The 113,420-nt window shown below is 67.2% G+C and carries 100 protein-coding genes and 6 pseudogenes (2 of these 106 only partly in view); 51 read left to right on the top strand and 55 right to left on the bottom strand.

Annotation, left to right across the window (positions count from 1 at the left end; translation table 11 throughout):
* Positions 1–403: the 5' end (the start) of a glucose-1-phosphate adenylyltransferase gene (gene glgC / locus ACNQVK_RS12935; RefSeq protein ID WP_044519796.1), read on the bottom strand. It extends 812 nt beyond the left edge of the window; only the first 403 of its 1,215 coding nucleotides appear in the window; its start codon is at positions 401–403; the stop codon falls past the left edge of the window.
* 100 nt (positions 404–503) lie between these two features.
* On the opposite strand from glgC, the gene glgA reads away from it, so the two are divergent.
* Positions 504–1,667 carry a glycogen synthase gene (gene glgA, locus ACNQVK_RS12930; RefSeq protein WP_418029829.1) on the top strand — a complete coding sequence of 388 codons (1,164 nt, stop codon included), beginning with the start codon at positions 504–506 and terminating at the stop codon, positions 1,665–1,667.
* A 20-nt stretch (positions 1,668–1,687) separates the two neighbouring features.
* Here the strand turns inward: glgA and ACNQVK_RS12925 are convergent, their stop codons facing one another.
* From ACNQVK_RS12925 to ACNQVK_RS12915, 3 genes are all read right to left on the bottom strand, one after another.
* Entirely contained in the window at positions 1,688–1,855 is a 168-nt protein-coding gene (locus ACNQVK_RS12925) for a DUF3117 domain-containing protein (protein ID WP_011211259.1), read from the bottom strand.
* Positions 1,856–2,039: 184 nt separating this feature from the next.
* Entirely contained in the window at positions 2,040–2,606 is a 567-nt protein-coding gene (locus tag ACNQVK_RS12920; RefSeq protein ID WP_418029828.1) for a DNA-3-methyladenine glycosylase I, read from the bottom strand.
* Complete coding sequence (locus ACNQVK_RS12915) at positions 2,603–2,983, bottom strand: DivIVA domain-containing protein (protein WP_276127570.1); 381 nt, start codon at positions 2,981–2,983, stop codon at positions 2,603–2,605. The genes ACNQVK_RS12920 and ACNQVK_RS12915 overlap by 4 nt, the downstream gene beginning before the upstream one ends.
* Positions 2,984–3,142: 159 nt before the next feature.
* Between ACNQVK_RS12915 and ACNQVK_RS12910 the strand changes: the two genes are divergently transcribed.
* Positions 3,143–3,715 (top strand): PepSY domain-containing protein, encoded by a 573-nt coding sequence (locus ACNQVK_RS12910; RefSeq protein ID WP_418029827.1) that lies wholly within the window; start codon positions 3,143–3,145, stop codon positions 3,713–3,715.
* Positions 3,716–3,718: 3 nt separating this feature from the next.
* Here the strand turns inward: ACNQVK_RS12910 and ACNQVK_RS12905 are convergent, their stop codons facing one another.
* The 4 genes from ACNQVK_RS12905 to ACNQVK_RS12890 all read right to left on the bottom strand — a co-directional run bounded on the left by ACNQVK_RS12905 (position 3,719) and on the right by ACNQVK_RS12890 (position 8,016).
* Positions 3,719–4,669, bottom strand: a complete 951-nt coding sequence (locus tag ACNQVK_RS12905; RefSeq protein WP_044519800.1) for a glucosyl-3-phosphoglycerate synthase — start codon at positions 4,667–4,669, stop codon at positions 3,719–3,721.
* Entirely contained in the window at positions 4,666–5,490 is an 825-nt protein-coding gene (gene folP / locus ACNQVK_RS12900; protein WP_418034149.1) for a dihydropteroate synthase, read from the bottom strand. Before folP ends, ACNQVK_RS12905 begins: the two co-directional genes overlap by 4 nt.
* 94 nt (positions 5,491–5,584) lie before the next feature.
* Complete coding sequence (fadD6, locus tag ACNQVK_RS12895) at positions 5,585–7,363, bottom strand: long-chain-acyl-CoA synthetase FadD6 (protein WP_418029826.1); 1,779 nt, start codon at positions 7,361–7,363, stop codon at positions 5,585–5,587.
* 92 nt (positions 7,364–7,455) lie between these two features.
* Positions 7,456–8,016, bottom strand: a complete 561-nt coding sequence (locus ACNQVK_RS12890; protein ID WP_090428988.1) for a TIGR00730 family Rossman fold protein — start codon at positions 8,014–8,016, stop codon at positions 7,456–7,458.
* A 116-nt stretch (positions 8,017–8,132) separates the two neighbouring features.
* On the opposite strand from ACNQVK_RS12890, the gene ACNQVK_RS12885 reads away from it, so the two are divergent.
* The 5 genes from ACNQVK_RS12885 to ACNQVK_RS12865 all read left to right on the top strand — a co-directional run bounded on the left by ACNQVK_RS12885 (position 8,133) and on the right by ACNQVK_RS12865 (position 13,801).
* Entirely contained in the window at positions 8,133–8,822 is a 690-nt protein-coding gene (locus ACNQVK_RS12885) for a TetR/AcrR family transcriptional regulator (protein WP_418029825.1), read from the top strand.
* A gap of 45 nt (positions 8,823–8,867) precedes the next feature.
* Positions 8,868–9,257 carry an STAS domain-containing protein gene (locus ACNQVK_RS12880; RefSeq protein WP_418029824.1) on the top strand — a complete coding sequence of 130 codons (390 nt, stop codon included), beginning with the start codon at positions 8,868–8,870 and terminating at the stop codon, positions 9,255–9,257.
* Between the two features lie 10 nt (positions 9,258–9,267).
* Positions 9,268–11,367, top strand: coding sequence for an AAA family ATPase (locus tag ACNQVK_RS12875; RefSeq protein ID WP_418029823.1), 2,100 nt, complete (start codon positions 9,268–9,270; stop codon positions 11,365–11,367).
* A 73-nt stretch (positions 11,368–11,440) separates the two neighbouring features.
* The gene (locus tag ACNQVK_RS12870; RefSeq protein WP_418029822.1) at positions 11,441–11,767 is read left to right on the top strand and encodes an EspA/EspE family type VII secretion system effector; all 327 of its coding nucleotides are present in this window, start codon (positions 11,441–11,443) and stop codon (positions 11,765–11,767) included.
* A gap of 1,161 nt (positions 11,768–12,928) precedes the next feature.
* Positions 12,929–13,801 carry a type VII secretion target gene (locus ACNQVK_RS12865; protein WP_418029821.1) on the top strand — a complete coding sequence of 291 codons (873 nt, stop codon included), beginning with the start codon at positions 12,929–12,931 and terminating at the stop codon, positions 13,799–13,801.
* Here ACNQVK_RS12865 and ACNQVK_RS12860 read toward each other — a convergent pair.
* From ACNQVK_RS12860 to dapE, 3 genes are all read right to left on the bottom strand, one after another.
* A complete protein-coding gene (locus ACNQVK_RS12860) occupies positions 13,782–15,404 on the bottom strand; it encodes an ABC-F family ATP-binding cassette domain-containing protein (RefSeq protein WP_418029820.1) in 1,623 nt (540 codons plus the stop codon). The two genes, ACNQVK_RS12865 and ACNQVK_RS12860, sit on opposite strands and share 20 nt — an antisense overlap.
* 169 nt (positions 15,405–15,573) lie before the next feature.
* A complete protein-coding gene (locus ACNQVK_RS12855) occupies positions 15,574–15,939 on the bottom strand; it encodes an RNA-binding S4 domain-containing protein (protein WP_418029819.1) in 366 nt (121 codons plus the stop codon).
* Complete coding sequence (gene dapE / locus ACNQVK_RS12850) at positions 15,936–17,000, bottom strand: succinyl-diaminopimelate desuccinylase (protein ID WP_418029818.1); 1,065 nt, start codon at positions 16,998–17,000, stop codon at positions 15,936–15,938. Before dapE ends, ACNQVK_RS12855 begins: the two co-directional genes overlap by 4 nt.
* A 25-nt stretch (positions 17,001–17,025) precedes the next feature.
* Here dapE and dapD point away from each other — a divergent pair, with 25 nt between their 5' ends.
* Positions 17,026–17,979: a 2,3,4,5-tetrahydropyridine-2,6-dicarboxylate N-succinyltransferase gene (gene dapD, locus ACNQVK_RS12845; RefSeq protein WP_418029817.1), complete on the top strand. Its 954-nt coding sequence runs from the start codon at positions 17,026–17,028 to the stop codon at positions 17,977–17,979.
* Between the two features lie 10 nt (positions 17,980–17,989).
* On the opposite strand, the gene ACNQVK_RS12840 is transcribed toward dapD, so the two are convergent.
* From ACNQVK_RS12840 to ACNQVK_RS12830, 3 genes are all read right to left on the bottom strand, one after another.
* Positions 17,990–19,246, bottom strand: coding sequence for a glycoside hydrolase family 27 protein (locus ACNQVK_RS12840; RefSeq protein WP_418029816.1), 1,257 nt, complete (start codon positions 19,244–19,246; stop codon positions 17,990–17,992).
* Positions 19,247–19,620: 374 nt separating this feature from the next.
* A complete protein-coding gene (locus tag ACNQVK_RS12835) occupies positions 19,621–19,968 on the bottom strand; it encodes a VOC family protein (protein WP_418029815.1) in 348 nt (115 codons plus the stop codon).
* On the bottom strand, positions 19,959–21,365 hold the full coding sequence (locus tag ACNQVK_RS12830) for an acyl-CoA synthetase (RefSeq protein ID WP_418029814.1): 1,407 nt from the start codon (positions 21,363–21,365) through the stop codon (positions 19,959–19,961). Before ACNQVK_RS12830 ends, ACNQVK_RS12835 begins: the two co-directional genes overlap by 10 nt.
* Before the next feature lie 78 nt (positions 21,366–21,443).
* On the opposite strand from ACNQVK_RS12830, the pseudogene ACNQVK_RS12825 reads away from it, so the two are divergent.
* The 3 genes and pseudogenes from ACNQVK_RS12825 to ACNQVK_RS12815 all read left to right on the top strand — a co-directional run.
* Positions 21,444–21,911 (top strand): annotated as a pseudogene (locus ACNQVK_RS12825) (DUF309 domain-containing protein); the annotation flags it as partial.
* Between the two features lie 3 nt (positions 21,912–21,914).
* On the top strand, positions 21,915–22,469 hold the full coding sequence (locus ACNQVK_RS12820) for an NUDIX domain-containing protein (RefSeq protein WP_418034147.1): 555 nt from the start codon (positions 21,915–21,917) through the stop codon (positions 22,467–22,469).
* Positions 22,470–22,503: 34 nt separating this feature from the next.
* Complete coding sequence (locus tag ACNQVK_RS12815; RefSeq protein ID WP_418029813.1) at positions 22,504–23,535, top strand: isopenicillin N synthase family dioxygenase; 1,032 nt, start codon at positions 22,504–22,506, stop codon at positions 23,533–23,535.
* A 9-nt stretch (positions 23,536–23,544) separates the two neighbouring features.
* Here the strand turns inward: ACNQVK_RS12815 and ACNQVK_RS12810 are convergent, their stop codons facing one another.
* Together ACNQVK_RS12810 and pruA are read right to left on the bottom strand one after the other, a co-directional pair.
* Entirely contained in the window at positions 23,545–24,504 is a 960-nt protein-coding gene (locus ACNQVK_RS12810; protein WP_418029811.1) for a proline dehydrogenase family protein, read from the bottom strand.
* A 1-nt stretch (position 24,505) separates the two neighbouring features.
* Positions 24,506–26,133: pseudogene (gene pruA / locus ACNQVK_RS12805) on the bottom strand (L-glutamate gamma-semialdehyde dehydrogenase).
* Between the two features lie 83 nt (positions 26,134–26,216).
* Between pruA and ACNQVK_RS12800 the strand changes: the two are divergent.
* From ACNQVK_RS12800 to ACNQVK_RS12785, 4 genes are all read left to right on the top strand, one after another.
* Entirely contained in the window at positions 26,217–27,815 is a 1,599-nt protein-coding gene (locus tag ACNQVK_RS12800; RefSeq protein WP_418029810.1) for a PucR family transcriptional regulator, read from the top strand.
* Positions 27,816–27,902: 87 nt separating this feature from the next.
* Entirely contained in the window at positions 27,903–29,387 is a 1,485-nt protein-coding gene (locus ACNQVK_RS12795) for a carotenoid oxygenase family protein (protein ID WP_418029808.1), read from the top strand.
* Positions 29,388–29,396: 9 nt separating this feature from the next.
* Positions 29,397–30,593: a sensor histidine kinase gene (locus ACNQVK_RS12790; RefSeq protein ID WP_418029807.1), complete on the top strand. Its 1,197-nt coding sequence runs from the start codon at positions 29,397–29,399 to the stop codon at positions 30,591–30,593.
* Positions 30,590–31,207: a response regulator gene (locus ACNQVK_RS12785; RefSeq protein WP_090428171.1), complete on the top strand. Its 618-nt coding sequence runs from the start codon at positions 30,590–30,592 to the stop codon at positions 31,205–31,207. The genes ACNQVK_RS12790 and ACNQVK_RS12785 overlap by 4 nt, the downstream gene beginning before the upstream one ends.
* A gap of 6 nt (positions 31,208–31,213) precedes the next feature.
* Here the strand turns inward: ACNQVK_RS12785 and dapC are convergent, their stop codons facing one another.
* Together dapC and fdxA are read right to left on the bottom strand one after the other, a co-directional pair.
* Positions 31,214–32,314, bottom strand: coding sequence for a succinyldiaminopimelate transaminase (gene dapC / locus ACNQVK_RS12780; protein ID WP_418029806.1), 1,101 nt, complete (start codon positions 32,312–32,314; stop codon positions 31,214–31,216).
* A 29-nt stretch (positions 32,315–32,343) separates the two neighbouring features.
* Positions 32,344–32,667, bottom strand: coding sequence for a ferredoxin (fdxA, locus tag ACNQVK_RS12775; RefSeq protein WP_044519824.1), 324 nt, complete (start codon positions 32,665–32,667; stop codon positions 32,344–32,346).
* Between the two features lie 263 nt (positions 32,668–32,930).
* Here fdxA and ACNQVK_RS12770 point away from each other — a divergent pair, with 263 nt between their 5' ends.
* From ACNQVK_RS12770 to ACNQVK_RS12755, 4 genes are all read left to right on the top strand, one after another.
* The gene (locus ACNQVK_RS12770) at positions 32,931–34,946 is read left to right on the top strand and encodes an FAD-dependent oxidoreductase (RefSeq protein WP_418029805.1); all 2,016 of its coding nucleotides are present in this window, start codon (positions 32,931–32,933) and stop codon (positions 34,944–34,946) included.
* Positions 34,947–35,082: 136 nt separating this feature from the next.
* Positions 35,083–37,416: a nitric-oxide reductase large subunit gene (locus tag ACNQVK_RS12765; protein ID WP_409549003.1), complete on the top strand. Its 2,334-nt coding sequence runs from the start codon at positions 35,083–35,085 to the stop codon at positions 37,414–37,416.
* Positions 37,413–38,039: a hypothetical protein gene (locus ACNQVK_RS12760; RefSeq protein WP_418029804.1), complete on the top strand. Its 627-nt coding sequence runs from the start codon at positions 37,413–37,415 to the stop codon at positions 38,037–38,039. Before ACNQVK_RS12765 ends, ACNQVK_RS12760 begins: the two co-directional genes overlap by 4 nt.
* A gap of 35 nt (positions 38,040–38,074) precedes the next feature.
* Complete coding sequence (locus ACNQVK_RS12755) at positions 38,075–38,839, top strand: slipin family protein (protein ID WP_409549148.1); 765 nt, start codon at positions 38,075–38,077, stop codon at positions 38,837–38,839.
* A 35-nt stretch (positions 38,840–38,874) separates the two neighbouring features.
* Here the strand turns inward: ACNQVK_RS12755 and ACNQVK_RS12750 are convergent, their stop codons facing one another.
* Entirely contained in the window at positions 38,875–39,423 is a 549-nt protein-coding gene (locus tag ACNQVK_RS12750) for a YceI family protein (protein WP_418029803.1), read from the bottom strand.
* Positions 39,424–39,644: 221 nt separating this feature from the next.
* Positions 39,645–42,236 (bottom strand): bifunctional FO biosynthesis protein CofGH, encoded by a 2,592-nt coding sequence (locus tag ACNQVK_RS12745; RefSeq protein WP_418029802.1) that lies wholly within the window; start codon positions 42,234–42,236, stop codon positions 39,645–39,647.
* A 202-nt stretch (positions 42,237–42,438) separates the two neighbouring features.
* Here ACNQVK_RS12745 and ACNQVK_RS12740 point away from each other — a divergent pair, with 202 nt between their 5' ends.
* Complete coding sequence (locus tag ACNQVK_RS12740) at positions 42,439–43,758, top strand: hypothetical protein (RefSeq protein ID WP_418029801.1); 1,320 nt, start codon at positions 42,439–42,441, stop codon at positions 43,756–43,758.
* Position 43,759: 1 nt separating this feature from the next.
* Here the strand turns inward: ACNQVK_RS12740 and ACNQVK_RS12735 are convergent, their stop codons facing one another.
* Complete coding sequence (locus ACNQVK_RS12735; RefSeq protein ID WP_418029800.1) at positions 43,760–44,182, bottom strand: hypothetical protein; 423 nt, start codon at positions 44,180–44,182, stop codon at positions 43,760–43,762.
* A 112-nt stretch (positions 44,183–44,294) separates the two neighbouring features.
* Positions 44,295–45,152 (bottom strand): N-acetyl-1-D-myo-inositol-2-amino-2-deoxy-alpha-D-glucopyranoside deacetylase, encoded by an 858-nt coding sequence (mshB, locus tag ACNQVK_RS12730; protein ID WP_418029799.1) that lies wholly within the window; start codon positions 45,150–45,152, stop codon positions 44,295–44,297.
* 103 nt (positions 45,153–45,255) lie between these two features.
* Here mshB and ACNQVK_RS12725 point away from each other — a divergent pair.
* The 3 genes and pseudogenes from ACNQVK_RS12725 to ACNQVK_RS12715 all read left to right on the top strand — a co-directional run bounded on the left by ACNQVK_RS12725 (position 45,256) and on the right by ACNQVK_RS12715 (position 50,195).
* Positions 45,256–46,492 (top strand): annotated as a pseudogene (locus ACNQVK_RS12725) (chloride channel protein).
* A gap of 520 nt (positions 46,493–47,012) precedes the next feature.
* A complete protein-coding gene (locus ACNQVK_RS12720) occupies positions 47,013–48,371 on the top strand; it encodes a hypothetical protein (protein WP_418029798.1) in 1,359 nt (452 codons plus the stop codon).
* Between the two features lie 579 nt (positions 48,372–48,950).
* Positions 48,951–50,195, top strand: coding sequence for a hypothetical protein (locus ACNQVK_RS12715; RefSeq protein WP_418029797.1), 1,245 nt, complete (start codon positions 48,951–48,953; stop codon positions 50,193–50,195).
* A 52-nt stretch (positions 50,196–50,247) separates the two neighbouring features.
* Here the strand turns inward: ACNQVK_RS12715 and ACNQVK_RS12710 are convergent, their stop codons facing one another.
* Positions 50,248–52,116 carry an ABC transporter family substrate-binding protein gene (locus ACNQVK_RS12710; RefSeq protein WP_418029796.1) on the bottom strand — a complete coding sequence of 623 codons (1,869 nt, stop codon included), beginning with the start codon at positions 52,114–52,116 and terminating at the stop codon, positions 50,248–50,250.
* Positions 52,117–52,908: 792 nt separating this feature from the next.
* On the opposite strand from ACNQVK_RS12710, the gene ACNQVK_RS12705 reads away from it, so the two are divergent.
* Positions 52,909–53,991 carry a hypothetical protein gene (locus ACNQVK_RS12705; RefSeq protein ID WP_418029795.1) on the top strand — a complete coding sequence of 361 codons (1,083 nt, stop codon included), beginning with the start codon at positions 52,909–52,911 and terminating at the stop codon, positions 53,989–53,991.
* A gap of 147 nt (positions 53,992–54,138) precedes the next feature.
* On the opposite strand, the gene typA is transcribed toward ACNQVK_RS12705, so the two are convergent.
* The gene (gene typA / locus ACNQVK_RS12700; RefSeq protein ID WP_418029794.1) at positions 54,139–56,040 is read right to left on the bottom strand and encodes a translational GTPase TypA; all 1,902 of its coding nucleotides are present in this window, start codon (positions 56,038–56,040) and stop codon (positions 54,139–54,141) included.
* Positions 56,041–56,326: 286 nt separating this feature from the next.
* Here typA and ACNQVK_RS12695 point away from each other — a divergent pair, with 286 nt between their 5' ends.
* Positions 56,327–56,593, top strand: a complete 267-nt coding sequence (locus tag ACNQVK_RS12695; RefSeq protein ID WP_044519838.1) for a hypothetical protein — start codon at positions 56,327–56,329, stop codon at positions 56,591–56,593.
* Here the strand turns inward: ACNQVK_RS12695 and ACNQVK_RS12690 are convergent.
* From ACNQVK_RS12690 to ACNQVK_RS12655, 8 genes are all read right to left on the bottom strand, one after another.
* On the bottom strand, positions 56,590–57,027 hold the full coding sequence (locus ACNQVK_RS12690; protein ID WP_409548990.1) for a pyridoxamine 5'-phosphate oxidase family protein: 438 nt from the start codon (positions 57,025–57,027) through the stop codon (positions 56,590–56,592). The genes ACNQVK_RS12695 and ACNQVK_RS12690 overlap by 4 nt on opposite strands.
* Positions 57,028–57,029: 2 nt before the next feature.
* Complete coding sequence (locus tag ACNQVK_RS12685) at positions 57,030–58,415, bottom strand: WS/DGAT/MGAT family O-acyltransferase (RefSeq protein ID WP_418029793.1); 1,386 nt, start codon at positions 58,413–58,415, stop codon at positions 57,030–57,032.
* 72 nt (positions 58,416–58,487) lie between these two features.
* Positions 58,488–59,216 carry a respiratory nitrate reductase subunit gamma gene (narI, locus tag ACNQVK_RS12680; protein ID WP_418029792.1) on the bottom strand — a complete coding sequence of 243 codons (729 nt, stop codon included), beginning with the start codon at positions 59,214–59,216 and terminating at the stop codon, positions 58,488–58,490.
* On the bottom strand, positions 59,216–59,866 hold the full coding sequence (gene narJ, locus ACNQVK_RS12675) for a nitrate reductase molybdenum cofactor assembly chaperone (protein WP_418029791.1): 651 nt from the start codon (positions 59,864–59,866) through the stop codon (positions 59,216–59,218). Before narJ ends, narI begins: the two co-directional genes overlap by 1 nt.
* Positions 59,866–61,515 carry a nitrate reductase subunit beta gene (narH, locus tag ACNQVK_RS12670; RefSeq protein ID WP_418029790.1) on the bottom strand — a complete coding sequence of 550 codons (1,650 nt, stop codon included), beginning with the start codon at positions 61,513–61,515 and terminating at the stop codon, positions 59,866–59,868. The genes narJ and narH overlap by 1 nt, the downstream gene beginning before the upstream one ends.
* Complete coding sequence (locus ACNQVK_RS12665) at positions 61,512–65,198, bottom strand: nitrate reductase subunit alpha (protein WP_418029789.1); 3,687 nt, start codon at positions 65,196–65,198, stop codon at positions 61,512–61,514. Before ACNQVK_RS12665 ends, narH begins: the two co-directional genes overlap by 4 nt.
* The gene (locus tag ACNQVK_RS12660; RefSeq protein WP_418029788.1) at positions 65,195–66,376 is read right to left on the bottom strand and encodes a nitrate/nitrite transporter; all 1,182 of its coding nucleotides are present in this window, start codon (positions 66,374–66,376) and stop codon (positions 65,195–65,197) included. Before ACNQVK_RS12660 ends, ACNQVK_RS12665 begins: the two co-directional genes overlap by 4 nt.
* A 194-nt stretch (positions 66,377–66,570) precedes the next feature.
* The gene (locus tag ACNQVK_RS12655) at positions 66,571–66,975 is read right to left on the bottom strand and encodes a (deoxy)nucleoside triphosphate pyrophosphohydrolase (protein WP_418034145.1); all 405 of its coding nucleotides are present in this window, start codon (positions 66,973–66,975) and stop codon (positions 66,571–66,573) included.
* Positions 66,976–67,002: 27 nt separating this feature from the next.
* Here ACNQVK_RS12655 and ACNQVK_RS12650 point away from each other — a divergent pair, with 27 nt between their 5' ends.
* Positions 67,003–67,296: a 4a-hydroxytetrahydrobiopterin dehydratase gene (locus ACNQVK_RS12650; protein ID WP_044519851.1), complete on the top strand. Its 294-nt coding sequence runs from the start codon at positions 67,003–67,005 to the stop codon at positions 67,294–67,296.
* On the opposite strand, the gene ACNQVK_RS12645 is transcribed toward ACNQVK_RS12650, so the two are convergent.
* Complete coding sequence (locus ACNQVK_RS12645; RefSeq protein ID WP_418029787.1) at positions 67,265–68,554, bottom strand: mannosyltransferase; 1,290 nt, start codon at positions 68,552–68,554, stop codon at positions 67,265–67,267. The two genes, ACNQVK_RS12650 and ACNQVK_RS12645, sit on opposite strands and share 32 nt — an antisense overlap.
* 136 nt (positions 68,555–68,690) lie before the next feature.
* Between ACNQVK_RS12645 and ACNQVK_RS12640 the strand changes: the two genes are divergently transcribed.
* Positions 68,691–69,365, top strand: a complete 675-nt coding sequence (locus ACNQVK_RS12640) for a hypothetical protein (RefSeq protein ID WP_418029786.1) — start codon at positions 68,691–68,693, stop codon at positions 69,363–69,365.
* Positions 69,366–69,406: 41 nt separating this feature from the next.
* A pseudogene (locus tag ACNQVK_RS12635) lies at positions 69,407–70,413 on the top strand (hypothetical protein).
* Positions 70,414–70,524: 111 nt separating this feature from the next.
* Here the strand turns inward: ACNQVK_RS12635 and ACNQVK_RS12630 are convergent.
* Both ACNQVK_RS12630 and ACNQVK_RS12625 read right to left on the bottom strand, forming a co-directional pair.
* Positions 70,525–70,674 (bottom strand): DUF1059 domain-containing protein, encoded by a 150-nt coding sequence (locus ACNQVK_RS12630; protein ID WP_084622040.1) that lies wholly within the window; start codon positions 70,672–70,674, stop codon positions 70,525–70,527.
* A gap of 102 nt (positions 70,675–70,776) precedes the next feature.
* Complete coding sequence (locus tag ACNQVK_RS12625; protein ID WP_418029785.1) at positions 70,777–71,361, bottom strand: HhH-GPD-type base excision DNA repair protein; 585 nt, start codon at positions 71,359–71,361, stop codon at positions 70,777–70,779.
* Between the two features lie 98 nt (positions 71,362–71,459).
* Between ACNQVK_RS12625 and ACNQVK_RS12620 the strand changes: the two genes are divergently transcribed.
* From ACNQVK_RS12620 to ACNQVK_RS12580, 9 genes and pseudogenes are all read left to right on the top strand, one after another.
* The gene (locus ACNQVK_RS12620) at positions 71,460–71,756 is read left to right on the top strand and encodes a DUF732 domain-containing protein (protein ID WP_418029784.1); all 297 of its coding nucleotides are present in this window, start codon (positions 71,460–71,462) and stop codon (positions 71,754–71,756) included.
* Between the two features lie 21 nt (positions 71,757–71,777).
* Positions 71,778–72,976, top strand: a pseudogene (locus tag ACNQVK_RS12615) (sensor histidine kinase).
* Positions 72,973–73,770 (top strand): LytR/AlgR family response regulator transcription factor, encoded by a 798-nt coding sequence (locus ACNQVK_RS12610; protein ID WP_418029783.1) that lies wholly within the window; start codon positions 72,973–72,975, stop codon positions 73,768–73,770. The pseudogene ACNQVK_RS12615 and the gene ACNQVK_RS12610 overlap by 4 nt, the downstream one beginning before the upstream one ends.
* A 55-nt stretch (positions 73,771–73,825) precedes the next feature.
* Positions 73,826–74,137: a hypothetical protein gene (locus ACNQVK_RS12605; RefSeq protein WP_418034143.1), complete on the top strand. Its 312-nt coding sequence runs from the start codon at positions 73,826–73,828 to the stop codon at positions 74,135–74,137.
* Complete coding sequence (locus ACNQVK_RS12600) at positions 74,134–75,864, top strand: cation acetate symporter (protein ID WP_418029782.1); 1,731 nt, start codon at positions 74,134–74,136, stop codon at positions 75,862–75,864. Before ACNQVK_RS12605 ends, ACNQVK_RS12600 begins: the two co-directional genes overlap by 4 nt.
* A 148-nt stretch (positions 75,865–76,012) precedes the next feature.
* Positions 76,013–76,354 (top strand): DUF485 domain-containing protein, encoded by a 342-nt coding sequence (locus ACNQVK_RS12595; RefSeq protein ID WP_418029781.1) that lies wholly within the window; start codon positions 76,013–76,015, stop codon positions 76,352–76,354.
* A 5-nt stretch (positions 76,355–76,359) separates the two neighbouring features.
* The gene (locus ACNQVK_RS12590) at positions 76,360–77,985 is read left to right on the top strand and encodes a cation acetate symporter (RefSeq protein WP_418034141.1); all 1,626 of its coding nucleotides are present in this window, start codon (positions 76,360–76,362) and stop codon (positions 77,983–77,985) included.
* A 99-nt stretch (positions 77,986–78,084) separates the two neighbouring features.
* Positions 78,085–79,232: pseudogene (locus tag ACNQVK_RS12585) on the top strand (MFS transporter).
* 35 nt (positions 79,233–79,267) lie between these two features.
* Positions 79,268–80,623 (top strand): acyltransferase family protein, encoded by a 1,356-nt coding sequence (locus tag ACNQVK_RS12580; protein ID WP_418029780.1) that lies wholly within the window; start codon positions 79,268–79,270, stop codon positions 80,621–80,623.
* 91 nt (positions 80,624–80,714) lie between these two features.
* Here the strand turns inward: ACNQVK_RS12580 and ACNQVK_RS12575 are convergent, their stop codons facing one another.
* Positions 80,715–80,885 carry a DUF5302 domain-containing protein gene (locus ACNQVK_RS12575; RefSeq protein ID WP_090428085.1) on the bottom strand — a complete coding sequence of 57 codons (171 nt, stop codon included), beginning with the start codon at positions 80,883–80,885 and terminating at the stop codon, positions 80,715–80,717.
* Between the two features lie 42 nt (positions 80,886–80,927).
* The gene (locus ACNQVK_RS12570) at positions 80,928–81,371 is read right to left on the bottom strand and encodes a PPOX class F420-dependent oxidoreductase (RefSeq protein ID WP_044519868.1); all 444 of its coding nucleotides are present in this window, start codon (positions 81,369–81,371) and stop codon (positions 80,928–80,930) included.
* A 31-nt stretch (positions 81,372–81,402) separates the two neighbouring features.
* On the opposite strand from ACNQVK_RS12570, the gene ACNQVK_RS12565 reads away from it, so the two are divergent.
* Genes ACNQVK_RS12565 through ACNQVK_RS12555 form a run of 3 tightly spaced genes read left to right on the top strand, consistent with a single transcriptional unit; the run spans position 81,403 to position 83,736 of the window.
* Positions 81,403–82,233, top strand: coding sequence for a class I SAM-dependent methyltransferase (locus ACNQVK_RS12565; RefSeq protein ID WP_418029779.1), 831 nt, complete (start codon positions 81,403–81,405; stop codon positions 82,231–82,233).
* A gap of 14 nt (positions 82,234–82,247) precedes the next feature.
* The gene (locus ACNQVK_RS12560) at positions 82,248–83,204 is read left to right on the top strand and encodes an alpha/beta hydrolase family protein (RefSeq protein WP_418029778.1); all 957 of its coding nucleotides are present in this window, start codon (positions 82,248–82,250) and stop codon (positions 83,202–83,204) included.
* Positions 83,205–83,220: 16 nt separating this feature from the next.
* Positions 83,221–83,736: a DUF1697 domain-containing protein gene (locus tag ACNQVK_RS12555; protein ID WP_418029777.1), complete on the top strand. Its 516-nt coding sequence runs from the start codon at positions 83,221–83,223 to the stop codon at positions 83,734–83,736.
* A gap of 4 nt (positions 83,737–83,740) precedes the next feature.
* On the opposite strand, the gene otnI is transcribed toward ACNQVK_RS12555, so the two are convergent.
* Positions 83,741–84,526 (bottom strand): 2-oxo-tetronate isomerase, encoded by a 786-nt coding sequence (otnI, locus tag ACNQVK_RS12550; protein WP_418029776.1) that lies wholly within the window; start codon positions 84,524–84,526, stop codon positions 83,741–83,743.
* Positions 84,527–84,629: 103 nt separating this feature from the next.
* Here otnI and ACNQVK_RS12545 point away from each other — a divergent pair, with 103 nt between their 5' ends.
* Positions 84,630–85,463, top strand: a complete 834-nt coding sequence (locus ACNQVK_RS12545; RefSeq protein ID WP_418029775.1) for a class I SAM-dependent methyltransferase — start codon at positions 84,630–84,632, stop codon at positions 85,461–85,463.
* A 3-nt stretch (positions 85,464–85,466) separates the two neighbouring features.
* Here the strand turns inward: ACNQVK_RS12545 and ACNQVK_RS12540 are convergent, their stop codons facing one another.
* Positions 85,467–88,613, bottom strand: coding sequence for a cytochrome P450 (locus ACNQVK_RS12540; RefSeq protein WP_418029774.1), 3,147 nt, complete (start codon positions 88,611–88,613; stop codon positions 85,467–85,469).
* A 46-nt stretch (positions 88,614–88,659) separates the two neighbouring features.
* Positions 88,660–90,168, bottom strand: coding sequence for a flavin-containing monooxygenase (locus ACNQVK_RS12535; protein WP_418029773.1), 1,509 nt, complete (start codon positions 90,166–90,168; stop codon positions 88,660–88,662).
* Between the two features lie 100 nt (positions 90,169–90,268).
* On the opposite strand from ACNQVK_RS12535, the gene ACNQVK_RS12530 reads away from it, so the two are divergent.
* Positions 90,269–91,489 (top strand): PucR family transcriptional regulator, encoded by a 1,221-nt coding sequence (locus tag ACNQVK_RS12530; protein WP_418029772.1) that lies wholly within the window; start codon positions 90,269–90,271, stop codon positions 91,487–91,489.
* A 13-nt stretch (positions 91,490–91,502) separates the two neighbouring features.
* On the opposite strand, the gene ACNQVK_RS12525 is transcribed toward ACNQVK_RS12530, so the two are convergent.
* A complete protein-coding gene (locus ACNQVK_RS12525) occupies positions 91,503–91,868 on the bottom strand; it encodes a GntR family transcriptional regulator (RefSeq protein ID WP_044519875.1) in 366 nt (121 codons plus the stop codon).
* A 36-nt stretch (positions 91,869–91,904) separates the two neighbouring features.
* Between ACNQVK_RS12525 and ACNQVK_RS12520 the strand changes: the two genes are divergently transcribed.
* Entirely contained in the window at positions 91,905–92,630 is a 726-nt protein-coding gene (locus ACNQVK_RS12520) for an NAD-dependent deacylase (RefSeq protein ID WP_418029771.1), read from the top strand.
* Here ACNQVK_RS12520 and ACNQVK_RS12515 read toward each other — a convergent pair.
* From ACNQVK_RS12515 to ACNQVK_RS12505, 3 genes are read right to left on the bottom strand one after another with little or no spacing between them, the layout of a single operon-like run.
* On the bottom strand, positions 92,617–93,252 hold the full coding sequence (locus tag ACNQVK_RS12515) for a class I SAM-dependent methyltransferase (RefSeq protein ID WP_418029770.1): 636 nt from the start codon (positions 93,250–93,252) through the stop codon (positions 92,617–92,619). The genes ACNQVK_RS12520 and ACNQVK_RS12515 overlap by 14 nt on opposite strands.
* Positions 93,249–93,953: a TetR/AcrR family transcriptional regulator gene (locus ACNQVK_RS12510; protein ID WP_418029769.1), complete on the bottom strand. Its 705-nt coding sequence runs from the start codon at positions 93,951–93,953 to the stop codon at positions 93,249–93,251. The genes ACNQVK_RS12515 and ACNQVK_RS12510 overlap by 4 nt, the downstream gene beginning before the upstream one ends.
* A 1-nt stretch (position 93,954) precedes the next feature.
* Positions 93,955–96,288 carry an MMPL family transporter gene (locus ACNQVK_RS12505; RefSeq protein ID WP_418034139.1) on the bottom strand — a complete coding sequence of 778 codons (2,334 nt, stop codon included), beginning with the start codon at positions 96,286–96,288 and terminating at the stop codon, positions 93,955–93,957.
* 156 nt (positions 96,289–96,444) lie between these two features.
* Between ACNQVK_RS12505 and ACNQVK_RS12500 the strand changes: the two genes are divergently transcribed.
* Positions 96,445–96,981, top strand: a complete 537-nt coding sequence (locus ACNQVK_RS12500) for a DoxX family protein (protein WP_418029768.1) — start codon at positions 96,445–96,447, stop codon at positions 96,979–96,981.
* A gap of 174 nt (positions 96,982–97,155) precedes the next feature.
* A complete protein-coding gene (locus tag ACNQVK_RS12495) occupies positions 97,156–97,287 on the top strand; it encodes a hypothetical protein (RefSeq protein WP_088305117.1) in 132 nt (43 codons plus the stop codon).
* 78 nt (positions 97,288–97,365) lie between these two features.
* Here the strand turns inward: ACNQVK_RS12495 and ACNQVK_RS12490 are convergent, their stop codons facing one another.
* From ACNQVK_RS12490 to ACNQVK_RS12480, 3 genes are read right to left on the bottom strand one after another with little or no spacing between them, the layout of a single operon-like run.
* Positions 97,366–98,379, bottom strand: coding sequence for an NAD(P)H-dependent flavin oxidoreductase (locus tag ACNQVK_RS12490; protein ID WP_418029767.1), 1,014 nt, complete (start codon positions 98,377–98,379; stop codon positions 97,366–97,368).
* A 10-nt stretch (positions 98,380–98,389) separates the two neighbouring features.
* Positions 98,390–99,145 carry a 3-hydroxyacyl-CoA dehydrogenase gene (locus ACNQVK_RS12485; RefSeq protein ID WP_418029766.1) on the bottom strand — a complete coding sequence of 252 codons (756 nt, stop codon included), beginning with the start codon at positions 99,143–99,145 and terminating at the stop codon, positions 98,390–98,392.
* Positions 99,146–99,197: 52 nt separating this feature from the next.
* On the bottom strand, positions 99,198–100,283 hold the full coding sequence (locus ACNQVK_RS12480) for a CaiB/BaiF CoA transferase family protein (RefSeq protein ID WP_418029765.1): 1,086 nt from the start codon (positions 100,281–100,283) through the stop codon (positions 99,198–99,200).
* 134 nt (positions 100,284–100,417) lie between these two features.
* Here ACNQVK_RS12480 and ACNQVK_RS12475 point away from each other — a divergent pair, with 134 nt between their 5' ends.
* Positions 100,418–101,221, top strand: a complete 804-nt coding sequence (locus tag ACNQVK_RS12475; RefSeq protein WP_418029764.1) for an enoyl-CoA hydratase — start codon at positions 100,418–100,420, stop codon at positions 101,219–101,221.
* Positions 101,222–101,298: 77 nt separating this feature from the next.
* Positions 101,299–102,579, top strand: a complete 1,281-nt coding sequence (gene tet(V), locus ACNQVK_RS12470; protein ID WP_418034137.1) for a tetracycline efflux MFS transporter Tet(V) — start codon at positions 101,299–101,301, stop codon at positions 102,577–102,579.
* Here tet(V) and ACNQVK_RS12465 read toward each other — a convergent pair.
* On the bottom strand, positions 102,576–103,163 hold the full coding sequence (locus tag ACNQVK_RS12465; RefSeq protein ID WP_418029763.1) for a TetR/AcrR family transcriptional regulator C-terminal ligand-binding domain-containing protein: 588 nt from the start codon (positions 103,161–103,163) through the stop codon (positions 102,576–102,578). The two genes, tet(V) and ACNQVK_RS12465, sit on opposite strands and share 4 nt — an antisense overlap.
* Positions 103,164–103,241: 78 nt before the next feature.
* On the opposite strand from ACNQVK_RS12465, the gene ACNQVK_RS12460 reads away from it, so the two are divergent.
* Positions 103,242–104,279, top strand: coding sequence for an aldo/keto reductase (locus tag ACNQVK_RS12460; protein WP_418029762.1), 1,038 nt, complete (start codon positions 103,242–103,244; stop codon positions 104,277–104,279).
* Here the strand turns inward: ACNQVK_RS12460 and ACNQVK_RS12455 are convergent.
* Together ACNQVK_RS12455 and ACNQVK_RS12450 are read right to left on the bottom strand one after the other, a co-directional pair.
* Entirely contained in the window at positions 104,251–104,772 is a 522-nt protein-coding gene (locus ACNQVK_RS12455; protein ID WP_039324483.1) for a gamma carbonic anhydrase family protein, read from the bottom strand. The genes ACNQVK_RS12460 and ACNQVK_RS12455 overlap by 29 nt on opposite strands.
* 31 nt (positions 104,773–104,803) lie before the next feature.
* Positions 104,804–105,760, bottom strand: a complete 957-nt coding sequence (locus ACNQVK_RS12450; RefSeq protein ID WP_418029761.1) for a GlxA family transcriptional regulator — start codon at positions 105,758–105,760, stop codon at positions 104,804–104,806.
* 40 nt (positions 105,761–105,800) lie between these two features.
* Here ACNQVK_RS12450 and ACNQVK_RS12445 point away from each other — a divergent pair, with 40 nt between their 5' ends.
* Positions 105,801–107,153: an MFS transporter gene (locus tag ACNQVK_RS12445; RefSeq protein ID WP_418029760.1), complete on the top strand. Its 1,353-nt coding sequence runs from the start codon at positions 105,801–105,803 to the stop codon at positions 107,151–107,153.
* Between the two features lie 156 nt (positions 107,154–107,309).
* Positions 107,310–108,020, top strand: a complete 711-nt coding sequence (locus tag ACNQVK_RS12440; RefSeq protein WP_418029759.1) for a fasciclin domain-containing protein — start codon at positions 107,310–107,312, stop codon at positions 108,018–108,020.
* Between the two features lie 90 nt (positions 108,021–108,110).
* Here ACNQVK_RS12440 and ACNQVK_RS12435 read toward each other — a convergent pair whose 3' ends face one another.
* Genes ACNQVK_RS12435 through ACNQVK_RS12425 form a run of 3 tightly spaced genes read right to left on the bottom strand, consistent with a single transcriptional unit; the run spans position 108,111 to position 111,202 of the window.
* Positions 108,111–109,253: an acyl-CoA dehydrogenase family protein gene (locus ACNQVK_RS12435; protein ID WP_418029758.1), complete on the bottom strand. Its 1,143-nt coding sequence runs from the start codon at positions 109,251–109,253 to the stop codon at positions 108,111–108,113.
* Positions 109,254–109,256: 3 nt separating this feature from the next.
* On the bottom strand, positions 109,257–110,057 hold the full coding sequence (locus ACNQVK_RS12430) for a crotonase/enoyl-CoA hydratase family protein (protein ID WP_418029757.1): 801 nt from the start codon (positions 110,055–110,057) through the stop codon (positions 109,257–109,259).
* Entirely contained in the window at positions 110,054–111,202 is a 1,149-nt protein-coding gene (locus ACNQVK_RS12425) for a thiolase family protein (RefSeq protein WP_044519893.1), read from the bottom strand. Before ACNQVK_RS12425 ends, ACNQVK_RS12430 begins: the two co-directional genes overlap by 4 nt.
* 203 nt (positions 111,203–111,405) lie before the next feature.
* Here ACNQVK_RS12425 and ACNQVK_RS12420 point away from each other — a divergent pair, with 203 nt between their 5' ends.
* On the top strand, positions 111,406–112,197 hold the full coding sequence (locus ACNQVK_RS12420) for a FadR/GntR family transcriptional regulator (RefSeq protein ID WP_211155512.1): 792 nt from the start codon (positions 111,406–111,408) through the stop codon (positions 112,195–112,197).
* Between the two features lie 89 nt (positions 112,198–112,286).
* Here the strand turns inward: ACNQVK_RS12420 and ACNQVK_RS12415 are convergent, their stop codons facing one another.
* Positions 112,287–112,670 (bottom strand): hypothetical protein, encoded by a 384-nt coding sequence (locus ACNQVK_RS12415; RefSeq protein ID WP_418029756.1) that lies wholly within the window; start codon positions 112,668–112,670, stop codon positions 112,287–112,289.
* Positions 112,654–113,420 carry the 3' portion of a DUF3556 domain-containing protein gene (locus tag ACNQVK_RS12410; protein ID WP_418029755.1) on the bottom strand. 967 nt of this gene lie beyond the right edge of the window, so only the last 767 of its 1,734 coding nucleotides appear in the window; the start codon falls outside the window, past its right edge; its stop codon occupies positions 112,654–112,656. The genes ACNQVK_RS12415 and ACNQVK_RS12410 overlap by 17 nt, the downstream gene beginning before the upstream one ends.

Below are 113,420 nucleotides of genomic sequence, written 5' to 3'. Positions count from 1 at the left end.
CGGGATCCATGCGGTACACGTGGTCCGCGCCGAAGATGATGATGTAGTCCGGATCTTCGTCGTAGATCAGGTTGAGCGATTGGTAGATCGCATCCGCCGATCCGGTGTACCAGCGCGGGCCGAGCCGCTGCTGGGCCGGCACGGGCGTGATGTACTCACCGGCCAGGCCCGAGAGCCGCCAGTTCTGCGAGATGTGACGGTCCAGTGAATGCGACTTGTATTGCGTCAGAACGCAGATCCGTAGGTATCGGGCGTTCACCAGGTTCGACAGCACGAAGTCGATCAGCCGGTAGGCACCGCCGAAGGGAACTGCCGGCTTGGCGCGATCGGCTGTCAACGGATACAGCCGTTTGCCCTCTCCCCCGGCCAGAACGATGCCCAGCACATGTGGCAACTCCCTCATGCGTCCAAACCTATCCGCCAACCAGCAACGCGGCCAGCCAATGGCAACAGAAGTGTCCGGCGTGTAGCTGGACCCACCGCGACCTACTACCGTCTCGGATATGCGGGTGTCCATGATGACTCGGGAATATCCACCCGAGGTGTACGGCGGTGCCGGGGTGCACGTGACCGAACTCGTCGCGCAGTTGCGTCAGCTGTGCGATGTCGACGTCCATTGCATGGGGGCTCCGCGAGACGGGGCCTTCGTGGCGCAACCCGACCCCGCGCTGCGCGGCGCCAACGCGGCGTTGTCGACGCTGTCCGCGGACCTCAACATGGTCAACTCCGCGGCGGCGGCCACGGTGGTGCACTCGCACACCTGGTATGCCGGGATGGCCGGGCACCTGACCGGGCTGCTCTACGGCATCCCCCACGTGCTGACCGCGCACTCGCTTGAGCCGCTGCGCCCGTGGAAGGCGGAGCAGCTGGGCGGTGGCTACCGGGTGTCGTCATGGGTGGAGCGCACCGCCATCGAGGCCGCCGACGCGGTGATCGCAGTGAGCTCCGGTATGCGCGACGACGTGCTGCGGACCTATCCTGCGCTCGACCCCGGCCGGGTGCACGTGGTGCGCAACGGGATCGACACCGACGTCTGGTACCCGACTCCGCCTGCCGACACCGACTCGGTGCTCGCCGAGCTCGGGGTCGATCTGAGCCGCCCGATCGTGGCGTTCGTCGGGCGCATCACCCGCCAGAAGGGGGTGGCGCACCTGGTGGCCGCCGCCCACCGGTTCAGCCCCGAAGTGCAGTTGGTGTTGTGCGCGGGCGCCCCCGACACCCCCGAGATCGCCGCCGAGGTGTCCTCGGCAGTGGCCGAGCTGGCGCGGGCCCGCTCCGGGGTGTTCTGGGTACGCGAAATGCTGCCGATCAACAAAATTCGGGAAATACTCTCCGCTGCAACAGTTTTCGTGTGCCCGTCGGTGTACGAGCCGTTGGGCATCGTGAACCTGGAAGCGATGGCGTGTTCGACGGCGGTGGTCGCCTCCGACGTCGGCGGTATCCCCGAGGTCGTCGCCGACCACCAGACCGGGCTGCTCGTGCACTACGACGCCACGGACCCGCGCTTCTTCGAGATGCGCCTGGCCGACGCGGTCAACTCACTGGTGGCCGAGCCGGAAACCGCCCGTAAGTACGGCGAGGCCGGACGCCAGCGGTGCATCGCGGAGTTCTCCTGGGCGCACATCGCGGAACAGACCCTGGAGATATACCGCAAGGTGTCCGCCTGAGCGGACACCTTGCAGGTCGATCAGCTGGTGACGGACTTGAGTTCGTCGCCCAGCGCAGCGGCCTCGTCGGGAGTCAGTTCGACAACGAGGCGCCCACCGCCTTCCAGCGGTACTCGCATAACGATTCCTCGCCCCTCTTTGGTTGCTTCCAGTGGACCGTCACCAGTCCGGGGCTTCATCGCCGCCATCGAGTGCTCCCTCCAACAGTGCCGACCCGCGTCAGCGGGCCAGGTTGGGGCCGAAGCCGCCCACTCGTTGGCGGCACCCGGCGTTGAACTGCTACTGAACTACCCCTATTGTTCCTTATCCGCAGCGGTGGTTGTGCAAAGACCCGTCGGATACCGACCGAAGGCATGATTTACCGGTCAACAATTACTGCGCCGGCACCCAGCAGGCCGCGATATGGTCGTCGACCATCCCGGTGGCCTGCATCAACGCATACGCCGTGGTGGGGCCGACGAACTTGAAGCCCCGGCGCTTGAGCTCCTTGGCCATGGCGGTCGATTCCGGGGTCACCGCGGGCACTTCGGCCAGGTCAGCGGGCCGCGGCCGGGCCGGCGGGGCGAACGACCACAGCAGCTCGGCCAAATCGACGTCGAGCTCGGTGACCGCCCTGGCGTTGGCGATGGTCGCGAGGACCTTGGCCCGGTTGCGCACGATGCCGGAGTCGGCCATCAACCGCTCGACGTCGTCGTCGGTGTACTTCGCCACCGTGTCGGCGTCGAACCCGTCGAACGCGGCGCGGAAATTCTCCCGCTTACGCAGGATGATCAACCAGCTCAGCCCACTCTGAAAGGCCTCAAGGCTGATCCGCTCGAACAGGGCACCGGAATCACGCAGCGGCCGCCCCCACTCCGTGTCGTGATAGTCGCGGTAGAGCGTGGAATCCCCCGCGGCGTCCACCGCCCAGCCACACCGGATGCGGCCGTCCGCGGTCATGGCTCCTCCGGGGTGCGGACCTCTCCTGCGGTGGCCGACACCTCCTCGTCGTCGGCGTCCTCGTCGTCGTCGAAGTCGTCGGGCACACCGTAAGCCGCGCGTACCGCGGCAAGTTCCCCGCGGACCGCGTCCAGTTCACGGCCCAGCCGATCCAGGACCCAGTCCACCTCGCTGGTCTTGTAACCGCGGACGACCTGGGCGAACTTGAGGCCATCCACATCGGCACCGGTGACGCCCGAGGCGGGCAGGACCGTGGCGGTCGTGCCGCGTGGGAGCGGCGGCAGCGTCTCGCCCCGGCCGAAGATGACGCTGCCCAGACCGAACAGCACCGTGGCCACCAGAACCAGCACCACCAGGTACAGCAGTATCAGTGTCACCGCACACACCGCGCAATCACGTAGGGATTCGAGTCCATCAGGGTCCACTATCCACGACGACACCGACGAGATCCGGCACGACCTCGCCGACCGGTTGATGGGTTATGTGGGTATACGCCGCCAAGAGTCGTCAAGTTGATCCCGACGAAAGGTGAACCCATGCTCGGCAACAACACACCGGCGTGCACCGTGCGCATCGCCGGAGCCGCGACGGTGATGGCAGCAGTCGTCGCCTGTGGGGGCGGTCAATCCCCGACCGCCTCGAGCCCGGTAGAGCCGGGCCGGACCAGCGCGGCCGCCCCCGCTGACAACACCGCCCTGCTGGCCGCGGCGGACACGGTCCGCGGCACCGTTCCCGACAGCACCGTGATCTCGGTCGAAAGCGAGCGCAACAACACGCAATGGGAGGTTCAGGTCGTCACCCCCGATGGCATCGAGCACGAGGCCGAGGTTTCCGCGGATGGTGCCACCGTCCTAAACAGCCCAGTCGCCAAACCGGAAGACGCCAAGGACGTCGCCAAACACCGGAGCCGTCTCCAGGCGGCCAAGCTCGACCACCGCGCGGCGGTGGACGCGATCACCAAGACCGTCGACGGCCGGATCACCGAGTTGAATCTGGATGACCGCGATGGCGGCACCGTGGTGTGGGAAGCCGACGTCATCGACTCCGCGAACTCTCTTCACGAGGTCAGTGTCGACGCCGCAACAGGTGACGTCGTCGCCCGGAATTGACCGTCAGCGCGGGCGCAGGGTGACCATGGGCGGGCGGTCGGCCAGGGAGACCGACGACACCCGCGGGGTGAAGTCGTCACCGTCGGCGTAGAACTGCGTCAGCCCCACCCCCGAATCGGCGATCCCACAGCGCGACAGCAGGGTCGCGATGACCTGCCGGCTCATCGAGGCCAGCTCGGTCAGCGGACGGTTGCGGTGCGCCCGTACGCCCAGGTTCACCTGCGCGATGGCGTCCAGGCCGAGCCGGTCGTAGGTGTCGACCAGCAGACCGATCTCGACGCCGTAGCCGGGCGCGAACGGTACCGAGGTCAACAGCTCGCGGGTGCCCGCGTATTCGCCGCCCAGCGGCTGCAGCACGCAGTTCAGCTCGGGGCGCAGCGAGGCCAGCAGCGGACGCGCCACCAGCTCGGTGACCCGGCCACCGCCGTTGGCGTCCTCGGCGCCGCTGACCTTGAGCGGTCGCCGGTAGAACCCCTTGACCAGGTGGACCCCGTCGGCGGTGAGCAGCGGGCCCAGAAGCTTGGGGACGAACATCGGGTCGGGGTCGATCAGGTCGGAGTCGACGAAGGCGATGATGTCGCCCGTGGTGGCGGCGAGGGAGCGCCAGAGCACCTCGCCCTTGCCGGGCTGCGGCGCGACCTCGGGCAGCGCGACCTCGCGACTGATCACCCGGGCCCCGGCGGCGACCGCACGGATCTCGGTGTCGTCGGTGGAACCCGAATCGAGCACGATCAGCTCGTCGACCAGCCCGCCCAGCAGTGGCGTGATGGTCTCCACGACGGAGGCGACGGTTTCTTCCTCGTTGAGGGCGGGCAGCACCACCGACACCGTGCGGCCGGCCTTGGCGGCCTCCAGTTCGGCGATGGTCCAGCTCGGCCGGTTCCAGCTGTGGTCGGTCAGCCAGCGGTGTCCAACGACGCCGTCGGCAATGGACAGTTCAGGCAGTGCAGTCATGCCAGTCCCCTCACTGTTCGTGCGGGTGCCCGCACTCCCTGGATCGACGCGACCATCTCCAGTACGCGCCGTGTGGGTCCGACCTCGTGTACCCGGAACATCGCGGCACCATCCGCGGCGGCCAGTGCCGTCGCTGCCAGGGTGCCCTCCAGGCGTTCGGTCAGATCCACACCCAGAGTCTCCCCGACAAAATCCTTGTTGCTCAGCGCCATCAGGACTGGCCATCCGGTCTTAACAAGATCTTTTACGTGGCGCAACAAACTAAGACCGTGATGAGTGTTTTTACCGAAATCATGGGTTGGGTCGATCAGGATCCGGTCCCGCGGCACTCCCGTTGCTACCGCCCGCTCGGCCGCGCCGGTCACCTCGGCGATGACGTCGTCGACGACACCGCGTTCGGTGATCCCGTAGTTCACCCGGAACGGCCGGGTGCGCGGCACCGCGCCGCCGGTGTGCGAGCACACCAGACCGGCGCCGAATTCGGCGGCCACCTCGGGCAGTCCCGGATCCGCCCCCGCCCAGGTGTCGTTGATCAGGTCGGCCCCGGCCGCGCAGGCCTGCTTGGCCACCGCCGCGCGCCAGGTGTCGACGCTGATCAGCTGGTCGGGATAGGTGGTGCGCAGCCATTCGATGAACGGCACGACGCGGGCGATCTCCTCGTCGGCGTCGACCATGCTGCCCGGGCCCGCCTTGACCCCGCCGACATCGATCACGTCGGCGCCCTCGTCGATCACGCGCTGCGCTGCGGCCTTGGCGGCGTCGTCGCTGAAGGTGGCCCCGCGGTCATAGAACGAGTCCGGCGTCCGGTTGACGATGGCCATGATCAGCGCACGGTCGCCCGCAACCGGGCGTCCGCAGAACTGGCCGTTGAACGTCGACAACACGCCTCCATAGTGCCTGGTGCGGTGAGCCCGTCTACTTGGGCCGCTTACCGGCCGTCACTTCGTCGGCGTACTCCGGGTAGAACGGCACGTAACCGTCTTCCTTGCCCGCCAGCACATACAGCGGATCCTTGATGTCGGATCCGTAGCCCTGCTTGCGCAGGTCGACCTTCTGGCTCTTGAACGTCGAGGTGTGGGCCAGTTCGGTGACGACGCGGACGAACAACGGCACGGCGTAGGACGGCAGATGCCCGAAGAACGCGTCGGCCAACGCCTTGCCGTCGAACTCCTTGCCGTCCTTGAGCTGCACCGCGGCCATCCCGGCCCGGCCTTCGGCGCCGGGCACCTCGACGCCGAACACGGTGCACTCCTCGATCAGCGGATTGCTGGCCACCGCGGCCTCCACCTCGGTGGTGGCCACGTTCTCGCCCTTCCACCGGAAGGTGTCACCGAGCCGGTCGGCGAACGCGGCGTGACCCAGCCCCTGGGAGCGCATCAGGTCGCCGGTGTTGAACCAGACGTCGCCTTCCTTGAAGGCGTTGCGCACCAGCTTCTTCTCGCTGGCGGCCTTGTCGGTGTAGCCGTCGAACGGCTGCAGCGCATTGATCTTCGACAGCATCAGCCCCGGCTCGCCACGCTTGACCTTGCGCAGCCGGCCGTCGGCGCCGCGGGCGGGTTCGCCGCTGTCGGCGTCGTATTCGACGAAGGCAACGGGGCTCGGGCAGATGCCGGTGGACTTCGAGACGTTGAAGACGTTGACGAAGGCGGTGTTGCCCTCGCTGGCGGCGTAGAACTCGCAGACGCGCGGGATGCCGAACCGCTGGGTGAATTCGTCCCAGATGGCCGGTCGCAGCCCGTTGCCGACGATCACCCGCACCTTGTGGGCGCGATCGGTCGGCTTGGGCGGCTGGTTGAGCAGGTAGCCGCAGATCTCGCCGATGTAGACGAACGCAGTGGCGTCGTAGGCGATGACCTCGTCCCAGAACCGGGATGCCGAGAACGACTTACCCAGGGCCAGCGCGGCACCCGAGTTCAGCGCCGATCCGACCGAGACGGTCAGGGCGTTGTTGTGATAGAGCGGCAGGCAGCAGTACAGGGTGTCGTCGCTGTGCAGCCGCAGCCCGAGACCGCCGAACCCGGCCAGGGCGCGCAGCCAGCGGTAGTGCGTCATGACGCTGGCCTTGGGCATGCCGGTGGTGCCCGAGGTGAAGATGTAGAAGGCCTTGTCCTTGGCCAGGACGGCCGACGTGCTGGCGGGGTTGGTGGTCGGCGCGGTGGACGCCAGCCGGCGCAGCTCCTCGACCGTGATCAGGCCGTTGGGCTCGGCCCCACACTCGTTGACGTGCTCGACCAGATCGGACTCGGCCACCACCGCCGCGGCCTGGAGCAGACCGAAGCTGTGGGCCAGCACCTTGCCGCGCTGGTGGTAGTTGAGCATGCCTGCGACGGCACCGCACTTGACGATCGCGAGCATCAGCAGCACGGCGTCGGGCGAGTTGCGCAGCATCACCCCGACGACGTCGCCGTGGCCGACGCCTTTGGCGGCGAGGACGGCCGCGTAGCGGTTGACCGTCTCGTTGGCCTCGCGATAGGTGATGCGCTCGTCGCCGAACTTGAGGAACACCCGGTCGGCGTACTGGGCGGCCCGCTCCTGGAACACCTTGCCGATCGAGGTCTTGGCCGTGGGCCGAGCCATCATTCCGGTGAGCACGCCGCGTGCGATGACCGGCGCATCCATCAGCAGACCGGGTACCTGGCTGGCGAGGTCGAGTAGGCCGACGCTGCTCCTGGTGCCCGATTTCTGGTCGGTCATGCGGTCTCCCCCTGCGCGTTGTTATGGGTCTCGAGATGGCTCTCGTGTGGCCAACACCATAACCGCGCTGGTAACCGCCGTTACCGCCGGTTCTATGTAAGCGTCGCGCACACGTCGAGCGCTGCGGCGACCTCGTCGACGACGATCAGCCGGTCGAGGGCCTGGCTACTCACATAGCCAGAGTCGACGAGTCCGCGCAACCAGTTCAACAATCCGTCGTAGTGGCCGAACGGATCGAGCAGCACCACGGGCTTCTCGTGCATCCCCAGGTAGCCCGCCGTCCAGGCCTCGAAGAACTCTTCCAGTGTGCCGATGCCACCGGGCAGCGCGATGAATGCGTCGGAGCGGTCTTCCATCTCCTTCTTGCGTTCCCGCATGGTGTCGGTGACCACCAGTTCTGCGGCGTCCACGTCGGCAAGTTCGCGATGCACGAGCGCCTTGGGGATCACGCCGACCGTGCGTCCGTTGCACGAGCGTGCCGCCCGTGCGACCGCGCCCATCGCCGAGACGTTGCCGCCGCCGGAGACCAACGTCCATCCGCGCTTGGCGATCGCCACCCCGACCTCGCTGGCCAAGGCCAGCAGCTCGGGATGGGTGGGGCCAGAAGCGCAATAGACACACACCGCAAACTCGCGGTCAGTTTCACCGGACACGTACACACGGTAAAGGTTGCTGGTGAACCGCCGATGTCCGGTGGGCGATGTCGGTTGGTGATGGACTCAGACCCGCTGCGCAGGGACACTGAACGGAACGCGGAGGGGCGAACCTGGTGACTGACGACGTCGATCAACCGACACGGTTGAGCCGCGAGTTCATTCTGGACACCGCGATCGAGCTGATCGACCGCGACGGTCTGACGAAACTGACCATGCGGCGGCTGGGCACGGCCTGCGGTGTGGAGGCGATGGCGCTCTACCGCTATGTACACAGCCGGGGGGACCTGCTGACCGGCGTCGTCAACCACATCGTGGACCGCCTCTACACCGATCAGCTCGCCGCGCGCCGGCAGGAGGACGGTTGGCAGGACTTCCTGCTCCGGCTCGGTCACGGCGTGCGTCAGATCGCCATCGAACATCCCGAGGTGTTCCCGCTGGTGGCGACCGAGGCGCCGGAGGCCCCGTGGGTGCGGCCGCCGCTGCGCAGCCTGCGCTGGATGGAGACGTTTCTCGAGACCCTGATCTCCTACGGGTTCAGCGACAACGCCGCCGTGGCCGCCTACCGCACGTACACCACGTTCCTGGTGGGCCAGTTGCTGCTGGAGGTGTCCGCGCGCGGTGTCGCGCTCAGCCCTGACGAGGCCGTCCTCGACGACGAGCCGCGACCAGATACCTCGCTGGCGGATTACCCGAACCTGCGACGACTCCAACCGATGCTGGCCGAGGACCACAGCACCGACGAGTTCGAGGAAGCGTTGGAGGCCCTGCTCGACCGCATCGAAACCTGGCTGGGCAGCCCCTGACCACAATCATGATCAGTCGCGTTTACAACGTAAACTTCGACGGTTATGCTCGATTTCATCGTGGAATCGACCCAGCAAAATCACGAGCTGCACTGGACGGCTCGCACCGCACCCGAAGGCCTCATCGTTCAGGTCTCCGGACAGGTCGACGCGCACAACGAATCCGTCTGGCAGCGCATGCTCAACGAGTCGGCCGCCGCCGTTGGTGAATCCTCGGTGCTCGTCGTCGACGCCGGGTCCCTGGAATTCATGAGCTGTGGGGCACTGGTCATGCTGGCCAAACAGAGCGTCGACAGTCGCCAGCACGGAGTCACGGTGCGCCTGGTCATCCGTCAGCCGAGCATCCGGCGAATCATCACCGAATGTGGCATGGACGACGCGGTGTCGGCGCATCCAGACCTCGATTCGGCGTTGAACGGCCACGGCCCCCCATAGGATTCGGTGGATGGCTGTCGACTGGGTGATCGCACCGCGTGACCGCGTACTCGACGGCTTGGAGGCCGGCCTGCACGAGCGCTGCGGCGCAGCGCTACTCGGCCCGGCGGGTGTCGGCAAGACGTCCGTGGCCCGCACCGCGGCCGAACATCTCGCCACCGATTTCCGGCGGGTCGTATGGATCACCGGCACCGAATCGGCCGCCGCGATTCCGTTCGCGGCGGTCGCGCACTTGATCGACATCCCGGCGACGGGCAGGACCGCCGATGTGCTCCGGGCCGCACGTGAAGCACTCGGGTCCGAGCTGTTGCTGGTCGTCGACGACGCGCATCTGCTGGACCGGTTGTCGGCCGCCCTGGTGTACCAACTCGCGGTGAGCGGCGCGGCCAAACTCATCGTCACCGCCGTCGCGGCACAGGCACCCGATGACGTCGTGGCGTTGTGGGGTGACGGCCTGGTGAGTCGCGTCGAGATGTCACCGCCGGGCCACGATGACGCCCGGCTGGCCGATCAGGTGGCCGCTTTTCTCGCCGAGCTGCCCGACGGTGCCGTCGCCGTCCTGCGGCAACTCGCGGTCCACGATCCGCTGCCACTTGCCGATCTGGCGGCGTTGACCAGCGACGAGGCTGTGCAGGAGGCGCAGCGATCCGGCGTCGTGCGCGTCGATGAGGCAGTCGCGCGGTGCGTGCATCCGTTGTTTCTCACCGCGATGCGGGCCACGATCGGGGGGCCTGACCTGCGTCGGCTGCGCAGCGCTCTGGTCGAGAGGTTGTCCGCGGCGCCTCGCCCCGGCGTGGTGGACCGGCTGCGGATGGCGGTGCTGGCACTCGACAGTGATGTCCCCCTGCCCGCGGACGAGCTCGTCGACGCGGCCGGCGAGGCGCTTCGCCTGGGCGACCTGGAATTGAGCGAGCGGCTGGCCCGGGCTGCGACGGCTTCGGGTGATGAACTCGGCGCGGAGTCCGGCGCCGGTTTCAAGGGGCTGCTCACCCTGGCGTATGCGCTGGCCTGGCAGGGCCGCGGCCGTGAGGCCGATTCCGTCCTCGGGCAGATCGATCCGGCCGGCCTGCCCGAGGACCAGTTGATGGCGTGGGCACTGCCTCAGGCGGCCAACCAGTTCTGGATGCTGTCGGAACCCGAGCGCGCCACCGCCTTCCTGAGGGCCACCCGCCGCCGGGTGTCGACGCCGGCGGCACAGACCACGCTCGATGCGCTGGCGGCGACCTTCGCGATGAATGCCGGTGCGCCACAACGGGCACTGGGTCTCGCGCAGGAGGTCCTGGCCTCCCCCGCCGCCGATGACACGGCGCTCGGCTGGGCCGGGTCGACGGCGGCGCTCAGTTGTGCGCGGACCGGGCTTTTCAACCAGGTCGACGCGATGGCACGGCGGGCGCTCGCGGCGGGGCATCCCGGCCTGCTGCGGTTCACCAGCGGATTCGGCCAGACCACGGCGTTGTTGATGACCGGCCGGCTCGACCAGGCCCAGGACATGGCCCGCAACATCACCGATTTCACCCAACTGCTGCAGCCCGGTCGCGCGATCGGCGAGGTGTTGACGGCCGACGTGCTACTGGTTCGCGGTCAACACGACGAGGCGATTACCTTGTTGCGCAAGGCAACCGCCGCGCTCGCGCCGACCGGATACTCCTGGGGGCCACTGGGCTGGATGCTGTTGGCGCAGGCCCTCGGTCAACGCGGCATGCCGGTCGAGGCCGGAAAGGCACTGTCGCGGGCGGAATCCCGGCACGGGCTCAAGTCGATGCTGTTCGCGCCGGAATTGGCGCTGGCGCGAGCCTGGACCTGCCACGCCCGGAAGGATTCGGTGGGTGCGGTGACCGCGGCCCGCGAGGCCGCCAAGGCCGCTGAGCGCGGTTACCAGTACGCGGTGATGCTGCGGGCTCTGCACGATTGCGTGCGGCTGGGCGACACCCGCGCCGTCGATGCGCTGGTGAGGGTGGATCTGGATTGCGTGTTCGGTCAGCTGACGTTGGACCACGCCCGCGCGCTGGCGGCCGGGGATGGCGCGGCGTTGCGAGATGTGTCGGCCCGGTACCGCGAGCTCGGGATGCTCGCCGCCGCCGACGATGCCGCAGGTCAGGCTCACGCCTGAGTGAGTTGGTGCGTCTGACGCCTGCGGCAGGGCCATAAACTAGGTCGATTGTGGCCATCGGGGAGGTGCCGGCGTGAGCGCGCTTGACGGGTTCTATTCGACATGGAACAAGGCGCGGGAAACCTTCGGAGTTGGTACCCCGACCGACGGCTCGCAGCACGACGGCAGCTCGCAGCTGCTGCGCATGAAGGGCGTGGTCGAATCGGCTGCCCAGAATGATGGCTGGCAAGGAAAGGGCGCCGAGTCCTACGCCGCGGCAAACAAGCAGCATGCCGGCGTCTACGGCAAGCTCGCTGAGCTCGACAAGCAGATGGCCGCCGAAGTAACCAACGCGGCCAACATCGTCACCAACGGACGCACGCAACTCGACACCACGAAGTCCTGGGTCGACAGCGCATAGAGCGATTAATGCATTTCAACGCAGATGGCGGGCAACTTGAGATTCCACCGGAGTCGACGGAAAGCAGGGACCGCTCGATTTTCGAAAGTGCGCTGAAAAACTACTTCAGCAATGTGAACGATGTGATTAGCGACCCGCTAGACGACTACGACAAAGCTTACCGCGATGTTCTCAAGTAAAATTCTTGCGACAGCCAGCCTGGCGATTGGCCTGACATTGGTCTCCGCATGCGAAATCCACAATGAGCCATCGGCACCACCGGCGACGCAAAGCAAAGCATCTGCGCTGCCCGCACCACGTTTTCCGAATTGGCCAGCCCAACTCAACGATTTCAGGTTCCATTGGTCAGCCGCACCAGGAGTAGACCTTGAAACCGGTCCGGCTGTCGCCTTGCGGGCGTATGTCGAGTCTTATCGACTCGCCGGACTCTCCGGGGGAGACTCGACGGCCGTGTATCCAGGCTTCATGCGATCTACCCCGGAGAACGCCGGAACGCCTGACAACCCAGACACCCTTTTCCAACTCGCGCAGGTTCGACCTAAGACACGTGCAGAACTCGAAGCCAACGGCTGGACTCACGAGGAGCGTCAGTACTACGGGTACCAGCCGACCCACGTTTTGAGCCTCGCGCCCCAAGGCGACGGCTACCGCGCCACCGTTTGCCTCGGGCTCTACCCGATATACGAAACCGTTGCCGAAGGCAACAAGTACGTTTCCACTTCAGCAGATCCGACGACCGGGCAATTCCGGTATGGGGACTGGCAAATGGTTGAGATCTGGCGCGTGGAACTAACAGACCAGCGCCCACGTGCGACCAATGCCCCCGCGGCTCCTGTCACAGCCCAACTGGGCCCGTTGCCTGCTCCAGTCGACGATGTCTTTGGCCCCTGGTTCATCAGCGGCTCAAGTTCGGCTCTCTGGGGGCCTCCCGGCGAAGGCGAGTACATCGATCCCCCAGAGATTCGCAAACAATGCGAAGACGCAATGCCCGAAGATGCAGCAACTCGTAGGGCGATGGCCACAGGATTTCACGACAGTCCACCACCGCACGGAGATCCGGTCCCTGGCTGGCCAGCCAAAACTCAATAAACTTGCCGCGCAGAACCCACCCGCGCCGACAGTAGAATGCCCAGTTAGACCGCACGATCTCCAGGGGGCCCGATGAACCAGCTCGTCGCCAACACAGGCGCGATCACCGGCCTGCAAGGCATCGTCGACGGCGTCAGCGGTGATATCAACAGCTTCAAGAGTTCGTTCGCCGGTCCGACGGACCTCGCGTCCAGCCACGGCGCCATCGGCTTCCCGATGCAGAACGCATTCGACGGTGCCTCGTCCTCCCGTGAAGGTGCCCTCGGCGCGACCCAGGTCGCCGCGGGCAAGATGGCCGAATTGCTCGGCAAGGCCTCGCAGGCATACGCACGCGGTGACACGGATGCCGCCGAGCGGCTCAAGGCCCAGGCCGATGCGCTCGGCGGAGGGAAATCGTCGGCGTCCGCGGCCGGCGGCGGGTCAGGTGGCTCCGAAGCCGCGAGCTCGGGAGCCGGCGGTGCGGGCCAGATGATGGGCCAGTTCAGCCAGATGGCCGGGCAGATGGCGCAATCCATCACCCAGCCGCTCCAAGGCCTGAGCCAAGCGATGACGCAGGTGCCGCAGCAGGTCATGCAGGGTGTGCAGGGCATTGTCGAAGCCGCCACCCAGGCTGCCGGAGGCGGTGGCGATGCTGCCGCCATGGCGGCCGACGCCGGTGGCACCGGGGCCGAGGAAGCCGTCAAGGCAGCTGATCACCAGGGCCCCGGCGATGGCACCGGGAGCGACCCAGCTGGTCAGCACGACGGTAGAGACGACAAGAAGGACGACGCCGAGCCCCGCAACCATGACGACGATCCCCACACCCCGGCCGAGGCCGGGGCCGGGGCGGATCGGCACACCGAGCAACTCGGCGACCGCGCCTCAGCCGGCGTGGCGTCCGAGGACGGCTTCGGCGTCGGCCCAGTGCCGACGCAGGTCCACAACATCAACCCGCGGCGGATGTAGCGCTCAACCCTCCATTGTCCAGCCGTAGCCACCGGTCGATGCCGATGGCATCGAGAAACCGTTCGTCGTGGCTGACCACCACGAACGCCCCCCGGTAGGCGTTCAGCGCGGATTCCAGTTGGCCCACGCTGACAAGATCTAGGTTGTTCGTCGGCTCGTCCAGCAGTAGCAGCTGAGGTGCGGGTTCGGCATAGAGCACGCATGCCAGCGTCGCCCGCAGCCGCTCCCCGCCGGACAAGGCCGCCACCGGCAGGTGGATCCGGTCGCCGCGAAACAGGAACTGCGCCAACAGATGCATACGTCGGGTGTGCGACAGGCTCGGCGCGGCCGCGGCCAGGCTCTCGGCGACGGTGCGGTCCTCAGCAAGCAGGTCCAGTCGCTGCGACAGCGAGGCAATGCGTCCGTCTACCCGTTGTACCGTCCCGGAGTCGGGTTCCAGCGAGCCATCGATGATCCGCAGCAGGGTCGACTTGCCTGCTCCGTTGGGACCGGTCAGGGCGATACGCTCGGGACCTCGGATCGAGAGGTCGATCCCGTTGTCGGCGAACAGTTTCCGACCACCGCGACTGATCTGGAGGCCTTCCCCGGTGAACACCGTCCGGCCGGCGGGCACCACGGTGTCGGGCAGATCCAGCGCGATCACCTTGTCATCACGCAACGCCCGTTCGGCTTCGTCGAGTCGGGATCTCGCGTCATCGACCCTCCGGGCGTGTACGTCGTCGGCGCGGGCCGCCGATTCCTGGGCATCGCGTTTCAGCTTGCCCGCCACGATCTTCGGCAGCCCGGCGTCCTTGACGTTGCGCGCCGCGGTCGACGAGCGTCGGGCGGCCCGCTCACGCGCCTCCTGCATCTGCCGCTTCTCCCGCTTGAGCTGTTGTTCGGCGTTGCGGATGTTGCCCTCGGCCACCGTCTGCGCAGCCTCCACGGTTTCCTGATATGCGGTGAAATTGCCTCCGTAGAACACGATTTCGCCCCGGTACAACTCGGCGATCTGGTCCATCCGGTCCAGGAGAACCCGGTCGTGGCTGACCACCAGCAGACAACCCGGGTAGCTGTCGATCGCGTCGTACAGGCGGCGCCTGGCCTCGCTGTCCAGGTTGTTGGTGGGCTCGTCGAGCAGCAGCACACTGGGCCGCTTCAGCAGTTGGGCCGCCAATCCCAGCGACACCACCTCCCCACCGGACAGGGTTCCCAGCCGGCGGTCCAGGTCCAGGCCGTCGAGGCCGAGCCGGTCCAACTGGGCGCGGGAGCGTTCTTCGATGTCCCAGTCGTCGCCGATGGTGGCGAACACGTCCTCGCCGGCGTCACCGTCGGCCAGTGCCGCCAACGCGTCGAGCACCGGGGCCACCCCCAGTACCGCGGCGACGGTGAGATCGGCGGTGAACGGCAGACTTTGGGGCAGATAGCCGACGGCGCCGTCGACCGTCACCGAGCCTGCCGTGGGACGGTATTCGCCGGCAATCAGCTTGAGAAGAGTGCTCTTTCCTGCACCGTTGGGTGCGACGAGCCCGGTGCGGCCGGGTCCGACCGAGAACGACAGGTCGGAGAACAGCACGACATCATCGGGCCAGGAGAATGACAAATGGGAACAGACAACAGACATGCTGGTACTCCAAGGTGATGCGGGCAACAGGCACCGCATTGAGGGACAGGAACGAATCAGCTCTCGGGATCACCCGGAGATGTCGTCGTCTCCCAGCATGTTTTCAGCCCACCTCGATTGACAGCAGATGCGAAATCCATAGTACGCACCCGTGCAACCGATTTTCGGCTCAGAATGTTCCGCGCAGCCGATCCAGTTGTCGCCGTTCACGTTTCGTGGGCCGGCCGGCTCCTCGGTCGCGGACCGGGACGGAAGCCACCATCTCCTTGGGCGGAGGTGGCGGACTGCGGTCGATCAGGCATTCCGAAGCCACCGATGCGCCCACGCGCTTGGCAATGGGCCGGATGACCTCCACGATCCGTTCCCGTCCGTCGAGCCGGATCCGCACCTCGTCGCCGGGGCTGACGTGCTGCGCCGGTTTGGCGGGCACCTTGTTGACCTGGACGTGTCCGCCCCGGCAGGCGGCCGCCGCCGCGGACCGGGTCTTGGTGATGCGCACGGCCCAGATCCAGCTGTCGACGCGGACGGTGCTCATGTCAGATAGCGACGCAACATGTCGGTGACCGCGGTGATCTGGGCGACCTCGACCCGCTCGTCGACCTTGTGGGCGAGGTTGGGATCGCCCGGCCCGTAGTTGACGGCGGGGATCCCCAGCGCGGCGAACCGGGACACATCCGTCCAGCCGTACTTGGCGCGGACCTGTCCCCCGGCCGCGTCCACCAGAGCGGCGGCAGCGGGTTTGGCCAGCCCCGGTAGTGCGCCGGCGGCGGCATCGGTCAGTTCGATGTCGACGTCGAGACCGTCGAACACCTCGTGTACGTGGGCGACGGCCTGGTCGACACTGCGGTCGGGGGCGAACCGGAAGTTGACGGTCACCGATGCGGCGTCGGGGATGACGTTGCCGGCGATGCCACCGTCGATGCGTACCGCCGAAAGCCCTTCCCGGTACACGCAGCCGTCGATGTCGACGCTGCGGGCCTGATAGGCCGTGAGCCGGTCGAGCACCGCGCCGAGTTTGTGAATGGCGTTGTCGCCCAGCCAGGAACGCGCGGAATGGGCGCGGGTGCCGGTGGCGCCGATGACGACGCGGATGGTGCCCTGGCAGCCCGCCTCGATGAATCCGCCGGAGGGTTCACCGAGGATCGCGACGTCGGCCTGTAGCCAGTCCGGGAGTTCGCGTTCGATGCGGCCCAGCCCATTGGCGCTGGACTCGATCTCCTCGCAGTCGTACATCACCAGGGTGATGTCGTGGCTTGGCTCGGCAATGGTGGCCGCCAGGTGCAGGAACACTGCGTCACCCGACTTCATGTCCGAGGTCCCGCAACCCCACATCTCGCCGTTCTTGATGTGGCTGGGCAGGTTGTCGGCAGCGGGCACGGTGTCGGTGTGCCCGGCCAGCAGCACTCGCGACGGGCGGCCCAGGTTGGTACGGGCCAGGACTGCGTCACCGTTGCGGACCACCTCGAACCACGGTGCCTGCGTCCGGAGCGCGGTCTCGATCTCGTCGGCGATGCGCTGCTCGTGACGCGACTCGCTGGGGATGTCCACCAGCGCGGCGGTCAGCGCGATCGGATCAGCACGCAGGTCTAGCCCCATGGTCTCCGAGGCTAGTCCAGTAACCTTGGCCAACGTGACTGCAGCATCTGGCGTCGGCCTGGCCACCATCACTGCCGACGGGACCGTCCTGGACACCTGGTTTCCCGCCCCTGAGCTGAGCGCCTCCGGCGACGCCGGCACGGTGAAGCTCACCGGTGATGACATCCCCGCCGAATTCGCGGGCCTGACCGGCCCCGATGCCGACCGCGGTGTCGACGTGGTGGCGGTGCGCACCACGATCACCGACCTCGCGGACAAGCCCGCCGACGCGCATGACGCCTACCTGCGGCTGCACCTGCTCTCGCACCGGCTCGTGGCCCCGCACGGCGCCAACATGGACGGCATCTTCGGGGCGCTGGCCAACGTGGTGTGGACCAACTTCGGCCCGTGCGCGGTCGAGGGCTTCGAGACCGTGCGCGCCAAGCTGCGCCGGCGCGGGGCCGTCGCGGTCTACGGCGTCGACAAGTTCCCGCGGATGGTCGACTACGTGTTGCCGTCGGGCGTCCGGATCGCCGACGCCGATCGCGTCCGCCTCGGTGCGCATCTGGCCGCCGGTACGACGGTCATGCACGAAGGCTTTGTGAACTTCAACGCCGGCACGCTGGGCACCTCAATGGTGGAGGGCCGAATCTCCGGCGGTGTGGTGGTTGGTGACGGCTCCGACATCGGCGGCGGCGCATCGATCATGGGCACGCTGTCCGGCGGCGGCAAAGAGGTGATCTCGGTGGGCAAGCGCTGCCTGCTGGGGGCCAACGCGGGCCTGGGCATCTCACTCGGCGATGACTGCGTGGTCGAGGCCGGGCTGTACGTCACCGCCGGCACCAAGGTGACCACGTCGGACGGTCAAACCACCAAGGCAGTCGAGCTCTCGGGAGCCAACAACCTGCTGTTCCGCCGCAACTCGCTCTCGGGCGCGGTCGAGGTGGTCAAGCGCGACGGCACCGGCATCACGCTCAACGAGGCACTGCACGCCAACTAGGACCGGTTTCCTAGTTCGCACCGCAGTCCGGCGTCACCCGCAGCATCACCACGCCGTGACCGGGCACCTGCCGTTCGATGGTGCCGGTCGCGGTGGTTTCGGTGTGCTGCCACAGATCGCGGACGGTCGCGCAGTTGTCGTCGGCCAATCCGATGGCGCCCAGGTCGGTGCGGATGGTCTGCGGCCCGTCAGACTGGTTGAACAGGGCCAGCGCCGCTGCGCCGTCGGTCAACGGTTTGACCACCACCCGCGGATCATCCGTGAGCGTCTGCCCCTGCACCATCAGCCGATCTTGGTCGACGGCGAGCACGTCCCGGTTGGTCAGGATGTCTCTCGTCTCGTCCGTCATGGCGCGAATATCGTTGCCGGCCAACAGAGGTGCGGCGAGCATCGCCCACAGTGAGAAGTGGGCGCGCTGCTCCGTATCGGTGAGATCGGGCCGCGGCGCACCCAACGCCATGGTCGGATGCCCGACGACGAACTGGTTCCAGCCGACCCCGACCACCAGCATGTCGGGATCGTTGACGTGAGTCGGTTTACTTTGCGGCGCAAGCGGACCCGATTGACTGAACGCCTGGCTCACCCCGGCCAGGCCCTCCCGCCACAACGCGGCATCGCCCCACGTGGGAACCAGGTCGACGGCGTCGCGGGTGATGTCAGCGATGTGCGACCAGTCGTAGGCAAGCCCGGCCGCCGGGTCGCCGGAGCTGTTCGGGTTGATGCTGTAGACGATGTGACGACCACTGGCACGCAACGCATCCCGCATCGCGGTGAAGTACTGCACCTGCTCGTCGTGGCCGGCCTCCATCCGGCACCAGTCGTACTTGAGGTAGTCGACGCCCCACCCGGCGAACGTCTTGGCATCGGCTTGCTCGTGCCCCGCCCCACCGATCCGGGGATCCTGCCCGCAGCCCTGGTTGAACGGGCTGTGGTAGATCCCCAGCAGCAAGCCGCGGTCGTGCGCGTACTGGGCCAACGCGGCGATGCCATGGGGGAAGCGGTCCGGGTCGGCCCGCAGCGAGCCGTCTGCGCTGCGAGTCGGCGCCGCCCAACCGGCATCCAGGTTCACGTAGCGGTATCCGGCATCGCGCATACCCGAGGAGACCATCGCGTCGATGGTCTCGTGCACGCTCTGCTCGGTCAGAGTGATGCCGGAGTTCCAGGAGTTCCAGCCCAGCGGCGGCAACTGCGGATGCGGCGGCGGGGCCGGTGCACTGCACGCGGCCAGCAGGCCGACGCAAGCCACCAGGCGACCGAGTCCGCGCATGCCGTCATGGTGGCATCGTTGCCTGGCAACTCACTTTGACGCTCAACTCAGGTGCAAGGAATCCCGTGGGGGCCACCCACCCAGTGACCTGGTGGAGATTGCCACGGGCACCATTTCTTGATCTGTCCGGGTGGGCCCATGTTGACCCCGGGGTTCCAGTCAACCCAACCGGGCCCTGGAATCCACGGGATGTTGGGACCCCATCCAGGGTCAGCCTGTGCCGAACCCGCACCCAATCCCAATCCCAGCGACCCAAGGCCGAGCGCGCCGGCGATCATCGCCGTTCCAGCGGCTTTCTTGAGATTCATGCTTGCCTCCAAACCGAGGCAGGGCGCTGACGTGCGATTAACGCCCCGTCAGTAACCAACGTACCCCTACTCGGCAGCGAGCACGCAGAACTCGTTGCCCTCCGGGTCGGCAAGCACCACCCATGTCTCCTCGCCTTGGCCGATGTCGACGTGGCGGGCACCCAGGCCGATCAACCGGTCCACCTCGGCCTGTTGATCCTCCGGCGTGAAGTCCGGATGCAGACGGTTCTTGACCACCTTGTCCTCCGGCACGGCGGTGAACAACCAGATCGGGCCGGCACCCGGTGGCGGGGTGAGGATGACGTCGCCGTCGGCATCCGTGTGTGCGGGCCAGCCGAGCGCTTCCGACCACCACGCCCCCAACGCTTCGGGGTCGTGTGCGTCGATGCAGATCTCGGAGAACCTCAACCCCATTGCGCCAGTTCCTTTTTCATCACCTTGCCCATGGCGTTTCGGGGCAGGCTGTCCACCAGCCGCACTTCGCGAGGCCGTTTGTGCGCTGAAAGTTGTTGGGCGACAAAATCGATCAGCGTGTCGGGCGCAGCGGTGCCGACGACGAACGCGACGATGCGCTGCCCGAGATCGTCGTCGGGAACGCCGACCACAGCCACCTCGTCGACGCCGTCATGGCCCAGCAGCACCGTCTCGATCTCACCGGCGCCGATGCGATAGCCGCCCGACTTGATCAGATCCACCGACTCCCGCCCGACGATGCGGTGCATGCCGTCGGCGTCGATGACCGCGACATCGCCGGTGCGGTACCAGCCGTCGGGATCGAAGGCCTCGGTGGTGGCCTCGGGCCGGTTGAGGTAGCCACCGAACACCATGGGGCCCTTGATCTGCAACCGTCCGATGGTCTCGCCGTCGTGCGGCACCGGTGCGCCGTCGTCGTCGACGAGCCGGGTCTGCACCCCGTCCAGGGGCAGCCCGACCCAGCCCGGCCTGCGCTCTCCGTCGGCCCGGGTGCTCAGCGTGATCAGCGATTCGGTGCTGCCATAGCGCTCTACCGGCGCATGTCCGGTGAGCCGCACCAGTTCGTCGAATACCGGCACCGGCAGCGGCGCGCTGCCGGAGACCAGCAGCCGGGCCGTGGCCAGGGCCAGCGCCGAGTCGAGATCCTTGACCACCCGCGACCACACCGTGGGCACCCCGAAGTACAGCGTTCCCTGGGCCTGCGCGTACGCGGCCGGTGTCGGTTTCCCGGTGTGCACGAAGCGGTTTCCGATCCGGAGCGAGCCGAGCAGGCCCAGCACCAGGCCGTGCACGTGGAACAGCGGCAGCCCGTGCACCAGGGTGTCGGCAGCGGTCCACTCCCACGCGGCGGCCAGGGCGTCGATGTCGTCGGCAATGGCCTGCCGGCTGATCGGCACACCCTTGGGCGCTCCGGTGGTCCCGGACGTGTACATGATGATCGCGGTCGAACTCGCCGCCGGCTCGGGATAGCGGTGCCAGGACCGAGCGTGCAGCCGCACCGGGATGTGTGGCAGTCCCTCGGTCTCCTCGGGCCGCTCCCCCAGCCAGGCCTGGGCGCCGGAGTCGGCGAGGATGTGCCGTCGCTCTGCCGCGCCGACGTCGGCGGGTACCGGGACCACCGGCACACCGGCGATCAGGCAGCCGATGATGGCGAGAACAGTCGTCGGGGTCGGTGTCGCCAGGACGGCGACACGTTGCGCGACAGCCACCCGCTCGGCCACCGAGGTGGCGGCGCCGACGAGATCACTGCGGCTCAGCACGGCACCGTCGATGGAAACGGCATCGTCGAGCTCGGCGCCGGCGGCGACGGCCGCGGGGTTCAGGGAGGCCAGCAACACCCTTGTGAGGCTACCGGCGTGCCGTCCGGCGATCCCACACACTCGACAGGACGGGGAGTTGGCGACAGGCTGGTGCCCATGGGCACAGCTGCGCGCGACCGCGACGACTCAGGCCGGCCCCGCAGCACTCGCCCGCGTGACGCACTCGGCCGGCCGTTGCCCTACGGCAGTGAGGGCGTCGCACGGATTCCTGACGACCTCGAGCTCTCACCGGCCGAAACTCTCGCCTACGCCCAGGATCTGCTCGACGGTGGCCAGGCGTTCAGCGCCCACGAAGTACTCGAAGCGGCGTGGAAGAACGGCCCGGAGCATGAACGTGCGCTCTGGCAGGGACTGGCACAGCTGGCCGTGGGCATCACCCATGTCCAGCGCGGTAACCGGACCGGTGCCGGAGCCCTGTTGAGACGAGCATCGGCGCGGCTGTCGATTGCCGACCGGCCGGCGCCCTACGACATCGACGTGACCCACCTGGTCGAGTTCGCCGCCACGCTCGCCGATGAGATCGACCAGGGCGACGTCGACGCGGAGCGCCTGCACGTCCGCCTGCGCGTGGACACGATCCGGCAGACGGCGACGCGCGAGGTGTACCGGAACAACTGGTTGACGCTGCGCGAGGACGACATCGTCCGGCCCGACGGCAGTACCGGCATCTACGCCGTGGTGGACAAGCCGACCTACGCACTGGTGATCCCGTACGACCCCGCTCAGGATCGGTTCCACCTCGTCGAACAGTTCCGCTACCCACTCGGACTGCGACGCTGGGAGTTTCCCCAGGGCACCGCGCCCGAACAGGAGCATCTGGACCCGACTGCGTTGGCCCACCGCGAGCTTCGGGAGGAAACCGGGCTGCGCGCCGAGAGCATGGAGCGTTTGGGCCAGCTCGACGTGGCTGCCGGGATGAGCAGCCAGCGGGGGTGGGTGTTCCTGGCGACCGGCCTCACCGAGGGTGAACACGAACGCGAGCACGAGGAACAGGACATGCACAGCGCTTGGTTCTCCCGTGCCGAGCTGGACCGCATGATCCGGGACGGTGACATCACCGATGCCCAGAGCCTGGCTGCGTTGACATTTCTGCTGTTGCGCGAGAGCGGAATTCAGCGTTGACATCAACTTAGGTTGAGGTTCTAGCGTCGAGTCCGTGAGCCAACCAGAGGTGATAGTCGACCAAGTCGTCCTTCGAGACGGCTTCGTCCCATTGATCGATATCAGCAGCGCCCGCGATGGCGACCCCCGCCAGCGCCAGGCGGTGGCCGATGCCATCGGCCGGTGCTGTGAGAACAGCGGATTTCTGCTGCTCGTCGGCCATGGGGTGCCCGAAAAAGCGATCGAGGACGTCAACCGCGCTCTGCGCGAGTTCTTCTCGCTGCCGCAGGCCGTGAAAGAACAGATCGGGGCGGATCCTGCCGATCCGCTGGCCCGGGGATTCAGCAGCGCAGGCAGCCTCGCAGCCACCAACGACGGAGCCGACCGCACGACCGAGCACGAGTCTCCCGACCGCGTTGAGAAATTCGTGCACTTTCCGCTGGGCAACCCGGAGGGATACGACGGAGCGGGATGGACCGATGAACGCGTGTTCGTCGCCGAACGATGGCCCGAGGTTCCCGGATTCCGAACGGCCTACCAACGCTACTACGACGAGATGTCCTCCCTTGCGACCGAATTGGCGCGACTGTTCGCACTGGCCCTGGGTCTGCGTGAAGATTGGTTCGACTCCTCGATCGACCGGCACAACTCCAACCTGATGGCCAACCACTACCCGGCCGACGACCAACCGGCAGGCCACATCCGGCTGAGCCAGCACAGCGACTGGGGCAACCTCACGATCCTGCTGCAGGACGAATCCCAGAGCGGGCTACAGGTTCTCAACGATCGCGGTGAGTGGCTCGACGTGCCGGTGGTTCCGGGCGCGTTCGTCATCAACATCGGTGACCTGCTGGCACGGTGGACCAACGACCGGTGGGTCAGCACGGTGCACCGCGTGGTCAGCACCGGAGCGCCGACCGCCGAACGGTTCACCCTTCCGTTCTTCCACCAGCCGAACTACGACGCGGTGATCGAGTGCATTCCCACGTGCGCCTCAGCGGACAACCCAGCACGGTATGAGCCGGTGGTGTCGGGACCATACCTGCTCAACAAGTTCAAGGTCGCCTACGACCTGAGTCCTGACTGAGGTTGTGGCTCAGTGCCGCTCGGCCAGGGCGCGCAGGAAGAACATCAGGTTGGCCGGACGCTCGGCCAGCCGCCGCACGAAGTAGCCGTACCACTCGTTGCCGAACGGGACGTACACCCGCACATGGTTGCCCGTATCGGCCAGCCGGCGTTGCTCGGCGTCGCGGATGTTGTAGAGCATCTGGTACTCGAAACCGTCTACCCCGCGCCCGAACTCGGCGGCCAGCTCCGGTACGGCGTCGATGATCACCGGGTCGTGTGAGGCCACCATCGGGTAGCCCGTTCCGGCCATGAGCACCCGCAGGCACCGCAGGTAGGAGTCGGTGACCTCATCGGCATCGCGGTAGGCCACCGGGGCAGGTTCGTCGTAAGCGCCCTTGCAGAGCCGAATCCGGGCTCCGGCTGCGGCGAACTCGCGGCAATCTGCCTCGGTGCGGTGCAGGTAGGCCTGCAGTACCGTTCCCAGCCAGTCGAATTCGGTCCGCAGGTCACGGACGATCGACAGGGTCGAGTCGGTGGTGGTGTGGTCCTCGGCGTCCACGGTCACCCAGGCCCCCACCTCACGGGCCTTGGCGCAGATGGTGTGCGCGTTCTCGTAGGCGATCTTCTCACCGTCACGGGGCAGCGCCTGGCCGAGGGCCGAGAGCTTGAGCGACACTTCGAGCGGCCGCACTGTCGCGGCGGCGTCACCGCGCTGCGACAGACCCTCCAGCAGGGTCAGGTAGGCCTGCACGGTGCGTTCGGCGTCCTCGTTGCTCGTGGTGTCCTCGCCGAGGTAGTCGACAGTGACGAAGCGGCCCGAATCGCGCAGCGCACCAACGGTGTCGAGCGCATCCGGCACCGTCTCCCCCGCGACGAAACGGTCGACCACCTTGCGGGTGACGGGGAGGCGTTCAGCGGTGTGGCGCAGTCGCGGCGAGTGCGAAGCGGCCAGGATCGCGGGGCGGGCAACCCGCTGGAACACGCCCATGTCAGGCCTCCATGTGCGGGTAGGTGTGGTTGGTGGGCGGCACGAACGTCTCCTTGATGGAGCGGGCCGAGGTCCAGCGCAACAGGTTCAGCGCCGAGCCGGCCTTGTCGTTGGTGCCCGAGGCCCGTGATCCGCCGAACGGCTGCTGGCCGACGACCGCACCGGTCGGTTTGTCGTTGACGTAGAAGTTGCCTGCCGCGTTCCGCAGCCGGTCGGCGGCGGTGAGCACCGCCGCGCGATCGTCGGCGATCACCGCGCCGGTCAAGGCGTAGCGGGCGCCGGTGTCGACGACATCGAGGATCCGCTCGTACTCGGCGTCCGGATACACGTGCACTGCCAGGATCGGCCCGAAGTACTCGGTGGAGAAGGCCTCGTCGGTCGGGTCGTCGGACAGCAGGACTGTGGGCCGCACGAAATAGCCCTCGCTGTCGTCATATTCGCCACCGGCTGCGATGGTGACGCCCGCGGCTCCCTTGGCCCGCTCGATGGCCGCGACATTCTTGGCGAAGGCGCGTTCGTCGATCACGGCCCCGCCGTAGTTGGTCAGGTCGGTGACATCCCCGTATTTGAGGTCCGATGTGGCCGAGAGGAAATCGTCGCCCATCTGGTGCCACACCGAGCGCGGGATGAAGGCCCGGGAGGCCGCTGAGCATTTCTGCCCCTGGTAGTCGAAGGCTCCGCGAATCAGGGCGGTGCGCAGCACATCCGGGCGGGCCGAGGCGTGCGCGACGACGAAGTCCTTGCCTCCGGTCTCGCCGACCAATCGTGGATACGTGTGGTACCGGTCGATGTTCGCGCCGACCTCACGCCATAGGTGCTGGAAGGTGGCGGTCGAGCCGGTGAAGTGGATGCCGGCCAGTCGCGGATCAGTCAGCGCCACATCGGAAACCGCGATCCCGTCACCGGTCACCAGGTTGATCACCCCTGGCGGCAGCCCGGCGGCTTCCAGCAGCTGCATGGTCAGGTAGGCCGCGAAGGTCTGGGTGGGTGAGGGTTTCCACACCACGGTGTTGCCCATCAGTGCGGGCGCGGTGGGCAGGTTGCCCGCGATCGCGGTGAAGTTGAACGGGGTGATGGCGTAGACGAAGCCTTCGAGCGGCCGGTGGTCGGTGCGGTTCCACACACCGGGGCTGCTGACCGGCTGCTGGGCCAGGATCTGGCGGGCGAATTCGACGTTGAACCGCCAGAAGTCGATCAGCTCGCAGGGCGCGTCGATCTCGGCCTGATAGGCGGTCTTGGACTGGCCGAGCATGGTGGCCGCGGCGATCTTCTCCCGCCACGGCCCGGACAGCAGGTCGGCCGCACGCAGGAACACGGCTGCGCGTTCGTCGAACGGCATCGCCGCCCACTCGCGCTTGGCGGCCAGGGCGGCGTCGATGGCCGCGCGGGCGTCGGCGTGTTCGGCGTTGGTCAGCGTGCCCAGCCGCGCGCTGTGGCAGTGCGGCTGCACCACGTCGATGCGTGCGCCGCTGCCCATCGTGTGTCTGCCGCCGATGACGTGCGGCAGGTCGATCGGGGCGCCGGCCAGTTCGCCGAGCGCAGTGGCGAGCCGGGTGCGTTCCCCGAGCCCGGCGCATAGTCATGGACCGGCTCGTTGGCCGGCGAGGGCACGTCGGTGATGGCATCCATGAGTCAAGAATCCCCGACGTGACCCACGCAACACTTGTCCGATCAGACAAGCCTCACGCCACCGGTCAGTAGAATCGGACAATATGCGGACTACGGGTGTCAGCCTGGGCCAACTGCTGTTGGCGCTGGATGCCACGCTGGTACGGCTGATCCAGGCGCCACGCGGCCTGGATCAGCCCGTGGCCTCGGCCGCACTGATCGACTCCGACGATGTGCGTCTGGGCCTGGCGCCGTCCGCGGGAGCTGCCGACGTGTTCTTCCTGCTCGGGGTCTCCGAGATGGATGCGCTGCGCTGGGTCGAGCAACAGACTGTGCGACGGGCGCCCGCGGCGATCTTCATCAAGGAACCGTCGGCGGCGGTGGTCAGCCACGCGGTGGCGGCCGGCACCGCGGTGGTGGCAGTCGATCCCAGGGCCCGTTGGGAACGGCTCTACCGGTTGGTCAACCACGTCTTCGAGCATCACGGCGACGGCGCGCTGCACGCGTCGGACACCGATCTGTTCGGCCTGGCCCAGTCCGTTGCCGAACGCACCCACGGCATGGTCAGCATCGAGGATGCCCAGTCGCACGTGCTGGCCTATTCGGCCTCCAGCGATGAGGCGGACGAGTTGCGGCGGTTGTCGATTCTCGGCCGGGCAGGCCCGCCGGAGCATCTGGCCTGGATCGCACAATGGGGCATCTTCGACGCATTGCGCTCCCGGCCGGAGGCGGTGCGGGTGGCCGAGCGTCCCGAACTGGGGTTGCGTCCCCGGTTGGCCATCGGCATCTTCGCACCCGCCGTCGACGAGCGTCGGGCCCCTGCCTTCGTCGGCACGATCTGGGTTCAGCAGGGCAGCCATCCGCTGGCCGAGGATGCCGAGGACGTGCTGCGCGGCGCCGCGGTCCTGGCCGCGCGCATCATCGCCCGGCTGGCCTCCGCCCCGTCGACGCACGCCGTGCGAGTGCAGGAACTCCTTGGGTTGGGCGAAGCCGGCGCTCCGGTGGAGGTGGAGTTGATCGCCAGAGAGTTGGGTGTGGCCGTCGACGGCCGAGCCGCGGTGATCGGCTTCGACAGCCGCGCCGGAGGCGCGAGAACTGCCGGCGGGCCGCCCGACACCCGGCTGGCCGACGTGCTGGCGTTGAGCGCCAGCGCTTTTCGCCATGACGCGCAGATGGCGTCGGCGGGGTCCCGCGTCTACGTGTTGTTCCCCAGCACCGGCAAGGCGGTGACTTCGTGGGTGCGCGGCACGGTGTCGGCGCTGCGGGCCGAATTGGGACTGCAGCTGCACGCGGTGATCGCCAGCCCGGTGGCCGGCCTGGCCGGCGCTGCGAGCGCCCGCACCGATGTGGACCGTGTACTCGATACGGCCGAGCGCCATCCCGGAACGCTGGCCGCGGTCACCTCACTGGCCGAGGCGCGCACCACGGTGCTGCTCGACGAGATCGTCACCGCGATCGCCTCGGATGAGCGGCTGATCGATCCGCGGGTGCGGACACTGCGCGCCGACGAGCCGGTGCTCGCCGAAACCCTCGGCGTGTACCTGGACTGCTTCGGCGATGTCGCTGCGGCGGCACAGCATCTGCATGTCCACCCCAACACCGTGCGCTACCGGATCCGCCGGGTCGAGCAGTTGCTGGCCACCTCACTCAACGATGCCGACGTGCGACTGCTGCTCTCGTTGAGCCTGCGCGCGACTGCTTGAGGGCGGGCCGCTGTCCATCGTTCGGTTGACAGACGAATCAGCCGTGAAGTCGTCGCGCGAAGCCAACCGGAGGAGCACCGTGGGGGTATGACAACCGAAGCGGTTCAGCAGGAATCCGAGCATCCGTATCTCAGCGGGAACTTCGCACCGGTGCATGACGAGGTCACCGTCACCGACCTCACCGTTACCGGGACCATTCCGGACTACCTCGACGGGCGTTATCTGCGCACCGGACCCAACCCCCTGCGAGCTCCCGATCCGCAGCGCTACCACTGGTTCTTCGGCGACGGCATGGCGCACGGGATCCGGCTGCGCGACGGCGCCGCGACCTGGTACCGCAACCGCTGGGTGCGCTCGTCCTCGGTGGCCCGCGAGCTCGGCGAGAAATGGGCGGGCGGCGCACACGCGGGGGGATTCGATTTCGCCGCCAACACCAACATCATCGGCCACGCCGGCAAGACCTTCGTCCTCACCGAGGCCGGCGTGCGGCCCTACGAACTCACCGAAGAGCTCGACACCGTGGGCCCGTCCGATTTCTGCGGAACCCTGTTCGGCGGCTTCACCGCACACCCCAAGCACGACCCGAAAACCGGTGAACTGCATGCGGTCTCATACAACCCGATGCGCGGCAACCTGGTCAGCTACACGGTCACCGGGGTGGACGGAAAGGTCCGGCGAGCAGTCGACATTCCCCTGCCCACACAGACGATGATGCACGACTTCACCCTGACCGAACACTACGTGGTGCTCTACGACCTGCCGGTGGTGCTGGACTTGTCCGCTGTGGTCAAGAGCGCCCCGGCCCGCACCGTGACGCGGCTGTTGACCAGGTTCGCCGCCACACACGTTGCACCGGACTTCCTGCTGCGTGCAACGATGCGCGGTTCCGAACACCGGGGGTTGCCGTTTTCGGGGATGCCCTACCGGTGGGCACCCGAGCGCGGCGCCCGCGTCGGGGTGATGCCGCGGGAGGGCTCGGCTGCCGACATCCGGTGGTTCGAAGTGCCGACATGCTATGTGTTCCACGCACTCAACGGATACGACCACACCGGGGCCGACGGCGAGCAGATCGTCCTCGATGTGGTGCGGCATCCAGCGGTGTTCACCACCGGGGATCAGTTGTTCACCGACTCGGTCACGTTGGACCGCTGGACCATCGACCTGAAAACCGGCCGGGTGCGCGAGCAACGGCTTCACGACGAGTCACAGGAGTTCCCCCGCGTCGACGAGCGGCTTGTCGGCCTACCCCATCGGTACGGCTACACCGTCGGTATCAATGTCGGGCCGGACGGAGCGCCGACCGCCGTCCTGCGCCACGATCTGCGCGATGGCGGCACCGAGCGCGTCGAGTTCGGCCCGGGACGCGAGCCCGGCGAGTTCGTCTTCGTGCCGGCCGGTCCGGACGCCGGCGAGAACGAGGGTGTGCTGATGGGATTCGTCTACGACCGCGCCGAGAATCGCAGCGATCTGGTGCTGCTCGACGGGCAGACCCTGGCACCTGTTGGCACCGTGCATATTCCGGTCCGGGTTCCGCACGGCTTCCACGGCAATTGGGTGGCGTCGGACCGTTAGCATCGGCTGATGACCGAGAACGGTCCTGGCCTGCGTGAGCCATCGAGCTGGCACTGGATGTGGGAGGCCTACGTCTGTGGCCTCTGCATCGCGGCGATGGTGGCGGTGGTGGTGCTGCAGCGGCCCCTCGGAGGGAACGTTCCCGTAGCCTGCGGCGCACTCGCCGCCATGGTGGTGATCGTTCTGACGTTCGGCCGCAAGGTTATTCGTGATGTGGATCCGTCCGCCGGTCCGGTGAGTGCCCGCGCGGCGGCGTTCGTCGCGGTGATGATCGGACTGTGGATCATCGCCATGCTGGCAGCGGACGCGGCGGTCACGGCGATCCCGGCGCTGTACCCACTGATCTTCGCCACGCTCCCGCTCACCGCTGCCCTCACGCTGACGTTCGTGGTCACGCTGGTTCCACTGGCACTGGCCGCGGCCGTTCATGGGCTGGGGTGGTCGAGCCTGCCCGCAGTGGCGGCGATAACGCTGGCGGGGGCGGTGGCGGCCCCGATCATCGGCACCTCGATCATGACCATCATGCGCCAGCGCAGGCAGTTGGAAGAGACAGTCGCCGAACTGGCGGCCACCCGGGCCGAGACCTCCCGGCTCTCGAGGGAGGCCGGTGCGGCCACCGAGCGGGAGCGGCTGGCCCGGGAAATCCACGACACCCTGGCGCAGGGATTCACCAGCATCGTCGCGCTCGCCCAGGCCGTGCAGGCCGAAAGCGAGAGCGATCCGGCCGCCGCCGCCCGCCATGTCGAGCTGATCCGCAGCACCGCACGGGACAACCTGGCCGAGGCCCGCACGATGGTGACCGGGCTGACGCCCGCCGCGTTGGAGGAGGGCTCGCTGTCCGCCGCCCTGCGCCGCCAGGCCGAGGGTCTGGCCGCCGAGACCGGAATCTCCGTCGACGTCCTCATCGACGATGATCTACCGCAGCTCGGCATGGCCGCCGATGTGGTGCTGCTGCGCAGTGCACAGGAGGCGATGGCGAACGTGCGCAGGCATGCCCACGCCAGCGTGCTGCACGTGCGGCTGCAACCGGACGCCGACGGGGTGCGGCTTTCTTTGTCCGACAACGGTATCGGCCTGCAACCCGATCACGTCGACGGGTTCGGCCTGCGCGGGATGCGGGCCCGGCTGGACCAGGTCGGCGGCACGTTGACGCTGTCCACACCGGAAGGTGGCGGGGTGCGGGTGGTCGTGGCGGTGCCGACATGACGACCGTCTTGCTGGTCGATGATCACCCCGTGGTCCGCGAGGGGCTGCGCGGCATGATCGACGCCGAGGATGACCTGACCGTGGTCGGTGAGGCCGGCTCGGGGGCCGAGGCGATCGGGCTGGCCCACACGCTTCGACCTGACGTCATCCTGATGGACCTGAGGATGCCCGGGATCGACGGTGTCACTGCCACCGCACAGATCCTGGCCGACAATCCGTCGACCCACATCGTCGTGGTCACGACCTACGAGAGCGATACCGATATCCTTCGCGCCGTCGAGGCGGGGGCGACGGGCTATCTGCTCAAGGACGCGTCCCGCGCCGAGTTGGCCCGCGCCGTGCGCGACGCCGCGCGCGGCAAGACGGTCCTCGCCCCGGGCGTGGCCGACCGACTGGTGAACGCGGTTCGGGCGCCGTCGGTGACACTGTCGACGCGCGAAGCGCAGGTGCTGGCCCTGGTGGGCACCGGCGCCACCAACTCCGATATCGGCCGCGCCCTGCACATCAGCGAGGCCACGGTGAAGACGCATCTGCTGCGGGCGTTCAACAAGCTCGGGGTGTCCGACCGGACGGCAGCGGTCACCACCGCGATGTCGCTCGGGTTGCTCGACTGAGCCGGATCAGGCCAGCCGCTGCACGGCAGTGGCGATCCGCTCGTCCGTCGCAGTCAGCGCGATCCGCACGTACTGCGCTCCGGCCGGCCCGTAGAACTCGCCCGGCGCGACCAGGATCCCGCGCTCGGCCAGCCACTTGACGGTGTCGCGGCAGGGCTCGCCGCGGGTGGCCCACAGGTACAGGCCCGCCTCGGAGTGTTCGACGGTGAACCCGGCTGCCTGCAGGGCGGGCAGCAGGACCGCACGGCGCTTCAGGTACCGCTCGCGTTGGATCGCTTCGTGCTCGTCGTCGTCGAGGGCTGCCACCATCGCGCCCTGCACCGGCGTCGGCACCATCATCCCGGCGTGCTTGCGCACCGCGAGCAGTTCGGCCACCACAGCGGGGTCCCCAGCGACGAAGCCGGCGCGGTAGCCGGCCAGCGAAGAGGTCTTGGACAGGGAGTGCACGGCCAGCAGGCCGGTGTGGTCGCCGTCGCAGACCGACGGGTGCAGCACGCTGAACGGCTCGGCTTCCCAGCTCAGGCCCAGGTAGCACTCGTCAGACGCGATCAGTACGCCACGGTCTCGGGCCCAGGCCACCACCTTGCGCAGGTGGTCCACCCCGAGCACGCGGCCGGTGGGATTGCTGGGCGAGTTCAGGTAGATCAGCGCGGGACGCTGCGGCCCCAGCTGGGTCAGCGAATCGGCGCGCAGCACCTGCGCCCCGGCCAGCAGGGCGCCCACCTCGTAGGTGGGGTAGGCGAGTTCGGGGACGACGACGGTATCGCCGGCGCCGATCGCCAGCAGCGTCGGCAGCCAGGCGATCAGCTCCTTGGTGCCGATCACCGGCAGCACCGCGTCCGGCGCCAGGTCGGTGATGCCGTAGCGGCGCTGCAGCGCGGCCACGGCGGAGGCACGAAGGGCCGGGGTACCGGCGGTCGTCGGGTAGCCGGGAGCGGAGCTGGCAGCGGCCAGCGCATCCCTGATCACCGGCGCCACCGGATCAACCGGAGTGCCTACCGAAAGGTCGACGATTCCGTCGGGGTGCGACCGGGCCAGAGCCGTGACGTCGGCCAGGGTGTCCCACGGGAACTCTGGCAGTGCCGCCGAACGACGCTGTCGCACCACGTCAGTCTCGAAGCCGGTCTCGACTGTGCTCAGTCCTCGGCCTTGGCCGGCAGATCCTTGATCACCTGCGGATCGTTGTCGGTCTCACCGACCTTGGAAGCGCCGCCGGGTGAGCCCAGTTCGGAGAAGAAGTCCGCGTTGGCCTGCGCGTAGCTGCTCCACTGGTCGGGCACGTCATCTTCGTAGTAGATGGCCTCGACCGGGCAGACCGGTTCGCACGCGCCGCAGTCCACACACTCGTCGGGGTGGATGTACAGCATGCGGGCACCCTCGTAGATGCAATCGACCGGGCATTCTTCGATACATGCCTTGTCTTTGACGTCGACGCAGGGTTCGGCAATGACGTACGTCACTGATGTCTCTCCTGTCCAGTGGGCTGCTGGGCTCGGTGGTCGGGACTCTGATGAGTTCGACGTCACAGTATGCGTTGCCCATACTTGGACGCTCGTCTCAGTGTGCCCTAACTTCACGCACCACCCATTTAAGGGTGGCGCGTAGTAACTGATACTAAACGTCGCAGATACACCTCGCCTAGTCGCCACGGCCTATTACTTGCCCCTCGGCAAGGCCATACAACTAGTTGCATAGGACCGCCGGTCCCACCTACTCTGCCGACATGGGGTTGGCCTATCCGAACCTTTTGTCACCGTTGGACCTCGGGTTCACCACGCTGCGCAACCGGGTGGTGATGGGCTCGATGCACACCGGCCTGGAGGACCGTGCCGGTGACACCGCGAAGCTGGCCGAATACTTCGCCGAGCGAGCCCGCGGCGGCGTCGGGCTGATCATCACCGGCGGCTATGCACCGAACAAGACCGGCTGGCTGCTGCCCTTCGCCTCACAGCTCGTGTCCTCGTCAGAGGCGCGGCGGCATCGCCGGATCACGGGCGCCGTACACGAGGCCGACGGCAAGATCCTGCTGCAGATCCTGCATGCCGGACGCTATGCCTACCATCCACTTTCGGTGAGCGCGTCCGCGATCAAGGCTCCCATCAACCCGTTCCGGCCACGCGCGCTGCGTGATGTCGAGGGCACCATCGACGACTTCGTCCGCTGCGCGCTGCTCGCCCGCGAGGCGGGTTACGACGGTGTCGAGATCATGGGCAGCGAGGGCTATCTGCTCAATCAGTTCCTGGCACCGCGGACCAACAAGCGCACCGACGCATGGGGCGGCACCCCGGAGAAGCGTCGCCGCTTCCCGGTCGAGATCGTGCGTCGGGTGCGCGAGGCGGTGGGCTCCGATTTCATCATCTGCTACCGGATGTCGATGGCAGATTACGTCGAGGACGGCCAGAGCTGGGACGAAATCGTCACGCTGGCAACCGAAGTCGAGGCAGCCGGAGCGACGATCGTCAACTCGGGATTCGGCTGGCACGAGGCACGCGTGCCCACGATCGTCACCTCGGTACCCAACAGCGCGTTCGTCGACATCAGCAGCGCGCTGGCCGAGCACATCTCGATCCCGGTGGTGGCCTCCAACCGGATCAACATGCCGCAGACCGCCGAACAGACGCTGGCCGAGACCCACGTGCAGTTGATCTCGATGGCCCGGCCCTTCCTCAGCGATCCGGACTGGGTGCTCAAGGTCGCCGAGGAGCGCGTCGACGAGATCAACACCTGCATCGCCTGCAATCAGGCCTGCCTCGACCACGCCTTCGTGCACAAGAAGGTCTCGTGCCTGCTCAACCCTCGGGCCGGGCGGGAGACATCGCTGGTACTCAGCCCGACGCGCCGGGCCCGGTCGGTGGCCGTCGTCGGCGCCGGACCGGCCGGGCTGTCCGCGGCGGTCAGCGCCGCCCAGCGCGGCCACCAGGTCACATTGTTCGAGGCAGGGGCGGCCATCGGCGGCCAATTCGACCTGGCCAGAAGGATTCCCGGCAAGGAAGAGTTCAACCAGACCATCCGGTACTACACCACGATGCTGGACAAGCTCGAGGTCGACGTGCGACTGGGTGTCCGGGCCGGTGTCGACGACCTGGCCGGTTTCGACGACGTGGTGCTGGCCAGCGGGGTCACGCCGCGACTGCCCGCCATTCCCGGCATCGACCATCCGAAGGTGCTCACCTACGCGCAGGCCATCACCGGCGCGCCAGTGGGCAAGTCGGTGGCGGTGATCGGCGCGGGCGGAATCGGTTTCGATGTCAGCGAATTCCTGACCACAGACGAGTCACCGACGCTCAACCTCAAGGAATGGAAGGCGGAGTGGGGCGCGGCCGATCCTCAGGAAGCCCGCGGAGCGCTCACCACTCCTCTGCCCGCCCCTGCCGTCCGGGAGGTGTACCTGCTGCAGCGCACCAAGGGCGCACAGGGCCGCAATCTCGGCAAGACCAGCGACTGGGTGCACCGGGCCTCGCTGAAAGCCAAAGGGGTACATCAGCTTTCCGGGGTGAACTACGAGCTCATCGACGATGAGGGGCTACACATCAGCTTCGGCGCCGAACACCGCGACCGGCGGGTGCTCCCCGTCGACAACGTGGTGATCTGCGCCGGGCAGGAATCGGTCCGAGATCTTGAGGATGCGTTGCGCAGCGCCGGCATCGAGCCCCACATCATCGGCGGCGCCGCTGTCGCGGCCGAACTCGATGCGAAGCGGGCCATCAAGCAGGGCACGGAGTTGGCCGCTCGCCTCTAGCTCGCCCCAGTCGGTTTCACCGGGATTTTCCCGATACTCCCAACCCCGCTACCGGATATCGGTATTTTGACGCCATCGGCTATTCCGCATGTGCGGGTCCAGTCCGCCCGCACACAGTTGTGGGGGGAGTCCACGCATGGCGATCGATCCAGGTCAGGCTGTTCCATCCCGGCAATCCGATCAGCCCTCGACCCAGCCGTTGATCGGACGAGGTTGGTTCCAGGGCGTCGCGATCGTGATGATCTTCGGATTTTTCGTGATGGGACTGCTGGCCTATCGCACCTACACCGCCTCGATGCCGATGCCGCAGAAGGTGGTCACCCAATCCGGCGACGTGCTGTTCACCGGGGACGACATCACCCGTGGCCAGGAGATCTTCCAGGCCCGGGGACTACAGGAGTACGGATCGATCGTCGGCCACGGCGCCTATCTCGGGCCCGATTACACCGCTGACTACTTGCGTCGGGCAACCGATGACGTCGCCGCGCAGCTGCGGGCCGAGGGCATGGGCGACACGCACGATGCGGTGGTCACCGAGTTCCGCACCAACCGCTACGACGCGGCGAGCGGCACACTGGTGTTCACCGACCGGCAGGCCAAGGCGTTCGATCGGATCGCCGACCACTACGCCGGGTTCTTCGGTGAGGACTCCACCAAGAATGGTCTGCTCCCCAAGCTCATCACCGACCCAGCTGAAATCCACGACCTCACATCGTTCTTCGCCTGGACGGCCTGGGCGTCGGCGGCCGAGCGTCCCGGACACAACTACAGCTACACCAACAACTGGCCGGCCGAATCACGGGTCGACAACGGACCCACCGCCCAGCTGATCGTCTGGTCCGCGCTGTCACTGATCATGCTGCTCGGCGGAACCGGCATCATGTTCGCCGTCTACGGACGATGGAGCCAGAAGATCGGGTGGCACAGTGCCGAGGCCCCGGCGCTGTCCTTCCGCCAGCCCGGCGAGGTGGCGCTCACGCCCGCGCAACGCTCCGCGATCTGGTTCTTCGCCATCGTGTCGGTCCTGTTCCTGGCACAGGCGGTGTTGGGCGGCGCCGTCCAGCACTATCGCGCCGAGCTGTCGGACTTCTTCGGGCTGGACCTGGCCGCGATCCTGCCCTACAACCTTGCCCGCACCTGGCATCTTCAACTGGCCCTACTCTGGCCGGCCGCGGCTTTCCTGGCCGGCGGGATCTTCCTGGCGCCGTTCATCTCCCGGCGCGAACCCCGACGCCAGCACTGGCTGTCCTATGGTCTGCTCGGCGCCGTCGTCGTGGTGGTGGTGGGATCGCTGGTCTCCGAGGCGCTGTCGATCTACGGCGTCATCCCGTTCGGTTCGCTGCTCTCGCAGCAGTGGGAGTATCTGGATCTTCCCCGGCTGTGGCAGATCCTGCTGGTCGTCGGCCTGTTCCTGTGGATCATCCTGATCTGGCGGGCCATGCGCTCGCGCCTGAAGGGCGAGTCCAAGATGAACATGCCGTGGGTGTTCTTCTTCTCCGGTCTGGCGATTCCGATGTTCTACGCGGTGGGTCTGCTCGCCGGCAGCGACACCCACCTGACCGTGGCGGACTTCTGGCGATTCTGGGTGGTGCACCTGTGGGTCGAGGATTTCCTCGAACTGTTCACCACGGTGATGGTCGCCTACATCTTCGTGATGCTGGGCGTGGTCAGTCAGCGAATCGCGCTGGGCGTGATCTTCCTCGACATCATCTTGTATTCGGCCGGCGGCGTCATCGGCACGATGCACCATCTGTATTTCTCCGGAACCCCCGTTGAACACATGGCGCTCGGCGCGTTCTTCTCGGCGGCCGAGGTCATACCGCTGACATTCCTCACCATCGAAGCGTGGGCGTTCCTCCAATTGGGCTCACGACAATCGGCGGGTGACTCCAAACCCTTCCCGCACCGGTGGGCGGTCATGTTCCTTGTCGCCGTGGGATTCTGGAACTTCGTCGGTGCCGGCATCTTCGGCTTCCTGATCAATCTGCCGATCGTGTCCTACTACCAGATCGGCACGGCCCTGACCGCCAACCATGGCCACGCCGCGATGATGGGCGTCTACGGCATGCTGGCCGTCGGGTTGGCCATGTTCGCGTTCCGCTATGTGATCCCGGCCGACAAGTGGCCCGAGAAGTGGGCGCGGGTTTCGTTCTGGTGCCTCAACATCGGCCTGGCGTGGATGGTCTTCGCCAGCTTGCTTCCGCTGGGCATCATGCAGCTTTACCACTCGGTCAACGACGGGTACTTCGAGGCCCGCTCGCTCGGCTACCTCACCCAACCCGGCAACGCGGTGATGGAGTGGCTGCGCATGCCCGGTGATGTCATCTTCATCGCCGGCGGCATCCTGCCCTTCGTCTGGATCGCCTGGGTGGCGTTGCGGCACTTCCGGTCGGGCCCCACCACGCTCGAACTGCCCGAGCAGCCGCTCTACACCGAACTCGCAGCCGAACCCGCCACGGGGTCGCAATGACCCCGCCGGCCACCGCGGCTTGGTTGACGGCCGGCTACGCATTGGCACTGGTCGCCGTTGCATGGGGGTTCGACTTGATGGCCCGACGCACGTCGCTGCGTGCAGCCCGTTGGCGCACCGGGAATTTCACCTATCACGCCGATCACGACGCGTGGCAGTGCCCCGAGGACCACTGGCTGTGGCCGACCTCATTCGACCCCGACAACCGGGTGATGCGGTATCGCGCCAAACCCGCGGTCTGCAACGCGTGCCCGGTCAAGGCCACCTGCACCACATCCACGCACGGCCGCGAGATCAGCCGTGAGATCGACCCGTGGCCGTATTCCGAAGCCGGGCAGTTTCATCGCGGAATCGCTTGCACTGTGGCCGGTTTGGCGCTGGTTATGGTGCTGGCCATGCTGATCGGGCAGCACGGCAGCGGCGATCTGGTGGTTTTGGGCGTGACGGCGCTGATCGTCCTCGCCGCTGCGATTCCACTCGCACGTCACCTGTGGGCCAGCCCGGCCAACTCACCCGACCATCTGCCCCACCGCTCTTCCGAGCAGGAACTGAGCGCGGCGACGGTGGATCGTTTCGCCACCAAGTGGGGCGGCGGATATGCCGAACGGAAGGAAGACCGTTGACTGCACTGTGGTGGTTCATCGGCGCTGTGGGCGTGATGCTGCTGATCGCGCTTGTCGTGATGTCCCTGAAGGTCCTACGTGAGTACGAGCGCGGAGTGGTGTTCCGGATGGGACGTGCCCGGCCGCTGTACGGTCCCGGCTTGCTGTTCCTGATCCCGTTCGCCGACCGCATGGTTCGCATCGACCAGCGCGTCGTGACGCTGACCATTCCACCGCAGGAGGTGATCACCCGCGACAACGTGCCGGCACGGGTGAACGCCGTCGTCATGTTCCAGATCACCGATCCAGTCAAAGCCGTACTGGGAGTCGAGAATTACGCCGTCGCAACCTCGCAGATCGCGCAGACCACGCTGCGATCGCTGCTCGGCCGCGCCGATCTCGACACCCTGCTGGCTCACCGTGAGGACCTCAACGTCGACCTGCGCAGCATCATCGAAACCCAGACCGCGAACTGGGGTGTCGAGGTGCGCGTCGTGGAGATCAAGGATGTGGAGATTCCGGAGTCCATGCAACGGGCCATGGCGCGCGAGGCCGAGGCCGAGCGCGAGCGCCGCGCCAAGGTGATCAACGCCCGAGGGGAACTGCAGGCATCCGATGAGTTGAGGCAGGCCGCCGAAACGCTGTCCAAGAACCCGGCGTCGCTTCAACTGAGGTACCTGCAGACGCTGCTCGAGCTTGGTGCCGACCAGAATTCGACGGTGGTGTTCCCGTTGCCGGTCGACATCATCACGCCGTTCCTGAAGAACCCCGCCAGTCTCGGCGAGGCGCTGGCCAATGGGTTGGCCAAGCACCGGGACTAGCGGGGGTCTCCGCCTCCAACGTGACAGGCGGTGGATCAGGCCTGCTTGAGGGCCTCGATCTCCAGGGTGACGGTGATCTTGTCGCCGACGACGGTGCCGCCGGTCTCCAGCGGCATGTCGATGTCGATACCGAAGTCCTTGCGGTTCAACACCACCGAGGCTTCGAACCCGGCGACAGCGCCTTGGCCCATGCCGGGGTTCACACCGTTGAACTCGAGCTTGAGCGAAACCGGCTTCGTCACGCCCTTGAGGGTGAAGTCGCCGTCGACAACGTAGTCGTCGCCATCGGGGCGCACGGCGGTCGAGACGAAGGTGGCGGTCGGGTAGTTCTCGGCGTCGAAGAAGTCCGCGGACCGCACGTGGGCGTCGCGCTGCTCGTTGCGGGTGTTGATCGAGTTGACGTCGATGGTGGCGCTGACCGACGGGGTGCCGTCCTCTGCAATCGTGACGGCGCCGCTGAACGTCTCGAAGCTGCCACGGACCTTGCTCACCATCAGGTGGCGAACCGAAAAGTTGATCGACGAATGGACCGGGTCGATGGCCCAGGTGCCTGCGGTCAGGTCGGTGGCTACTGCGACGGTCATGGTGTCTCCTTGGTTCGAGAGCCGGTCGGTCCGGCGCCTTCACCAAGCACTAACCGGACTGTGGTCCGATTCAATTCCCGAATTCCAGAATTTTTCAGCCAATCTTGAAAGCCGGGCGCATCACGCCCCGTCACGGCTCCGCGAGCGACCGCTCAGGTACGCGAAATGCGGCGTGTCGGCGTACCGACACGGTCGCTCGCGGTGCAGAGGGGCCTCGCTGTTTATGCCGCCAGGGGCGAGTAATCAGTGGTGCGCTGACGGGCGGGGCGGCCGATACCCTCGGCGATCGCCACCAGTTCGGCCACGGTCTTGGCCGAGCCGTTCTCCGAGCCGGCCATCCGGGAGATGGTCTCCTCCATCAACGTGCCGCCCAGATCGTTGGCTCCGCCGCGCAGCATCACCTGAGTGCGCTCGATGCCGAGCTTGACCCAGCTGGTCTGAATCGACGGGATCCGGCCGTGCAACATGATCCGGGCCAAGGCATGCACGGCCCGGTTGTCACGGTGCGTCGGCCCGGGACGCGCGCCCCCGGCCAGATACAGCGGTGAGGACTGGTGCACGAACGGCAGCGGCACGAATTCGGTGAATCCGCCGGTCTTGTCCTGGATGCCGCGGAGCACGTTGAGGTGCCCGACCCAGTGCTTGGGGGTGTCCACGTGGCCGTACATCATCGTCGACGACGAGCGCAGGCCGACCTCGTGCGCGGTGGTGACCACGTTGATCCACTCCGACGTCGGCAGCTTGCCCTTGGTCAGCACCCAGCGCACCTCGTCGTCGAGGATCTCGGCGGCCGTGCCCGGGATGGTGTCCAGGCCGGCCTCGCGCAGGCTGGTCAGCCATTCGCGGACGGACAGCCCGCTGCGGGTCACGCCGTTCGCGATCTCCATCGGGCTGAACGCGTGCACGTGCATCGACGGAACCCGCGCCTTGACGGCCCGCACCAGATCGGCGTACCCGGTGACCGGGAGTTCGGGGTCGATGCCGCCCTGCATGCAGACCTCGGTGGCACCGGCGACATGGGCCTCCCAGGCGCGGTCGGCCACCTCGTCGGTGGACAGCGAGTACGCGTCGGCGTCGCCCTTACGTTGCGCGAACGCGCAGAATCGGCAACCCGTGTAGCAGATGTTGGTGAAGTTGATGTTGCGATTGACGACGAACGTGACGTCATCCCCGACGACATCGCGGCGCAACGAATCCGCCAGTGCGGTAACGGCTTCCAGCGCCGGACCGTCGGCGGTGGCCAGCGCGAGATACTCGTCGTCGCTGCAGCCGCCGGGATCACGTTCGGCGGAGCGCAACGCGGCCAGCACATCGGTGTCGATGCGTTCGGGCGCGCGAGCCGCCAGCTCGTGCACCTTGGCGCGGATCGACTCCCAGTCGCCGAATGCACTGTCCAGGTCGCTGCGGGTCTCGGTGAGCCGGCCCTCGGAGTCGATCGCGGAGTGCAGATCGATACGGCCCAGCGACTCGGACGCCTCGTCGGGTTCCTGCCACGGGCGTCCGACCGGGTTGACGTCGAGCGCGAACCCGGTGTCGGGGTCGGCCAGCGCGTCCACATGCCCGCGCACCCGCGGGTCGATCCAGGCCGCACCCGCCTGCACGTACTGGGGTTGCGCAGTCAGCCGCTGGACCAGGTCGTAGCCTGCCTCGGCGGTCACGTCGGCCAGATCGTCCAGCGCCGGCCAGGGCCGCTCGGGGTTGACGTGATCGGGGGTCAGCGGTGAGACGCCGCCCCAGTCGTCGACGCCGGCACCGATGAGCGCCAGGCATTCGTCCCGCGAGACCAGATTGGGCGGGGCCTGGATACGCATCTTCGGCCCCAGCACCAGACGCGTCACCGCGATCGTCGCCAGGAAGTCGTCGATCCCCGCATCCGGGGTCGACGCCATCGCGGTGTGGTCCTTGGCCCGGAAGTTCTGCACGATCACTTCTTGAACGTGTCCGAATTCCTTGTGGGACTTGCGGATCGCATGCATGGTCTCGGCCCGCTCGGTCAGCGTCTCGCCGATACCGACCAGCAAGCCGGTTGTGAACGGGATCGACAACCGGCCGGCGTCGTCCAGCGTGCGCAACCGCACCGCGGGATCCTTGTCCGGGCTGCCGTAGTGGGCCTCGCCCTTGACCTCGAACAAGCGCCGCGACGTGGTCTCCAGCATCATGCCCATCGACGGTGCGACGGGCTTCAGTCGCGACAGCTCCGACCAGCTCATCACGCCTGGATTCAGATGCGGCAGGAGGCCGGTCTCCTCCAGCACCCGGATGGCCATGGCCCGCACGTAGTCCAGCGTGGAGTCGTAGCCGCGCTCGTCGAGCCACTGCCGGGCCTCGTCCCAGCGGTCCTCGGGGCGGTCACCGAGGGTGAACAGCGCTTCCTTGCAACCCAGCTCGGCACCGCGGCGCGCGACGTCGAGAATCTCGTCGGGCTCCATGTACATGCCCGCGCCCTGTGCGCGCAGCCTGCCAGGCACGGTGACAAAGGTGCAGTAATGGCAGGTGTCGCGGCACAGGTGTGTCACCGGAATGAACACCTTGCGCGAGTAACTGACCGGCAGCCGGCCATTCACTCCACGCCGGCCCGCCGATTCCAGCCCGGCGTCACGCACCCGGGCGGCGCTGGCACACAGATCAGCCAGATCTTCGCCGCGGGCCGTCATCGCGATGGCTGCCTCGTCGACGTTGAGGGTCACGCCGTCGCGGGCCCGGCGCAACACTCGCCGGAGGGCAGCAGAACTGGTCGGCGCGCTGGGCACCGGCGACCTCGGTGGGACGGCCGGGGTGGGCAGATCAGCGCCGTGCTGGGGGTTCAGAGCCACTCCCGTGTAACCCCGTCGTTGTGCACAATCATCCACGCGTCTCACATTCTGAAACCAATGTGCCCGGCATACCGGCCACAGTAGCCCCAGCATCTCAGCACGGTGTCAGGCCCTTAGTGGACACACAACTTAAAGAAGCGACCAACGGGCTACCGACCACGTAAGTTGTTTCCGTCGGGAAGGGGATACCGGAGGAGTCGTGATGTCTACAAGTGTTCGTTCGTATCTGGTCGCGGGAGCCGCCGCGGCCACAGCCACAGCCATCGCCCTCACCCCGGTACAAGCAGCTCCCGCTGATATCGCCGTCCCCGCACACCCGACCTCCACCCAGCCGCAGCTGACGCAGGCCATGGTCGACCTGCTCGCCGCGGCCAGCCGGATGACCGCTGCGGTAGCCCCGAAGCTTCCGAGCCAGAGCGGCACCGCACCGGCACCGGGGGTCGCGCCGGCGGGGGCGGTTACGACCGGTGTCACGGCAGCACCCACCGCCATCGCGATCGCACCCAATCTGGCCAACACGATCGACCAGATCTACGTGGACGTCGAGCCCTGGGTGCAATGGGGATTCGAAATCGGAGCATCCGCACTCGGATGGATTCCCTGGGTCGGCGGATGGGCCGGCGGCCTGCTCATGGACGCCTACAACTTCGGCCAATCCCTCGTCGCCAGCGGCGTCTTCAACTTCACCGACTGGTTGCGCGGGGACGGCGGCATCATCCAGAACCTCGCCGACTTCGGCGTGGATGCGGTACTGGCCGTCGCGTGGCTGGGCATCGATGTCGTCAGCACGTTCATCCCGCTGCCGCCGATCCCGCTGCCACCGCGTCCGCCGCTGCAGGGACCGTTCCTGGCCAGCACGCTCGCCGCACCGACCGCGGCCCTCGAAGGCGCCGTCCAGAATCCGCTCACCCACCTGACCGATGCGATCACCAAAGCCCGCGACGACTTCGCCACGGCGGTCAAGTCGCTGACCGCGGGAACCGGCCTGGCGGCCCTCACCGACCGGCTCAAGGAGCAGGCAGCCGCGGGCCCAGAGAATCCGGTCACCGAGCTCGTCGGAAGCACGGTCGAAAAGGCCGAAAAGGCCCTCGAAGGCACCGTCGAGACCACCAAGGAAGCATCGGAGAACCTCGCCAACGGCCTGGACAAGACCGTCAAGGTCGTCTCGAACGACGCCGAACCCCAGGAGATCGCGACCGCGCAGAAGGACGAGATCAGCGTCGTCCCGAAGTCGGTGCGCCAATCGCTGCAGAAGGCTCAGGACGCCACCGCGGTCGACACGACAGACGCGGCCGGCAAGACAACGGGCCGCACCGTCGTCTCAGGTAAGCAGGGCATCCGCTCTGCCGTCGACAAGTCGGCGGCGGGTGTGAAGAAGGCCGCGGACGACACCCGTGAGGCGGTCAAGAACGCCGTCAAGAACGTGGCGCCGAAGCCCAAGGTGAAGAAGGAAAAGACCGTGTCGTCCAAGGATTCCCAGCAGTCCAAGGACAACAGCAAGTCGGACAACGACAAGAAGTAGGTCAGCGGCGGTAACGCAGTCGCAGCATCGCTGCCGGTGGTAACGCACCGGCGGCGATGAATATCAGCGAGCCGTAGGCCATCACGCCTCGGCCGGCAAAGATGATGTCTCCGCCCGGGCCGCCGAACGTCATCGCCACGACGGTGGCAAGCCAGGTCCACAACGGCAGCGCCGCCAGCCGCATGGAATCGGTCCAGTACATGGCTGCCCACACGAGGGCGGTGTTGACCGCTCCGGCCACCAACGCGCTCACCGGAAACGGGATCGACCCAACATATGACGGCAGCAGCAATGCGCCTACGACGGCCGAGATGACGCCGTCAACCGCGAGGAGTGCCAGGACGACGCGACCCAGCACAAGGTCTGAGGGCGGGGTCAGGTCGGAATGCTGTCGAGCAGCCCGACAAGCGAACCCACCACCCACTGGAAGTTGTCCGCGCGGTCCTGCCAGTGCTGCAGGTTCGGATCCAGATCGGGGTCCATGAATGTCCCTTCGACGCCTCTGATTCACCGGAGCTTACCGCGTCCAGTTTTGGCTATTGCAGATTCAGTCCGTGCAGTAGGTCGGTTTCCCACCCACGCGCGTCCCGCTCCCCCGGGTTGCCCGACACCAGCACGTAGTGCTCCTCACCGAGGAGCGGCAGGGCAAGGTTGTTGGACAGCGCGAACGCGCCTCCGTCGGAGGCGACGGTGACCTGGGTGGCGTGGGCGCGCATCGCGGCGACCTTGGCAGGCAGCTGCGCGGTGGCGTCGACGACGGCATCGATCTGATCGTCGGTGTACCCGAACGGAACATCCCCGACGTCGATCCGGATCCAGTCCTCGGGCACGTCCTGCAGACCCTTGAGGCCGGCCCGCATCGCGGTGCTCGCCATGACCGTCCAATAGAACTTGGGGACGTCCCAGCCGGCGGCCGCGACGGCCGCGGTGGTGACGCGGTGCGCCTGCTTGTGATCGGGGTGCCCATACCCGCCGTCGGGGTCGTAGGTGACGACGACGTGCGGTCGCAGGTTCTCGATGATCTGCACCAGTTCGCCGACCGCCTCGTCTAAGTCGGCGTCGATGAAGCGCTGTTGCTTGCGCGCCGGTGAACCTTCCATGCCCGAGTCGCGCCACCGACCGGGGCCGCCGAGGAACTGTGGTGCGCCGATGCCGAGCGCGCTCAGCGCCTTGGTCAGCTCGCTGATCCGGTATCCGCCGAGTTGATCGGCGTGGTCGACGGCCAACCGCGCGTAGCGGTCGCCGATCACCTCACCCTCCTCGCCGAGAGTGCACGTGACGACATGCACGTCGGCGCCGAGCGCGGCGTAATGCGCGATCGTGGCACCCGTGGTGAGGGTTTCGTCGTCCGGATGGGCGTGGACGAACAGCAGGCGGGGCGTTTCGCTGGGCATCGTGAGCGACGATAGCCGTGCATCGTCGGCCGCGCCGTGAGACCCGCTCCACCAGCGCTTCCACAACGCTGACGAATCCGCGTATCCCGCATACATTCACGGAGTGACCCGGCGCGAGCTTGAGTTCGGCTGCAGCATCATCGTCGTCGGGTTGCTGGCCGGTCTGGCGGGTATGGCGACGACGCTTCTCCTGCATTTCGTCGAACACCTCACCTACGCCTACTCGTTCGGCTCGTTGCTCGACGGTGTCACCGGCAGCAGCCCGGTGCGCCGCGCGGTCGGGCCGATGATCGGCGGGGCGCTGGCCGGGTTCGGCTGGTGGATTCTGCGTCGGCACTACGACGTTCCCGGGCTGGCCTCAACCATCGCCGAACACCGGCCCATCCCCCGGGTTTCGCTGACGCTCGACGCGGCGTTGCAGGTTCTCGTGGTGGGTGCCGGCGCGTCCCTGGGCCGCGAGGGCGCACCCCGCCAGGTCGCCGCGGTACTCGGCGACGCCGGAACTTCCCGGTGGGCGCTGACACCCCACGACCGCGAGATCCTGCTCGCCTGCGCCGCGGGCGCCGGGCTCGGAGCGGTCTACAGCGTGCCCATCGGCGGCGCCTTGTTCGCGATCCGGATCATGCTGCGCACGTGGCATCCGCGGGCCGTCGGTGCCGCGTTGATCACCTCAGCGCTCGCGGTGGCGGTCGCCTCGCCGGTGACACATGTTCGGGCTCCGCTGGATTGGCCGGACCCGAGCCTGTCCTACCTGTTGACCGGTTTCGCGTTGGTCCTGGCGCCACTGGCTCTGATGGTGGGCATGGCCTTCAACCGGATCATGGCGCTGGCCCTGGCCGGCCACACCGGCCACGTCGTGGCTGATCATCCCGGGCATTGCCGTGGCCGGCCTGCTCGTCGGTCTCGGTTCGGTGTGGTGGCCGGAGCTTCCGGGCAACGGGAAGAGCATCCTGACCGTCAGCCTCGCCAGCGGGATGACGCTCGGATCCGCGGCGGTGATCTTGCTCCTGAAGCCCGTCCTCACCGCGGTCTTTCTGCGCGCCGGCGCGGTGGGCGGCATGCTGACGCCCGCGTTGGCGACCGGCGCCGCGCTCGGTTCACTCGTGGCGCTGGCGATCAACACGCTCGGCCTTCACCCCGTCAGCGTCGCCGCCGTGTCATTGACCTGTGCGGCCGGAGTACTTGCGGTGACGCAGCGCGCACCGATCTGGGCCGCGCTGTTCGTGTGGGAGTTGGCAAGGCCCCCGCTGTGGGTTTTGCTGCCCTTCCTGGCCGCTGCGCTGGCGGCGTTCGGACTGCAGGCGCTGCGCGAGCGCCGCACCGAAGCGCCGGTCGACTGACCCGACGGCGGGCAAACCCGCAACGGAATCCGTCGTTTTTGAAACTGACCGAGCCTGCCACTTCGTTGCCAATGCAAGGACTGTGTCGCATACCGAGACCGACGGTCTCACTAGTGCTGGGGGCCGCATTCGACCAGTGTCTGTTTTACAGATCACACCATGATGTCCACTGTGTGCGCGCTAACTCTCCGGCAGGCGCCACGCCGACATTACCGCTGGGTAACGTAACCGCACTTATCGTCGAGCGCTTCGCTGGCAAGCTAATGACTACCCCTGCCATATGTTTGCTGTATCAGGTGCATGGCCAGTCCAAATATCGCTACTTTCGGTATCGCAACCATGTAGCGCGACCACGGGAAATCCGCGTTACCAGGAACATCCCAGATACCCGAGGTTCATTTGCGGGGCCGCCGGAGGGGTTGGCCGGGCTGAAAAAATGCTTAGAAAATTTGCAGACAACCCAACTTACTTTGGGGTAACTTCTGCGCCGACCTTAGTTACGCTCCCGTAAGGAGATTCAATGCAACTCGCCGCTCGGTCGTACATGGCCGCGGGGGTGGCACTCGTCGGTGCCAGTGCCATCGCAGTCAGCCCTATGGCTCCGCCCGTCCCAGAGGCGCACATGCCCGTAGCGCTCACGGCTGCCATCGAGAACCCGGTCACCGTTTTCCAGCCGGCGATCGAAGCCACTCAGACGTTGTTCAACAACTTCATCGAACGCCAGACCACCAATCCGCTGCCGGTCCTGCGGCAGCTCGCCACCAATGTGGCTACGGGCGTCCAGGTGTTCGCAAACACAGATCCCGTCCTGGTTGTTGCGCTGGCACTCACGCACGGAGTCATCACCGCCCAGGAGATCGGTCCCAACCTGGCCGCGCTCGGGGAGACCACCACCTCCGCGATGAATGCGCTCATGGAGAACCTCGGCGTGCTCGCCGCGGGCCTGCCCGACGCCCTGCAGGCCGCCGGAGAGCTCATCGCCGCCGGCGATCCCAACGGCGCCATCAACGCCATCATGGGCCCGGGCGTCCAGCCGATCATCAACATCATGCTCGAAACCGTGAACCCCACGATCGGCGCCGTCGGCCATGTACTCGGGGTTCCGCAGCCGATCATCGACGCGGCCTCGGAGTCCACCCTCGGCCTCCTGATCGCGGTCGCATCGGCAACCGTCGGTATCGGATTCGACCTGCCCGGCTATCCGCTGCCCTTGGTGAAGCAGGTCATCGCCGGAACCCAGAGCGTGCTGGCCGCCGCGGCTTCGGGCGATCCGGGCACCTTCGTGAATGCCTTGCAGCACAGCGTTGCCGACTTCGCCGCGGATGTCGCATACCAGGTGGATCAGACGATCAGCATGGGTAACTACATCGCGGATTCGTTCACCAACGCCCTCAAGCAGATCACCCCCAAGCCGGTCCCCTTCCCGGATATCGAGCTCCCCAAGGCTCTCGCCGCACCGGCCCCCGCCGTCGCGGCCACCACGGCGCTCACCACGGCGCTCAAGCCGGCGGCCACCCCGGTTGAGAAGACCGAGTCTGCTCCGGCCACCGAGGCGGACAACGCTTCTGGCGCCGCGACAGATACCTCGGCCGCACCGACCACCGACGCCACGGAGACCGACGCCAAGGCCGACACCGGTGCAACCGCGACCGACAGCGACGACGCCACCAACGCGACCACCAAGCCGTCGACCAAGGAATCACCCAAGGCCGCAAAGGGATCGGAAAAGGCCGGCTCCGCCAAGGCGGTCCGCTCCCAGGTCAAGTCCGCCGTCAAGAAGCTCACCGACGGCCTGAAAAAGGACAAGACCGCCCCCAAGAAGAGCGCCGAGAAGAAGGCCGAGTCATCCAGCGACTCCGCCAAGGGCTCCGACAAGTAACCCTGAGCACCACCGGCAGGCCCCCTCCATCAACACCATGGAGGGGGCCTCCGGCTTTCTATGGAAGTTCTCAGCCTCCGCTCAGACCTCCACCCGCCAGCTACGTGGACCACTCCGTTGAACGCAAGGTGGCGACCTCCGACATTTGATTGCCGTTACACCAACGCAGCAACTTCCGGACATGTCGCCCGCAACGGGGGAAGTCAGGTTCGGACCACAACACCTCAACCGGTCCAACGGCCCCTACGCGCAGGTTCCGCAGGCGCCGCCGGCGCAAAAGTCCGGGATCACCGCGTCGCGGCGATTGACGCGTACTTCCACCCGGAAACGTGTATCCAGCGAACATTTGCCATTCGCAGCCAGTCCCCCGCGGTCGGCGCCTCCCTCCGTCGCATCCAATCACCGAACGATCTTGAAGCGTGCCTAACTACCGCGCATTACCAGCTAGTTCACCTTTCTCACGACCTGGTTAGCCGCCGATACGGCCTTGAATGCAACTTTTCAAAAATGCGAATTTGTAAAGTTACTCTCAGGTAGCTTCAGCCTCGTCGGGGATCGGATCGATCTAGAGGAGAAGCAATGCAAGCCGCAGCCCATCCCTATCTCGCCGCTGGCGTCGCGCTCGTCGGAGCCAGTGCCATCGCGATAAGTCCGGTCGCTCCGCCGATGCCGGACGTCACGATTCCGGCGGTGTCATCGGCTGAGGTGAGCCTGTCGGCAGCAACCGATCCGATCCAGGCCTATGCGGACCTGTTCGCGAACACCATCGCCAACGTGTCGACCCTGATCGGCAACGAAGTGACCGATCCCGCTCCTGTCCTTCTGCAGGTGATCACGAATCAGCTCAGCAGCGCGGGTTCGCTCTTCATCGCCTTGGAGGGCTCCGCCACCGCGCTGGGCAATGCGCTGGACCCGTCGAACCCGTGGAGCATCCCGTCCATGCTTCAGGCCTCTCTCACCGATCTGCTCGCGGGCAACATCGACAGTGCGGTGGCCAACCTCTGGAGCGCATTCCTCACCCCTGTCGCCGGCGCCGCACTCCCGTTGCTCGAGCCCGCCATCAACGCCATCAGACAGCCTGTGCAGAACCTGGCCAATGTGCTGAGCAATCCGGCGATCGTGGCATTGCCCGCCCTCGGCCTGATCAACGTGGTCTACCGGACGATCACCGTGGCGGGAAACGTCGGCCAGGAGATCGTTGACTCCGCCAGGGCGGGCGATCCGCTCGGCGTCGTCAACGCGATGCTGAGCAGTCCTGCCGTCATCGCGGATGCGTTCCTCAACGGCGACGAGCTCGGCGGCGGCGTGTTCGGCCCCAGCCTCGGCCTGCTGTCGACTCTGCGACAGGCTCGCGACATGATCGCTGCCGCCATCACTCCCCCGCCGGTGGAGACCGCACGCTCGGCCGCGGATGCGACCCTGAAGTCTGCGGCGAAGGTCGTGACCGTGGACGTCAGCCCGAAGGCCCCCGCTGCCTCGCCGGCACCGGCCGCCGTTTCGACTGCGCCGGCACCGTCCGCCGAAACCACCTCTGCTGCAGATGCTTCCGCTGCTGCGGACACATCGGCCGGCGTCACCACCTCGGTGGTGAAGGACAGCCTCAAGGCCGCACCCGGAAAGACCCTCTCCACCAAGCGCTCGCCTGCCGCCAAACAGGTCCGCGACGGGATTCAGGGATCGGTCAAGAACGTGACCGACGGACTGAAGAAGGCCGCCGAAGGGCTCAGCGGCAAGAGCGCGAAGGCAGGCAAGCACGCCACAGGCAAGTCCGGCGGTGCGTCAGCATCGTCAGGTTCGAGCGCAGGTTCAAGCGACGCAGGCTGATTCACCACCACCCAGTGGGCCTCCTCGCACGAGGGAGCCCACTGGGCGCCTGCTAGCGCCCCTTCGTCCAGCTGCCCGCGTCGCCGACGATGCCCACCGGCACGGCGCCGGTCAGGCTCACGTTCTCGACACTCGGTCCGGCTGCGACGATCGTCGTGTCCTGCAGGATCGGAAGAACCGTCGACATGCTCCACAGCCGAGGCTCGACGGCCTGGATCACCTCGGCGATGTTCTGCGAACCATCCAGCGCCCCATCGATTCTCGGCTGGATGCTGTGGTCACAGATCCCGGTGATATTGCTGGGTGCCTGCACCAGGGCACCGGAGTCGGGAGCGGGGATCGGCTGGGTCGACGTCGGCGTCGTGGCCGGTGCCGGCGAGGCGCTGGTGGTCGGCTTCGCCGACGGCGTCGGAGCGACGCCGGGAACAGCCGTCGAGACGGCCGTGGCTTCCAGTGCGCGGCAGCCATAGCGTGAGGCGAGGCTGGTTGCCAGGTCTCCCCCGGCCTGATGCCAGCCGACGACGGCGTCGACCCGGTTGTTGGTCAACGCATCACCGTAGAGCGCAACAGGATCCAGTGCCAGCACCGAGGCATCGATGCCGACGTTGCGGAGTTGATCGGCGGCAGTATTGGCCACGGCGATCGAGGTCGGATCGTTGGACGCCACACCCAGCACCAACGACAAAGGGGCACCGTCCTTCGTGATGTGCTGCCGACCGTTGTCGGGCGCCGGCGGCTCGCCGGGCGCGGGCGGCTCGGCCACAGGCTCGATCTGGTAGCCCGCGCCGCGCAACAGATCCAGCGCGGCCTCCCGTGACATCGCCGGGGGCGCCGTCGGTACGTAACCGGGATCCGATGGAGAACGCACCTGTGCCTGCGCCAGCGTCACGGTGTTGTCGTCACCCGCACCCACCGACGCCAGCAGGTCGACGTCGATCAGGCCAAGGATCGCCTTGCGCACCTGGGCTTGCTCCAAGGTCGGCTGCCCGCCGCGCAGGGTCAACTGCATCACTCGCGGTGTCACGATTCTGGCGGTGCGGACGTCCGGGATCGCGCTCAACTGCGCGAAAGTGGCCGCGCCACCGTGCACCTGGGCGACCTGGGTGTCGCCGTTGCGGATGGAGTCGGCGAGCGCGGCCGGTGCGCCACCCCGCCGGAACAGCACCAGATCGGGCTTGGCCGGCACGCTCCAGTACCGGTCGTTGCGGGCCAGCAGGATCTCGTCACGTTGCGGGTCAATGCTTTCCACCCGGAACTGACCTCCGGTGACCGGCATCGCGCGGGCCAGACCGGCGCCGAAGCCACCGGGAATGTCCTTGACGATGTGGGCCGGGAGGATGTCGTTGAACAGCTCCCGCCATGCCGGATAGGGCTGGGAGAAGGTCACCACCGCCTGTTTGCCACCCTCGACCGATTGCACACCCGTGATCAGGTCATAGCCGGCGGGGTCGACAACGCCTGGCTGGCTGACCATTTGGCGCCACAGGTACCAATAGTCGTCGGCAGCGATCGGCGCGTTGTCGGTCCACTGCGCCTCGGGACGGATCTTGTAGGTGACCGTGAAGGGGTTCTCACTGGTCACTTCGGCCGATTCGAGCAGGGTCGGGTCGAGCTCCCAACGCGATCCGGTCGGCGACTTCGGGTCGGGCACCGGCCGGAACGAACTGGGCAGCACCATCGACGCGACCGCCGCGTTCACGGGCGACTGGTCCGACAGCAGATGCGGGTTGAACCCCGGGCCGATCGAGTCGATGGCCATGATGATCTGCGTCGCCTTCATCGGGGGCGGCGGCGTCGTCTCGGTGGTCTCGGTGCTCTGCGGGGCAGGCGGCGGGCTCACCGTACAGGCGCTGAACAGGAGCGCCGGCACCGAAACGAGCGCGCCGATCGTCAGACGGGCGCGGCGGAGGGGTGTCGGCACGCTACTCAGAGTATCGAGCCTCCCCCGCCGCCACCGCCGCGCACCGGAACTGCGCGACGCACGGCCATGCAGCTACTCAAGCCGATCAGATCGATCCAAGTCTTTCAAGGTGCAACAAACAAGACCCGGCCTGCTATTTCCACCTTGATCTGTGCGTATGGCAGCTCCCGGCCGAGCTGCCGATAGCGAACTGAGCAGCGTCGGCGTCTTTTGCATCTATCTCAGTTGATTCTCAGATACCGTCTGCCGTCAGCCGGAGTGACCGGCATCACACATCAGGAAGGAGGCCCCGTTGCCACAAGCATTGCGGCCCTACGTAACGGCCGGAATCGCGATCGCAGGAGCCGGAGCTCTCGCCGGCCGAGGCCTATGAGTACTTCGCGACGCTGACGGCGGTATACGTGATGGACGCTATTGCCCCGATCGTCAGCCGGCCGACACCGATCCTCAGCCAGGTCCTCGCCAATCAATTCTGGTACGCGAACCTCGTGACGATGGGCACCGCGACGGGGCGGCAACGGCGTCGATCCGAAACATCGTCGACGGCGCGGGAGCTTCCCGAGAGCGCCCGGGTGGAACCGACGCCGGATCAGGGGACGGCGAATAACCGTTGCCCCACAACGCAACCAGTCAGACGATTGCCCCGCCCACACCCGGACGGGGCGATCGTCAGGCCGGCCAGATCAATAATTCGAACGTCGCACAGAATCCGAATGTCATTTCCTGGCTTCCCTTGTACGTTCACGCCGGTCCGCCATCCCGAGCTGACCGCAGCAACGCAAGGAGAACGCAGTGCAACGTGCCCTACGGCCCTATGCCGCGGCCGGCGTAGCGCTGGCCACCGCCAGCGTCATCGCCGCCACCCCGGCAATAGCTTCCCCACCGGCAATACAAACCCATGCCGTGCAGATGACGGCACTGGACAACCCGATCGAAGTCTTCGCCCCGGTGTTCGACCAAGCCAGTGCCCTGGTCCAACTCATGATCGCGAACGAGACCGCCACTCCCGCACCGATTCTGAATGCGATCATCGCGCGGGCGAGCGCGGACGGCAAAACGCTCGGCGAGATCGGCAACGGTCTGACCACCGCGGCGTCAACTCTGGCAGCCAACCTGCCCGCGGCCCTGGAGGCATACGGCACCCATCTGGCAGCGGGCGACCTCGTCGGCGCCTACGACGCCGTCGTTCCCGCGTTCATCGGCCCGTTCCTCGGGCTGTTCAACCAAGTCGTGAAGCTGCAGAACATGCTGTCTGCCGACGCCGGCGTGATGCAGGCGCTGGTCCGCCCGCTGGTCTATCAGGTGGCGTGGAGCTTCGTCACGGTCCCGGCCCTCGCGTTCTCCAACATCGCCCGTACCAGTGTCGTCGCCATCCAGGACGTTGGAACAGCGATCGTTTCCGGCAACCCTGAGGCCGCCGCCAATGCGGTTCAGCACGGCCTGGCGAACGTCAGCTCCGCCCTGGTGGCGAGCGCCGGCAGTGTCTATTCGTCGATCCAGGTCGCACGCACCCGACTGGCCGCACCGTTCAAGGCCGGCCTGCCCACCGCCGCCGCCGCGGCCGTCGAGAGCAGCACCACCGCTGCGCTGGCCGAGGCGGCGCCTGAGGCGTCAACGCTGAAGGCAGACGAATCCTCTTCTGCGCCAAAGGAAGATGTGACAGCCCAACCGGTCAAGACCAAGCCGAAAGCGACGGCGATGGCAGCGGCCCGCTCCAGCTCTCGTAAGGCAGTCACCAACAGCGTGCGCGAATCGGCCAAGAATGTCAGCGCCGGATTCAAGAAGGCTACCGACGGCCTCAAGAAGGCCGCCCAGGGCCTGAACGGCAAGAAGGTCGAGAAGCCGAGCTCGGATTCAGGCAGCGCCGCCGAATAACCCGCCCGACCCAGTAGGCCTCCTCAACGCGACTGAGGGGGCCTGCTGCGTCATCGACTCTGCGGCAAGGGCGTCGAGACTGCGCTCAGATCGCGATTTCGGCGGATTTCACGATCTGGACGCAGAGTCGAAGGCGAGAACGCGAAACTAGCCGCGCGCCTTGGCCCGCGCCTTCGCCCGTGCGCGCAGCGAGGCCGTCAGCTCCACTTTGCGCACGCGGACGACCTCGGGGGTCACCTCGACGCACTCGTCCTCCGCGCAGAACTCCATGGCCTGCTCGAGACCCAGGTCCAGCGGACGCGCGAGCGTCTCCATGACGTCGGCGGTCGAGGACCGCATGTTCGTCAGCTTCTTCTCGCGGGTGATGTTGATGTCGAGATCCTCGGCACGCGGGTTGATGCCCACGACCTGGCCCTCGTAGGTGTCCTCGCCCGGCTCGACGAAGAACTGGCCGCGGTCGGACAGCTGGATCATCGCGAACGGGGTGATGGAGCCCGACCGGTCCGAAACCAGCGAGCCGGTGTGGCGGGCTCGGATCTCGCCGGCCCACGGCCGGTAGCCCTCGAACACCGCATTGGCGATACCCGTGCCGCGGGTCTCGGTGAGGAAGTCGGTGCGGAAGCCGATCAGCCCGCGGCTGGGCACCACGAAGTCCATCCGGACCCACCCGGCGGCGTGGTTGGTCATCTGTTCCATGCGACCCTTGCGGTTGGCCATCAGCTGGGTGATGGAGCCGACGAACTCCTCCGGGCAGTCGATGGTCAGCTCTTCGAACGGCTCGTGCAGCTTGCCGTCGATGTTCTTGGTGACCACCTGCGGCTTGCCGACGGTCAGTTCGAAGCCCTCGCGGCGCATCTGCTCGACCAGGATGGCCAGCGCCAGCTCGCCGCGGCCCTGCACCTCCCAGGCGTCGGGGCGGCCGATGTCGACCACGCGGATCGACACGTTGCCGATCAGCTCGGAATCGAGGCGGTTCTTGACCATGCGGGCGGTCAGCTTGTGCCCGGACACCCGGCCTGCCAGCGGCGAGGTGTTGGTGCCGATGGTGACCGAGATGGCGGGCTCGTCGACTGTGATGCGGGGCAGTGCGTGCGCGTGCTCGGGGTCGGCCAGGGTGTCGCCGATCATGATCTCGGGGATGCCCGCGACGGCGACGATGTCGCCGGCGACAGCTTCCTCGGTCGGGTTGCGGTCGACGCCCTCGGTGGCCAGCAGCTCGGTGATCTTGGCGTTGGTGATCACCGGGGCGCCGTCGACCTCACGCATCCAGGCGACCTGCTGGCCCTTCTTGAGCCGGCCGTTGTAGATGCGGATCAGCGCGAGGCGGCCCAGGAAGGCCGACGCGTCCAGGTTGGTGACGAGCGCCTGCAGCGGCGCCTCGGGGTCGCCCGAGGGTGCCGGGATGTGCTCCATCAGCACGTCGAACAGCGGGTCCAGGTTCTCGCCGTCAGGGTTCTCGCCGTTGGGGGGCTGCGTGGTGGAGGCGATACCGGCACGTCCCGACGCGTACAGCGTCGGCAGGTCCAGCGCCTTCTCGGCGGCAGCCTGGGCCTCGTCGTCAAGATCGGAGGCGACGTCGAGCAGCAGGTCGTGGCTTTCCTCGACCACCTCGGAGATACGTGCGTCGGGCCGGTCGGTCTTGTTGACGACCAGGATCACGGGAAGGTGCGCGGCCAGGGCCTTGCGCAGCACGAACCGGGTCTGCGGCAGCGGGCCTTCCGAGGCGTCCACCAGCAGGACGACGCCGTCGACCATGGACAGGCCACGCTCCACCTCGCCACCGAAATCGGCGTGACCAGGGGTGTCGATGACGTTGATCACCGTCATGGTGCCGTCGGCGTGGTGCCGGTGCACCGCGGTGTTCTTGGCCAGGATGGTGATGCCTTTTTCCTTCTCAAGGTCACCGGAGTCCATCAAGCGCTCGACCGCGTCGTCGCCGCGGTGCGTCAAGGCACCGGACTGTCGCAGCATCGCGTCGACTAGGGTCGTCTTGCCGTGGTCGACGTGGGCGACGATGGCGACATTGCGAAAGCTCGGGCGTGAATCCACACCGACATTCTCGCAGGCACGCCGGTCGATCACGAAAACGAGAGAGCCCCGTCACGTTGAAGTCCGCAAAGATCGCCGGTCTGAAGCCCAAGAAAAAGTGCTGCAAGAGCAAGCCACGCTGCAAACGATGCCCCCTCGTGTTGCACAAGGTCCGCAAGGCCGAACTCAACGGATTGCGCGGTAAAGAACTGGACAAGGTCTTCAAACGGGCCAGGAAAACCTAAGGTTCGCGAGTACCGTTTCAGGTATCCGTCACGTTGCGATGGGCGTGCTTGGAGGTGCCGGGATGACGGTTTATGAAGCGCTCACGGTCGCTTTGATCATGGTGCTCGCGTTGGGAACCACGGTCGCGATCTACGTGGGCATGGCCAACTGGATCGGCGCCTGCTACATGGTCCGGTGCAGCGAATGCCACCACCTCACCTTCGCGTCGGCGAACCAGCCGCAGGCCTCCTGCGCGCATTGCCGCCACCCGATGCTGCTGCACCCGCTGTACGCGACGCAGCACCCGGGCCACGCCGTGCGGGTCGTCGACGACCGGCTGCGGTACTAGCCCTCGCTGTTGGCTGTGTAGTGCGGCATCGCGTGGTCCCGGAGCTCGCGCCCGGTGACCTTCTCGGCCCGTATCCGCACGAAGTGGTCGCGCCGCCCCTCCGCCCACGGCTGCACGAACGTCCCCGCGACCTCCACCTGCTCGTCCACGTCGGTGATCGGCTCGGCATGCCCGACGATGGTCACGCTCCAACCGGTCCGTAGATCGGCGTCGAGCTCGTCGGCCTGGAACGCCACCACCTGATGGTCGATGGCGGCGGTCAGCTTGGGCCCGCCGGCCACCCGGATCACCACGTCGTCGTGCCACACCCGGAAGTTGACCGGCTGTACGGCCGGCAGCGCATCCTCGGTGAACACCAATCGTCCGACGCGGACCCGCTCCAACAGATCCAGGCATTGCCTGCGGGTGAGAACGCCGAGCTCTTGTCCCTTCATGGTCAACCTCCCTGTACGAGTTGCAGAGTTCCCACCGGGGTGGAGCGCCAGTGGCCGACGCTGATGTCGACCAGCCGGGCAACGGCACGTTCGATGCCGCGGGCGAGTTCGTCGACATCGGGGGCTGCGTCGTAATCGCCGATGACGCCGAAGACCAGACGGTCGGCGTAGCTCATGATGGCGATACCGGTGCGCAGCTGCAGCGCGAGCGGCGGGATCGGAAGAAGTCGCACGATCTCGCGGCCCATCACGCGCAACCGGTTTCGCGGGCCGGGCACGTTCGTGGCGACGGTGACGACGCCACGTTGCGGCAGCCGGGTCAGCGCCCGCACCGTCCAGGCGGTGAGCGGGAACGGGATCGCGTTCGCCGCCGACACCAGGATGTTGCCCGCCTCGCGCTGTCCGCTGGCCTTGGCCCTGGACAGCCGCGCGTGCACGGTGAGCAACTGCTGCACGGGATCGGCCTTGTCGACCGGCAGATACGGCAACATCACCGAGACTCGATTGTCGGTCCGGTCGTGGGCATCCCCGGACCGCACCGATACCGGCACCAGGGTGCGCAGCGCGTCACGCCTCGGCTTCTCGCCGCGGCGAATGAGGGTGTTGCGGAAACTGTCGGTGATCGCCGCCAGCGCAACATCATTGACCGTCACACCGAATTCCCGGCACACCGAGTCGACGTCATCCAACGACACTTCTGCGCTGTCGTAGCGCCGCATGCTGGTCACCGGGCCTGTCAACGAGGTCCCCGCCGCCGGACGCAGCAGGCCGGTGACGATGCCGAAGGCCCCGTGGACGGCCTGCATCGCGGCGCCGGGCAGTCCACTCGAGATCTGCCACGCCTTGCCGATCCAGTCGACAGGGCTGAAAGCAGCTGTCCCCCTGGCAGCTTGACGTTCTCTACCCTCGCCGGCCACATCACCGTCGTCGCACAGCCGGCTCAACAGTCGGGTCGCGGCGATCCCGTCGGCGATGCAGTGATGGACCTTCAGCAGGATGGCCCACCTGCCGTTCTCCAGGCCGTCGACGATCCAGCACTCCCACAACGGCCGGTCCCGGTCGAGGCGGCGTTCCATGACGTCGGCGGCCCACCGGTGCAGCGCCGCATCGCCACCGGGCTGGGGCAGCGCGGCATGGCGAATATGGTGCGCGGCATCGAAGTTGGCGTCTTCCACCCACTGCGGCGCACCGAGGTCGAGCGGCTGCGTGTGCAGCAGTTGGTGTAGGCGCGGCGCGGTCAACACACGCTCGGACAATGCGGCCGTGACAGCCTCCGGGCTGGGCATCGGCCCGTCCAGCACGGCGATCGCTCCGATCGCCAGGCTCGCGTGGCGGTCCGAGTCCTCGGCTTCGAGGAACCCCGCATCGAGTGCGGTCAACTGCTCCATACCTGCAATCCTCCGCCTGCTGTCCATCCCCGGGCAGGGTCAAAGGTCCCTAGTTCCGCTGAATACCGGCGCTCACCAGCCCCGACGCTGCGGTCGCGACCCGACCAGCTCTGATTTCTCGGCGACGTCGCGCCCGCGATAGACGATGTAGGGCCGGAACAGATAGCCGATCGGTGCGCTGAACACGTGCACCAGCCGGGTGAACGGCCACAGGCAGAACAGCACCAGCGCGATCATCACGTGGATGTGGAAGTACACCGGCGCCTGGACCATCAGATCGCCGCGGGGCTGCAGGATCCAGATCGACCGGAACCACGGCGACACGGTCTCGCGATAGTCGTGCTCGGCACCCTCCGGGGTGGCTCCGATCGCCGGGCAGGCGAAGCCGGCCACCATCGCGGCCACCAGAACCACATACATCGTCTTGTCGTTGACGGTGGTGGCCATGAAGACCGGGCCGGTGACGCGGCGGCGGTAGATCAGCAGCGCGATCCCGACCAGGGCCGCGATACCGGCGATGCCTCCGAGGATCACCGCCTGCAGGTGGTACACGTGGTCGCTCATCACCAGGTCCATCCACGATTCGGGGATGAACAGACCGACGACGTGTCCGATGAACACCACGAGCATGCCGAAGTGGAACATCGGGCTGGCGATCCGGAGCAGACGCGACTCGTAGAGCTGCGACGAGCGCGTGGTCCAGCCGAACTTGTCGTAGCGGTACCGCCACCAGGTGCCGACGGCCACCACCGCCAGCGTCACATACGGCACCACGTCCCAGAAGATCTCCCAGCCCGACATCAGCGCACCTCCTGCACACGGCGGGGCGGAACGGTCAGCTGAAACGGCTGCAGTCCCACGGATTCCGCGGGCGGCCCGGACACCATCAGTCGGGACACGTCGTCGACGGACGCCAGGGACGGCAGGGTTGCGTCCACCGCTGCCACGACGGGCGCATACGGCGACCGCTGCTCGGCCAACGCGCGCGCCACCACACCGATCGGCACCCGGTACTTGGCGAGCAGCCGCCGCCCCGCGGCCGGGTCGACCGTGGCCGCGAACTCGAGCACCACCGGAAGATGATCGGGTGCTTCACCTTTCGGGATCTCAACGCCTGCGGCGCGGTAGGTCTGGGTGAATTCGACCATGTCCGCGCCGCGGTTTCGGGTATCCCCGGACGTCCAGTAGGTCAGGAGCATGGTGCACCGCTTGTGCAGGTCGAAGGTCTCGACATACTCCTGTGCCAGCTCCATGGTGGGTCGAAGGCTCAGCCCGACGACAGTCTCGCCGAGCAGCGCCCGGGCCTCACCGGTGACGTGGTCCAGCAGGCGTGCCGCGGTCTGCAGCCGGTCGGCATGGCCGTCGTCCGGGTAGGCCAGCATCAGCGACGCCGCCTGCCACACCAGGCGGTCCTGCATCGTGTTGTCACGGTTTCGGTTGCGACGCTTCATCACTGACCACCACCCGGGAACATGCCTGACGGAACGCCCCTGCCATCCCAGTTGAGCAGGTTGACCCGCGACGGCCGCTCGGCATTGGCGGCCATGCCGCCGCTGGTCTGCCGGTGTTGCAGCGCGTGGAAGGTCTCCACCGCCACCGGCACCGGACCGCCGCTGGCCTCGCCGAACGGACCCGACTCGTACATTCCGGGCCCCCCTTCGAAGGACAGCGAGCAGCCGGGTTCCTCGGCCCCAGGTATCGATTCCGAGCTGTATGCGGTCGGAATGACGTAGCGCTCCTCGTATTTCGCCAGCGCCAGCAGCCGGTACATCTCGTACATGTGTTCCTCGGTCATTCCGACCGCGGCCGGAATGTGGGGCTGGGTCTCACGCCCGAGGTTGATGTCGCGCATGTAGGACCGCATGGCCGCGAGGCGGCGGAGCACGCCTTCGACAACCGCGGTGTCCCCCGCGGTGAACAATCCGGCCAGGTACTCGATCGGGATGCGCAGGGCTTCGAGCGCACCGAAGAGATTGCCCACGTCCTCGCCGTCGTGCCCGTCGCGACTGACCGCGTCGACCACCGGTGACAACGGCGGGATGTACCAGACCATCGGCACCGTCCGGAATTCCGGATGCAGCGGCAGCGCAACACCATAGGTGTGGATGAGCTTGTACACCGGCGAGCGTTGGGCCGCCTCGATCCACTCGTCGGAGATACCCTCGGCCCGGGCGCCGGCGATCACCTCGGGGTCGGTCGGATCGAGCAGGATCTGCCGCTGCGCCTCGTAGAGATCCTTGTCGTCAGGTACCGACGCGGCCTCCAGTACGCGGTCGACGTCGTAGAACACCAGCCCGAGATAACGCAACCGGCCCACACAGGTTTCCGAGCACACCGTGGGCAGACCGACCTCGATCCGCGGATAGCACAGCGTGCACTTCTCGGCCTTGCCGGTCTTGTGGTTGAAATACACCTTCTTGTAAGGGCATCCGGATACGCACATGCGCCACCCGCGGCACCGGTCCTGATCGACCAGCACGATGCCGTCCTCGGAACGCTTGTACATCGCGCCCGACGGGCAAGATGCCACACACGCCGGGTTGAGGCAGTGCTCGCAGATCCGGGGCAGATAGAACATGAAGGTCTGCTCGAGTTCGAGCTTGATCTGCTCACTGACCTGCTTGAGGACCGGGTCACCGGGCACGATCTCCGGTGAACCGGCAAGGTCGTCGTCCCAGTTCGCCGACCACGAAACCTTCATGGGCTTACCGGTGATCAGGCTGCGCGGCGGCGCGGTGGGAATGTGTTCACCCAGCGGCGCCGAAGTCAGGTTCTCGTAGTCGTAGGTCCACGGCTCGTAGTAGTCCTCGATGGACGGCAGCTTCGGGTTCGCGAAGATCCTGGCCAGCTTGGCCAACCGGCCGCCGTCGCGCAGCCTCAGCCGGCCGCGGCGATCCAGCTTCCACCCGCCACGCCAGCGCTCCTGATCCTGGTAGGTACGCGGATAGCCCTGCCCCGGACGGGTTTCGACGTTGTTGAACCAGACGTACTCGGTCCCGGCCCGGTTGGTCCAGGCCTGTTTGCAGGTCACCGAACAGGTCTGACATCCGATGCACTTGTCGAGGTTCATCACCATCGCCATCTGGGCCATGACCTTCACTGGTACTTCACCTCCTGTGAGCGGCGGCGGACCACCGTCACTTCATCGCGCTGATTTCCGGTGGGGCCGAGATAGTTCCAGGCGAACGAGTGCTGGGCATACCCGCCGGCAAGGTGGCTGGGCTTGACCAGCAGCCGGGTCAGCGAATTGTGGATACCGCCACGGGTTCCGGTGGTTTCGCTCAGCGGAACGTCTATGGTCCGTTCCTGTGCGTGGTAGACGTACACCACGCCGTCGGGCATGCGGTGACTGACCACGGCGCGGCACACCAGCACGCCGTTGCGGTTCACCGCCTCGATCCAGTCGTTGTCCTTGACTTCGATCTTCGCGGCGTCCGACGGGCTCATCCACATGGTGGGGCCACCACGCGACAGCGAGAGCATGAACAGGTTGTCCTGGTACTCCGAGTGGATCGACCACTTGGAATGCGGGGTCAGGTACCGCACGGTGAGGCCGATACCGTCGCGCCCCAGCTTGGATTCGCCGAACAACCGCGCCATGTCCAGCGGTGGCCGGTAGATCGGCAACTGCTCTCCGAGCTCTTCCAGCCAGTCGTGATCGACGTAGAAGTGCATCCGGCCGGTAAGGGTGTGGAACGGCTTGAGCTCCTCGATGTTCACCGTGAACGGTGCGTAGCGGCGGCCACCGGTCTCACTGCCCGACCACTCCGGGCTGGTGATCACCGGGACCGGCCGGGCCTGGGTGTCGGCGTAGGTGATCCGGCGTTCCTCGTTGCCGACGGCCAGGTGGATGAGTTTGCGACCGGTGCGGCGTTCGAGTTCCCGGAACCCTTCCACGGCCAACCGGCCGTTGGAGGTGCCGGAGAGCGCCAGGATCACATCGGCCATCCGCTCAGCCGTGGTGATCGCCGGGCGACCTTGACCGGCACCCGAATCCATCACCCCGAACTTGGCGGCGAGTTCGGCGACCTCCTGGTCGGGATGGGTGGTGATGCCCTTGGTGGTCAATCCCAGAGATTCGACGAGCGGCCCGAGTGCCGACCATTTCTCGGCGATCGCCGTGTAGTCGCGCTCGACCACCACCAGCGGGCCCATCGTCTTGCCGGGTACCGGCGTCTCACCGGTGGTCCGCCAGTCATGTTCGGTACCGCCGGGGTAGGCCATCGCGCCGGGGGTGTCGTGCTGCAGCGTGCCCATCACCACATCGCTGCGGGTGCCCAGGTGCCGAGTGGCGAGCGTGCTGAAGGCCCGGGCGATCGCACCGAAAGCCTCGAAGTCCGACCGGGTTTCCCACGGCGGGTCGACCGCCGGACTGAAGGCATGGATGTACGGGTGCATGTCGGTGCTGGACAGGTCGGCCTTCTCGTACCAGGTCGCCGCGGGCAGCACCACATCGGAGAGCAGCGTCGTCGATGTCATCCGGAAGTCGATCGACATCAGCAGATCGAGCTTGCCCTCGGGGATGTCGTCGGTCCAGGCCACATCCTTGGGCCGCAACCCCTCCGCGGTGGGCTCGGCCTGCACATTCGACGTCGTGCCCAGCAGATGGCGCAGGAAGTACTCGTTGCCCTTGCTGGACGAGCCCAGCAGGTTGGCCCGCCAGACATTGAGCACGCGCGGCCAGTTGGCCGGATCGTCAGGATCGGTGACCGCGAGTTTCAGCCCGCCACTTGCCAATTGCTCGGCCACATAGTCCGGCACTTCCCGGCCGGCCGCCTTGGCCTCGTCGACCACGTCGAGGCTGGACCGGTCGAACTGTGGGTAGAACGGCGTCCATCCCATGGCCACCGCGGAACTCATCACGTCCATTGTGTGCTTGTCGCGGAATCGGCCCCGGCCGACCGGACTGGACAGTGCGTCGGCGCGGTACCCGTCGTAGCGCCACTGGTCGGTATGGGCGTACCAGTAGGACGTGCCCGCCATCTGCCTCGGGGGGCGCGACCAGTCGGTGCCCATCGCCATGGCGGCCCACCCGGTGACGGGGCGGCACTTCTCCTGGCCCACGTAGTGCGCCCAGCCACCGCCGTTGCGCCCCATCGATCCGGTGAGCAGCAGCAGGGCGAGCACGGCCCGGTATGTGGCGTCGCCGTGGAACCACTGGCAGATGCCGGCACCCATGATGATCATCGACCGGCCGCCGGATTCCTCTGCGTTGCGCGCGAATTCGCGTGCGACGCGGATCGCCTGGGCGGCCGACACTCCGGTGACCTGCTCTTGCCAGGCCGGGGTGTAGGGCCGGGTGGCGTCGTCGTATCCCTCTGGCCAGTCCCCGGGCAGGCCGGGCCGGTGCACGCCGTACTGGGCCAGCATCAGGTCGAACACCGTGCACACCAGATGTTCGCCGACCCGTCGCACCGGCACACCGCGCTGCATGGTCGCGCCGCTTCCGTCCACGGTGTCGAAACGGGGCAGCGTGATCTCGGCGGACTCGAAGATGTCCCCGAGCACCGTCAGGGCGGGAACCAGGTCCTCCAGATCGAGGTTCCACTTGCCGACGCCGTCACTGCCGTACCGGAATCCCAACGAGCCCTGCGGGACCGCGACGCTGTTGCTGGCACCGTCGAGCAGCACGGGCTTGAACGCCGCGTTCTCCTGTTCCGCGGTCGGCCCGCCCAGATCGGCTGCGGTGAGATTCTTCCCGGGGACCAGCACACCGTCGCGCTCTTCGAGCTTCACCAGGAACGGCAGATCGGTGAATCGGCGGACATAGTCCACGAAGTACGGAATCCGGTTCTGCACAAAGCATTCGTCGAGGATGACGTGACCCATCGCCATCGCCAGGGCGCCGTCGGTGCCCGCCGCACACGGCATCCACTCGTCGGCGAACTTGGTGTTGTCGGCGTAATCCGGGCTGACCGTCACCACTTTCGTGCCCCGGTAACGGACCTCGGCCATCCAGTGCGCGTCGGGGGTACGGGTGACCGGGACGTTGGAGCCCCACATCATCAGATACGACGCGTCCCACCAGTCCCCTGATTCCGGTACGTCGGTCTGGTCGCCGAACACCTGCGGGGAGGCCACCGGCAGATCGGCGTACCAGTCGTAGAACGACGTCATCACGCCGCCGATGAGCTCGATGAACCTCGACCCGGCCGCGAAGGACACCATCGACATCGCGGGGATCGGCGAGAAACCCGCCACCCGGTCGGGCCCATAGGTCTTGATCGTGTGCACATGTGCCGCAGCGATCATCTCGGTGGCCTCGGCCCAGCTGACCCGGATCAGCCCGCCCTTGCCACGGGCCTGGTGATAGCGCCTGCGACGATCGGGGTCTCCCTGGATGTCGGCCCAGGCCAGCACCGGATCTTTCAGGCGCGCCTTGGCTTCCCGGTACATCTCGACGAGCAGGCCCCGCGCATACGGATAGCGCACCCGGGTCGGCGAGTAGGTGTACCAGGAGAACGCCGCACCGCGCGGGCAACCGCGCGGCTCGTACTCGGGGCGGTCGGGCCCCACGGACGGGTAGTCGGTCTCCTGGGTTTCCCACGTGATGATCCCGTCCTTGACGTAGATCTTCCAGGAACACGATCCCGTGCAGTTGACCCCGTGGGTGGAGCGCACCACCTTGTCGTGGCTCCACCGGTCGCGGTAGAACACGTCGCCCTCACGGCCCCCCTGACGCGTGACCGTGCGCAGATCACCGGAGAACTCGCCGGCGGTGAAGAACCTGCCACTGCGCTCGAGCAACTCCTCGAGCGATCCGCCGATGTGGGGCTTGGTCATTGACGCGCCTCCTTGGCCTGCTCTGGTTCGTGGGCATGTAGGCGGAGAGCCGTGTAACCGAAGGCCACCAGTGCCGTCGCCACGAGTAGCAGAAGCCCCACCGAGTAGTCGTGGTCCACGGCGTCGTACGTCGCCCCCATCACCAACGGCGGGAAGTAGCCGCCCAAACCGCCTGCGGCGGCCACGATCCCGGTGACCGAGCCCACCTCCTTGGCCGGTGACCGGCGGGCCACCCACGCGAACACGCCACCGGTGCCGATGCCCAGGAAGATGGCCAGCCCGATGAAGGTCGCTGCCGACCACACGTCCGGCGGCGGCTGGAACATCGCGATGAAGGCCAGCACAGCGGTCCCCGCGAAGGAGGTCAGCACCACGTACTTGGGCGGGATCCGATCCGAGAGCGCACCGCCGACCGGGCGGGCCAGCACCGCGGCCAATGCGAATCCCGCTGTGCGACTGCCTGCTTCGACCGACGAGAACTCGTAGACGTTCTTGATGTAGGTCGGCAGGTAATTGCTGAACGCCACGAATCCGCCGAATACAACGGCGTACAGGAAGGACATCTCCCACGTCACGGGAAGCTTCAGCGCCGACTTGAGCTTAGGCACCACCGGATCGGTATTCGGCTGGAAAGCCGGTGAGTTACGCATCGCGACAAGACACAGCAACGCGGTGAGCGCCAGGGCGACGGCGATGATGAGATGGGTCGGGAACAACCCGAACCACCGTACGAACCTCGGCGTGAAGAATGCCGACAACGCCGTGCCGACCATTCCCATCCCGAACACACCGGTCGCATAGCCGCGACGAGACGGTTCATACCAGTTGTTGGCGAACGGGATTCCGACAGCGAATATGGTTCCTGCGACACCCAGGAAGAACCCGCAGATCAACAACAGCGGATACGACCTGGCCTCGCCCGCCGCCCCGACCGCCAGCACCGGCACGATCGAGGCCAGCGTCACCGCGAGGAACATCGTGCGACCGCCGTATCGATCGGTCAGCGCCCCGACCGCAACCCGGCCCAGCGATCCGACCAGGATCGGAGTGGCGACAAGCATCGAAGCCTGCGTGCTGCTCAGCTTCATGTCGCCGGCGTATGTGGTGGACAGCGGGCCAATCATGTTCCATGCCCAGAAGTTGATGGCCGAGACCCAGGTGGCCAGCAAGAGATTCATCCTCTGCCCTTGGCCCAGGTACGGCGCACTTGCCGTGGTCACCACAACAGCAAAACATCATGTTCCTGCGGTCGCGTCACTTTCCCGGAAACGTTGCAGGCGGTTTCACGGAAATGTAATCCGCAACATCGACATGCCGAAAATAACCCTATTGCGGGATGACAAGTGACCCGTTGCGGGAAGGTCGCTTTCGATCAATCCAGTGGGGCATCTGATCGCAGCGCATCGGCCAGGTCCGCCAGCCAGGCCCGATCGGCGGGTACCCATGGCAGGTCGTCGAGTTCGTCAACCGTCACCCAGCGCAGCGCCCGGTGATCGTGCGGGTGCGGGCTCCCCGCCGTCAGCGTCGCCCGATAGGCGCGCAGCGTCATACCTGCTTTCAGCGCGACATCCGCACCCAGGCGGGCACCGACACTCACCTCGACGCCCAGTTCTTCGCGCAGTTCGCGCGCCAGCGCCTGGGCGTCGCTCTCTCCGGCGGCCACCTTGCCGCCGGGCAATTCCCACAGGCCCGCGAGCTCTGGCGGCCGTTGCCGTTGGGCGACCAACAGACCGGCCTCCGAGAACAATGCACCAGCCACGACGATCTGCTCATCCATCGCGCCCGACGGTATACCGTCGGGCATATGGCCGTGTTATCGAACGATCAGGTCGACGCCGCACTGCCCGATCTGCCGGGCTGGGAACGCGCGGCGGGCGCCCTGCGCAGATCCACCAAATTCCCGACGTTCCTCGACGGCATCGACGCGGTGTGCCGCGTGGCCGAGTTCGCCGAGGAAAAAGACCACCATCCCGACATCGACATCCGCTGGCGCACAGTCACATTCGCACTCGTGACGCATTCCGCCGGCGGGATCACGGAAAAGGACATCCAGATGGCCAAGGAGATCAACCGGATCTTGTCCGACCAGCCGGGTTAGCCGCGATCCAGGCCAGCGTCGCCAGTGTCGCGACGATGTAGACGAGCCCGGCCCAGGCCAGGTACCAGGGACGGCCGATCTCCCAGATCGTCGGCTGGGCGAAACTGAGCAGCCACGGCACCCCGATCAGTGTCAGTGCCAGCCAGCCCCAGCCCAGGACTCGCGCCCCGAGGCGGTCTGCCAACGGGCCGTGCAGCAACCAGATCATCAGCGGAATCAGCCAGACCCAGTGGTGCGTCCACGAAATCGGTGAAAGCAGCAACCCGAACAGGCTCACGATCACGATCGCGCCCAGCCGGTCCGCACTGCCGCCGATGGCCCGCCACGCGAGCAGGGCCAGGACCGCGGTGACGGCGATACCGACCAGCACCGCCGGGCCGTATCCGGCGTCATGGCCGAGGATCCGGGAGATCGCACCGCGCCAGGATTGGTTGAACGATGTGCCGATCGGCCCGATCCGGTCGGCGTCACCGAGTAGTTCGGTGAAGTAGCGGCGCCCCTCATCACCGATCACCAGCACCGAGAGCGCGACGGTCCCGAAGAACACGACGGCCGCGAACACCGCCGTGGCCCACCGGCGCGCGCCGACGAAGTACAGCCCCGACACCGCGGGCGTGAGTTTCACCCCGGCCGCCAGGCCCACCAACAATCCCGACAGCCACCAGCGATTGCTGTAGACGGCGTACAGCACGGCCAGCACCAGGACGACGTTGACCTGCCCGTAGTCGAACGTGCTGCGCAGCGGCTCGGTCCAGATGCCCACGGCGGTCCACAACATTGCGACTCGCCGCGGCGCCGGACCACCGAGCAACAGTTGGCTGATCCGTACGACGCCGTACAGGGCGGCGATGATGCCGATCTGCCAGCAGAACGCGACCAGCCCGAAGGGCAGCAGATGCAACGGATAGAACACCACCGCGGCGAACGGCGGATAGGTGAAAGGCAGTGGGAAATCCGGCGTCTGGTCCGCGTAGACATAGTCATAGAGCGCGCCCGCGTGGCCGTCCAGGGTGGCGGCGCCGCCGACATAGACATGCAGGTCGACGAAGTTGGCGCCGTTGGGGACGAGGTAGGTCCACGCCAGGCGCGCCGCAATGCTGAGGATCAGCAATACCGGCGCCAGACGGTAGAGCCGCGCGGTTGCTGAGACGTGGGTGGCCGGTTCGGTGTTAACGGACACGACTTTAGCGACCAGCCTGGCTCGCCACGCCAGGGGTTTGTCACGCCGGCGGTGACGGCGCCCGCGCGGCCGGCGCATCACGCCCAAGGCACTGCGCGATAACGAATTCAGCCGGTGCAGTAACGGTTGAATAACCGCCACACGTGTCACTTGAGTACCACCAGTAACTCCGTAGGTTCGCCTTCAGACGTGCAAGCAACCGATTGGGAGAACCATGATCTTCACCTGGAAAGCACTTTCCACCAGCATGATCGCGGCCGCCGGCGCAGTCCCGGTCGCGTTGGCCCTCAGTGCCGCAGCGAACGCCGAGCCGGTGGCCCCGGCCCCGGCGATCCCCGGCGCGCCGAACCTGCCGATCGTCAACCAGCTCGCCGGCGTGCCGGCCGCCGCGCCGCAACTGCTGCAAGGTGTGAGCTCCGCGTTGACCGGCACCCCCGCCGCCGCGCCGGCACCCGCCCCGGGTGCCACCGCATCGGTGACCCTGCCCCAGATGCCGACGTCCGCCACACCGGCTGCCGCCAACGCGCCCCTGGGATCGCTGGTGCCGGGCTTGCCCGCCGCACCGGCTGCCGCCCCGGCCGCGACGGTTCCGGCAGCTCCGGCCGCGGGCCCCGCATCGCTGATCCCCTCGGCCGAGGTGACGATCCCACAGGTGCCCGGGTTTCCGATCCCGCTGCCCCAGAAGGTGAACATCCCAGGCGACCTGGCCTCGCTGGCTCCGGTCGCGGCTCAAACGGCGTTGCCGGCCACCGCCGCGGCAGCCCCGTTGGCTCCCGTGGCCGCAGCGGCTCCGGCAGTGGCAGCTCCTGCGGCTGCGGCTGCGGCTCCCGGCATGACCAATCCGGGTGTCGCAGCGCTGGCCCCGCTGCTGGTCGCCGGCCTGCCCTGATCCCCGAACTGGTCTGACCGCCCGAAACGATTGGGAAAACCATGTCACCCCGCAAGTCACCGAAAATGTTGTTCGCAAGCGCCATCGCGGTCGGTTCCTCGGCTGCGTTGCTGTTCGGCACCGGAGTAGCCAACGCCGACCCGGCGCCGGCAGCACCATTGCCGATCGACAACGTGCAGGCTCCCGGCCTGCCGGCGATGGAGGGTCTGAGCCCGATCATCCAGCAGGCTGCGGCCGATCCGGGAGGCGCTGTGCAGCTGCTGATGGCAGCCGCGCAGGCCTTCGCGGCCAACAAGCAGGAATCGGCTGAATCCCGCAACGTCGCGACGGCGGTCAACCACTTCGCAGCCCAGCCCGTCGCCGCGCCCGAGCACGTTCCCGCTCTGGGTGCCGGCGGCGACGCTCACCTGCCGATGGGTGTCGACCCGGCCCATGCGGCCGGGCCGGCTCCCGAGGCACTGCCCGCTCCGGCGCCTGCCCCGGCTCCTGCGCCCGAAGCCGCACCGGCTCCTGCCCCCGGGGCTGTTCCGGCAGCGGCCACGATCCCGGCGCCGGCTCCTGCGCCCGAAGCGGCCCCGGCCCCAGCCCCAGCGCCTGAGGCTGCCCCGGCGGGCGCCGCAGCCCCCGGCTTCGGACCGAACACGCCGACCAAGCAGGACTTCATGTACCCGTCGATCAGCAACGGGTGCCTCAAGGACGGCGGAAACGTTCTGGCGACGGCAATCTCAGTGGCCGGGCCCGCCACGATCCCGCTGCCCGGCCGCAGCCGGGCCAGACTGCCTACGTGTTCACCGCGATCGGTACCCCCGGCCCGGCCGCCGAGCAGAAGCTTCCGCTCAACGCCACGTGGGTGAACCTGACGACCGGCAAGTCCGGCAGCGTGACGCTCCAGCCGCGCTCGGACCTCAACCCCGAGGGCCCGACCACGCTGACCGCGATCGCCGACACCGGATCGGGCAGCATCATGACGACGATCTTCGGACAGGTGACGACGACCGAGATGCAGTGCCAGTTCATGCCCACCATCGGATCCACGGTGGTGCCCTGACGACACCGTATGAATGGGGAAACGAAATTCCCGGTCGCTTGCCTCATGGCTGGCGACCGGGAATTTTGTCAGGGGCTGTATGTAAGTCTGGGGGGCCTGGAAGGCCGTGAATCAGTAAGCCATGAAGAGGATCATTTCCCGGTCGTACTCACGCCCGGGGTGCTGCTGAGCCAGATGCGTCTGCGCCTTCTCGACCAGGTCGTCCTCGTCGGTCCCGCTGATCGCTTCGCCGCACGGGCAATTCAGGTGTGTCTTCGCCATATGTTCACCATTGCATAGGTAGCCCAGGTTTCAACCCCGAGTGTGCACACAGATCGCGATTTCACCGCGAAACACGATCTCAGCGCACGCTCGACGCAGAAATCAGCTCTTGGCCTTGGCCTCTTTGGCGGCGGCCTTCATCTGCTTCTTGTAGGTGCGCACCTTCTGCAGCGACCCGGGGTCAACCACGTCGGCCACCGACATGAAGCTGCCGGCCGTGCCGTAATCCCCCGCCGCCTCACGCCAACCCGCAGGTGTCACCCCATATTGCTTGCCCAACAGCGCCAAGAAGATTCGCGCCTTCTGGTCGCCGAATCCGGGCAGCCGCTTGAGCCGGCGTAGTACCTCTTTGCCGTCTGGGTCGCCGCCGGTCCACACCGCCGTCACGTCGCCGTCGTACTCATCGACGATCGCCCGCGCCAGTTCCTGCACCCGCTTGCCCATCGATCCCGGAAACCGGTGGATGGCAGGGGTTTGCGAAACCACCGCGATGAATTCGTCGGGGTTGTAGTCGGCGATCTTGCCGGCATCGACGTCGCCGAGACGGTCGGCGATCTTCTTGGGTCCGGCGAACGCCGTCTCCATCGGGATCTGCTGGTCCAACAGCATCCCCACCAAGAGTGCGAACGGGTTGGACTCCAGCAGAGCGTCGGCCTCGGGATCTTGGACCAGCTGCAGTTTTCCCACGTCGCCAGTCTAGGACCAGACCCGTTTTTGACGTCTGTGTCGGCCCAGTGTGCGAATGTGTACGCGATAACCGGTGAATGTGCCCATAGGAGTTGGACATGAGACGCGTCGTTGCACCTCTTTTTGCAGCGGTGATTACCGCGATTGCCTTGGCCGCCACGGCCAACGCGATCCCCGACCAGGGCACGCCGGAGTTCGACAACTACATGCAGGGGCTCGACCGCAACGGATTCCACTTGAATCCCGACACCGCGTGGCGCGTCGCGCACCAGGCGTGTACGGGCAGCATCCCGGGATACATCAGTTGGGAACTGGCCGCCCAGGGTGTGATCGGCCCCGGTGCGGAGCAGCGGGTGTACGACGTCGCCCGAAAGTACACCTGCCCCGTTCAATAGGCGGTTTAGAGTGGCCGCACGATGTCCGGCGAGGTGGCAGTCGCGCTGGCCCTGGCGCTGATCCTGGCGGCGGTCGCCGCCGTCGTTGTGGTGCGCACCCGACGGGTGGTGGCCACCCCGACCGAGCGGGCCGTGCACGCCGCGCTGCACACCGCGGCCCAGGCGGCCCGTGCTCTGCGCCAGGGCCTGGACACCGAATCCGCCCAGACCGCCGCGCCCTACCTGCGCGAGTTGACCGGCACCGCGGGGCTGGCGCTGTTCGACGACGACGCCGCCCTGCTGGCCCGCGACCAGGACGACGACGCGATCTGGCAGTCCGACACCGTCGACGTCTGCGCCGACACCGCACGGGAGTCGATCAGCGCCGGGCGCCGCGTACTGCGAACGGCGCGCTCGACGGCTGTCGTGGCCCAGCCGCTGCTGACCGAGGGCGGTGAGGTGCTCGGCGCGCTCGTCGTGCTGGCCCCGGCCAGCCCCGGCCCGGGCATGCTCGGCGCGGTCGGCGAAGTGGCGCGCTATGCGGCCAGCCAGATCGAGCTGGCCGAGCTCGACGCGTCGCGCGCCCGGCTGGACCGGGCCGAGGTGCTGGCGCTGCGCGCCCAGATCAGCCCGCACTTCATCTACAACGCGCTCAACACCATTGCGTCGTTCGTCCGCACCGACCCCGACCGGGCCCGTGAACTGATCCTGGAATTCGCCGACTTCACCCGCTATTCGTTCCGCGCGGCCGGGCAGTACACCACGCTGGCCGACGAGCTGCGCAACATCGACCGCTATCTCACCCTGGAGCGGGCCCGGTTCGGCGCCAACCTTCGGGTGCGGCTGCAGGTAGCCCCCGAGGTACTCAACGTCGTAGTGCCGTTTCTCGCGCTACAACCGTTGGTGGAGAACGCGGTGCGGCACGGGCTGGCCGGCAGCGGCGGCGGATCGGTGGAGATCGTCGCGCGCGACGCGGGCGCCGAGTGCGTCATCACCGTCGAGGACGACGGCGCGGGTATGGATCCCGAGAGGCTGCGTGCCGGCCCGGCGACGCACTGGCCGACCGCACCGGCGAATCGGCCCACGTCGGGCTGACCAATGTGGACCATCGGCTGCGCGCGGCATTCGGCAACGACTACGGTCTTGTGGTCGAGACAGCGGTCGGCGCGGGCACGAAAGTGGTGATGCGCGTGCCGAAGTTCCGCTCAGGAGTCCGAGCCGGCGGAGGTGCTTTCAGGTGAGTACCAGCCTGACAGTGCTCGCCGTCGACGACGAAGCACCCGCACTCGACGAGCTGGCCTACCTGCTGGGCCGGCACCCCGACATCAGCAGGGTGCACACCGCGTCCGACGCCACCTCGGCACTGCGCGAACTCAACCAGCACACCATCGACGCGGTGTTCCTCGACATCAACATGCCCGGACTGTCCGGCATCGAATTGGCCGGTGTCCTGGCCAATTACACGAGCCGACCCGCCGTGGTGTTCGTGACCGCCCACGAGGACAAGGCGGTGGCCGCGTTCGACGTCGGGGCCGTCGACTATCTGCTCAAACCCATCCGGCAGGACCGCCTGGACGAGGCCGTGCGCCGGGTCGCGGCGGGCATTCAGAAAACCTCGACCGAAACGGCGGGGCCCGCCCAGCCCGAGGACCAGGACTGGAACGTGGTCCCCGCCGAATTGGGCGGCATCACCCACCTGGTGCCCCGCGACAGCATCGGCTGGGTCGAGGCCGAGGGCGACTACGCCCGGCTGCACTCTGCCACCGGCGCACATCTGGTTCGAATCCCGTTGAGCACCTTGGAGACCCGCTGGCGCGACCATGGATTCCAGCGCATCCACCGCTCGTATCTCGTGTCACTGCGGCAGGTCACCGGACTCCGTACGGCCGACGGTGCGGTGCTGGTTCGGTTGCGCGCCAACGGGACTTCGCCCGCGGTCGAGCTGCCCGTCAGCCGGCGCCAGGCCCGTGAACTGCGCGACCGGCTGGTCCGCGATCCGATGCGTTCCCTCAAACCCGCGGGCAACGATGAGTGACCGGCCCGCTCCACAACGTGAGCGCGTGGTCCTCGCCCACCGCCGCGGCACCCGCATGGTGCGCACCCGCATCGAGGTGCAGGAACAGACCCAGGTGGGCGACGCGCTGGTGCGCGGCCTGGTGCGGACCCAGCTCGGCCTCGCCCTGCGCCTGGCCCTCGTCGTCGTCACTGTGGTGGTGGCATTGGTCTTGCTCAATTCCGCCGTGCCGGATCTGGCCGCGCTCAGCGTGTTCGGCATCCGGCTCAACTGGCTGATCCTAGCCGGAGTGCTCTACCCATTGCTGTACGGCGTGGGACGGCTGTATGTGCGGCTGGCCGAACAGGGCGAGCGGGACTTCGTCCGGGTCGTCGACAGCGAGCCATGACCGGCGCACCGCTGACCGCGGCCGCCCTGCTGGCCTCCGTGGTCGCCACCATCGCCATCGGGGCCTACGGAGTCCGGTTGTCGCGCACCACCTCCGACTTCCTGGTGGCCTCACGCAGCGTCGGACCGCAATGGAACGCCGCCGCGATATCGGGCGAATACCTCTCCGCTGCTTCCTTTCTCGGGGTGGCCGGGCTGATCGCGAAGTACGGGGCCGACGCGCTGTGGTATCCGGTCGGTTTCACCGCGGGGTATCTGGGCGTGCTGTTGTTCGTGGCAGCACCCCTGCGCCGCTCGGGGGCCTATACCGTGCCCGACTTCGCCGAGTTCCGGCTCGGCTCGGCCCGCCTGCGCAAGGTGGCCATGCTCGTCGTCGTGATGATCTGCCTGTTCTACCTTGCCCCGCAGTACCAGGGGGCCGGTCTCGCCCTCAAAACGCTTCTGGGCGTTCCGGTCTGGGTCGGACCACTGCTGGTCGCCGCGATCGTCATCACCAATGTGGTTGCCGGTGGCATGCGTTCGATCACGTTCGTGCAGGCGTTCCAGTACTGGCTCAAACTCACCGCCGTCGCGGTCCCCGCGCTGGCGCTGCTCGGGTTGTTCGTGAGCGACCGCGGCGAATTGGGCGGCCCGCTGCCGCCGACAGTTCAGCAGCAGACCACCGTGCAGATCGACACCGACGTCATGGTCCAGGTGATCGAACCGGCCGGCATCACCGTGACCGGCGATCTCGACGGCCGCCACGTCGAGTCCGCCAGGATCACCGCGCCCGGGCAGCACACCCTCGGCACGGGCACCACGCTGACGCTGGCCGCCGGCGCGGCCACACCCGTCGTGGCCGGCACCCCGGGCACCGGCGGCGAGTGGATCGCGTCGGGTGGCGGCCTGGGTGGCGGACATCCGCTCTATCAGGTGTTGTCCATCATCGTCGCGACGTTCCTGGGCACCATGGGCCTGCCCCATGTGCTGGTGCGCTTCTACACCAATCCCGACGGGCGGGCCGCCCGGCGCACCGCGCTCGCGGTGGTGGCCCTGCTGTCGGTGTTCTACTTCTTCCCGATCCTGCTCGGGGTGTTCTCCCGGTTGTATGTCCCGCAGCTGCTGATCACCGGAACCGCGGACGCCGCAGTGCTTTTGGCGCCCGGCGCCGCAGTCGGCGGAATCGGCGGCCAAATGCTGGCCGCACTCGTGGCCGCCGGTGCGATCGCGGCGTTCCTGGCCACCTCGTCGGGGCTGCTGATCAGCATCGCGGGCGCCCTGGCCACCGATGTGCTGCGCGGCCGGGTGCGCGATTTCCGGATCGCGGCGGTGGTCGGCGGGCTGATCCCGATCCCGTTGTCGCTGATGGTGTCCGGGCTGGAGTTGTCCCGCAGCGTCGGATTGGCCTTCGCGGTCGCGGCGTCCACGCTGTGCCCGCTGCTGGTGCTCGGGGTCTGGTGGCGCGGTCTGACGGTGGTCGGCGCCGCGTGCGGGCTCGTGGTGGGTGGGTGCGTCTGCGGCGGCGCGGTTCTCGTCGCGATCACCGGGGGCGTGGACGATGCCGTGCTCGGCGGCTGGCCCGCGGTGATGGTGGGCTATCCGGCGGCGGTCAGTGTGCCGATCGCCTTCCTCACGATGATCGTCGTCAGCCTGTTCACGCGGCCCACTCCCGGCGTCGCGCAGATCTTCGCGCGTATGCACGTGCCCGAGCGCCTCGGCCTGGGTGTCGAGCGCGTGCCCATGGGTTGACCGCCTGCCGTTCAGCCCCGGCGACCGACCGTTCAGCGCAACGATGGCCGAATTCGGCGTATCGACCGTGATACCGCTGCTGTGTGACCCACCTCTCAATTAGGTTCAGTGCCCAACCCCACGCACAGCCAACTGTCAGGAGCGCTCGGTGCCCGAAATCGACCTTCCCGAGAGGGTTGCCCCCACCGGGGAGCAGTTCCTCGCCATGCAGGCAAGTCCGGAATTCCAGGAGCTGCGTTCCAGACTGCGCCGCTTCGTCTTTCCCATGACCGCGTTCTTCCTGCTCTGGTATGCCCTCTACGTCGCCCTCGGCGCGTTCGCCCACGACTTCATGGCCATCCGGGTGTTCGGCAACATCAACGTCGGCCTGCTGATCGGGTTGGGCCAGTTCCTGACCACGTTCCTGATCACCGGGCTGTACGTGCGCTTCGCCAACAGGGAACTCGACCCGAGGGCCACCGCCATCCGCGAAGAATTGGAAGGCGCCTGATGACGATGACCACCCTCGCCTCCGAGACCGTCGGCAACCCCGTCGCCAACATCGGCATCTTCAGCGTCTTCGTCGTCGTCACGATGATCGTGGTGATCAAGGCCAGTAAGCGCAATGCCACCGCCGACGAGTTCTTCACCGGTGGCCGCGGCTTCTCCGGCCCACAGAACGGCATCGCAATCGCCGGCGATTACCTGTCGGCGGCCAGCTTCCTCGGCATCGCAGGCGCCATCGCCGTCTACGGCTATGACGGCTTCCTGTACTCCATCGGATTCCTGGTGGCCTGGCTGGTCGCCCTGTTGCTGGTGGCCGAATTGCTGCGCAACACCGGCAAATTCACCATGGCCGACGTGCTGAGCTTCCGGCTCAAGCAGCGGCCGGTGCGCCTGGCCGCTGCCATCTCGACGCTGACGGTGTCGCTGTTCTACCTGCTGGCGCAGATGGCCGGGGCCGGCGGTCTGGTGGCCCTGCTGCTCGACGTCAACAGCCGGGCCGGGCAGTCGATCGTGATCGCCGTCGTCGGCATCCTGATGATCGTCTACGTTCTGGTCGGCGGCATGAAGGGCACCACGTGGGTGCAGATCATCAAGGCCGTGCTGCTGATCGCAGGCGCCGCACTGATGACCGTGATGGTGCTGAGCAAGTTCGGACTGAACTTCTCCGAGATCCTGGGCTCGGCGCAATCGGCCATCTCCGAGGCCACCACCAAGGGCGTGTCCGGCCGCGACGTGCTGGCCCCGGGCGCGCAGTACGGCGGATCGCTCACCTCGCAGATCAACTTCATCTCGCTGGCCCTGGCGTTGGTGCTCGGCACGGCGGGCCTGCCGCACGTGCTGATGCGCTTCTACACCGTGCCGACGGCGAAAGAGGCTCGGCGGTCGGTGGTCTGGGCGATCGCGCTGATCGGCGCCTTCTACCTGTTCACCCTGGTGCTCGGTTACGGCGCGGCCGCCCTGGTCGGCCCGGACCGGATCCTCGGGGCGGCCGGTGGGGTGAACTCCGCGGCCCCGCTGCTGGCGTTCGAACTCGGCGGGGTGATCCTGCTCGGGGTCATCTCGGCAGTGGCGTTCGCGACGATCCTTGCGGTCGTGGCCGGCCTGACCATCACGGCGTCTGCCTCGTTCGCCCACGACGTCTACGCCTCTGTGCTCAAGTCGCACAAGGTGACCGAGGACGAGCAGGTGCGGGTCTCGCGTATCACCGCGGTCGTGCTGGGCGTGTTCGCGATCGGGCTGGGCATCCTCGCCAACGGTCAGAACGTGGCGTTCCTGGTCGCGCTGGCATTCGCCGTGGCGGCCGCGGCCAACCTGCCGACGATCCTGTACTCGCTGTACTGGAAGCGGTTCAACACCCGCGGCGCGCTGTGGAGCATGTACGGCGGCCTGATCTCGACGATCGTGCTGATCGTGTTCTCCCCCGCCGTGTCGGGCAGCAAGACCGCGATGATCCCGGGCGCGGACTTCGCGTACTTCCCGCTGGCCAATCCGGGCATCGTGTCCATTCCGCTGGCGTTCGCGCTCGGCATCATCGGCACGCTCACCTCGCGAGACACCGGGGACCCCGAGCTCAACGCCGAGATGGAGGTGCGTTCGCTGACCGGGGTGGGCGCCGAGAAGGCTGTGATCCACTAGATCCACGGATTACCGGCAGCGGCGGCGGTGTTGTTCACACTCGTGAACAACCGCCGCCGCTACGCATATGTCCTCCTCGCTTTCGCGTTCACCGCGGTGATGCTCGGGACCACCCTGCCGACGCCGATGTATGCCCTCTACGGCGAGCACATGCACTTCCAGGTGTTCACCACCACCGTCATCTATGCGGTGTATGCGGTCGGTGTGCTCGGCGCGCTGCTGTGCTTCGGACGGTGGTCCGATGCGATCGGCCGCCGCCCGGTGCTGCTGGCCGGGTTGACGTTCGCCCTGGCCAGTTCGGTGGTGTTCCTGACCGCCGACAATGTGGGCGTGCTGTTGGTGGCGCGACTGCTGTCCGGATTGTCGGCGGGCATCTTCACCGGGACGGCCACCGCGGCGGTGGTCGAGGCCGCGGCCCCCGAACAGCGGGACACCGCCGCCACCTTGGCCACCGTCGCCAATGTCGGTGGGCTGGGGGCCGGGCCGCTGGTCGCCGGGCTGCTGGTGCAGTACGCCCCGCATCCGCTGCAGTTGGCCTTCGTCGTGCACATCGTGCTGGCGGTGCTGGCGGTGGTGGCCGTGCTGCTGGTGCCCGAGACCTCGGCACGTACCGGGCGGATCGGTTTCCAGCGATTGTCGGTACCGGCCGAGGTGCGGCCGGTGTTCGTCACGGCCGCGACGGCATCATTCGCAGGGTTCGCGGTGATGGGGTTGTTCACCGCGGTGGCACCGTCGTTCGTGGCCGGGGTGGTGGCATCAGCAACCACGCCGTGGCCGGCGCGGTGGCCGCCTCGATCTTCGGGTCGTCGGTGCTGGCCCAGTTGGTGGGACGGCGCATCCGGCCCGCGACGGCCGTCGCCGCCGGATCGGCCATCCTGGCCGTGGGTCTGGTTGTTCTCGCTGCGGCCCTGGCCTTGTCGTCATTGATCGGCATCCTGGCGGCCGCGGTGGTCTCCGGTATCGGGCAGGGCATCAGCTTCAGCCGCGGTCTGGCCGCCGTCGTCGAGCAGACCCCCACCGAGCGCCGCGCCGAGGTCAGTTCCACCTACTTCGTCGTCGGCTACATCGCACTCTCGTTGCCGGTGGCGGGCGCCGGTCTGGCCGCCCAGAACTGGGGACTGCGTACCGCAGGGGTGACATTCGCGGGCATCGTGATGGTGCTGGCGCTGGTGTGTCTGGCCGCGATCCTGGTGCAGGAGCGCCGGCAGAAGGCCACCCAGCCGGTGAAGTTGAGTGCTTCTACCTAGGGACTACGCGGCCGCGGGGCCATAGCGTTTCTGCCATGACCGTTGCCGCTGACACAGCTGCCGAGAAAGCCCCCGCGAAGGGGCTGTTCCCGTCCCCCGCCGAGGTCGAGGCCCAGACCCCCGCTGACCGGGACCGCGCCATCGACGTCATCCGGATCGTCTCGCTGATCGGTGTGGTGTTCGGGCACACCGTCATGGCAACCAGCACGATCCGCGACGACGTGTTCATCTGGAGCAATTTGCTCACGGAATCCACCGTGTTCCAGGCGCTGACCTGGGTGTTTCAGATCATGCCGCTGTTCTTCTTCGCCGGGGTCGCCGCGTCCGTGCAATCGTGGCGCCCCGGTTCATCGCCGCGGGCGGTGCCCGCAATCCAGTCCTGGGGTGGCTGGCTGCTGAAGCGCTGCACCCGGCTGTACCGCCCGGTGTTCTTCTACCTGGCCTTCTGGACCGTGACCCTGGCGGTGTTGCGGTCCGTGCTGCCCGAACACGTCTACGAGCCCATCGCCGGGATCTCCATCCAGCTGCTGTGGTTCCTCGGCGCGTATGTCCTGGTGCTGGCGGTGGTGCCACTGCTGGCCCGCATCACCACGACCGCGCAGGTGGCCGGTGCGGTCATCGGCACCTACGCGTTCATCGCCGCGGTCGACCTAGTCAGGATCACCATGGAGGGAGCCGGCTACGCCTCGCTGGGTTACCTCAACACCGTGGTGTGGTTGATCCCCGGCGTGTTCGGTGTCGCCTACCGCCGGAACCTGCTGTCCAGCGGCGCCGCGCTCAAGATCGCGATCGGCATGCTCGGGATGAACCTGGCTCTGCTGTACTTCGGCCCCTACGAGCTGAGCCTGGTCGGCATCGAGACCCAGCACCTGAAGAACATGACGCCGCCGTCACTGTTGCTGGCCGGTCACGCAATCATGATGTGCGCGTTCGCGATTGCCGCAGCCCCTGCCATCAACCGGTGGGCCCAGAGGCCGCGCGTGTGGTGGCTGACCGCGATCGGGAACTCCGGCGCGATGACGCTGTACCTGTGGCACATGCCGCTGCTGCTGGGCCTGCACCTGGTCTTCGACTACCTGGGCCTGGACCGTTATGACCCGTCGGCCCCCGGATTCGTCGCCCTGTCGGTGCTGCAGCTGGCGCTGATGGCCGGGCTCGTCGCGATGGCATTCGTCGCGCTGCGGCCGCTGGAGAACAACCCGCTGCCGCTGTGGGACGGGGGCGCCGTGGCGGGCACCGGAATCCGGAGCGCCGCCGTGGGCTGGCTGTTGTGCGTGGCCGGCGCGGCCACACTGACCTCGGTGGCCTGGGGCCTGAAGGATCAGGGCGTGTACTGCGTGGCAGTCATGCTGGCCGCACTCGTCGCGGCCCGGGCACTGGCCACCAAGTAACCCATCGAGACTGCGCACAACGCATCGAGTGTGCGTCCAGATCGCGAATTCCCACGAAATTGCGATCTGGGCGCACACTCGGCGTTGATGACTATCCGCTCTTACGGCGGAACTCGCGGCGATTCTCCACCGGGCCGTGCGCCCGGGGCTGGTTGCGGCCGCCGTCCTTGTGCGCAGCACCCCCGGCCGACTGCGCCTTCTTGCGCTCCAGGGCCTCCCGGAATTTGCGCTTGTTGTCGTCTTCCGGTTTGTCGTCAGCCATACGCCGCAGCGTAGCGCGACTTCGACACCACAGTCACGCGCTTTAGCGCCGACCCGGTGGCATCCCGTACACGTGCGTGATCGGAAGGGTCAGCAACACACGGCGATCATCGACCATGGCGCGCCGGTAATCGTCCCAATCCGGATGTTCACCGGCGATGTTGCGGTACAACGCAATAAGCCCCTCGACTGTGTCGTCGTCGGGCGCGGCGGCCGGCGGGGTCAGGATGGCATCCCCTTCGGCAACCGCATAGGACCAACCGTCGTCGGAGCTCACATGGATGGACGCACGCGGATCCCGCCTCAGATTGCGGGTCTTGGCCCGCGGTTCGGTGATCGACACCTGGATCTGCACCGCACGCGGATCGAAGTAGTAGGAGACATTGGACAGCTGCGGACGACCGTCCTGCTTGATCGTCGCGAGAACTCCCATCGAGTTGCCGGCGATCAAGGCCAGAAGCTTGTCGTCGAAAACCTGGCGCCCCATGAGTTGAGCGTACGTCTTTACCATCGGTTCGATGAGCGTGATTGACGGCAACACCCTCGACGGCGTCTCGGCAACCACCCTGTGGACCCTGAGCAATCGCGGCAACGAGGCCAAGCGTTCCGACGGCGTGATCCGCGACCCGTGGGCCGTGGCGCTGCTGGACTCGATCGACTTCGACTACGGCAAATTCGGCAGACCGATGCAGGCCCATGCCCTGCGGGCCCGCACATTCGACATCGAGACCCGCGACTACCTGTCGACACATCCGAAGGCCGCCGTGGTGGCACTGGCCGAGGGGTTGCAGACCAGCTTCTGGCGGCTCGATCAAGCCGGGGTTGCCGACGAATTGACCTGGTATTCAGTCGATCTACCGCCGGTCATGGCGATCCGGGACCACCTGCTGCCCTCCGATGACCGCATCGTGGCGCTAGCCCAGTCCGCGCTCGACCGCAGCTGGATGGACCGGGTCGACGCAGCCGACGGCGTGTTCATCACCGCCGAGGGTCTGTTGATGTACCTGGAGCCCGACGATGTGCGCAGCCTGATCGCCGACTGTGCGGCGCGGTTCCCCGGCGGCCGGATGATGTTCGACTCGATCCCGCACTGGATGAGCCGACGCACCATCAAGGGTCTGCACCTGTCCGGCCGCTACATCGCGCCACCGATGCCGTTCGCCCTCACCGCCGACGAGGGCCTGGCCATGGCGGGGACGGGCCCGGGCGCCATCGCCGGCGTGCGGTCGGCCCGCGACGTCGTGATGCCGCCGGGACGCGGCCTGTTCAAGCTGGCCGCCGAGCCGTGGTTGGACCGGATCGGGCCGATCCACCGCAACAGGCCGAGCATCACGGTGCTGGACTTCTGACCGGCCGGGACGATATGGCTCTACTGACCCGCCGCCTGCTGGCGGCGCTCGCCACGGTGCTGATTGCCGGCATCACCCCCTCGTGCGCGACGGAGACGAGAACCACCGAGATCGCAGTGGTGCCCGAAGTGCTGACACTGCGCACGGTGACCGTGACCCGGTTCCACTACCTGCCCGGCGGGCACGCGGGCGGCCGATACCCCGACCAGAACTGGGCCGATCTGTACCTGCCGTCCGGAGCACAGGCGTTCAACTCGCTCCCGCTGGTGGTGCTCATCCACGGCGGCGGGTGGAAGAGCACGATGGGTGCCGGCGTGTTCGACGGCTTGGCCCGCGAACTCGCCCGCCACGGCATGGCCGTCTACAACATCGAGTACCGCCGGGTCGGTTCGGGCGGTGGGTGGCCGACCACGTTCGACGATGTGGCTCGCGCCATGGACTACGTCGCCGAGGTCAACCTGCGGTACCCGCAGCTGGCCGTCGACGACGCACTGGTCGTCGGCCACAGTGCGGGAGCTCAGCTGGCGGTGTGGGCCAGCACCCGGCACGACCTGCGCGATGGCGAGGTCGGATCCCGGCCCCGTTTCCGGCCGACCCGGGTCATCTCACTGGCCGGGCCGCTCGACATGGTCTACGCCGCCAACCATGGCGACAAGCACATCGCCGCGGTGCTCGGCGGCCGCCCCACCGAGGTGCCGAAGAGGTACGCCTCGGTGGACCCGATCCAGAACCTCGACCCGAGGGTACCGGTGATCGCGGTCCACGGAACTCTCGACACCGTTGTGGCACCGGCCAATTCGCAACGTTACGTCGCTGCGCTCAAGAAGCGCGGCGGTCGGGCCAGCGTCGAATTGCTCCCCGGCGAAAACCACACGTCGATCATGTCGCCGCGCTCCCCCGCCTTCCGCCGCGTGCTGCACCTCATCACCGCGACCTCGGGAGCCGATCTCGACCAGCTGCCGGTGAAGTGACCATTACGCTGGACCTGTGACCCGCTACATCGCGTTCTTGCGAGGCGTCAACGTCGGAGGCGTCAACCTCAAGATGGCCGAGGTGGCCAACTCCATGGAGGCTGCTGGGTTCACCGAGGTTCGAACGATACTGGCCAGTGGAAATGTCTTGCTGGACAGCGCTTCCGGTGCCGCGAAGGTCCGCAGCACGGCTGAGCGCGCGCTGCGGGACACCTTTGGTTACGAGGCGTGGGTGTTGGTGTACGACGTGGCCACCCTGCAGAAGATCTCCGAGGGATACCCGTTCGAGCGGGAAGTCGCCGACCACCACTCCTACGTCACGTTCGTCAGTGACGCCGAGTTGCTCGACGAGCTCGCGACCCTGTCCCCGGGCGACGGCGAGAAGGTGCAACGCGGGGACGGCGTGCTCTATTGGCAGGTGCCCCGGGCCACCACACTGGACAGTGCGATCGGCAAGACCATGGGCAAGAAGCGCTACAAATCCTCGACGACGACGAGAAACCTGCGCACGCTGGACAAGGTGCTGCGCTGACGCGTCACCCCCGTGCTCCTCGTAGCCATCCCAATCCCTCACTGGTGCCCGCAGCCGGGCGGTACTCACAGCCGATCCAGCCGTCGAAGCCGGTCTCGTCGATGACCGCCAGCAGGTAGTCGATCGCCAACTCGCCGCTGTCCGGCTCATGCCGGTCGGGAACTCCGGCGATCTGCAGATGCCCGACCCGGCCGGTCGGAATGTCCGTCCGCAGCCGGACGGTCACGTCACCTTCGGTGATCTGGCAGTGGTAGAGGTCCAGCTGAACCTTGAGGTTCGGTGCCCCGATCTGACCGACGATGTGGTGCGCCTCGTCCTGATGGCTCAGCAGATAGCCCGGCATGTCGCGCTGGTTGATCGGTTCGATCAACACGTCGACGCCGTCACCGCCGGCCTGCCCGGCAGCCCAGGCCAGGTTGCCGCGGTACACCGCCAGCCGCTCCTCACGATCAGCCCCGGCCGGGGCCAGGCCCGCCATCACGTGCACCCGCGGGCAGTCCAGGGTCTCGGCGTAGTCCAGCGCGCGGCGGACCCCGTCGCGGAACTCGGCCTCGCGGCCTGGGATCGAGGCGATACCGCGTTCACCGGCCTCGAAATCCCCGGGCGGCGCGTTGAAAAGGACCTGACGCAGGCCGCTGGCGTCGAGTCGCCCGCGCAGTTGCTCGGCCGGGTAGGCATACGGAAACAGGTACTCCACGGCCGTGAACCCGTCGGCCGCCGCGGCGGCGAACCGGTCGAGAAACGCGTGCTCGACGTACATCATGGAGAGATTGGCCGCAAAGCGTGGCACGGCAAGACTCCTTCCAGCTGAGCTGATCGCGGTTCACGCCATCTTTGCGCGTGGTGTCCACGGCATTGGCACCACCCGGCAGAACGCGGGTACATTCGCGCCAATGACGGGTACCTCAGGCAAAGTGAGCGGCAGCGCCCTCACCGGTGTTTCCGAGACGGCACTGATGACCCTGCAGGTGCGCGCTCACGAAGCGCGCCGGCCCGACGGTCTGATCGACGATCCCATGGCGGTGCAGCTCGTCGACTCGATCGATTTCGACTTCGCCAAGTTCGGCTATACCCGTCGCCAGGACATGGCCCTGCGGTCGTTGCTGTTCGACCGGGTGACGAGCGACTACCTGCGTGACCATCCGAAGGCGACCGTGGTGGCGCTGGCCGAAGGGCTGCAGACCAGCTTCTACCGGCTCGACGCTGCCGACCTCGGACATGAGTTTCGTTGGCTGTCAGTCGATCTGGAACCGATGATCGAGCTTCGCAACAAGCTTCTGCCAAAGCCCGACCGGGTCACCCAGTGCGCGCAGTCGGCACTGGACTTCAGCTGGATGGACCATGTCGACACCACCGACGGAGTCTTCATCACCGCAGAGGGCCTGCTGATGTATCTGCAGCCCGACGAGGCCATGTCGCTGATTCGCGCGTGCGCGCAACGCTTTCCGGGCGGGCAGATGATGTTCGACCTGCCGCCGGCGTTCTTCGCCTTTCTCACCCGCAAGGGGACGCCGACCTCGATGCGATATCGGGTGCCGCCCATGCCGTTCAGTCTGTCCCCCGCCGAGCTGGCCGATCTGGTGAACACCGTGCCCGGTGTGCGCACGGTGCACGACCTGCCGATGCCGCCGGGCCGCGGCGCTGTCCTCAACGCGGTGGTGAAATGGCAGCACCTGCCGATCTTCGACCGGGTACGCCCGGTGGTGGGGCTGCTGGAGTTCGGCTGACGGCTACTGCGCCCACACGTCCTCGACATAGCGATCTGAACCCACCAGGTCGGTGAGCCACTGCGAGGCGGCGGCGTCGTCGGCCCCGGTGTAGCGACGGTAGACATCCCGGAACGCGCCGCGCACCGCGGGAGCCATCCGGGCTCCGTCGCCACAGATGTACACGTGGGCATCCATGTCCGGGTCGCCCAGCATCGCCCAGACCTCTTCGGCATCCGCGGTGATCCGATCCTGGACGTACCGGATCTCGTCTTCGGGCCGCCGCGAGAAGGCCGGGCGCATCCGCACCACGCCCGCGCGTTCGGCTGCCTCGAATTCGTCGCGGAACAGGTAGTCGACATCCGGGTGACGCACCCCGAAGAAACACAATGCCGATGTGAAGGACTCGCCCGCGGCCTGCGCCGCCAGCCGGTCCCCGATGAATCCCCGGAACGGGGCGACCCCGGTCCCGGCGCCGACCAGGATGACGTTCTTCGCCGGCTCGGCGCCGGCGCGAAACGCCCGGCGCGCGGTATCGACCCGCATCCGAATCTGTTGTCCCGGTACCGCATCGGCGAGATAGCTCGATGACACCCCGCGGAAGACCCCGTATCCGGAACGTGCCGGCCCCTCGAGCACGCTGACCACCAGTTCGACCTCACGCGGCACCCGGCGTGCCGAGGACGCGATGGAGTAATGCCGGGGCGCCATCGGCTCGAACAACTCCAGCAGTTCGGCGCGCGACAGTTCGGTGGCCGGGAACTCGGCCAGGCATTCGGTGACGCTGAGCGCGCGGACCTCGGGATCTTCGGCGAGTTCGGTCAGTGCCGCACTCTCGGGAGAGCACGGGTTGGCCGCGGCCAGCCGCAACAGCTGACTTCGACTGGCGGGCTTGCGGAGCTCGATGAAATGGGTGAGCAGTTCCCGGACGCTGACCTCGCGGTCGATGGCGATGGCCCGGCGCGTGCTGCGCCGCGGATTGACCGAGATCCGGCGGTCCAGCCGCAGCTCCAGCAATTCGGCGACCTCGTCCACGACCTCGGGGCTGTTGTCGGGCAGGACCGTGAGGTGATCACCGGTCTGGTATCCGAGGTCATCGGGAAGCGCTACCCGAATGAGCCGCTTGGCATTTCCCATGTCCCGGTTGTCGACCAGCGCCACGTTGTCCAGCACCGTCGCGGGTTGGACCTCGAAACGCGCATCGATCGCCGACGTCACCGGACCGTCGATGGCGCGCAGTTCGTACAGGAGTTCGTCGGTGGTGTCGGCGGGCAGCTGTGCACCGTCGGCCGGGGCGAGGGCGTCCCACAGGGCCGCGGAGAAGTCTTCCACGGTCCCGGCGAAGTCCCCCGACGTGTCGGCTTCGCCGCGCGGAATCACCGGTGGGCCAACCAGTTCCGAGAGCCGCTGATCGATGCGTTTGGGGATGGTCTGGTAGGTCTCGGCCCAGTTCCGGTCGCCGACACCGAGTATGGCGTACGGGATGGCCGGTTGCGCCTGGGTGCCCGGATCGTCCAGCCATTCGACGAAGCGCCGCGCATCGTCGGTGGGTTGCCCGTTGTACGACGCGGCGATCACCACCAGCGCCCCGTCCGTGGGTAGTGCGCCCGCTGCCGCGTCGAGGGCAGCCACGGTGGTCTGATAACCCAGATCGGTGGCTTCGTCGGCCAGCTGCTGTGCCAGCGCCCGGCAGTTACCCAGGTTGGAGCCGTGCAGCACAGTCACTTTCGAACCGGGCGCGGCCACCGCGCGCGGCCTCGCCGCCGAAGCCGCCTCAGGGGTCGCCGCCAAGGTGTGCCGGCGGTCCGAGGGTGTCCGGCGCACCAGGTCGAGATGGAATCCGACCGGTTTGCGCAGCAGATCGCTGTGGGTGCGGAGCTGGTAGTGCTCGACGTCCAGGAAGCGGTACCGGTGCACCAGGGTGGCCAGCGCCATGGTCGCCTCGTGGAGGGCGAACTGACGGCCGATGCAGGACCGCGCCCCGGTGCCGAACGGTTTGAACAGGTTGACCGGACGTCCGGCGGACTGCTCGGCCCCGAACCGGTCCGGGTCGAAGATGTCGGCGTTGTCACCCCACTCGGGCTGCCGGTGCAGGGCCGACGTCGTCACCGTGACGACCTCGCCCTTGGCCACCGGGTACCGGCCGCCGATGACGGTGTCCGCCAACGCCATCCGGTCGAACTCGCGGACCGGTGGGGACAGCCGCAGCGTTTCGTCGACGATCTGGCGGACGTAGGTGAGCTTGCCGATCTCGTCGAATGCGGGTACGTGGTCGTCGTCGGGTCCGAACACCGTGTCCACCTCCAGGCACGCCCGGTGCAGCACCGCAGGGTTCTTGACGATGCTGTACAGCGCGGTCGGCATCAGGGTCGAGGTGGTGTCCTGGCCGGCGATCAGGAAGGTCAGGATCTGGTTGCGGATGCTGTCGTGTCCGAGCCGGGGCGTGCCGTCGGCGCCCGGTTCGAGCATCAACGCGAGCAGGTCGTCCAGATCGACCGCACCCGCGCGGTGCCCGGCGATCAATTCGTCGATGAAGGCAAACAGCTTGTCGCGCTCGGCGGCGAAGACCGCCCGGTCGCCACCGCCCGGGGAGATGATCTGCGCCAGCGCAGCCGCGAAGCTGGCCGGGATGTCGGCCAGCCCGTCCTGGTGATAGGAGTCGAACCGTGCACCGAATCCGGCCAGACCCACGGTGTCCATGGCCAGCTTCGCCAGATCCCCCGCGACGTCGACCGAGCGCATCCCGACCGCGTCATCCCACAACGTGATGAGCTGGCGGTTGATGTCGAGCATAGCCGGGTGGTAGCTGCGCAACCCGCTGAAGCTGAACCCCGGCATCAGGACGTCATGGGCCTGCTGCCAACCGTTTTCGCCGGGATACGACGTGAACAGGCCATTGCCGACCAGCGTCCGGAAACGGTCCAGCCGCACCGTGATGCCTTTGGTGAAGCGTGTCTCGTCGCACAATTCGTCGACCAGCGACAGGGAGCACGCATAGAGCCGCCGGCTGCCGGTGAAGTCGGCGTAGAACAGGGGTCCGTACTGTTCGGCGAGCACGTCGGCGGGGAGCGCGTAGGGACGTCCCGCAACCGGCCCCGGCGGTAGGTCCAGACCCACCGCCGAGGGGACATCGTCGATGTCCGGTGGCAGCGCCGGTGAGAACGTCTCCATGAGCGCGAGCTTAGCCACGCACCATGAGCTGTCCCTGAAATCAGCCTCAGAGAACGAGCTGGGGCGCCGGGTCGGGCTCGCCGGCCGTACGCCGCGATCCGAACCGCAGAGCCGAATCTTCGACGGGTCCGTTGCGCAGTGTCTGCGCGTCGATCGTGTAGTTCATCGTCATCTGCCACGGTCCGTCGACGCCCTGGCGGGGAATCTCGTCGAGCGAACGTTGCACGTACCCGGCACCGAAGTCCAGCAGCGGGCGGGTCTGGCCACCGGCGAACTCGGGTCGCACGGTGTCGAATCCGTTGTCGTCCATGTGCTTCAGCAGCCGGCAGAAGTGCTCGCAGAGCAGTCCGACCTTGAGGGTCCACGACGAGTTGGTGTAGCCGAACGCGAAGGCGAAGTTCGGTACACCGGAAAGCATGATGCCCTTGTAGGCCACGGTCTCGGCGAGGTTCACCGGCTCACCATCCACGGTGAGAGACATCCCGCCGAACAGCTGGATGTTGAGTCCCGTTGCGGTGACGATGATGTCGGCTTCCAGTTCCCGGCCGGACTCCAGCAGGATGCCCTTCTCGGTGAAGGTCGCGATGCGGTCGGTGACCACCGAGGCGGCACCCTCACCGAGTGCGGTGAACAGATCACCGTCCGGCACCGCGCACAGCCGCTGATCCCACGGGTTGTAGCGGGGGCTGAAGTGCTCGTCCACCGGATACCCGTCAGGCAGCTTGGCGGCGTTGATCCACCGGATCAACGCCCTGGCAGCCTTCGGGTACTTCTGGCAGAAGGTGTACACCGCACGTTGTTTGAGGATGTTCTTGCGCCGGGTCAGCGCGTAGCCACGCTCGTCGCCGAGCAGCCGCTTGGCGGTGTTGGCGAACTTGTCCTTGGCCGGCACCGGCATCACATAGGTCGGTGAACGCTGCAGCATGGTGACGTGGGCAGCGGTGCCCGCCATTGCCGGGATCAGCGTGACCGCGGTGGCACCGCTGCCGATCACGACGACCTTCTTGCCTGCGTAGTCCAGATCCTCGGGCCAGTGCTGGGGGTGCACGATGCGGCCGGTGAACCTGTCGGCGCCCTCGAACCGCGGGGTGTAGCCCTGGTCGTAGCGGTAGTACCCGCCGCCGCAGAACAGCCAGCTCGCCGAAATCTGCACGAGTTCTGGATCTGCCCCGTCACCGTCGGTCCGCTCGATGTCCACGGTCCAGGAGGCCCGCGCCGAATCCCAGGCCGCGCCGAGCACCTTGTGGTGGAACCGGATGTGGCCGTCGATGCCGTTCTCCGACACCGTCTCGCGCAGGTAGGCGAGAATCTTGTCGGCGGTGGCGATCGCATGCTCGTCGCGCCACGGCTTGAACTCGTAGCCGAAGGTATGCAGGTCCGAGTCCGACCGAATTCCGGGATAACGGAACAGGTCCCATGTGCCGCCGGTCGCGCCGCGGGCCTCCAGGATCGCGTAGCTGCGCCCGGGGTGTTCGCGCTGCAGGTAGTAGGCGGCACCGATGCCGGAGATGCCGGCGCCGATGATGAGTACGTCGACGTGTTCGGTGTGGGTCATGTCTCAATGGTCGCGGCCGGCCGACTGTCCCCCAAGGTCGGAATGACCAAACATCGCCCATCTGGTGGTGCACTTTGCACCATCGCTCTACGCTGGGGTGATGGTGTGGCAGCCACCGTCACAGCGCGTGCAGGACCTGATCCGGCAGTGCGCACAGATCGTCCTCAACCCCCGCGCGGACTGGCTGGACGAATTCGACTCCGCGGTCCTGGCGGCCAGTCCGACCATTGCTTCCGACCCCGAGCTCGCGGCCGCGGTCGTCCGGAGCAACCACGCCAACCTGTTCTTCTGGGGCTCGGCGAATGTACGCGATCCGGGCGCCCCGGTGCCGCCGAACACCGGACCGGAGCCGCTGAGCATCGCGCGGGAACTGGTGCGCCGAGGCGTCAGCGAGTTTCCCCTCGACGCGTACCGGGTCGGTGAGGGCGTGGCGTGGCGTCGTCTCATGGAGATCGCCTTCGAGCTCACGTCCGACCCTGCCGAGCTGCACGAGATGCTGGACGTGTGCTCGCAGTCCATCAGCGCGTTCGTCGACGCCACGCTGGCCGGGATCGCCGCCCAGATCGACCTGGAACGCGACGACCTGACCCGCGGCACCCACGCCGAGCGACGCGAGACCGTCGCCCTCCTGCTCGAGGGCGCCCCGATCCCCAGACAGCGCGCCGAGGCGCGGTTGGGCCATTCGCTCACCGGAACCCACACCGCGGCGGTGATCTGGAGCGAAGACTCCGCGGGCGACCTGTCCGGACTGGACCGGGCCGCCGAGGCCTTCGGCCAGGCCTGCGGCGATCCGAGGCCGCTGAGCGTACTGGCCAGCACCGCCACCCGCTGGGTGTGGGCGACGGGTGGCGCCGACATCCAACCCGGTCTGCAGGCGCTCACCCGTGAGCTCGACGGCGTCCGGATCGCCGTCGGACCGACCGCCGACGGCCTGGACGGCTTCCGGCGCAGTCATTTCGATGCGATCACCACACAGCAGATGATGGCCCGGCTGCACTCCACCCAACAGATCGCGCGGTTCGCCGACGTCGAACTGGTCGCACTGATCACCGCCGAGCCCGACCGTGCCGTCGAATTCGTCAGCCACAACCTGGGCGCGCTGGAGACCGCCGACAACGAATTACGGGAAACCGTAAGGATATTCGTCAACGAGCAGTGCAACGCGTCACGCGCCGCGGCGCGGCTCTACCTGCATCGCAATACGTTGCTGCGCCGGCTGGCCCGCGCCGACGAACTCCTTCCCCGCCCACTGGCCGAGAACAGCGTCGCCGTTGCCGTCGCATTGGATGTGCTGCGGTGGCATGGCAACCGGACCGGGTGATCGGCTGAGCCGATCAGTCGAAAGCGGTATCCAGATAGCGCAGGGCGTCGGTCTTTCCGATCCCCAGCGCACGGGCGGCCTCGGCGAACGAGTGCGCAGCAGCGGCCATCGCGGCATCGGCCGGATCCGCGCGTGCGACGAATGTGCCGTACCGCCCGCGGGTCTCCAATACCCCCGCCGTCTCCAACTCGCGATAAGCCCTGGCCACGGTGTTCACCGCGAGTCCGACCTTCCCCGCCAGCTCACGCACGGTAGGCAACCGGGTCCCCGGCGCCAGCCGCCCCTGCCTGATTCCATCGATGATCTGGATCCGGAGTTGATCGAACAACGGTTTTTCCGCGCTCGCGTCAACCAGAACCCAATCCCCCAACTCGGCCACGTGCCCAGTATCACCCAAACCGACTACGTTGGTGATGTGCAAGTGACTGTCCTGTCCGGTGCCGGGATCTCAGCGGAGAGCGGTGTGCCGACGTTCCGCGACGTCGAGACGGGTCTTTGGGCGAAGGTGGACCCATACGAGATCTCCAGCATCGAAGGCTGGCAGCGGCATCCCGAGAAGGTGTGGGCCTGGTACCTGTGGCGCCACTACATGATGGCCCACGTGCAACCCAACGACGGACATCGCGCCGTGGCCGCCTGGCAGGACTTCGCCGATGTCCACGTCGTCACCCAGAACGTCGACAACCTGCACGAGCGCGCCGGCAGCACGAACGTCTACCACCTGCACGGAAATTTGTTCGAATTCCGTTGTGATGCTTGCGGTTCGAGATTCGAGGGCGACCTGCCGGCTATGCCGGAACCGGTCGAGACGATCGAACCCCCGGTATGCCCGTGCGGTGGCCTGATCCGGCCGAGTGTCGTGTGGTTCGGCGAGCCGTTGCCCGACGACGCCTGGCAACGGTCGGTGCAGGCGGTGAGCAACGCCGACGTGGTGATCGTGGTGGGCACCAGCTCGATCGTCTATCCCGCGGCAGGCCTGCCCGAAGCCGCCGTTGCCGCGGGCACCGTGGTGATCGAGGTCAATCCGGAGCGCACGCCGCTGTCCGACAGCGCGACCATCTCATTGCGCGAGACGGCGGCCGACTCCCTGCCCAATCTGCTGCAACGGTTGCCCACCCTGCTGGGCTCTAGGCAGGCCTGACCGCACGCCCGATTGCGAACTCGGTCACCGGCAGCGGCACCCAGGCTGGCATCGCCAGTTCACGGTGAGCATCGGCCACCTGGAATCCACTGTCGGTGATGGCCTGTTCGGTGTGCCGGTGGGTGTGGCAGTTACCGAACAACCGCGGCCATACCGTGGCATCGGCCACGCGCTGCATCCCGGCCCGCCAGCCGCTGCCCGCGACATGCTCCAGATAACGCAGCTCCCCGCCCGGGCGGAGCAACGAATGCAGCTGCCGCAGAACAGTATCCGGCTGATCGATGGAGCACAGCACCAAGGAGCAGACCACGGCATCGAACGGTTCGGCGCTGCTGAACTTCTCGGCGGTATCGCTGGTGACGGTCACCCGTACCGGAGCCGTCGCCGCCGCGCTGCGGGCCACCTCGGCCAGGTGGCGTTCGGGCTCGATGGCGACCACCTCGGTCACCGTCGAGGGGTAGAAGGCGAAATTCGTCCCGGTGCCCGCACCGATCTCCAGAACCCGGCCGCTGAGACCGGCGAGGTTCTCGCCCCGCAGCCGACGCAGCGCCTTCGGCTCCGAACTCGACAACGTCTTCCAGATCCGGGCGAAAAACGGGTTGTCCACGGGCTTGTCAGTCACGGTTTTCCTCCGTCGGGGTTTTCCCCGGCCAATCCCTTCAGCCGGGCGATGGTCTCCATGGGCTCGAGGTCGGTTCCGATGATTCCCGAGACGATCTGACCGGTACACACCGCACGCAGCACGCGATCAGTGAACTCCTCGACATCCCCCCACGGCAGATACGGCTTGGAGATCAGGATGGCGGCCACCCCGTGCGCGGCGGTCCACAGTTCGAGGGCCAGCATCGTGGCGTCCCCCGGCGGGTAGATCCCCTCGGCGATCAGCGCCTCCATCGCAGCGCGCATGTGCTGGAACGCCGAACTGTTGAGCGCGGTGTCGACGTCACTGCCGGGCCTGCCCTCACCCATGGTCGCCAGCCGGTACAGCTCAGGAGTGCGCCTGGCGAAGTTCACATAGGCATGCCCCTGGGCGCGCAGCACCTCGATGGTGGAGGGCTGGTCGGCGGCGACGCGCTGCATCTCCTCGTCGAGCTTCTCGAAATACCGTGAGCACACCGCGTCCAGGAGTGCGTCCTTGTCGGCGAAGTGCAGGTAGATCGACGGCGGTGTGACCCCGACCCGCTGGGCCACCGACCGGATCGACACCGCCTTGACATGGCCGGTTTCCAAAAGCAATTCGGTTGTGGCATCGAGGATCTGATCGTGCAGAAGCTCGCCGGAACCACGCGGGGCACGGCGCCGTTTACGCGGTTGGATCACCACGCTAGCCGGCGTCCGCCACACCGGCGCCGGCCCGTTCGCGATTTCCGTCATCACCGGGGACGTCGCCGGGCCCCTTAGGGTCCGGTTCGGCCGGGCCTGACTCACTGATCCCGAACCGCTGGTGCAGACGCGCCAACGGTGCGGGCGCCCACCAGTTCCACTGCCCCATCAGGTGCATGAACGCCGGCACCAACAACATCCGCACCAACGTCGCGTCGACCAGGACCGCAATGGTCAGGCCCAGACCGAACATGCGCATGAAAGCCACCTGCGCGGCGATCAGCGCCGCGAACGAGATCGACATCAGCAGCGCCGCGGCCGTCACCACCCGGCCGGTGCGGGCCAGGCCGAGCGCGACGCTCTCGTCGTTCCGCTCGCGCGGGGACATCTCGGTGCCGTCGGGTTTGGTCTGCCCGGACGCCAGCCAGAACTCACGGATCCGCGAGACCAGGAACACCTCGTAGTCCATGGACAGCCCGAATGCGATGCAGAACAACAACACCGGCAGGTTGGCCACCAACGTGCCCGTCGACGTGGTGCCGAGCGCGCCCAGGTGGCCGTCCTGGAAGATCCACACCAGCGCACCGAACGCCGCCGAGAGCGACAACACGTTGAGCACCAACGCTTTCAGCGGGAGCACCACACTGCCGGTGAGCAGGAACAGCAGCACGAAGGTGATCACGGCGATGATGCCGAGCACCATCGGCAGGCGCGAGGTGATGGCATGTGAGCTGTCACGGTTGACCTGCGCGATGCCGGTGAACTTCACCTCGGCCGGGGCGGGCACCGCGTGCAGCGCGTCCAGCTGGGCCTCGGAGGCATCGCTGAACAGCGGTTCGTGGCTTCCAACCGTCAGATAGGCACTGCCGTCGGCCACTCCGGTTCCCGATGTCGGCGGGCCGACCCGGCGTCCGTCGACGAAGGTGCCCCCGGGTGCGGACACCGAGGCCCCGGCCGCGGCCCGCGACAGATCACCCGCATAGCGGTCGATCTCGGCGGGACGCAGGCCGGCGACGTCGGGCAGCACCACGGTGACGGCGGTCGAGGAGTCGACGGCGAAATCGTTGCGCAGCTCGTCGCCGAGCTGGCGGGCCGACGCCGACGACGGCAGCACGCGGTCGTCGGGGAAGCCCCACTTGATGCCGAGGAAGGGGGCGCCCAGCAGAAGGAGCAGTGCGATCACCGCGAGTCCGATCGGCACCGAGCGACGCATGACGCGCTTGGTCGTGCGGTACCAGAAGGTCTGCTCGACCGGCTTGGCGACGGGCTCGGGCCGACCCAGGATCCGGCGGATGAACCGGCGTACGTCGTAGGCGTCCAGCCGGTCACCGAGCAACGCGATGGCGGCCGGGGCCACCACGATGGCCGCGAACGCCGCCAGCGCCACCACCGCGATGCCCGCGTAGGCGAACGACTTGAGGAAGTACATCGGGAACAGCACCATCGCCACCATCGACAGCGCCACCGTCATCGCCGAGAACAGCACCGTGCGTCCGGCCGTGACCATGGTGCGCACCAGCGCACGGTCCGGGTCCACGCCATCGGCGAGTTCATCGCGGTAGCGGCTGACGATCAACAGGGTGTAGTCGATGGCCAGCGCCAGCCCCATGGCGACGGTGAGGTTGAGCGCGAAGATCGAGACGTCGGTGACCATCGTGAACCCGCGCAGCACCGCCAAGGATCCGAGGATCGCGAATCCGCCGACCGCGAGCGGCAACGCGGCGGCGAGCAACCCGCCGAACACCCAGACCAGCACGAGGAAGCTCAGCGGAATCGCAATGGATTCCATCATCAGGAGGTCTTTTTCGCTCTGCCCGTTGATCTGGACGTAGATCATCGCCTCGCCCCCGGCCCGCACGGTCACGCCTTTGCGGTCGTGCACCAGTTGATCGGTGAGTTCCTTGGCGTGTTTCTGCGCGCCGCTCTCCCCGCCGGTGATTCCGGCCAGGATGAGCCCGGTCTTGCCGTCCTTACTGATCAACGTGGCAGCCGCGGGCGGCGGCAAGGTCCAGGCCGAGCTGACTTCGGTCACGTACGGCGATGCTTTGAGCCGGCCGGCGATCTCGGTTCCCGCAGCAAGGGCGGCCGTGCTGTTCGCCCCGGCGGCCGATTCGTCGGTGACGCTGATGACCAACTGCATGTCGCCGCGGGCGAACTTGTCCGACAGCAGCTGCGTGGCCTGCGCCGATTCCGAAGTCGGGTCCTGGAATCCGCCGGCCGACAGGCTCTTGGCCACCGGAACGCCGAAGATGCCCGCGGCCACCATGGCCAGCGCGGCCACCACGAGCACACGTCGCGGTGCGGCGATGGCGAGATGGGCGATGCGGTGCAGCACGTGGTGTCCTTCCCCCATGAGTATCGCCGTTAAGTTAACAGCGGTAAGTTTCCAGCGTCAACGTGGGTCTCGCTCTACACACGGACGCCGGCACCGAAGGGTTCACCACTGGGCACGCCGCGATGAATTCGGGCGTCTCGATGCGTCTAATCGAGCATGGCCAACACCACCGTCGCCGAAACCGCGACCTCCCATATGACCGATACCGGACTGCTCATCCTGCGCATCGCCACCGGCGCCACGATGCTGCAGGCGGGCCTGATCAAGGCATTCGACTTCGGAACCGCCGTGGGGTTCATGGAGTCCAGCGGCTGGCGGCTACCGGGGTTCGGCGCATTCATGGTCACCGCGGCCGAAACCCTGGGCGGCATCGGCCTGCTCCTGGGAGTCCTCACGCCGCTGGCCGCGTGCGCGGTGATCGGCGCGATGGTCGACGCCTGGGCGGTGAACGTATCGACCGACGCGTTCTGGTCCCAGCCGTTCAACGTTCCGTTCCTGGCCGCTTTCGCCGCCGCGGCGCTGCTGTTCACCGGCGCCGGCGCATTCTCGGTCGATGACCGCGTCTTCGGCCGCTCCCGCGTGTCGGCCAGGGCCGCCATGGGACTGGTGGCGCTCGGAGTCGTCGCCGCCGTCGCGACGTGGATGGCGTTGAACGGGACCAACCCCATCCACGTCACAAAGCCGGCCGTCTGAGACCCAGCGTGGGCCTTGTACACGAAATTTCCGCCGGAACTGTGCATGAGGCCCACGTTCGTGGCGACGGGTGATCTGGGCTACTCGCCAGAAACCTACCCAAAAGTAGGATTGCCACCATTTTCCGAACCGTGACTCAAAGATTCCTTAATAGTGACCCATACGCTCAGTGTCATGTGGATCGACGACACCAGTGCAGATGTCATCAAGGTCGACTTCGAGGCCCTCTACCACGGCGATTTCCTCGTCGAGGGCGACACCTCGGAGCAGTTTGACGACTACCAAGAACTGCCAACCGCAGTATGAGAAAACGCGCGCCTCGCGGCGCGCGTTTCCCATCTTCAGTTTGCCGTAGTTTGCCCCTTCAAGGGCCGCAGTCCTCGCTCAGGCGAGGACTGCTTCTTTCTCAGGCTCGGCTTCGCCCGCGCCGACCATGTTCGCCAGGCGCCCGCTGATCAGGTACTCGGCCTCCGACACCATTCGTGAGACGAGTTCGCCGCAGGTGGGGATGTCGTTGATCAGGCCCATCGAGGTTCCGACCGACCAGATGCCTGCGTCGAGATCACCGATCTCGTAAACCTTCACGCCGCGTTTGCCGGCCACCAGATCCTTGACGTCCTCGAACTGACCGCCGTCCTTGAGGATCTGCACCACCTCACGTGAGACCGCATTGCTCGCGACGCGGGCGGTGTTGCCCAGGCTGCGGAAGATCAGCTCGGTGTCGAGCTCGGTGCCCGCCACGATCGCTTCCTTGACCTTCTGATGGATCGCCGATTCCGCGGTGCACATGAACCGCGAACCCATGTTGACGCCGTCGGCGCCCAGCGCCAGCGCGGCCACCAGACCGCGCGCGTCGGCGAAACCGCCCGAGGCGATCATCGGGATGTCGATCTTGGCCGACGCGGCCGGGATGAGCACCAGGCCCGGGATGTCGTCCTCACCGGGGTGACCGGCACACTCGAACCCGTCGATGCTGATGCCGTCCACGCCCAGGCTCTGCGCCTTGACCGCATGGCGCACCGAGGTGCACTTGTGCAGCACCTTGATCCCGTTGGCGTGGAACATCGGCAGGTGCGGCGCCGGATTGGAGCCCGCGGTCTCCACGATCTTGATGCCGGAGTCGACGATCACCTGGCGGTACTCGTCGTATGGCGGCGGGTTGATCGTCGGCAGGATCGTCAGGTTCACACCGAACGGCTTGTCGGTGAGCTGACGACACCGCTCGATCTCCTTGGCCAGATCCGCCGGGGTCGGCTGCGTCAGCGCGGTGATGAACCCCAACGCACCCGCATTGGCCACGGCCGCAACGAGTTCGGCGCGGCCGACCCACTGCATACCACCCTGCACGATGGGATGCTCGATCCCGAACGTCTCGGTGAACTTCGTCTTCAATGCCATTTGGACCTCTCTACCTGGGAGCCATACGGATAGCACCGTCGAGGCGGATGACCTCGCCGTTGAGCATCGGGTTTTCGATGATGTGCACGGCCAGAGCGCCGTACTCATCGGGATCGCCGAGGCGGGCCGGGTGCGGCACCTGCTGGCCCAGCGACTTCTGCGCCTCCTCGGGCAACGAACCCAGCAGCGGGGTCTTGAACAACCCCGGCGCGATGGTGCACACCCGGATCAATTCCCGCGACAGATCCCGCGCGATGGGCAGGGTCATACCGACCACACCGCCCTTGGACGCCGAGTAGGCGGCCTGCCCGATCTGCCCGTCGAACGCCGCGACCGAGGCGGTGTTGATGATGACGCCGCGCTCTTCATTCTTGAGCGGCTCCGTCTTGGCGATGCGCTCAGCGGCCAGCCGGATCACGTTGAACGTACCGATCAGGTTGACCTCGACCACCTTGCGGAACCCCTCGAGGGGGAACGCACCGTTTTTGCTCAGCGTCTTGATCGCGTTGCCGATGCCCGCGCAGTTGACGTTGATCCGCACCGGGCCCAGCGATTCGGCGACATCGAGTGCCTCGGTCACACCCGCCTCGTCGGTGACGTCGGTGGCCACGAACCTGGCACGATCACCCAGCTCGGCCACGACCTCTTCACCCTTGAGGTCGATCACGACCACCTGGGCACCGGCATCGAGCAGTCGCTTGGTGGTGGCCAGGCCCAAGCCCGAAGCACCACCGGTGACGACGGCTACCGCGTCTTTGATCTCCACTTACCGCATTCCTTTCCGGCCGGCATGGCGCCGACCTCCTGATGTGGTTGAACTAAACCCAGTCCCGCAGAACGGCTTCGGTGTCGGCCCCGCGCGGACCCGGTGGCGTCGGCACCGCCGGGACGCTGCGGGAGAATCGTGGCGCCGGCATCGGCTGCAGGTTGCCGCCTTCGTCGAAGAACGTGTTCCGCTCCGCGATGTGCGGTTCGGTGAGGACCTCGGCGAAGGACAGCACCGGCGCCGCACACGCGTCGGTGCCGGCGAACACCTCGGCCCAGTGGTCACGGTCGTGCGCGGCGAATGCCTTGGTGAACGCCTCGCGCAGCTCGGGCCAACGGGCCATGTCGTTCTGGTCCGGAAGATCGGCGTCGTCCAGTCCGAGACCCTTGAGCAGCTCGGCATAGAACTGCGGCTCGATCGCCCCGATCGACATGTAGCGGCCGTCGGCGGTCTCGTAGGTGTCGTAGTACGGCGCGCCGGTGTCGAGCATGTTGGTGCCGCGCTCGTCGGACCACAGGCCCTGGCTACGGAAGCTCCACATCATCTGCATCAGCACGCTGGACCCGTCGATCATGGCCGCGTCGATCACCTGGCCCTTGCCCGAGCTCTGCCGCTCGAACAGCGCCGAGAGGATGCCGACGAGCAGGAACATCGAGCCGCCACCGAAATCACCGGCAAGGTTGAGCGGCGGCACGGGACGTTCGCCCTTGCGCCCGACCGCGTGCAGCAGGCCGTTCAGCGAGATGTAGTTGATGTCGTGGCCGGCCTGCAGGGCCCGCGGGCCTTCCTGGCCCCAGCCCGTCATGCGGGCATAGATCAGCCGTTCGTTGACCTTGGCGCAGTCCTCGGGCCCCAGACCCAACCGCTCGGTGACACCGGGACGGAAGCCCTCGATCAGCACGTCGGCCTTCTCGATGAGCTTGAGCACCAGCGCGCGGCCCTCGTCGCTCTTCATGTCCGCGGCCACCGACCGGCGGTTACGCAGCATGGTGTCGGCGCTGGGCGTACCGGTGCCCTTGCCCGGCCGCTCGATCCGCACGACGTCGGCACCCAGATCTCCGAGGATCATCGCCGCGTGCGGGCCCGGGCCGATACCGGCCAACTCCACAACGCGCAAACCTTGCAGTGGTCCTGCCATGCTCTTCCGCCCTTCGCGTGTTAGGCCTTGGTTGACCGGTGACATAGCTTACTTGTATAACCTTCTCGACCGGCATGGCCATAGCCGGCCCCGCCCGGACCGGGCCTCTGGCCCGTCAGACCTAAGGTGCATAGATGACCGTGACCCGCGAGTACCCCGACGTAAAAGACGTGACCGTGTCGCTCGAGGGCGGTGTGCTGTCGGTGACGCTGAACCGGCCCGACAGCCTCAATTCGCTGACCCAGGACATGCTCGTGGCGATCGCCGATGCCATGGAACTGGCTGCCACCGACGCGGGAGTGCGCGTGGTTCGCCTCGGCGGCGCGGGCCGCGGATTCAGCTCCGGCGCCGGCATCAGCGAGGAAGACCAGAACGCCAAGAGCCACGACGCCGCAGGCGTGCTCGACGCCGCCAACCGCGCCGTCGCCTCCATCGTGGCGCTGCCCAAGCCGGTCGTGGCCGTGGTGCAGGGACCCGCCGCCGGCGTCGGGGTGTCACTGGCACTGGCGTGCGACGTCGTGCTGGCCTCGGATGCGGCCTTCTTCCTGCTGGCCTTCACCAAGATCGGGTTGATGCCCGACGGCGGTGCATCGGCTCTCGTCGCCGCGAACATCGGGCGGATCCGGGCCATGCGACTGGCGCTGCTGGCCGACCGCCTCACCGCCGCCGACGCCTACGACTGGGGTCTGATCAGCGCCGTGTACCCGGCCGACGAGTTCGACGCCGCGGTGGACAAGGTCGTCGCGAAGCTGCGGTCGGGTCCGGCGGTCGCCCTGCGCGAGACCAAGCAGGCCGTCAACGCGGCCACGCTCACCGAGCTCGAGGGCGCCTTCGCCCGCGAGCGCAAGGGCCAGCTGCAGCTGCTGGTGTCCGACGATTTCCGCGAGGGCACCAAGGCCTTCCAGCAGAACCGGCGCCCGGAGTTCACCCAGCAGTAGGCGCCCACCGGGGCTCACGCCGGCGAAAATCGTTGGACTCGACCCACTCCGGGTGGGCACCATCGAATGTTGTGAGCATGCAGGACGACATCCAGACGCCGGTCGACCAGACCGGCGGCTGGCGTGTGCTCGCACCGTTCCGCATCCGCGAATACCGGTTGCTGATCGCCGCGGTCACGTTGTCGATCTTCGCCGAGGGCATGTGGTCGGTGGTGATGGCGTTGCAGGTCATCGCGATCGACAACGATCCGGCCTCCCTGTCGCTGGTGGCCACCTGCCTCGGCGTGGGCCTGGTGGCGTTCGTCCTCGTCGGCGGGATCGCCGCCGACCGGGTCAACCAGCGCACGATCATCATCGCGGTGGAGACCGTCAATCTGGTGACGGTCACGACCGTCGCGGTGCTCGGGCTGCTCGACCTACTCAAGATCTGGCATCTGGCCGTCGCGGCGGGCATTCTCGGCATCGCCGCGGCGTTCTTCTTCCCGGCCTACAGCGCTCTGCTGCCCCGCATCCTGCCGCCGGAACAACTGTTGGCGGCCAACGGCGTCGAGGGCGTGGTGCGCCCGGTCTTCCAGCGCTCGGTCGGGCCTGCGGTGGCAGGCATGGTGATCGCCGCGACCTTCCCCTCACTGGGCGCGGTCGTCGTGGCCGTGTTGTTCGGCGCGGGCCTGGTCCTGCTGGTCGCCACCCGCCCGACCGTGGATTCGGTTGTGACACAGGGCGAAGGCGAGCGCCCGCACGTATTGCGGGATCTGCGTGAAGGTTTCGCGTTCATGGTGCGCACCCCGTGGCTGCTGTGGACGCTGCTGTTCGCCAGCATCTTCGTGCTCGTCGTGCTCGGGCCGATCGAGGTGCTGCTGCCGTTCATCGCCCAGGACCGGTTCGCCGACGGCGCCCGGGCGTACGGATTCATCCTGGCGTTCTTCGGATTCGGCAGCGCGCTGGGAGCGTTGACGGTGTCCTCGCGCCGGATGCCGCGGCGCTACCTGAGCACGATGATGCTGATGTGGGGGCTGGGCTCGGTGCCATTGGTGGTCGTCGGCGTCACTTCGTCGTTCCCGTTGATGGCGCTGGCCACGTTCTGCGTCGGCGTCACCGACGGTGCGGGGATGGTGATCTGGGGAACGCTGCTGCAGCGCCGGGTTCCGACGGAGATGTTGGGCCGGGTCTCGAGCCTGGACTTCTTCGTGTCGCTCGCGTTCATGCCGCTGTCGTTCGCGATCGTCGGCCCGCTGTCGAAGGTCGTCTCGATGGAGTCGATCTTCCTGGTGGCCGGGCTGCTGCCCGCCGTCCTTGCCGCGGTGGCCGTGACGGCGGCCCGGATGCCGCGCGACGAGCTGGCGCACCCGCTGCGCTAGGTGAACACCCCCGCCACGGTAGCCGCGATCGCGGCGTCGACGGCGCGATGCGCATCGGCGACCGTGAGAGTCCTCGTACTGGTGAGGAATTGGTAGTAGAGCGGGGCGGAGACCTGCCCGATGACCGCGGCGGCATCGGTCCCGGCAGGCGCCTCGCCCCGCTCTACCGCGTCCGTCACACACCCGGCCCACTCGGCGATCCGCCGGTCGTAGAACACCTGCAGCGCCGCCGCGGTGCGTTGATCGCACGTCGCCGCGGCGATGACCGCCTTGAACAACCGGCCCTGACGGGCATCGTTGAGCGTGCGACGCACCAGCGTCGCGTTGGCTCGGAGATCGCCGCGCAGTGAACCGGTGTCGGCCCGTGGCACCGACTGTTCGGCCATGTCGGCCAAGAGGTCTGCCACCAACGCCGGCACCGAACCCCAACGCCGGTACACCGTCGACTTGCCGACGCCGGCCCGTTCGGCGACCGCCGTCAGTTCCAGACCCTCCAGCCCGGCCTCGACGAGTAGGTCCGCCGTCGCGCGCAGCACCGCAGCGCGGACGGCCGCGGTACGCCCGCCCGGGCGTTCGGCTGCCATTCGGCTCATCTTATTAGGAATATTGTCCCGTTAGTAGCGTGTTCCTTATCGGGAAGGCAATCTCGTTAAGGAGTGGGAATGGAATATCGCAAGGTTGGCGACTCTGAGCTCGTGGTCTCCGAGCTGAGCTTCGGCGCAGCGACTTTCGGCGCAACAGGAGAGTTCTTCGGCGCCTGGGGCGACACCGGGATCGACCAGGCACGGGCGATGGTCGACCTGAGCCTGGAGGCCGGCATCAACTTGTTCGACACCGCGGACGTCTACTCGGACGGCGCCTCGGAAGAGGTACTCGGCGCAGCGCTGCGCGGGCGCCGCGACAGCGTACTGATCTCCACGAAGGCCGCGCTGCCGACCGCCCCCGACGACTGGGGAACGTCACGGGCACGGCTCTTGCGGGCCGTCGATTCTGCGCTGACACGTCTGCAGACCGACCGCATCGATCTGTTCCAGCTGCACGCGTACGACGCCTTCACCCCGATCGACGAGGTACTGCAGGCCCTCGACACACTCGTCGATCAGGGCAAGGTGCGCTACACCGGAGTGTCGAACTTCTCCGGCTGGCAGCTGATGAAGTCGCTGGCCCTCGCCGAAAAGCACCATCTCCCAAGGTATATCGCACACCAGGTGTACTACTCACTGATCGGGCGGGACTACGAATGGGAGCTCATGCCGTTGGCGATGGCCGAAGGGGTCGGCGCGCTGGCGTGGAGCCCCTTGGGCTGGGGCCGGCTGACCGGGAAGGTCCGGCGCGGCCGGCCACTGCCGGAACGCAGCCGACTGCACGCCACCGCCGACGCGGGGCCGCCGGTCGACGACGAAATTCTCTACGGTGTCGTCGACCAACTCGACACGATCGCCGAAGAGACCGGCAGAACCGTGCCACAGGTCGCGCTCAACTGGCTGCTGCGCAGACCCACGGTGTCGTCGGTCATCATCGGGGCCCGCGACGAACGGCAGTTACGCGACAACCTGGGCGCGGTCGGGTGGGCACTGGATGCCGACCAGATTGCGCGACTGGACGCCGCGAGCACCCGCGAGGCGCCGTATCCCTACTTCCCGTACTTCCGTCAGGACGGGTTCGCGCAGCTCAATCCGCCTCTCGGTGCAACCCGGTGAGATGCGTGTAGGCCGCGGCGTTGAGCTGGTTGTGGCCGACCTCGTCGTCGCTGAGCTCTCGGCGCACCTTGGCGGGCACACCGGCCACCAGCGAGCGCGGCGGCACCACCATGCCCTGGGGCACCACCGCACCGGCGGCGACCAGTGAGCCGGCGCCGATCACCGCGCCGTTGAGCACCACCGCACCCATCCCGACCAGGCTGTCCTGCTCGACGGTGCAGCCGTGCAACACCACGTTGTGACCCACCGTCACCCCGGTGGCGATCCGGCACGGGAAACCCGGGTCGACGTGGACGGTCACCCCGTCCTGGATGTTGCTGCCCTCACCGACCTCGATGGGCTCGACCTCGGCACGCAGCGTGGCGCCATACCAGACGCTGGCACCGGCGGCCAGCGAAACCTGGCCGATCACACTGGCATTGGGTGCGACCCAGGCGTCCGGGTCGATCTGCGGGGTATGACCGGCGACGGAGACGATCAGCGGCTCTGGCATGCCGGTCATGGTAGACAGCCGACCGGCGGGCTCACGCGCCCTGGTACACCTTGCGGTAGCTCGACGGGGACATCCCGAGCCCACGCCGCAGATGATGACGCAGGTTGCCCGCGGTGCCCAGACCCGAACGCCTGGCCACCTCGTCGACTGACAGGTCCCCTGATTCCAGCAGCTCGCGGGCCAGATCCAGCCTGCGGCTACGGATCCAGGCACCCGGAGCCTGTCCGGTCTCCTCACGGAAACGACGGTTGAACGTGCGGGCACTCATGTGGGCACGGGCGGCCAGCCGCGTCACGGTGAGTTCCTCGTCCAGATGCTGCAGCGCCCAGTCGCGCGTGGCAGCGGTCGAGGCGTGATCGGTGACGGTGAGGCCGTGGTCGATGAACTGCGCCTGTCCGCCCTCCCGCCACGGTGGCACCACGCAGTAGCGGGCCACCGCGTTGGCCACCTGGACACCGTGGTCGGTGCGAATGATGTGCAGGCACAAGTCGATTCCGGCGGCCAGGCCCGCCGAGGTCAGAATGTCGCCATCGTCGACGAACAGGATGTCCTCGTCGAGGAGAACGTCGGGGTGCAGACGGCGCATATCCGCGGCGAAGCGCCAATGGGTGGTGGCAGGCCGGCCGTCCAGCAGGCCCGCGGCAGCCAGCACGAAAGCCCCGGTGCAGATCGACACCAGCCGCGTTCCGGGGCGGATCCGCGACAGGGCCTGCGTCACCTCGGCGCCCAGCACACCGTCGGCCCGAGCCGGGGCGTACCTGGTGCCCGGGATCACCACCGTGTCCGCCGATTCCAGCGCCTCGGCTCCCGCAGCGGGCACCATCGCGAACCCGGTCGTCGACGGCACCGCGTCGGTGGTGAGCCCGCACGTCACGACGTCGTAGAGAGGATTCCCGTCGCAGTCGGCGGCGCTGGAGAACAGCAGCGGCGCGATGGTGGCGTCGAAGCCGACCACCGGGGCCAGCAGCAGGACGGCAACGCGGTGCACGACCGCCAGTCTGGCACGTTTTTGATGATTGCTGTCGTTCATGCCACTGGTACCCGCGGCCGGCCTCGGCGAAAGTGGTCGGGTGACTCGAAACCTCGACCGGGCTGCGGCGCCTCCGCGCGTCCGCCTCCACTGGGCCTGGGTGGTCGCCGCGGTGAGCTTCGTGGCGATCCTGGGCGCGGCCGGGTTCCGGTCCATTCCGGGCGTGATGATGAATCCGCTGCACCACGAGTTCGGCTGGTCGCACGGCACGGTCGGCCTGGCGATGTCGGTCAACATGATGTTGTACGGCCTCACCGCGCCGTTCGCCGCGGCACTGATGGACCGCTTCGGGGTCCGGCCGGTGCTGACCGTGTCGCTGCTGCTGATCGCGACCGGCTCGGCGGTCAGCACTCTGATGACCGCGAGCTGGCAGCTGGTGCTGCTGTGGGGCGTGCTGGTCGGTATCGGAACCGGCTCGATCTCGATGGGGTTCGTGGCAACCATCGCGACCCGCTGGTTCGAGCAGCGCCGCGGGCTGGTCACCGGTGTGCTCACCGCCGCCAGCGCGACGGGGCAGCTCGTCTTCCTGCCGATCGTCGCGGCCGTCACCACCCAACATGGATGGCGCTGGGCATCGTTGATCGTCGCAGCCGCCGCGCTGGCCGTCGTCCCCCTAGTCGTGCTGTTCATGCGCAACCGCCCCGCCGACCTGGGTTTGGCCCCCTACGGGGCAACTGAACTCGCCCCGCCCACCCCGGCCCCGGCGGGCGGTTTCAAGACGGCCTTCGACGGCCTGCGCATCGGCGCACGGACCCGCGTGTTCTGGCTGCTGGCGGGGAGCTTCGCGATCTGCGGGATGACCACCAACGGTCTGATCGGCACGCATTTCATCCCGGCCGCCAACGACCACGGCATGCCCACGACGGTCGCCGCGGGTCTGCTCGCCACCATCGGCATCCTCGACGTCGCGGGCACGGTGTTCTCCGGCTGGCTCACCGACCGCGTGGACCCCCGGCTGCTGCTGCTCGTCTACTACGCGGGCCGCGGGCTGTCACTGATGCTGTTGCCGGCACTGCTCTCCCCGCACGCCGAACCGAGCACCTGGGTCTTCGTCATCTTCTACGGCCTGGACTGGGTGGCGACCGTGCCGCCGACCATCGTGCTGTGCCGCGACTACTTCGGGGATCGTTCGCCGGTGGTGTTCGGCTGGGTGTTCGCCTCCCACCAGGTCGGCGCGGCCGTCGCCGCCGCGGGCGCCGGGTGGCTGCGGGATCTCAACGGCAATTACGACCTGGCCTTCCAGTTGGCCGCCGGGCTGTGTTTCGTCGCCGCACTGTTATGCCTCAGTATCCGAAAAGCCCAGGTCACAAGCTCCGAGCCGGATCGAGTGGACACTTCGGCTTTGCCGTAACCGCTTCGTTACGCATACCATCCGATGCGGCGCCGCGGGGAACGCTGAGGTTGTTGTGTACGCGGTTGCTCGCCATCGTCGCGCCGAGAGCCGTGTAACGCGTCACCGGCAGCCGACGACTACAGGCTAGGCATGAGCGGGAGGAAAGACCCACCGATGAAGACTCGCACCAAGACTCTGGGCGTTGCTGCGGCAGTCGCCGCGATCACGGCGTCGCTGCCGTTGGCGGTCACCGCCTACGCCGACCCGGCGCCGACGACGACCGCCACCCCGGTGGTGGAGATCCCCGACCCGCAGGGCTCGGGCTGCGACAACTTCAAGAAGGCCCTGCCGGATTGGAAGAGCTTCGCGGACGTGCCGACGGGCAAGGTTCTGGCGAGCATCCCCGACATCAGCACGTTCAACGCCGCGATCTCGGGTGGGATGAACCCGGCGGTCAACATCGTGCCGGTGCTCGACAACGGCCCGTACGTGATCTTCGCGCCGACCAATGACGCGTTCGCCGCCATGGAGCCGGGCAAGCTCGACGCGCTCAAGGCCGACGTGGCCGCGCTCACCAGCTTTGACTACTACCACGCGTTCCTCGGCCTGCTCGGCCCCGATGACGTCAAGGGCCAGCGGCCCACCCAGCAGGGCGCCGAGGTCAAGGTGACCGGCAAGGGCGGCGACATCAAGGTCAACGACACCGCCAAGCTCGTCTGTGGCCCCATCCAGTCCCAGAACGCCCGGATCTACCTGATCGACACCGTCCTGGATCCCAACAGCCCGCCGGAAGCCATCGTGCCGACGGGTTCCAGCACGACGACCACGACCACGACCAAGGCTCCGGAAGCCGCCACCCCGGCCGCTGACGCGCCGATCGGCTGATCTTCTCCTCTGCACGCGGACTCTTCCGCGAGCAGAGACGAAAGTCCCCCAAATCGCTTGATTTGGGGGACTTTTGTGTTTCTCGTGAAGCTAGACGCCCAGCTCGCGCCCGATGATCTCCTTCATGATCTCGGTGGTGCCACCGAAGATCGTCTGGATCCGTCCGTCCACGTAGGCGCGGGCAACCCGGTACTCCATCATGTAGCCGTAGCCGCCGTGCAGCTGCACACACTGGTCGACGACCTTCTTGGAGACCTCGGTGGCCCACCACTTGGCCTTGGCTGCCTCGACCGCGGTCAGCTCACCGTCGACCACACCCTGCAGGCAGCGGTCGAGGTAGTTCTCGGTGACCTCCAGCTCGGTTTCCATCTCGGCGAGCAGGAACCGGTTGTGCTGGAAGCTGCCGATCGGCTGGCCGAAGGCCTTGCGGTCCTTGGCGTATTGCAGCGTCTCTTGGAAGACGGCACGAGCACCGTAGATCGCCGAGATGGCGATGCCGAGCCGCTCCGAGGGCAGGTTGGTCATCAGGTGGTAGAAACCGCGACCTTCCTTGCCCAGCAGGTTGGCGCTCGGTACCCGGACGTTCTCGAAGTGCAACTCGGAGGTGTCCTGGCTGTGCAGGCCCATCTTGTCCAGCTTGCGGCCGCGGGTGAAGCCCTCCATGCCCCGCTCCACCACGAAGAGCGTGAAGCCCTTGTGGCCGGCCTCGGGGTCGGTGCGGGCGACCACGACACACAGGTCGCAGTTGATGCCTGAGGAGATGAACGTCTTGGAGCCGTTGATGATCCAGTCGTCCCCGTCGCGCACCGCCGAGGTCCGGATGCCCGCCAGGTCGCTGCCGGCGCCCGGCTCGGTCATCGCGATCGCGATGATCAGCTCGCCGGTGGTGATGCCGGGCATCCAGCGCTGCTTCTGCTCGTCGTTGGCCAGCTCCTTGAAATACGGGCCGACGACGTCGTTGTGCAGGCTCAGCGCCGGGCCGTGCACACCGGCCTTGGCGATCTCCTCGTCGATGACGGCGTTGAACCGGAAGTCATCCGAGCCGCCGCCACCGAACTCCTCGGGCATGTTGAAACCGATGAGCCCGTACTTGCCGGCCGCCGTGTACGCCGACCGGTCGACGATGCGCTCGGTCTCCCACTTCTCGGCGTTGGGCACGAGCTCACGCTCGATGTACTCCTTGACCGTCTCGCGGAACGCCTCGTGCTCCGCGGTGTAGATCTGTCGCTTCATGGCTTACTTCGCCTTCCAAACAGGTTCACGCTTCTGGGCGAAGGCCAGCGGTCCCTCCATGGCATCCTCGGTCTTCAGCAGCGTGCTGAATTCACGGTTGGTGCGCTTCCAGCCGTCCTTGTCGCCGGTGATGACGCCCTCGTCGACCCCGTAGGCGACCCGCTTGCTGGCCTGCACGGCCAGCGGCGCGTTGCCCGTGATCCGTTCGGCCAGCTTGAGTGCGGCATCGACGACGGTGCCGTCGGGCACGACCTGGTTGATCAGGCCCCAGCGCAGTGCGTCGGCGGACGACATCGGCTCACCGGTGAACAGCAGTTCGTTGGCCACCTTGCGGGGCAACTGCTCGGCGATGCGGAACACGCCGCCGGCACCGGCGATCAGACCGCGTTTCACCTCGGGCAGACCGAATTTGGCGTTCTCCTCGGCGACGATCAGGTCACTGGCCAGGGCCAGCTCGGTGCCGCCTCCCAGAGCGGTGCCGTTGACCGCGGCGATCGTCGGCTTGTCGATGAAATGGCTGACGTAGCCGGCGAATCCGTATTCCGGATGCTCGGGGTGAAAGAGGTTCTCACCCCGCGAGATCGCCTTGAGGTCGGCCCCTGCGCAGAACGACTTGTCCCCCGAACCCGTGATGACCACGGCCCGGACCTCGGGATCGTTCTGTGCCTGCTCCAGCGCGTCGCCGACGGCGATGCTGACGGAGCCGTTGATCGCGTTGCGCGCCTCGGGCCGGTTGATCGTGATGAGCAGGACGTTGCCGCGCTTCTCGACGAGCGCGCCGGGCTGGGTTTCGGTGTCGGTCACAGGAGCTCCAGGATGGTCGCGTTGGCCTGGCCGCCACCTTCACACATGGTCTGCAGGCCGTACTGAATGTTGTTGTCCCGCATGTGGTACAGCAGGGTGGTCAGGATACGGGCACCGGATCCGCCGAGCGGGTGACCCAGAGCGATCGCGCCGCCGTTGGGGTTGAGCCGGCTCTCGTCGGCGCCGATGTCCTTGAGCCAGGCCATCGGAACCGGGGCGAACGCCTCGTTGACCTCGAACGCGCCGATCTGGTCGACACTCAGGCCGGACTTGGCCAGCGCCTTCTGGGTGGCCGGGATCGGCGCGGTCAGCATGATGACCGGGTCGGCACCGGCGAGCACCGCGGTATGCACCTTGGCAAGCGGCTTGAGCCCCAGGTCTTTTGCCTTCTCCGCAGACATGATCAGCAGCGCCGCCGACCCGTCGGAGATCTGGCTGGAGTTACCGGCGTGGATCACACCGTCCTCCTTGAAGGCCGGCTTGATGGCGGCCATGGACTCGACGGTGCCGCCGCGGCGGATGCCACCGTCTTCCAGGACGACATTGCCGTCCTGGTCCTTGATCCCGACGATCTGGTCCTTGAACGCACCGGCATCCTGTGCGGCAGCGGCCTTCTCGTGCGAACGCAGGGAGAACTCGTCGAGCTGGGTGCGCGACAGGCCCCACTGCTCGGCGATCATCTCGGCACCGACACCCTGGTTGGGGTTCTGGCCGTTGTACCGCTCGCGGAAGGCCTCCGGGTAGGGGTGTCCGCCGTTGGCCAGCGAGGAGCCCATCGGGGTGCGCGACATCGACTCGACGCCACCGGCGACGACGACGTCGTAGTGACCGGCGACCACGCCGGCGACGGCGAAGTGCAGGGACTGCTGGCTGGAACCGCACTGGCGGTCGACGGTGACACCGGGGACGGTCTCGGGCCAGCCGGCGGTCAGCACGGCGGTGCGGGCGATGTCGAGCGCCTGCTCGCCGGCCTGCATGACGCAGCCCCAGATGACGTCGTCGACGAGGGCGGGATCGATCCCGGCGCGCTGCACGAGGCCGTTGAGCACCTGGGCCGACAGCTCCGACGGGTGCACACCCGAGAGGGCACCGTTGCGCTTCCCGACAGGCGACCGGACGGCCTCGACGATGACGGCTTCAGCCATGACTTCTCCTTTGAAGGGTGGGTGGCGCGACCCCAGTGGAGCTCAACGGGGCGCTCGAGGTGAAAATAGACCAGTAGGTTTACTAGGTCAACCTACTGGTTGGTAGATACCGATGTTCCGTTCCTGCGGTGAACAGATGGTTTACTGAGTTGTACAGCTGGCCGTCCGGCCAGCGCAGAAGTTGTCCTACCCGGGAGTGTCTGGTGGCTCGAACCACACCGCTGGCGCCGATGATCGGCCCTGACGCGATTGCACCGCAGGCACCGGTCCGCTCTCCGAAGACAGCCGAACTCGTCGCAGGCACATTACGGCGCATGGTCGTCGACGGCCAGCTCAAAGAGGGCGACTTCCTGCCCAACGAAGCCGAGCTCATGGAGCATTTCGGGGTGAGCAGGCCGACGCTGCGCGAGGCCGTGCGGGTGCTGGAGTCCGAGCGTCTGGTCGAGGTGCGCCGCGGCTCCCGTACCGGCGCCCGGGTCAGGGTTCCCGGCCCCGAGATCGTCGCCCGTCCGGCCGGGCTGCTGCTCGAACTGTCCGGCGCCGATATCGCCGATCTCCTGGTGGGTCGGGCGGCGATCGAGCCGATGGCCGCACGCCTGCTCGCCGAGAAGGGCGACGAGGCGGCGTTCGCCGAACTGGAACGGATGCTCGACGAGCACATCCCGAAGGACTACCAGTCGGACCAGCTGGCCGCGACCACCGGCGACTTTCACCGCCGCGTGGTGGAGCTGTCGGGCAACGCCACGCTCGGCATCATCGCCGGCATGCTGCACGAGATCACCGTGCGGCACCACGCCTTCCTGTTCAAGGAGCGCCGGCCGGTATCGAAGTCCGACTACGACAAGCTGATGCGCTCGTATCGCAAGCTGATCCAGCTCATCCGCTCCGGCGACGGCGACGCTGCCGAAGCGCACTGGCGCAAGCACCTGGACACCGCACGGATCCTGATGCTGCAGGACATCGAGAGCGTCAAAGTCCGCGACGTCATGCGCTGAGTCTGCGCACAGATCGCGTTTCGCGTTCGCGGCAAAGTGGCGATCTGTGCGCAGTTTCGAGGAGCGGCGCGCAGTTTCGAGAACCGCGGCTAGTCCGGCCACACCGCCAGCCGTGCATCGGTGTCCCGCCAGCCGTCTGCGGTCTTCCATCGCATCGGCAGCAGCCGGTAGCGCCAGCTGCCGGCCGGACCATCCGGGCCGACATGGTCGACCGTGATCGAGATCAATTCCGCATCAAGCTTTTTGGCGTGCGTCTCCAGGTAGATGCCGGCCTCGTCGTCGAGCTCGGACATCAATTCGCCGAAGAGCAACCGCGGACCCGGTGCCCGGTGAAGCAGCACGCATTGCGCCCGCTCCGGACAGTGGCGAGCCCGGACCGTGGCGTGACACCGCGTGTCGACGCTGCCCAGGTCGCTCATCAACCGCCCGGACTCGTCGACCCATACCGCGACCGGCTCAGGTGGTGACGTCATCTCGCTGGACATGGACCGGTAGCTCGTCGTCCCAGGGCTGGCGGGTCACCATGTCGGCGACCTTGACATAGCCCTGCTCGAATTCCCCGGTGGCCGCGTCGACGAGCCGGTACTGCTGGGTCTGGCGCTGGATCGGCTGGGCGTCGAGCATGACGATCCGCACCTCCCCCGGCTCGAAATGGCACCGCGTCTGCAACGCGGCCACGAGCTGTTCATTGCTCATGTGCCCGTCACCGAAGTTCCAGCCGATGGCCGTGGAGACGATCCGCTCGCCATCGGTCAGCACGTAGTCGTCCTCGTTGTGGCCGGCCATCGCCCGGTGCGCCAGGGTGAACAGCGCCCGGCCGTGAGAGTTGAAGCCGCGGAACGCGTATCCCATGTACAGGTACATCTGGGCGACCTCGGGGCTGCCGTAGTACCGCTCCATCTGGGCGGCCGGCATGCTGGCGATCGCGACGATGTTCTTCTCGATCTTCTCCGCGGCCGAGGGTTTGACGCACCACAGCGAGGTGTCCCAGTTACCGGCGTAGTAGCGCATGCCGGGCAGGAACGAGATCTTGCGCGGGAACAGGTTTCCCAGCACCACAGTGCCGGCGACCACCGCGAACAACACGATCGGCCACGGGCTGCCCAAGTCGCCCAGTCCGATCCCGGCGTGCCCGACGAACAGCGCCAGCACGGAGAACATCATGAAGACGTTCCACTCCAGCGGCACGCCCATCGGGATCGAGCTCAGGATGCCGAAGTGGA

The organism is Mycobacterium sp. 134 (genome assembly GCF_048282715.1).
Taxonomy (GTDB): domain Bacteria; phylum Actinomycetota; class Actinomycetes; order Mycobacteriales; family Mycobacteriaceae; genus Mycobacterium; species Mycobacterium septicum.
The sequence above is the reverse complement of the archived record's forward strand: the minus strand, read 5'-3'. Positions and strand labels throughout refer to the sequence as shown.

What these genes read in the sequence shown, in the direction of transcription:
- glgA (WP_418029829.1), top strand. Translation starts at nt 504, where the DNA reads ATGCGGGTGTCCATGATGACTCGGGAATATCCACCCGAGGTGTACGGC.
- ACNQVK_RS12925 (WP_011211259.1), bottom strand. Translation starts at nt 1,855, where the DNA reads ATGGCGGCGATGAAGCCCCGGACTGGTGACGGTCCACTGGAAGCAACC.
- ACNQVK_RS12920 (WP_418029828.1), bottom strand. Translation starts at nt 2,606, where the DNA reads ATGACCGCGGACGGCCGCATCCGGTGTGGCTGGGCGGTGGACGCCGCG.
- ACNQVK_RS12910 (WP_418029827.1), top strand. Translation starts at nt 3,143, where the DNA reads ATGCTCGGCAACAACACACCGGCGTGCACCGTGCGCATCGCCGGAGCC.
- ACNQVK_RS12905 (WP_044519800.1), bottom strand. Translation starts at nt 4,669, where the DNA reads ATGACTGCACTGCCTGAACTGTCCATTGCCGACGGCGTCGTTGGACAC.
- folP (WP_418034149.1), bottom strand. Translation starts at nt 5,490, where the DNA reads ATGGCCATCGTCAACCGGACGCCGGACTCGTTCTATGACCGCGGGGCC.
- fadD6 (WP_418029826.1), bottom strand. Translation starts at nt 7,363, where the DNA reads ATGACCGACCAGAAATCGGGCACCAGGAGCAGCGTCGGCCTACTCGAC.
- ACNQVK_RS12880 (WP_418029824.1), top strand. Translation starts at nt 8,868, where the DNA reads ATGCTCGATTTCATCGTGGAATCGACCCAGCAAAATCACGAGCTGCAC.
- ACNQVK_RS12875 (WP_418029823.1), top strand. Translation starts at nt 9,268, where the DNA reads ATGGCTGTCGACTGGGTGATCGCACCGCGTGACCGCGTACTCGACGGC.
- ACNQVK_RS12865 (WP_418029821.1), top strand. Translation starts at nt 12,929, where the DNA reads ATGAACCAGCTCGTCGCCAACACAGGCGCGATCACCGGCCTGCAAGGC.
- ACNQVK_RS12860 (WP_418029820.1), bottom strand. Translation starts at nt 15,404, where the DNA reads ATGTCTGTTGTCTGTTCCCATTTGTCATTCTCCTGGCCCGATGATGTC.
- ACNQVK_RS12855 (WP_418029819.1), bottom strand. Translation starts at nt 15,939, where the DNA reads ATGAGCACCGTCCGCGTCGACAGCTGGATCTGGGCCGTGCGCATCACC.
- dapE (WP_418029818.1), bottom strand. Translation starts at nt 17,000, where the DNA reads ATGGGGCTAGACCTGCGTGCTGATCCGATCGCGCTGACCGCCGCGCTG.
- ACNQVK_RS12840 (WP_418029816.1), bottom strand. Translation starts at nt 19,246, where the DNA reads ATGCGCGGACTCGGTCGCCTGGTGGCTTGCGTCGGCCTGCTGGCCGCG.
- ACNQVK_RS12835 (WP_418029815.1), bottom strand. Translation starts at nt 19,968, where the DNA reads ATGGGGTTGAGGTTCTCCGAGATCTGCATCGACGCACACGACCCCGAA.
- ACNQVK_RS12810 (WP_418029811.1), bottom strand. Translation starts at nt 24,504, where the DNA reads ATGGGCGTGTTCCAGCGGGTTGCCCGCCCCGCGATCCTGGCCGCTTCG.
- ACNQVK_RS12800 (WP_418029810.1), top strand. Translation starts at nt 26,217, where the DNA reads ATGCGGACTACGGGTGTCAGCCTGGGCCAACTGCTGTTGGCGCTGGAT.
- ACNQVK_RS12795 (WP_418029808.1), top strand. Translation starts at nt 27,903, where the DNA reads ATGACAACCGAAGCGGTTCAGCAGGAATCCGAGCATCCGTATCTCAGC.
- ACNQVK_RS12790 (WP_418029807.1), top strand. Translation starts at nt 29,397, where the DNA reads ATGACCGAGAACGGTCCTGGCCTGCGTGAGCCATCGAGCTGGCACTGG.
- ACNQVK_RS12785 (WP_090428171.1), top strand. Translation starts at nt 30,590, where the DNA reads ATGACGACCGTCTTGCTGGTCGATGATCACCCCGTGGTCCGCGAGGGG.
- ACNQVK_RS12770 (WP_418029805.1), top strand. Translation starts at nt 32,931, where the DNA reads ATGGGGTTGGCCTATCCGAACCTTTTGTCACCGTTGGACCTCGGGTTC.
- ACNQVK_RS12765 (WP_409549003.1), top strand. Translation starts at nt 35,083, where the DNA reads ATGGCGATCGATCCAGGTCAGGCTGTTCCATCCCGGCAATCCGATCAG.
- ACNQVK_RS12760 (WP_418029804.1), top strand. Translation starts at nt 37,413, where the DNA reads ATGACCCCGCCGGCCACCGCGGCTTGGTTGACGGCCGGCTACGCATTG.
- ACNQVK_RS12755 (WP_409549148.1), top strand. Translation starts at nt 38,075, where the DNA reads ATGCTGCTGATCGCGCTTGTCGTGATGTCCCTGAAGGTCCTACGTGAG.
- ACNQVK_RS12750 (WP_418029803.1), bottom strand. Translation starts at nt 39,423, where the DNA reads ATGACCGTCGCAGTAGCCACCGACCTGACCGCAGGCACCTGGGCCATC.
- ACNQVK_RS12740 (WP_418029801.1), top strand. Translation starts at nt 42,439, where the DNA reads ATGTCTACAAGTGTTCGTTCGTATCTGGTCGCGGGAGCCGCCGCGGCC.
- mshB (WP_418029799.1), bottom strand. Translation starts at nt 45,152, where the DNA reads ATGCCCAGCGAAACGCCCCGCCTGCTGTTCGTCCACGCCCATCCGGAC.
- ACNQVK_RS12720 (WP_418029798.1), top strand. Translation starts at nt 47,013, where the DNA reads ATGCAACTCGCCGCTCGGTCGTACATGGCCGCGGGGGTGGCACTCGTC.
- ACNQVK_RS12715 (WP_418029797.1), top strand. Translation starts at nt 48,951, where the DNA reads ATGCAAGCCGCAGCCCATCCCTATCTCGCCGCTGGCGTCGCGCTCGTC.
- ACNQVK_RS12695 (WP_044519838.1), top strand. Translation starts at nt 56,327, where the DNA reads ATGACGGTTTATGAAGCGCTCACGGTCGCTTTGATCATGGTGCTCGCG.
- ACNQVK_RS12690 (WP_409548990.1), bottom strand. Translation starts at nt 57,027, where the DNA reads ATGAAGGGACAAGAGCTCGGCGTTCTCACCCGCAGGCAATGCCTGGAT.
- ACNQVK_RS12685 (WP_418029793.1), bottom strand. Translation starts at nt 58,415, where the DNA reads ATGGAGCAGTTGACCGCACTCGATGCGGGGTTCCTCGAAGCCGAGGAC.
- narI (WP_418029792.1), bottom strand. Translation starts at nt 59,216, where the DNA reads ATGTCGGGCTGGGAGATCTTCTGGGACGTGGTGCCGTATGTGACGCTG.
- narJ (WP_418029791.1), bottom strand. Translation starts at nt 59,866, where the DNA reads ATGAAGCGTCGCAACCGAAACCGTGACAACACGATGCAGGACCGCCTG.
- ACNQVK_RS12665 (WP_418029789.1), bottom strand. Translation starts at nt 65,198, where the DNA reads ATGACCAAGCCCCACATCGGCGGATCGCTCGAGGAGTTGCTCGAGCGC.
- ACNQVK_RS12660 (WP_418029788.1), bottom strand. Translation starts at nt 66,376, where the DNA reads ATGAATCTCTTGCTGGCCACCTGGGTCTCGGCCATCAACTTCTGGGCA.
- ACNQVK_RS12655 (WP_418034145.1), bottom strand. Translation starts at nt 66,975, where the DNA reads ATGGATGAGCAGATCGTCGTGGCTGGTGCATTGTTCTCGGAGGCCGGT.
- ACNQVK_RS12650 (WP_044519851.1), top strand. Translation starts at nt 67,003, where the DNA reads ATGGCCGTGTTATCGAACGATCAGGTCGACGCCGCACTGCCCGATCTG.
- ACNQVK_RS12645 (WP_418029787.1), bottom strand. Translation starts at nt 68,554, where the DNA reads ATGCGCCGGCCGCGCGGGCGCCGTCACCGCCGGCGTGACAAACCCCTG.
- ACNQVK_RS12640 (WP_418029786.1), top strand. Translation starts at nt 68,691, where the DNA reads ATGATCTTCACCTGGAAAGCACTTTCCACCAGCATGATCGCGGCCGCC.
- ACNQVK_RS12630 (WP_084622040.1), bottom strand. Translation starts at nt 70,674, where the DNA reads ATGGCGAAGACACACCTGAATTGCCCGTGCGGCGAAGCGATCAGCGGG.
- ACNQVK_RS12620 (WP_418029784.1), top strand. Translation starts at nt 71,460, where the DNA reads ATGAGACGCGTCGTTGCACCTCTTTTTGCAGCGGTGATTACCGCGATT.
- ACNQVK_RS12605 (WP_418034143.1), top strand. Translation starts at nt 73,826, where the DNA reads ATGGTGCGCACCCGCATCGAGGTGCAGGAACAGACCCAGGTGGGCGAC.
- ACNQVK_RS12600 (WP_418029782.1), top strand. Translation starts at nt 74,134, where the DNA reads ATGACCGGCGCACCGCTGACCGCGGCCGCCCTGCTGGCCTCCGTGGTC.
- ACNQVK_RS12590 (WP_418034141.1), top strand. Translation starts at nt 76,360, where the DNA reads ATGACCACCCTCGCCTCCGAGACCGTCGGCAACCCCGTCGCCAACATC.
- ACNQVK_RS12580 (WP_418029780.1), top strand. Translation starts at nt 79,268, where the DNA reads ATGACCGTTGCCGCTGACACAGCTGCCGAGAAAGCCCCCGCGAAGGGG.
- ACNQVK_RS12575 (WP_090428085.1), bottom strand. Translation starts at nt 80,885, where the DNA reads ATGGCTGACGACAAACCGGAAGACGACAACAAGCGCAAATTCCGGGAG.
- ACNQVK_RS12570 (WP_044519868.1), bottom strand. Translation starts at nt 81,371, where the DNA reads ATGGGGCGCCAGGTTTTCGACGACAAGCTTCTGGCCTTGATCGCCGGC.
- ACNQVK_RS12565 (WP_418029779.1), top strand. Translation starts at nt 81,403, where the DNA reads ATGAGCGTGATTGACGGCAACACCCTCGACGGCGTCTCGGCAACCACC.
- ACNQVK_RS12560 (WP_418029778.1), top strand. Translation starts at nt 82,248, where the DNA reads ATGGCTCTACTGACCCGCCGCCTGCTGGCGGCGCTCGCCACGGTGCTG.
- ACNQVK_RS12545 (WP_418029775.1), top strand. Translation starts at nt 84,630, where the DNA reads ATGACGGGTACCTCAGGCAAAGTGAGCGGCAGCGCCCTCACCGGTGTT.
- ACNQVK_RS12540 (WP_418029774.1), bottom strand. Translation starts at nt 88,613, where the DNA reads ATGGAGACGTTCTCACCGGCGCTGCCACCGGACATCGACGATGTCCCC.
- ACNQVK_RS12535 (WP_418029773.1), bottom strand. Translation starts at nt 90,168, where the DNA reads ATGACCCACACCGAACACGTCGACGTACTCATCATCGGCGCCGGCATC.
- ACNQVK_RS12530 (WP_418029772.1), top strand. Translation starts at nt 90,269, where the DNA reads ATGGTGTGGCAGCCACCGTCACAGCGCGTGCAGGACCTGATCCGGCAG.
- ACNQVK_RS12500 (WP_418029768.1), top strand. Translation starts at nt 96,445, where the DNA reads ATGGCCAACACCACCGTCGCCGAAACCGCGACCTCCCATATGACCGAT.
- ACNQVK_RS12495 (WP_088305117.1), top strand. Translation starts at nt 97,156, where the DNA reads ATGTGGATCGACGACACCAGTGCAGATGTCATCAAGGTCGACTTCGAG.
- ACNQVK_RS12490 (WP_418029767.1), bottom strand. Translation starts at nt 98,379, where the DNA reads ATGGCATTGAAGACGAAGTTCACCGAGACGTTCGGGATCGAGCATCCC.
- ACNQVK_RS12480 (WP_418029765.1), bottom strand. Translation starts at nt 100,283, where the DNA reads ATGGCAGGACCACTGCAAGGTTTGCGCGTTGTGGAGTTGGCCGGTATC.
- ACNQVK_RS12475 (WP_418029764.1), top strand. Translation starts at nt 100,418, where the DNA reads ATGACCGTGACCCGCGAGTACCCCGACGTAAAAGACGTGACCGTGTCG.
- ACNQVK_RS12465 (WP_418029763.1), bottom strand. Translation starts at nt 103,163, where the DNA reads ATGGCAGCCGAACGCCCGGGCGGGCGTACCGCGGCCGTCCGCGCTGCG.
- ACNQVK_RS12460 (WP_418029762.1), top strand. Translation starts at nt 103,242, where the DNA reads ATGGAATATCGCAAGGTTGGCGACTCTGAGCTCGTGGTCTCCGAGCTG.
- ACNQVK_RS12455 (WP_039324483.1), bottom strand. Translation starts at nt 104,772, where the DNA reads ATGCCAGAGCCGCTGATCGTCTCCGTCGCCGGTCATACCCCGCAGATC.
- ACNQVK_RS12445 (WP_418029760.1), top strand. Translation starts at nt 105,801, where the DNA reads ATGCCACTGGTACCCGCGGCCGGCCTCGGCGAAAGTGGTCGGGTGACT.
- ACNQVK_RS12440 (WP_418029759.1), top strand. Translation starts at nt 107,310, where the DNA reads ATGAAGACTCGCACCAAGACTCTGGGCGTTGCTGCGGCAGTCGCCGCG.
- ACNQVK_RS12435 (WP_418029758.1), bottom strand. Translation starts at nt 109,253, where the DNA reads ATGAAGCGACAGATCTACACCGCGGAGCACGAGGCGTTCCGCGAGACG.
- ACNQVK_RS12425 (WP_044519893.1), bottom strand. Translation starts at nt 111,202, where the DNA reads ATGGCTGAAGCCGTCATCGTCGAGGCCGTCCGGTCGCCTGTCGGGAAG.
- ACNQVK_RS12415 (WP_418029756.1), bottom strand. Translation starts at nt 112,670, where the DNA reads ATGACGTCACCACCTGAGCCGGTCGCGGTATGGGTCGACGAGTCCGGG.